This window comes from Paenibacillus sp. 01T47, assembly GCF_056398245.1.
On sequence record NZ_JBFTPA010000018.1, the window covers coordinates 1 to 115343 of the forward strand.

At 45.6% G+C, this 115343-nt stretch carries 107 protein-coding genes, 1 other RNA gene and 1 other annotated feature (1 of these 109 running past the window's edge); of the genes, 79 read left to right on the plus strand and 29 right to left on the minus strand.

The features are described from left to right. Positions 1–204 precede the first annotated feature (204 nt). Both AC1DOV_RS26630 and AC1DOV_RS26635 read right to left on the minus strand, forming a co-directional pair. A complete protein-coding gene (locus tag AC1DOV_RS26630) occupies positions 205–2238 on the minus strand; it encodes an LTA synthase family protein (RefSeq protein WP_477551454.1) in 2034 nt (677 codons plus the stop codon). 27 nt (positions 2239–2265) lie between these two features. Then, positions 2266–3408 (minus strand): THUMP domain-containing class I SAM-dependent RNA methyltransferase, encoded by a 1143-nt coding sequence (locus AC1DOV_RS26635; protein ID WP_076266796.1) that lies wholly within the window; start codon positions 3406–3408, stop codon positions 2266–2268. A gap of 142 nt (positions 3409–3550) precedes the next feature. On the opposite strand from AC1DOV_RS26635, the gene AC1DOV_RS26640 reads away from it, so the two are divergent. Next, entirely contained in the window at positions 3551–4183 is a 633-nt protein-coding gene (locus AC1DOV_RS26640) for an O-methyltransferase (protein WP_477551455.1), read from the plus strand. Positions 4184–5115: 932 nt separating this feature from the next. Here AC1DOV_RS26640 and AC1DOV_RS26645 read toward each other — a convergent pair. After that, on the minus strand, positions 5116–6339 hold the full coding sequence (locus AC1DOV_RS26645; protein WP_076266798.1) for an MFS transporter: 1224 nt from the start codon (positions 6337–6339) through the stop codon (positions 5116–5118). Positions 6340–6659: 320 nt separating this feature from the next. Here AC1DOV_RS26645 and AC1DOV_RS26650 point away from each other — a divergent pair, with 320 nt between their 5' ends. The 5 genes from AC1DOV_RS26650 (at position 6660) to AC1DOV_RS26670 (ending at position 11987) form a co-directional block, all read left to right on the plus strand. Then, positions 6660–8327 carry a GspE/PulE family protein gene (locus AC1DOV_RS26650; RefSeq protein WP_076266799.1) on the plus strand — a complete coding sequence of 556 codons (1668 nt, stop codon included), beginning with the start codon at positions 6660–6662 and terminating at the stop codon, positions 8325–8327. Between the two features lie 35 nt (positions 8328–8362). Continuing rightward, a complete protein-coding gene (locus tag AC1DOV_RS26655; protein ID WP_477551456.1) occupies positions 8363–9400 on the plus strand; it encodes a type IV pilus twitching motility protein PilT in 1038 nt (345 codons plus the stop codon). Between the two features lie 33 nt (positions 9401–9433). After that, positions 9434–10645, plus strand: a complete 1212-nt coding sequence (locus tag AC1DOV_RS26660; RefSeq protein WP_339203571.1) for a type II secretion system F family protein — start codon at positions 9434–9436, stop codon at positions 10643–10645. A 140-nt stretch (positions 10646–10785) separates the two neighbouring features. Beyond that, positions 10786–11142: a prepilin-type N-terminal cleavage/methylation domain-containing protein gene (locus tag AC1DOV_RS26665; protein WP_477551457.1), complete on the plus strand. Its 357-nt coding sequence runs from the start codon at positions 10786–10788 to the stop codon at positions 11140–11142. 71 nt (positions 11143–11213) lie between these two features. After that, positions 11214–11987, plus strand: a complete 774-nt coding sequence (locus AC1DOV_RS26670) for a prepilin peptidase (protein ID WP_477551458.1) — start codon at positions 11214–11216, stop codon at positions 11985–11987. Here the strand turns inward: AC1DOV_RS26670 and AC1DOV_RS26675 are convergent. Next, positions 11984–12490 (minus strand): hypothetical protein, encoded by a 507-nt coding sequence (locus AC1DOV_RS26675; protein ID WP_477551459.1) that lies wholly within the window; start codon positions 12488–12490, stop codon positions 11984–11986. The genes AC1DOV_RS26670 and AC1DOV_RS26675 overlap by 4 nt on opposite strands. A 20-nt stretch (positions 12491–12510) precedes the next feature. Then, on the minus strand, positions 12511–12966 hold the full coding sequence (locus tag AC1DOV_RS26680) for a type IV pilus modification PilV family protein (RefSeq protein ID WP_076266805.1): 456 nt from the start codon (positions 12964–12966) through the stop codon (positions 12511–12513). A 73-nt stretch (positions 12967–13039) separates the two neighbouring features. Between AC1DOV_RS26680 and AC1DOV_RS26685 the strand changes: the two genes are divergently transcribed. The 12 genes from AC1DOV_RS26685 (at position 13040) to AC1DOV_RS26740 (ending at position 24899) form a co-directional block, all read left to right on the plus strand. Next, positions 13040–15013 carry a hypothetical protein gene (locus AC1DOV_RS26685; protein WP_477551460.1) on the plus strand — a complete coding sequence of 658 codons (1974 nt, stop codon included), beginning with the start codon at positions 13040–13042 and terminating at the stop codon, positions 15011–15013. 33 nt (positions 15014–15046) lie between these two features. Further along, positions 15047–15556 (plus strand): type IV pilus biogenesis protein PilM, encoded by a 510-nt coding sequence (pilM, locus tag AC1DOV_RS26690; RefSeq protein ID WP_477551461.1) that lies wholly within the window; start codon positions 15047–15049, stop codon positions 15554–15556. Further along, the gene (gene pilM / locus AC1DOV_RS26695) at positions 15510–16091 is read left to right on the plus strand and encodes a type IV pilus biogenesis protein PilM (RefSeq protein ID WP_477551462.1); all 582 of its coding nucleotides are present in this window, start codon (positions 15510–15512) and stop codon (positions 16089–16091) included. Before pilM (AC1DOV_RS26690) ends, pilM (AC1DOV_RS26695) begins: the two co-directional genes overlap by 47 nt. Beyond that, positions 16088–16690 (plus strand): hypothetical protein, encoded by a 603-nt coding sequence (locus AC1DOV_RS26700; RefSeq protein ID WP_477551463.1) that lies wholly within the window; start codon positions 16088–16090, stop codon positions 16688–16690. Before pilM (AC1DOV_RS26695) ends, AC1DOV_RS26700 begins: the two co-directional genes overlap by 4 nt. Before the next feature lie 2 nt (positions 16691–16692). Next, on the plus strand, positions 16693–17382 hold the full coding sequence (locus tag AC1DOV_RS26705) for a hypothetical protein (RefSeq protein WP_477551464.1): 690 nt from the start codon (positions 16693–16695) through the stop codon (positions 17380–17382). Between the two features lie 211 nt (positions 17383–17593). Continuing rightward, positions 17594–18664 carry a uroporphyrinogen decarboxylase gene (gene hemE / locus AC1DOV_RS26710; protein ID WP_441881012.1) on the plus strand — a complete coding sequence of 357 codons (1071 nt, stop codon included), beginning with the start codon at positions 17594–17596 and terminating at the stop codon, positions 18662–18664. Continuing rightward, positions 18657–19610 carry a ferrochelatase gene (gene hemH, locus AC1DOV_RS26715; RefSeq protein WP_441881013.1) on the plus strand — a complete coding sequence of 318 codons (954 nt, stop codon included), beginning with the start codon at positions 18657–18659 and terminating at the stop codon, positions 19608–19610. Before hemE ends, hemH begins: the two co-directional genes overlap by 8 nt. 5 nt (positions 19611–19615) lie before the next feature. Continuing rightward, entirely contained in the window at positions 19616–21082 is a 1467-nt protein-coding gene (hemG, locus tag AC1DOV_RS26720; RefSeq protein ID WP_441881014.1) for a protoporphyrinogen oxidase, read from the plus strand. Between the two features lie 100 nt (positions 21083–21182). Continuing rightward, a complete protein-coding gene (locus AC1DOV_RS26725) occupies positions 21183–22475 on the plus strand; it encodes a CapA family protein (RefSeq protein ID WP_477512218.1) in 1293 nt (430 codons plus the stop codon). A gap of 24 nt (positions 22476–22499) precedes the next feature. Continuing rightward, positions 22500–23261, plus strand: a complete 762-nt coding sequence (locus tag AC1DOV_RS26730) for a glycerophosphodiester phosphodiesterase (protein ID WP_441881016.1) — start codon at positions 22500–22502, stop codon at positions 23259–23261. Between the two features lie 79 nt (positions 23262–23340). Continuing rightward, the gene (locus AC1DOV_RS26735) at positions 23341–24201 is read left to right on the plus strand and encodes a DUF92 domain-containing protein (protein ID WP_477512219.1); all 861 of its coding nucleotides are present in this window, start codon (positions 23341–23343) and stop codon (positions 24199–24201) included. Between the two features lie 203 nt (positions 24202–24404). After that, positions 24405–24899, plus strand: coding sequence for a DinB family protein (locus AC1DOV_RS26740; RefSeq protein WP_441881018.1), 495 nt, complete (start codon positions 24405–24407; stop codon positions 24897–24899). 74 nt (positions 24900–24973) lie between these two features. On the opposite strand, the gene AC1DOV_RS26745 is transcribed toward AC1DOV_RS26740, so the two are convergent. After that, positions 24974–25702 (minus strand): SDR family oxidoreductase, encoded by a 729-nt coding sequence (locus tag AC1DOV_RS26745; RefSeq protein WP_441881019.1) that lies wholly within the window; start codon positions 25700–25702, stop codon positions 24974–24976. A gap of 188 nt (positions 25703–25890) precedes the next feature. Here AC1DOV_RS26745 and AC1DOV_RS26750 point away from each other — a divergent pair, with 188 nt between their 5' ends. Continuing rightward, complete coding sequence (locus AC1DOV_RS26750) at positions 25891–26238, plus strand: winged helix-turn-helix transcriptional regulator (RefSeq protein ID WP_430058049.1); 348 nt, start codon at positions 25891–25893, stop codon at positions 26236–26238. Between the two features lie 73 nt (positions 26239–26311). Here the strand turns inward: AC1DOV_RS26750 and pepF are convergent, their stop codons facing one another. The 3 genes from pepF to AC1DOV_RS26765 form a co-directional block, all read right to left on the minus strand. Beyond that, on the minus strand, positions 26312–28102 hold the full coding sequence (gene pepF, locus AC1DOV_RS26755; protein WP_076267058.1) for an oligoendopeptidase F: 1791 nt from the start codon (positions 28100–28102) through the stop codon (positions 26312–26314). Between the two features lie 194 nt (positions 28103–28296). Then, the gene (locus AC1DOV_RS26760; RefSeq protein WP_076266818.1) at positions 28297–28479 is read right to left on the minus strand and encodes a hypothetical protein; all 183 of its coding nucleotides are present in this window, start codon (positions 28477–28479) and stop codon (positions 28297–28299) included. Between the two features lie 132 nt (positions 28480–28611). Beyond that, positions 28612–28845 (minus strand): hypothetical protein, encoded by a 234-nt coding sequence (locus tag AC1DOV_RS26765; protein ID WP_076266819.1) that lies wholly within the window; start codon positions 28843–28845, stop codon positions 28612–28614. 146 nt (positions 28846–28991) lie between these two features. On the opposite strand from AC1DOV_RS26765, the gene AC1DOV_RS26770 reads away from it, so the two are divergent. The 3 genes from AC1DOV_RS26770 (at position 28992) to AC1DOV_RS26780 (ending at position 30988) form a co-directional block, all read left to right on the plus strand. Next, the gene (locus AC1DOV_RS26770) at positions 28992–29693 is read left to right on the plus strand and encodes a class I SAM-dependent methyltransferase (RefSeq protein WP_477551465.1); all 702 of its coding nucleotides are present in this window, start codon (positions 28992–28994) and stop codon (positions 29691–29693) included. Between the two features lie 83 nt (positions 29694–29776). Beyond that, positions 29777–29974 carry a cold shock domain-containing protein gene (locus AC1DOV_RS26775; RefSeq protein WP_054024152.1) on the plus strand — a complete coding sequence of 66 codons (198 nt, stop codon included), beginning with the start codon at positions 29777–29779 and terminating at the stop codon, positions 29972–29974. Positions 29975–30268: 294 nt separating this feature from the next. Continuing rightward, a complete protein-coding gene (locus AC1DOV_RS26780; RefSeq protein ID WP_441881021.1) occupies positions 30269–30988 on the plus strand; it encodes a YebC/PmpR family DNA-binding transcriptional regulator in 720 nt (239 codons plus the stop codon). 133 nt (positions 30989–31121) lie between these two features. Here AC1DOV_RS26780 and AC1DOV_RS26785 read toward each other — a convergent pair whose 3' ends face one another. Then, positions 31122–32309, minus strand: coding sequence for an MFS transporter (locus AC1DOV_RS26785; RefSeq protein WP_083681702.1), 1188 nt, complete (start codon positions 32307–32309; stop codon positions 31122–31124). Between the two features lie 134 nt (positions 32310–32443). Here AC1DOV_RS26785 and AC1DOV_RS26790 point away from each other — a divergent pair, with 134 nt between their 5' ends. The 3 genes from AC1DOV_RS26790 to pfkA are packed head-to-tail and all read left to right on the plus strand — an operon-like array spanning position 32444 to position 34865. Then, on the plus strand, positions 32444–32761 hold the full coding sequence (locus tag AC1DOV_RS26790) for a hypothetical protein (protein ID WP_076266822.1): 318 nt from the start codon (positions 32444–32446) through the stop codon (positions 32759–32761). Between the two features lie 23 nt (positions 32762–32784). After that, a complete protein-coding gene (locus AC1DOV_RS26795) occupies positions 32785–33867 on the plus strand; it encodes a tetraprenyl-beta-curcumene synthase family protein (RefSeq protein WP_441881022.1) in 1083 nt (360 codons plus the stop codon). 29 nt (positions 33868–33896) lie between these two features. After that, a complete protein-coding gene (gene pfkA / locus AC1DOV_RS26800) occupies positions 33897–34865 on the plus strand; it encodes a 6-phosphofructokinase (protein WP_076266824.1) in 969 nt (322 codons plus the stop codon). Between the two features lie 74 nt (positions 34866–34939). Here pfkA and AC1DOV_RS26805 read toward each other — a convergent pair whose 3' ends face one another. The 3 genes from AC1DOV_RS26805 to AC1DOV_RS26815 all read right to left on the minus strand — a co-directional run bounded on the left by AC1DOV_RS26805 (position 34940) and on the right by AC1DOV_RS26815 (position 37497). Beyond that, positions 34940–36136, minus strand: coding sequence for a putative glycoside hydrolase (locus AC1DOV_RS26805; protein WP_441881023.1), 1197 nt, complete (start codon positions 36134–36136; stop codon positions 34940–34942). Between the two features lie 227 nt (positions 36137–36363). Then, a complete protein-coding gene (locus tag AC1DOV_RS26810) occupies positions 36364–36552 on the minus strand; it encodes a hypothetical protein (protein ID WP_076267060.1) in 189 nt (62 codons plus the stop codon). Positions 36553–36696: 144 nt separating this feature from the next. Next, complete coding sequence (locus AC1DOV_RS26815) at positions 36697–37497, minus strand: YitT family protein (RefSeq protein ID WP_339209686.1); 801 nt, start codon at positions 37495–37497, stop codon at positions 36697–36699. A gap of 194 nt (positions 37498–37691) precedes the next feature. Here AC1DOV_RS26815 and cshA point away from each other — a divergent pair, with 194 nt between their 5' ends. From cshA to AC1DOV_RS26835, 4 genes are all read left to right on the plus strand, one after another. Beyond that, positions 37692–39317, plus strand: coding sequence for a degradosome RNA helicase CshA (cshA, locus tag AC1DOV_RS26820; protein WP_477551466.1), 1626 nt, complete (start codon positions 37692–37694; stop codon positions 39315–39317). 181 nt (positions 39318–39498) lie between these two features. After that, positions 39499–40275, plus strand: coding sequence for a YesL family protein (locus tag AC1DOV_RS26825; RefSeq protein WP_076266827.1), 777 nt, complete (start codon positions 39499–39501; stop codon positions 40273–40275). Between the two features lie 48 nt (positions 40276–40323). Further along, positions 40324–40506: non-coding RNA, 6S RNA (gene ssrS, locus AC1DOV_RS26830), on the plus strand. Positions 40507–40619: 113 nt separating this feature from the next. Beyond that, positions 40620–41009, plus strand: a complete 390-nt coding sequence (locus AC1DOV_RS26835) for a DUF1499 domain-containing protein (protein WP_083681704.1) — start codon at positions 40620–40622, stop codon at positions 41007–41009. Between the two features lie 77 nt (positions 41010–41086). On the opposite strand, the gene tpx is transcribed toward AC1DOV_RS26835, so the two are convergent. Then, positions 41087–41605, minus strand: coding sequence for a thiol peroxidase (gene tpx, locus AC1DOV_RS26840; protein ID WP_076266829.1), 519 nt, complete (start codon positions 41603–41605; stop codon positions 41087–41089). A 102-nt stretch (positions 41606–41707) separates the two neighbouring features. Here tpx and AC1DOV_RS26845 point away from each other — a divergent pair, with 102 nt between their 5' ends. Both AC1DOV_RS26845 and gltC read left to right on the plus strand, forming a co-directional pair. Next, on the plus strand, positions 41708–42355 hold the full coding sequence (locus AC1DOV_RS26845) for a rhomboid family intramembrane serine protease (RefSeq protein ID WP_477512223.1): 648 nt from the start codon (positions 41708–41710) through the stop codon (positions 42353–42355). A gap of 34 nt (positions 42356–42389) precedes the next feature. Further along, a complete protein-coding gene (gltC, locus tag AC1DOV_RS26850; RefSeq protein WP_076266831.1) occupies positions 42390–43286 on the plus strand; it encodes a glutamate biosynthesis transcriptional regulator GltC in 897 nt (298 codons plus the stop codon). A 94-nt stretch (positions 43287–43380) separates the two neighbouring features. On the opposite strand, the gene AC1DOV_RS26855 is transcribed toward gltC, so the two are convergent. Further along, a complete protein-coding gene (locus AC1DOV_RS26855) occupies positions 43381–44061 on the minus strand; it encodes a zinc metallopeptidase (RefSeq protein ID WP_076266832.1) in 681 nt (226 codons plus the stop codon). A 35-nt stretch (positions 44062–44096) separates the two neighbouring features. Then, a complete protein-coding gene (locus tag AC1DOV_RS26860; protein WP_372238962.1) occupies positions 44097–44522 on the minus strand; it encodes a MerR family transcriptional regulator in 426 nt (141 codons plus the stop codon). Between the two features lie 607 nt (positions 44523–45129). On the opposite strand from AC1DOV_RS26860, the gene AC1DOV_RS26865 reads away from it, so the two are divergent. From AC1DOV_RS26865 to AC1DOV_RS26875, 3 genes are read left to right on the plus strand one after another with little or no spacing between them, the layout of a single operon-like run. Further along, a complete protein-coding gene (locus AC1DOV_RS26865; protein WP_477551467.1) occupies positions 45130–46494 on the plus strand; it encodes an ammonium transporter in 1365 nt (454 codons plus the stop codon). A 42-nt stretch (positions 46495–46536) separates the two neighbouring features. Then, on the plus strand, positions 46537–47604 hold the full coding sequence (locus tag AC1DOV_RS26870) for a DUF294 nucleotidyltransferase-like domain-containing protein (protein WP_477551468.1): 1068 nt from the start codon (positions 46537–46539) through the stop codon (positions 47602–47604). A gap of 12 nt (positions 47605–47616) precedes the next feature. Beyond that, a complete protein-coding gene (locus AC1DOV_RS26875) occupies positions 47617–48351 on the plus strand; it encodes a 3'-5' exonuclease (protein ID WP_076266836.1) in 735 nt (244 codons plus the stop codon). Here the strand turns inward: AC1DOV_RS26875 and AC1DOV_RS26880 are convergent. Next, a complete protein-coding gene (locus tag AC1DOV_RS26880) occupies positions 48337–48792 on the minus strand; it encodes a M67 family metallopeptidase (protein WP_477551469.1) in 456 nt (151 codons plus the stop codon). The two genes, AC1DOV_RS26875 and AC1DOV_RS26880, sit on opposite strands and share 15 nt — an antisense overlap. Before the next feature lie 255 nt (positions 48793–49047). Here AC1DOV_RS26880 and AC1DOV_RS26885 point away from each other — a divergent pair, with 255 nt between their 5' ends. Then, the gene (locus AC1DOV_RS26885; RefSeq protein WP_477551470.1) at positions 49048–49587 is read left to right on the plus strand and encodes a TlpA family protein disulfide reductase; all 540 of its coding nucleotides are present in this window, start codon (positions 49048–49050) and stop codon (positions 49585–49587) included. Between the two features lie 64 nt (positions 49588–49651). On the opposite strand, the gene cimA is transcribed toward AC1DOV_RS26885, so the two are convergent. After that, positions 49652–51268: a citramalate synthase gene (gene cimA / locus AC1DOV_RS26890; RefSeq protein ID WP_477551471.1), complete on the minus strand. Its 1617-nt coding sequence runs from the start codon at positions 51266–51268 to the stop codon at positions 49652–49654. A gap of 202 nt (positions 51269–51470) precedes the next feature. Here cimA and AC1DOV_RS26895 point away from each other — a divergent pair, with 202 nt between their 5' ends. From AC1DOV_RS26895 to AC1DOV_RS26905, 3 genes are all read left to right on the plus strand, one after another. Further along, a complete protein-coding gene (locus tag AC1DOV_RS26895) occupies positions 51471–52757 on the plus strand; it encodes a DNA polymerase IV (RefSeq protein ID WP_339203523.1) in 1287 nt (428 codons plus the stop codon). Between the two features lie 56 nt (positions 52758–52813). Then, a complete protein-coding gene (locus AC1DOV_RS26900; protein WP_053376893.1) occupies positions 52814–53050 on the plus strand; it encodes a ferredoxin in 237 nt (78 codons plus the stop codon). 159 nt (positions 53051–53209) lie between these two features. Then, positions 53210–54604, plus strand: coding sequence for a L,D-transpeptidase (locus tag AC1DOV_RS26905; RefSeq protein WP_477551472.1), 1395 nt, complete (start codon positions 53210–53212; stop codon positions 54602–54604). A 5-nt stretch (positions 54605–54609) separates the two neighbouring features. On the opposite strand, the gene AC1DOV_RS26910 is transcribed toward AC1DOV_RS26905, so the two are convergent. Then, on the minus strand, positions 54610–54750 hold the full coding sequence (locus tag AC1DOV_RS26910; protein ID WP_179089760.1) for a hypothetical protein: 141 nt from the start codon (positions 54748–54750) through the stop codon (positions 54610–54612). Between the two features lie 174 nt (positions 54751–54924). Between AC1DOV_RS26910 and AC1DOV_RS26915 the strand changes: the two genes are divergently transcribed. The 3 genes from AC1DOV_RS26915 (at position 54925) to AC1DOV_RS26925 (ending at position 60691) form a co-directional block, all read left to right on the plus strand. Next, positions 54925–56022 (plus strand): quinone-dependent dihydroorotate dehydrogenase, encoded by a 1098-nt coding sequence (locus AC1DOV_RS26915; protein WP_477551473.1) that lies wholly within the window; start codon positions 54925–54927, stop codon positions 56020–56022. Positions 56023–56039: 17 nt separating this feature from the next. Beyond that, complete coding sequence (yjbM, locus tag AC1DOV_RS26920) at positions 56040–56843, plus strand: GTP diphosphokinase (protein WP_076266843.1); 804 nt, start codon at positions 56040–56042, stop codon at positions 56841–56843. A gap of 281 nt (positions 56844–57124) precedes the next feature. Next, positions 57125–60691, plus strand: coding sequence for a LamG-like jellyroll fold domain-containing protein (locus AC1DOV_RS26925; protein WP_477551474.1), 3567 nt, complete (start codon positions 57125–57127; stop codon positions 60689–60691). A 121-nt stretch (positions 60692–60812) separates the two neighbouring features. Here AC1DOV_RS26925 and AC1DOV_RS26930 read toward each other — a convergent pair whose 3' ends face one another. The 5 genes from AC1DOV_RS26930 to AC1DOV_RS26950 form a co-directional block, all read right to left on the minus strand. Continuing rightward, positions 60813–61349 carry a PCYCGC motif-containing (lipo)protein gene (locus AC1DOV_RS26930; RefSeq protein WP_339203518.1) on the minus strand — a complete coding sequence of 179 codons (537 nt, stop codon included), beginning with the start codon at positions 61347–61349 and terminating at the stop codon, positions 60813–60815. Beyond that, positions 61346–61861, minus strand: a complete 516-nt coding sequence (locus AC1DOV_RS26935; protein ID WP_076266845.1) for a thioredoxin family protein — start codon at positions 61859–61861, stop codon at positions 61346–61348. The genes AC1DOV_RS26930 and AC1DOV_RS26935 overlap by 4 nt, the downstream gene beginning before the upstream one ends. Positions 61862–62036: 175 nt before the next feature. After that, the gene (locus tag AC1DOV_RS26940) at positions 62037–62987 is read right to left on the minus strand and encodes a DUF4179 domain-containing protein (protein ID WP_477551475.1); all 951 of its coding nucleotides are present in this window, start codon (positions 62985–62987) and stop codon (positions 62037–62039) included. Beyond that, the gene (locus AC1DOV_RS26945) at positions 62980–63567 is read right to left on the minus strand and encodes a sigma-70 family RNA polymerase sigma factor (protein WP_441881038.1); all 588 of its coding nucleotides are present in this window, start codon (positions 63565–63567) and stop codon (positions 62980–62982) included. Before AC1DOV_RS26945 ends, AC1DOV_RS26940 begins: the two co-directional genes overlap by 8 nt. After that, entirely contained in the window at positions 63491–64225 is a 735-nt protein-coding gene (locus AC1DOV_RS26950) for a Gmad2 immunoglobulin-like domain-containing protein (protein ID WP_477511345.1), read from the minus strand. The genes AC1DOV_RS26945 and AC1DOV_RS26950 overlap by 77 nt, the downstream gene beginning before the upstream one ends. 308 nt (positions 64226–64533) lie before the next feature. Here AC1DOV_RS26950 and AC1DOV_RS26955 point away from each other — a divergent pair, with 308 nt between their 5' ends. The 3 genes from AC1DOV_RS26955 to AC1DOV_RS26965 all read left to right on the plus strand — a co-directional run bounded on the left by AC1DOV_RS26955 (position 64534) and on the right by AC1DOV_RS26965 (position 67814). After that, entirely contained in the window at positions 64534–66189 is a 1656-nt protein-coding gene (locus tag AC1DOV_RS26955) for an RsmB/NOP family class I SAM-dependent RNA methyltransferase (RefSeq protein WP_477511346.1), read from the plus strand. Between the two features lies 1 nt (position 66190). Further along, positions 66191–66943 (plus strand): 16S rRNA pseudouridine(516) synthase, encoded by a 753-nt coding sequence (locus tag AC1DOV_RS26960; RefSeq protein WP_477551476.1) that lies wholly within the window; start codon positions 66191–66193, stop codon positions 66941–66943. Between the two features lie 73 nt (positions 66944–67016). Next, positions 67017–67814, plus strand: a complete 798-nt coding sequence (locus AC1DOV_RS26965) for a Cof-type HAD-IIB family hydrolase (protein ID WP_477551477.1) — start codon at positions 67017–67019, stop codon at positions 67812–67814. Positions 67815–68269: 455 nt separating this feature from the next. On the opposite strand, the gene AC1DOV_RS26970 is transcribed toward AC1DOV_RS26965, so the two are convergent. Continuing rightward, positions 68270–70102 carry a DEAD/DEAH box helicase gene (locus AC1DOV_RS26970; RefSeq protein ID WP_477511349.1) on the minus strand — a complete coding sequence of 611 codons (1833 nt, stop codon included), beginning with the start codon at positions 70100–70102 and terminating at the stop codon, positions 68270–68272. A 127-nt stretch (positions 70103–70229) separates the two neighbouring features. Here AC1DOV_RS26970 and AC1DOV_RS26975 point away from each other — a divergent pair, with 127 nt between their 5' ends. From AC1DOV_RS26975 to leuS, 5 genes are all read left to right on the plus strand, one after another. Then, positions 70230–70424: a YwbE family protein gene (locus AC1DOV_RS26975; protein ID WP_076266853.1), complete on the plus strand. Its 195-nt coding sequence runs from the start codon at positions 70230–70232 to the stop codon at positions 70422–70424. A gap of 53 nt (positions 70425–70477) precedes the next feature. Beyond that, positions 70478–70780, plus strand: coding sequence for a hypothetical protein (locus AC1DOV_RS26980; protein WP_441881045.1), 303 nt, complete (start codon positions 70478–70480; stop codon positions 70778–70780). Positions 70781–70923: 143 nt separating this feature from the next. Then, positions 70924–72117, plus strand: a complete 1194-nt coding sequence (locus AC1DOV_RS26985) for a GNAT family N-acetyltransferase (protein ID WP_477551478.1) — start codon at positions 70924–70926, stop codon at positions 72115–72117. Positions 72118–72284: 167 nt separating this feature from the next. After that, the gene (locus AC1DOV_RS26990) at positions 72285–73475 is read left to right on the plus strand and encodes a CynX/NimT family MFS transporter (RefSeq protein ID WP_477511387.1); all 1191 of its coding nucleotides are present in this window, start codon (positions 72285–72287) and stop codon (positions 73473–73475) included. A 100-nt stretch (positions 73476–73575) separates the two neighbouring features. Then, positions 73576–73829: a binding site (T-box leader), on the plus strand. Between the two features lie 82 nt (positions 73830–73911). Continuing rightward, positions 73912–76350: a leucine--tRNA ligase gene (gene leuS / locus AC1DOV_RS26995; protein ID WP_430058016.1), complete on the plus strand. Its 2439-nt coding sequence runs from the start codon at positions 73912–73914 to the stop codon at positions 76348–76350. Positions 76351–76390: 40 nt separating this feature from the next. Here the strand turns inward: leuS and comER are convergent, their stop codons facing one another. After that, positions 76391–77230 carry a late competence protein ComER gene (gene comER / locus AC1DOV_RS27000; RefSeq protein ID WP_477551479.1) on the minus strand — a complete coding sequence of 280 codons (840 nt, stop codon included), beginning with the start codon at positions 77228–77230 and terminating at the stop codon, positions 76391–76393. A gap of 193 nt (positions 77231–77423) precedes the next feature. Between comER and AC1DOV_RS27005 the strand changes: the two genes are divergently transcribed. The 7 genes from AC1DOV_RS27005 to holA all read left to right on the plus strand — a co-directional run bounded on the left by AC1DOV_RS27005 (position 77424) and on the right by holA (position 85897). Further along, positions 77424–77984 (plus strand): ComEA family DNA-binding protein, encoded by a 561-nt coding sequence (locus AC1DOV_RS27005; RefSeq protein ID WP_477551480.1) that lies wholly within the window; start codon positions 77424–77426, stop codon positions 77982–77984. An 80-nt stretch (positions 77985–78064) separates the two neighbouring features. Beyond that, on the plus strand, positions 78065–79357 hold the full coding sequence (locus AC1DOV_RS27010; RefSeq protein ID WP_076266859.1) for a homocysteine synthase: 1293 nt from the start codon (positions 78065–78067) through the stop codon (positions 79355–79357). A gap of 141 nt (positions 79358–79498) precedes the next feature. Beyond that, a complete protein-coding gene (locus AC1DOV_RS27015) occupies positions 79499–80029 on the plus strand; it encodes a deoxycytidylate deaminase (RefSeq protein ID WP_477551481.1) in 531 nt (176 codons plus the stop codon). A gap of 109 nt (positions 80030–80138) precedes the next feature. After that, entirely contained in the window at positions 80139–82724 is a 2586-nt protein-coding gene (locus tag AC1DOV_RS27020) for a DNA internalization-related competence protein ComEC/Rec2 (protein ID WP_477551482.1), read from the plus strand. Positions 82725–83104: 380 nt separating this feature from the next. Further along, positions 83105–83653, plus strand: coding sequence for an RNA polymerase sigma factor (locus AC1DOV_RS27025; protein ID WP_053376850.1), 549 nt, complete (start codon positions 83105–83107; stop codon positions 83651–83653). A 14-nt stretch (positions 83654–83667) separates the two neighbouring features. Then, entirely contained in the window at positions 83668–84615 is a 948-nt protein-coding gene (locus AC1DOV_RS27030) for an anti-sigma factor family protein (RefSeq protein ID WP_477551500.1), read from the plus strand. Positions 84616–84862: 247 nt separating this feature from the next. Further along, positions 84863–85897: a DNA polymerase III subunit delta gene (gene holA / locus AC1DOV_RS27035; protein ID WP_477551483.1), complete on the plus strand. Its 1035-nt coding sequence runs from the start codon at positions 84863–84865 to the stop codon at positions 85895–85897. A gap of 161 nt (positions 85898–86058) precedes the next feature. On the opposite strand, the gene rpsT is transcribed toward holA, so the two are convergent. After that, a complete protein-coding gene (gene rpsT / locus AC1DOV_RS27040) occupies positions 86059–86331 on the minus strand; it encodes a 30S ribosomal protein S20 (RefSeq protein WP_053376847.1) in 273 nt (90 codons plus the stop codon). 217 nt (positions 86332–86548) lie between these two features. Between rpsT and gpr the strand changes: the two genes are divergently transcribed. The 13 genes from gpr to AC1DOV_RS27105 all read left to right on the plus strand — a co-directional run bounded on the left by gpr (position 86549) and on the right by AC1DOV_RS27105 (position 99248). Beyond that, complete coding sequence (gpr, locus tag AC1DOV_RS27045) at positions 86549–87556, plus strand: GPR endopeptidase (protein WP_477551484.1); 1008 nt, start codon at positions 86549–86551, stop codon at positions 87554–87556. 204 nt (positions 87557–87760) lie between these two features. Further along, complete coding sequence (gene spoIIP, locus AC1DOV_RS27050; RefSeq protein ID WP_441881051.1) at positions 87761–89014, plus strand: stage II sporulation protein P; 1254 nt, start codon at positions 87761–87763, stop codon at positions 89012–89014. A gap of 17 nt (positions 89015–89031) precedes the next feature. Continuing rightward, positions 89032–89469 carry a hypothetical protein gene (locus tag AC1DOV_RS27055; RefSeq protein ID WP_339203482.1) on the plus strand — a complete coding sequence of 146 codons (438 nt, stop codon included), beginning with the start codon at positions 89032–89034 and terminating at the stop codon, positions 89467–89469. Between the two features lie 80 nt (positions 89470–89549). Then, positions 89550–91367, plus strand: coding sequence for a translation elongation factor 4 (gene lepA, locus AC1DOV_RS27060; RefSeq protein ID WP_441881053.1), 1818 nt, complete (start codon positions 89550–89552; stop codon positions 91365–91367). Positions 91368–91512: 145 nt separating this feature from the next. Beyond that, positions 91513–92682: a radical SAM family heme chaperone HemW gene (gene hemW, locus AC1DOV_RS27065; RefSeq protein ID WP_430058006.1), complete on the plus strand. Its 1170-nt coding sequence runs from the start codon at positions 91513–91515 to the stop codon at positions 92680–92682. An 83-nt stretch (positions 92683–92765) separates the two neighbouring features. Next, positions 92766–93236: an N-acetyltransferase gene (locus tag AC1DOV_RS27070; RefSeq protein WP_076266869.1), complete on the plus strand. Its 471-nt coding sequence runs from the start codon at positions 92766–92768 to the stop codon at positions 93234–93236. A gap of 198 nt (positions 93237–93434) precedes the next feature. Next, positions 93435–93710, plus strand: coding sequence for a hypothetical protein (locus AC1DOV_RS27075; protein ID WP_076266870.1), 276 nt, complete (start codon positions 93435–93437; stop codon positions 93708–93710). A 261-nt stretch (positions 93711–93971) separates the two neighbouring features. Then, positions 93972–94997 (plus strand): heat-inducible transcriptional repressor HrcA, encoded by a 1026-nt coding sequence (hrcA, locus tag AC1DOV_RS27080; protein WP_076266871.1) that lies wholly within the window; start codon positions 93972–93974, stop codon positions 94995–94997. 52 nt (positions 94998–95049) lie between these two features. Beyond that, positions 95050–95610: a nucleotide exchange factor GrpE gene (gene grpE, locus AC1DOV_RS27085; RefSeq protein WP_477511355.1), complete on the plus strand. Its 561-nt coding sequence runs from the start codon at positions 95050–95052 to the stop codon at positions 95608–95610. A gap of 83 nt (positions 95611–95693) precedes the next feature. Next, on the plus strand, positions 95694–97526 hold the full coding sequence (gene dnaK / locus AC1DOV_RS27090) for a molecular chaperone DnaK (protein ID WP_477551485.1): 1833 nt from the start codon (positions 95694–95696) through the stop codon (positions 97524–97526). Positions 97527–97625: 99 nt separating this feature from the next. Further along, on the plus strand, positions 97626–98756 hold the full coding sequence (gene dnaJ, locus AC1DOV_RS27095; RefSeq protein WP_076266874.1) for a molecular chaperone DnaJ: 1131 nt from the start codon (positions 97626–97628) through the stop codon (positions 98754–98756). 118 nt (positions 98757–98874) lie between these two features. Then, a complete protein-coding gene (locus AC1DOV_RS27100) occupies positions 98875–99042 on the plus strand; it encodes a YfhD family protein (protein WP_441881057.1) in 168 nt (55 codons plus the stop codon). After that, the gene (locus AC1DOV_RS27105; RefSeq protein WP_339203471.1) at positions 99042–99248 is read left to right on the plus strand and encodes a hypothetical protein; all 207 of its coding nucleotides are present in this window, start codon (positions 99042–99044) and stop codon (positions 99246–99248) included. Before AC1DOV_RS27100 ends, AC1DOV_RS27105 begins: the two co-directional genes overlap by 1 nt. 139 nt (positions 99249–99387) lie before the next feature. Here the strand turns inward: AC1DOV_RS27105 and AC1DOV_RS27110 are convergent, their stop codons facing one another. Beyond that, complete coding sequence (locus AC1DOV_RS27110) at positions 99388–99669, minus strand: TetR/AcrR family transcriptional regulator (protein ID WP_477551486.1); 282 nt, start codon at positions 99667–99669, stop codon at positions 99388–99390. A gap of 230 nt (positions 99670–99899) precedes the next feature. Here AC1DOV_RS27110 and prmA point away from each other — a divergent pair, with 230 nt between their 5' ends. The 5 genes from prmA (at position 99900) to AC1DOV_RS27135 (ending at position 104404) form a co-directional block, all read left to right on the plus strand. Continuing rightward, positions 99900–100898 carry a 50S ribosomal protein L11 methyltransferase gene (prmA, locus tag AC1DOV_RS27115; RefSeq protein WP_477511357.1) on the plus strand — a complete coding sequence of 333 codons (999 nt, stop codon included), beginning with the start codon at positions 99900–99902 and terminating at the stop codon, positions 100896–100898. Continuing rightward, positions 100898–101572 carry a site-2 protease family protein gene (locus AC1DOV_RS27120; RefSeq protein ID WP_076266879.1) on the plus strand — a complete coding sequence of 225 codons (675 nt, stop codon included), beginning with the start codon at positions 100898–100900 and terminating at the stop codon, positions 101570–101572. The genes prmA and AC1DOV_RS27120 overlap by 1 nt, the downstream gene beginning before the upstream one ends. 111 nt (positions 101573–101683) lie before the next feature. Further along, complete coding sequence (locus AC1DOV_RS27125; RefSeq protein ID WP_477551487.1) at positions 101684–102460, plus strand: RsmE family RNA methyltransferase; 777 nt, start codon at positions 101684–101686, stop codon at positions 102458–102460. A gap of 5 nt (positions 102461–102465) precedes the next feature. Then, positions 102466–103857, plus strand: a complete 1392-nt coding sequence (gene mtaB, locus AC1DOV_RS27130) for a tRNA (N(6)-L-threonylcarbamoyladenosine(37)-C(2))-methylthiotransferase MtaB (protein WP_477551488.1) — start codon at positions 102466–102468, stop codon at positions 103855–103857. Between the two features lie 115 nt (positions 103858–103972). Next, complete coding sequence (locus AC1DOV_RS27135; RefSeq protein WP_076266880.1) at positions 103973–104404, plus strand: NUDIX hydrolase; 432 nt, start codon at positions 103973–103975, stop codon at positions 104402–104404. A gap of 2 nt (positions 104405–104406) precedes the next feature. On the opposite strand, the gene AC1DOV_RS27140 is transcribed toward AC1DOV_RS27135, so the two are convergent. Then, positions 104407–105381, minus strand: a complete 975-nt coding sequence (locus tag AC1DOV_RS27140) for a Na/Pi cotransporter family protein (RefSeq protein WP_339203459.1) — start codon at positions 105379–105381, stop codon at positions 104407–104409. 107 nt (positions 105382–105488) lie between these two features. Between AC1DOV_RS27140 and AC1DOV_RS27145 the strand changes: the two genes are divergently transcribed. From AC1DOV_RS27145 to AC1DOV_RS27165, 5 genes are all read left to right on the plus strand, one after another. After that, a complete protein-coding gene (locus tag AC1DOV_RS27145) occupies positions 105489–106898 on the plus strand; it encodes a class I SAM-dependent rRNA methyltransferase (protein ID WP_477551489.1) in 1410 nt (469 codons plus the stop codon). 32 nt (positions 106899–106930) lie between these two features. Next, complete coding sequence (gene addB, locus AC1DOV_RS27150; protein WP_477551490.1) at positions 106931–110446, plus strand: helicase-exonuclease AddAB subunit AddB; 3516 nt, start codon at positions 106931–106933, stop codon at positions 110444–110446. Positions 110447–110449: 3 nt separating this feature from the next. Continuing rightward, positions 110450–114304, plus strand: a complete 3855-nt coding sequence (gene addA / locus AC1DOV_RS27155; RefSeq protein ID WP_477551491.1) for a helicase-exonuclease AddAB subunit AddA — start codon at positions 110450–110452, stop codon at positions 114302–114304. Between the two features lie 15 nt (positions 114305–114319). Beyond that, entirely contained in the window at positions 114320–114934 is a 615-nt protein-coding gene (locus tag AC1DOV_RS27160; protein ID WP_477511363.1) for a hypothetical protein, read from the plus strand. A gap of 127 nt (positions 114935–115061) precedes the next feature. Then, positions 115062–115343, plus strand: the 5' portion of a protein-coding gene (locus tag AC1DOV_RS27165; protein ID WP_477511364.1) for a histidine triad nucleotide-binding protein. The gene runs 66 nt beyond the window's last position; 282 of the gene's 348 nt are visible here — the first part of the coding sequence; the start codon lies at positions 115062–115064; its stop codon lies beyond the right edge, outside the window.

The following is a 115343-nucleotide window of genomic DNA, read 5'->3' on the forward strand; positions in this document are numbered from 1 at the left end:
TCAACATGTAAGCGGATTGCCTCCACTTTCGTTGTATCTTCATAATGCTTAAACTTTTGCCCTTTAACCGCCACAAAAATACACCCCCTAGAATTTCATCGGAATAACCTAGGGGTTTTTCCAATGTCTATTCTAAGGGGTGCACTTCATGTCGATTTGAAGGTTCTTTTGTTTTGCTTTTTCATAGCTTACTAAGCTGCAACGTTAACGACCAGCTGTCTCAAGCCCATTGCTGCTGCGAGCTTCTGTAGCGGTTTGCTCCTTGAAGTCAGCGATGAGATTGTTCATGACGATTTGATCCGACATGTTCAGCTCGGTGCGCGAGTCTTCAAAGGCACTTATGCAGCCGCTGACTGGTATGGATGCATTGTCTTGGATGTTCCAGCATGCTCCGTTCTCAGCGATGCCATCCGCTGAAGGCATAAAGTAGAGGGTACCATCAGTGAAGGCACCGTTTCTTTGCACGACCTTCTTGCCAAGAAGAGGATTCTCTATAAGCAGAGGCATGCCAATTAAATATTGATCAGCCGTCGAGATGCCGAGCAGATGCATAATCGTAGGCGATACATCAAGCTGACCACCTACATTCGTATACGTTCCTGCGTGCTCGTTCTTAGGCAAATGTATGAGCAGAGGTACCTGTTTCACAATCATTTGACGCTCTAAATCATTCAGCGGTTTGCCAAGGAAAGACTCAAACAACGACCAGTCATTAATTGAGTTGTCGTGATCCCCGTACATGACGAGAATCGTATGATCCCAAAGCCCTTCTGCTTTCATTCGATCAACCAGCTCACCGAGCGCGGCGTCTACATAATGAATGGACTGCAAATAATCCCCCATTAACGTACCATCCAGCTCGCCAAGGTTAAGCTTTTGCTCCTCTTCCGGCATCGTGAACGGATAATGGCTGGAGAGTGTGATCAGAAAGGAGTAAAAGGGCTGTTTCTGATCGGCAATGACGTCAAAGGATTGTCGGAAGAAAGACTTGTCACCGAGAGCCCAGCCGATTTTTTCATCTAGTTGAAAATGCTTTAAGCTGTAAAACTGATCATATTGCATGTTTTTGTACATCGTATTTCGGTTCCAAAAACCACCCTCATAAGAGTGGAAGACGGATGTCCCATAATCGTTTGCTTTCAAGGTGCTGGACATGCAATCGAATTCGTTTGGTGCATATTGGATGAAAACCGAGCCGTTCGTGACGGGCTGCATGGAGCAGTTTGCCATGAAATCGGCATCCGAGGTTCTGCCTTGAGCGGTTTGTTGATAAAATTGACTGAAATAAGCGCTCTGCTCGATTAAATCGTTTAAATTCGGGGTAATTTCTTGACCGCCGATTGATTTATTAACCATGAAGTTTTGGAAAGCTTCGAGCTGAAGCATAATGACATTGCTGTTTTTATATGCGCCAAATAAAGCATCCTGCTCGAGTATTTTCCGCTGGTCGGCGCGTTCTTGAATCCAGTTTTTTGCACCTGAATACTGCTCAGCGGTAACCGTCTCCGCATCCAGCCAGTGTTGTTTGACATAACGATACACATCATAGCCATGAAAACCAAGCGCACCCGTCATGTTGTAGATGGACAGATTCCACCAATTGCCGACCAAAATACCTTGTCCCCACGTACGCTTCGCTTCATTTACGTTTGTGAAAACAAGCGATGTTCCGATGCCAAAAATCACAGCGCTTAGAACGATGCGGACGATAGCCTTTTGCATGCCAGCAGGCTTGCGACGATACTCATTCGCTTGACGAAGATCGCTCCGCCCTCGCCATAATGCGTAAATCGCAAAGGGAATGATAACAATCCAATCTAGGAACAAAATAAAATCCGTCATTCGGAGAAGTGTGCCGATACTCTCGCCTAGGGAGTCCACTTGACTGAACTGAAGCAATACGGGAACGGAGATCAGATCTTGAAAGTAGCGATAATAAATAATATCGGCATACAAAACAAAGGATGCGATCAGGTTCAACACGATAAGTGCAACGATCCGTCCGCGTGCAGGCAGCCATATAGTCCAGAAGCTGAACAATAAAATGGCTCCGAGCTCGATAAGGGCATCTTTATCGGTCATTTTCATTTTTGGTACGTCAAGAATGGCATTGAATAGATAAACCTTAGCCATCATCACAGCCACAAATAAAAGCAAGTCTACAGCCTTCAGCCGCTCGAGCCCTATCAAAATCTTGCTCATCAAGCGGCGTAAAGCCGAGTGGTTATTATATAACATCTATAAAATATCCTTCCTCTTTCGTTACTATCGATTTCCGCGAGGGGGAAGCGGTCCAAAAAATTGCAAGTAATTACACTCGATACGCCCATTAAACAGCTTCCGCTTCTTATCCGCAGGACGTCCGAAATAGTGCTCGATTGTCGTTGATGGGCTAATCGAGAAATACGACCAAGTTGGGTAATGGAGCGCAGTCAATCCGAACTGACGCAGCGCAGCCTCTGCTTGTACATCATCGCCGAGACGTTCGCCGTATGGCGGGTTCGTAATAATAACGCCGTAATCGCCTTCAAGCTTCACTTTGGCAACGGGTTGTACAGTAAGCTTGATTTCTTTGCCGAAACCCGCTTTCTTAATAGCAGCTTCTGCGATTTCAATCGCTCCTGGATCAATATCAGAACCTGCAATTTGAAGTGGAACATCATCTTTTACCAAATCAAATGCCTCATCGCGCGCTTCATCCCACAGCTCATTCGGAATAAGCGGCCAGCCTTCGCTGTTAAAGCTTCTGCGAAGGCCAGGTGCGATGTTCCAGCCAATCATTGCTGCTTCAATCAATATCGTACCGGAACCGCAAAATGGGTCGTAAAGCGGCCGATCAGGACGCCAGCGGCTAAGCTGAACGAGAGCAGCGGCAAGCGTTTCCCTAATTGGAGCTTCGGTAGCTACTTTCCGGTATCCACGTTTATGCAAGCCATCACCTGTAGTGTCCAGCGTCAGCATGGCACGGTCATTCATAAGCGTAACTTCTATTACATAACGTCCGCCGTTTTCGGGAAACCATTCGGTACCATAACGTGCAGACATTTTATCAACGACCGCTTTTTTTACGATACTTTGGCAGGCGGGTACGCTTGTCAGCTGAGATTTTTGCGAGCGGCCATTTACAGGGAATTCACCGTCGTTCGGAATCCATGTCGGCCAATCAAGCGCTTTGGTGCCCTCAAACAATTCATCGAAGGTGGTAGCAGGGAATTCTCCCATTTTGATTAGAATTCTGCCTGCTGTGCGCAGCCAAAGATTGGTGCGGCAAATATCGATAGGACCGCCTGTGAAATTAACGCGTCCGTTCTCTACCTGAAGATCGGTATAACCTAGATCCTTCAATTCACGTGCAACAACCGCTTCAAGCCCCATTGGCGCAGTTGCGATCAATTGTAACTTTTCCATTTTACACTCTCTTTTCATTAATTCTTGGTGACCTTAGCTTCATATCTAAAGCATAAGCTTGTAACCCCGTGAACAAAAACATACAATCAAGTATAGGACAAACTAGCTTGTTTTTACAAATTGTAAAATTGGAGAGAGTAGAATGACGTTGCAAAATGAACAATATGTGGATTCGCTTTATGTGGCAGATGCTGATCTTGAGCGTACAAAAGCAGGTATAGCGGCTAATGGAATGCCGGATATATCAGTTGCTGATGGGTATGGCAGGCTGTTAACGATGCTTGTATCGCTGTCGAAAGCACAAAATATTATTGAAATTGGAGCACTAGGCGGCTATAGTGGCATTTGCTTGGCACGGGGCCTGCAAGAGGGCGGTAAATTAGTATCGCTTGAGCTGCTGCAAAACTATGCTGATCTAGCCAAGCTGCATATGGAAGCAGCTGGACTCGGAGATAAGGTAGAGTATATGGTTGGTGATGCGAAGCAAAGCCTTGCGGAGCTGAAGTCTGCTGGCAGGAAGTTTGATTTCTTTTTTATCGATGCAGATAAAGAAGGATATCCCATCTATCTGGACTACGCGATTGCACTCGCTAATCCGGGAGCGATTATTGTAGGCGATAATATTTTACTGCGCGGAAGAACGATCGATCCAGCCAAGGAAGGTCCAGCGGTTCGTGCCGTGCGCTCTTTTAATGAGATCATCGCAACAGACGATCGTTTGCAGAGCACGATATTACCGGGCTACGATGGATTAGCGATAGCGATAGTGAAGTAATAGAGCAAGCCCCGACCCCCTTCGGTATAATGCTGGAGGGGATCAGGGCTTTTTTTTGATAGTTGGTGGGAGTTAGGTTTGTTGGAAATACTCGAAGTAGGTTTTAAGAGCATATGTGTGCTTATGGGGTAGGAGTAACGTTGATTTGTGAGCTGTAAGAACCTATGTGTTCTTACAGCTTTTATTTGGTGTGTTGGGAGTGCTCGGAGTAGGCTTTAAGCACACATGTGTGCTTATGGGGTAGGAGTAACGTTGATTTGTGAGCTGTAAGAACCTATGTGTTCTTACAGCATCTATCTGGCGTGTTGGGAGTGCCCAGAGATGGCTTTAAGCGCAAATATGTGCTTATCGGGTGAAAGTAGCGACGATTTGTCAGTTGTAAGAACCTATGTGTTCTTACAGCTTCTATCTGGCGTGTTGGAAATGCTCGAAGTAGGTTTTAAGAGCATATGTGTGCTTATGGGGTAGGAGTAACGTTGATTTGTGAGCTGTAAGAATCTATGAGTTCTTACAGCTTCTATCTGGCATGTTGGGAGTGCTCGAAGTAGGCTGTAAGCGCATATGTGTGCTTATCGGGTAAAAGCAGCGTCAATTTGTGAGCTGTAAGAACCTATGTGTTCTTACAGCTTCTATTTGGCGTGTTGGGAGTGCTCGGAGTAGGTTTTAAGCGCATATGTGTGCTTATGGGGTAAGAGTAACGTTGATTTTTGAGTTGTAAGAACCTATGTGTTCTTACAGTTTCTATCTGGCGTGTTGGGAGTAATCTTTAAGCGCATATGTGTGCTCATACGTAGATGTCGCATGTGTCGTATCGTTTGAACTCATTAAGAACCTATGTGCATGTACAACGAGGGTACAACATTAATCTAAAAAAGGGTCATGAAGGAATTCGCATTCTCCTTCATGACCCTTTGCTGTCTCCATGTAATCGATCAGCCGTCCTTGACCGGCTCTTTTGGCTGTGGCCGCTTGCGAAGCAGCGACTGCCACACCCATCCAGCGTTAATCATGAGCATGACCGCAGATAAAAGAAATAAACCTTTAATGCCGATCCAACCGGAGAGGGCACCACCCGTGATCGGGCCAATCATGTTGCCTAGACTCATTGTGCTGGTGTTGAAGCTGTAGGAACGGCTCTCCATGCCGTCAGGTGTGTATTTTCGAATAAGGGAGTTTACGGCTGGGATAAGCCCCCCGAGAAAGATGCCAAGAAAAAAGCGGGCAATGAGCAATTGCCATACTGTGCCTGCCATCGCTTGTGGAATAAAGGCGAGCGACGAACCAACAAGCGCTACGCCAAGTACACGCTCTGCGCCGATTCGGTCACTAAGCTTACCAAGCAGCGGCGAGGACACGAGATTGGAGAGTCCGGTGACTGATCCGACGAAACCTGCCAAGAAAGCAAGGTTGGCCGTTGTCCCGTGAAGCTCCTGAACATAAAGCGGAATAAGCGTCATTGGGCTCATCATAGCGAATTGAATGAGAAAAGTGACGGCAAATAACGCAGTAAGCTGAGGAATGCCGCTTAATTTCCGAAAACCTTCGATGACGGAGGCTTGCACGCGAGCAGCTGCTTTCATGCGGTCAAACGGTTCTTTTACAACAAATAGAGCAAGCAGCGAGGCTGCGAACAGCAAAGCTCCTGTCAGGTAGAAGATCGGCCTAAAGCCAATAGAATCCGCGAGCAAGCCGCCAATAAATGGGCCAAGTATCGTTCCGGCAATGCCTCCTGATTGAATCGTTCCCATCGCGAAGCCCATCTTGTTTTTTGGCGTTGTTGCTGAAATTAATGCGATAGATGCAGGGTTGAAGCCGGATATTGTCCCATTCACCATTCGAAGCAGCAGCAAGTGCCATGGAGTTGTGGCAAACCCCATCAATACCATAACGATGGACATACCGAAACCAGAGCGGAGCAGCATCATTTTGCGACCGTACCTGTCAGCCATCTTTCCCCATATAGGTTGAAAAATAAATGACGTCACAAAGTTGCCCGCAAAAATAAGCCCAGCCCACACGCCGATCTCATGCTTATCGGTTAAACCTAAATCAAATTGCAAATAGAGGGACAGGAACGGAATGATCATCGTCATCCCAGCCATAACGAGAAACTGTCCGAACCACAACACGATCAGATTTTTTTTCCATTGTTCCATAAGAAAATTATAACATATGTGATCGATTCTAAAAAATTGCTTCTAATAAAATGATTAAAATCTACGAGTTTAAAATATTGATTAAATAATTTTTCTTCTTATTAAACGTTTATATTTATAATGGGATTATTTTCATAGGTCATAAGACCCTATTAAAATAGTTGTCCGCTTTATTAGGCTGAAATACTTATAGATTAGAGGAAAATATAGTTCTAAAGTCATTGACAGACATGCTAGAACTTGATTTAATTAAATCAAGTTCCAAATTGTGAGAATATTTTTAGTATATCTACAAATTTATCGATAGATGGTGATGAGTTATGTCAGGTTTTCGTAAGCGAATAGGAGATTTGCTAGTCGAGTCTGGCGTAATTAGCGAAGAACAGCTGCAGCAGGCATTAATTCAGCAACGGGAATTAAAGACTAGGCTTGGCGACGTATTGATTTCAAAGGGTTACATAACACAACAGCAGTTTATTGAAGCGTTGGAATTTCAGCTAGGCATACCGCATGTACAAATCTATCGCCAGAAGATAGATCCTAAGATTATACAACTTATTTCTCAGAAGCTGGCCGACCAGCATTGTGTCATGCCGCTTCGCATGGAAAGCAATAAGCTGATTCTAGCAATGGCTGATCCGCTAGATTACTTCGCAATTGATGAAATACGTATTGCTACGGGGCTTCGAATTGAGCCAGTAATCGCTTCTAAAGATGAGCTTGTACGTGCCATTAACCGTTATTATGGGCTGCAAGATACAATCGAGCAGATCAGTCAAAATTTGCAGCTAAAAGATATAGACGAAGATCACGCGATTTCGGATGAGGATTCTCCTGTCGTGAAAACCGTCAACCAAGTTATTGTACAAGCTGTGCAATTGGGTGCAAGTGATATTCATCTTGATCCGCAGGACGGAAGCTTCCGCATACGTTATCGTGTGGATGGTGTGATGAGAACGGAGCGAACGCTCCCGCCTAATATGCATGGCATTATTGTAGCCCGAATTAAGATTATGGCTAATTTGAACGTTGCTGAGCGACGTCTTCCGCAAGATGGACGAGTGGAGCTCGATATTGATTTTCGAAAGGTTGATGTCCGGGTTTCGACTTTGCCGACGATTCATGGTGAGAAGGTTGTTATTCGAGTATTAGATCTTGGAAATTCATTGGCGGATATTTCAAAACTAGCGTTATCCGAGCGTAATGAACAGGTCTTTCGCAAAAGCATTGAAATGGCTTATGGGGTAGTACTTATAACAGGTCCGACAGGAAGCGGTAAGTCTACAACACTATATTCAGCGCTTGCCCATTTAAACAAAGAAGACGTGAACATCATTACAGTAGAGGACCCGGTAGAATATCAGCTTGAAGGTGTAAATCAGGTTCAGGTTAATTCTACTAGTGGTTTGACATTCGCGAGAGGATTACGGGCTATTTTGCGGCAGGACCCGAACATCGTAATGCTAGGAGAAATTCGTGACACAGAGACAGCAGAAATTTCAGTACGTGCCGCAATGACTGGACATCTGGTTCTGAGTACATTACATACGAATAACGCAGTGAATTCAATTACAAGATTAATAGATATGGGAGTAGAGCCCTTTCTTATTTCGTCTTCTGTCAATTGTATCGTGGCACAGCGGCTTGTTAGACGAATTTGTAAGCATTGCAAGCAGAGATACACGCCGATTGATAAGGAATTAGAACTTATAACAAGCTATGGCATTCGAACGGATCACCTATACAAAGGTGCGGGCTGCGGAGAATGCGGTCGCACCGGCTATAAAGGCAGATTAGCCATTCATGAAGTGTTGCTTGTAGATAATGAACTTCGCTCCTTCATTATTTCTAAGCGATCTGACAATGAGTATTATGAACATGCACTCAAGCAAGGAATGATCCCAATCATGGTGGATGGATTAAGTAAAGCAGCAGAAGGGCTTACAACGGTTACTGAGGTTTTTCGTGTGTTAGGACTTGGAGAATAAAGGCTAGTTAGTTATTGCCAGGAGGGGGGCTGTACATGCAGGCAGAGGAAATGCTTCGCTTAGCTCATTCCAAACAAGCATCTGATATTCACATCACAGTTAATTCTCCCATCATATTCCGAATTCACGGAGAATTAATACCCATAAATGATGAGTTACTAAAGCCGATTGATACGCTCGAGCTCGCTAAGCAATTCATGAATGAAGAACAGTATACTGCGCTTCAACAAAACGGTGACGTTGACTTTTCTTACGGAGTAGCAGGACTCGCCAGATTTAGAATAAACGCGTATAAGCAACGAGGCAGCGTTGGACTTGCTATTCGAATAGTTCCCAGCCGAATTCCTACTATGGAGGAGCTGCGGCTGCCTCGGATGGCGTCTGAATTTGCGAAGAAACCACAAGGTTTACTTCTAGTAACTGGGCCTACGGGAAGCGGGAAGTCTACCACGTTAGCATCCATCATCGACCATCTAAACCGAACGGAAAATGCTCATATTATAACACTTGAGGACCCTATAGAGTTTATATATGATCATAAGAAATCGATGGTCAATCAGCGTGAGGTTGGTCTGGATACGCCGTCCTTCTCTGATGGTCTGCGGGCGGCACTTAGACAGGATCCAGATATTGTACTCGTAGGTGAGATGCGAGATTTAGAAACAATAAGTACAGCAATTAGTGCAGCAGAAACCGGTCATCTCGTATTTGGCACTTTACATACTGCGGACGCACCGCAAACGATAGATCGTATTATTGATGTTTTCCCACCTGCGATGCAGGCGCAAATTCGAATTCAGCTTGCAGCCGTTTTACTAGGCGTCATCTCACAACGTCTATTGCCTAAGTCCGAAGGACATGGAAGAACAGCTGCCTTTGAAGTGCTTGTCAATACGCCCGCTGTTTCAAATCTAATACGATCTGAGAAGATTTATCAAATACGTTCTGTTATGCAGACTGGCAAGGCGCTAGGTATGCAGACAATGGAGTATGCGCTGCGGGAACTCGTGCAGCAGGGGCAGGTTAAAATAGAAGCAGCACGTGAAGCGCTATTCGGATTCGGTGAGTTATAAGTTTAATATTCGAGTTTCATTGGAGTGGGTAAAATGCCGAAATATCGGTACAAAGCGATTACTTCCAGTGGCAAGAAGTCAATTGGAATTCTTGAAGCGAATACGATGCAACGTGCACGCGAGGCTCTGAACGAGAAGGGCTTGTGGGTCACGGATATATTAGATACGAATGAAACGACGCTATACAAGGATATATCGTTTGGCGGGCCGCGAGTCAAGATGGATCAGTTTACTGTCTTTTGCAGGCAGTTGGCGACTTTGTATCAAGCTGGTATTAGTTTAGTAGAGGCTGTTCAAATTTTGAGTGAACAGACAGATAGCAAAACCTTATCCAAACTTCTCGCAGCCATTGCTGAAGAAATGAGAGGCGGCAAACAGTTCTCTGAATCAGTGTCCGCATACCCTACCGTCTTCTCGCCTATATTTGTCAGCATGGTTCAGGCAGGTGAAGTGGCCGGAAATCTGGATACGATGTTGCATCGGTTAGCTGTTTTCTTCGAAAAAGAGCGCAACACAAGAGAAAAGGTAAAGTCAGCAATGGTCTATCCGACGGTGATGCTCGTAATGATGGTTCTCGTCGTTATTTTCATGATGCTTTTTGTTATTCCTCAGTATGTGACAAGCTTTGCGGGAATGGGAATCGAGCTGCCATTGCCAACGCGCATCGTTATGTCAGTTAGTGAATTTATGCAAAACTTCTGGTATATCGTAATTGCTGCAATGTTTGTGCCTAGCTTATTATGGAAATTTATTAGACGCACAGCTTCCGGCAGACAAAAGTTGGACTTCATGCTTCTCAAAATACCGGTATTCGGCACATTATGGCATAAGCAAGCAATTGCCCGTTTCTCAAGAACGTTTAGTTCGCTTATAGCTGCTGCTATTCCGCTTATGCAAGGCTTGTCTATCGTCTCAAACGTTGTAGGAAATGAGGCAATGGGGAAGGTGATTTCGGATACTCGGGAAAAGGTTCTAAGTGGGGAAACGATGTCAGACACACTTAAACAATCCAATCTTTTTCCCCCTATGGTTGTTCAAATGATGGCTATCGGCGAGCGTTCAGGTTCAACTGAGGGCATGCTGGATAAGGTTGCTGATTTCTATGAGTCAGACGTCGATCAGATGGCGGATCGTCTCAAGGCGCTTCTAGAGCCGCTTATGATTGTTTTGCTAACGGGGGTAGTAGGTGTCATTGTTATGGCGGTCATGATGCCTACCTTTAAGATGATGCAGAGCTATTTATAGATTGATGGTACTAAATTAGGGAGAATGCGGTATTCATTCTGAGCATAGATGTACCCCTTGCTCAGAGCTGCTATATGTAGTATTGGTATCTTGGTTTTAATTGTTTTAAATATGCTTTATAAATTGAGAGGAGAATGTTTATGTTGATGGCATTGAAACGGAATCAAAAGGGTCTTACACTTATCGAGTTGCTTGCGGTGCTAGTGATTGTTGGGATTATTGCTGCAATTGCTATCCCAGCTATTAGCGGGACAATTGAAAAATCGAAGACGAAAGCAGATACTGCCAGTCAGCTTATGATACAAGAGGCGGCATTACGTTATGTCATTGAACTTGATACCGAGCCAGCAGATGGTACTACTTATACTCAGGAAACTCTTGTGACTGCAGGATACCTTAATAAAATAATAATTTTTAATGACAAAAAAGAGAGAACTATAACGGCTAAAAAAGGTACAAGTGGATGGACAATTGAAGTCGTTAAAGTTACAACTTAAATCCATATTCATTAGAAAGGCAACCTCCAAGGTTGTCTTTCTATAAATTTTTCAAGCAAAGAAGGGTCAAAATGACTACACCAGCTATAATCGCATTCGCGTTTTTGGGGCTGCTTCTTAGCGGTGTGCTTAACGCTGTTGCTATCCGATGGGATGAACGGCTTCTTTCTGTTTATCCACCTACATACGAAATAAATAATCAAGTAAATCCGAAATGGTACGCTACAGTGCCATTGCTATCAGTAATAATCTCGACGTTCAAGACCGCTACAAGTAACAATCATATTGTGTGGCGATACCCAGTAGGCGATCTCATAACGACCGTTCTGTTTGCTCATGCAGCCTTTTACATAGGCTGGAAGCTCGAACTGTTCGCTGTTCTATTTTTCATCAGTATTTTAGTTATCATCGTACAAACAGATTTAACCGATATGATTATTCCAAATAAAGTGGTAGCTGTTGGTGTAATCGGCGCGGTATGCATTCGACTATTCGTTCATCCGCTTTCGATATTGAATTATGGCATCGCAGCTTTTGTTGGCAGCGGGGCGTTGTTAATCATAGGCATCATTGGAAATAAGGTGTTGAAGAAAGAAACGATGGGTGGCGGAGATATCAAGCTTTATGTGTTCATAGGCTTGATCTTAGGCGTGAAGCTTACCTTGCTCAGTTTGTTTCTCGCCAGTTTATTTGGATTAATCGGAGGGCTTGCTTTAATTGCAACAGGGGCACAATCCAGAGGCAAAACGATACCGTTCGGACCCTATATCGCTGTTGGTGCGTTAGCAGGGTATTATTGGGGGAACGGCTTGATAGGATGGTATTTATCTTTGCTAGAGTTTTAGCTGGTTCGCTGAGTAGTATAAACAACGGTCGATGTTTTTTTTATCGAATGATTTGGCAGCTTCATCTCAAGGGTAATCTCTATTCTGCCGTCGTTGGCATCAAATAGAATATTTTCTACATGATCAGAGAATGTGAAGCTTGAGGTTGGAGTTGCGGCTACAACGTTCTCAACAATCGGTTTATAAGAGACTGTAAGTGATTTCGAAGAGCTATTGTAAGTGTAATCAACCACCTCATCGTTCTCAGAACTAACAAGGCGCAAATTACTAGATTTACTCACTAATGGAGCTGGTGAGTAGCCTTTACGGACTGTTTTCACAACTTGGCTCATGATATCCCTTTGCTGTTGAAGTGTTTTCTCTCTTGCTGAAACCTGATTTAGACTCATATTTGAATAATTTAGCAAGTAGATTAAGAAGCCTAATATAATGACCGAAAGAACAAGAACGGCAGTAACTTCAACAAGTGTCAATCCTTTTTCATTTTTTAAAAATTGTCTCATTCCGTTCACCTCAATCGATATTATTTGTATTCAACATACGCTTCTAATTCGAATTTTTTAGAAGAAGAGACCTCGATACAATTGACGGTAACTCGGCGGAATATGGAGTCTAAGTCGGATACTGCTGTATCTGTAAGAGCTACTGTTCCTAATGAAGCTGTATGAGATTGAATGTCCAGTTCATACCGCCGATCAATGGCATCCGGATAATAAATGGTGGTTGAGGCAAGATTCCGCAGATTCTCTAGTGAGATGGCTTGTCCATATACAGTAGTTTGTGCACTGTTCGTTTTTAGTTTGTTTTTGATTTCTTCCATCACATTTCTAGCCACTACAACTGCTTCATCTGATTTTTCATTTGATTTGGTATCTAATGCGGTTTGCTGCAAAATGAATGTGATACCTAGAACTGCGATGCCTAATAAGACGATGGAGCCCAAAACTTCTATCAATGTTAATCCTTTTTGATTGCGCATCGGGCAGCTCCTTTAAAGTTAAGTAGTCGGATCGATTTACTCATAGAATAATATGTTTAAGGGGGAAAAGGCAATGATTAAATCTTTTCAGTCCGAAAAAGGCGGAACGTTAATGCTTGTTTTTGGATTTATCGTAATGATTTCCATTGTAATAGCTCCGCTTGCTATGAGTACGAGTGTTGGATTGTTGCAAGCCAAAACAAACGCAAATTCAGAGAAGTCTTTCACAGATGCTCATTCAGGTATGACCGTGTTCGCTAGAATGTATGAGGATATGAAACAGATTGATGAAACGAACAATACATTGCCAAACATCGAACGGTTGGTTCAGATTGTCAATGGAATGCACCAATTAAACGTCCAAGCGGATATTGTGAATGACAGCGATAATAAGCCGATTGCTGTAGTCTTTAAAGCAGGTTACGGAAACGGGAATCAGGTTCGTGCAAGCGAGCTAAGGTATAATTTAGTTCCGCTTCATGAACCTACTTCTCCTCCAATCATCGTTGTTCCAACGCCAACACCAACGCCAACGCCAACTCCAGGCTCTACACCATCACCAACCCCGCCGGTCCCTTCAACTGGCAATAAGGTCATTATGAAAAATAGTAACAACACAACAGATAATAAGGATAACAAAAACAATAAAGTGTTTGCAGCATGCTACATATTGCCTGCAACGGGACAAGCGCTGCCGACGTCGCATATTTTAAATGACTATACAGATGCTCAGTTTAAAGAATGGTTTGCTCCGACAGCAGATTATTATATCAATCATTCCTCAAACGTAATCTCAAACGCATTCCAGAATGTGTTCTCGGATAAACGGTTTAGTGAGGTTGCTGCACTGGTAAGTAAAGTCACATCAATTGAATTGTCTAAAAGTGAGTCAGGATCTGCAATTATTAATGCCGAAAATGTCAATATAGGAGGTACGTCAAGCACTATTATCACAAAGGATATAGTTATTGATTCCGATAGTAACGGGAATTCTGTTGTGGCAAATGGAGATTTGTATTTCAAGGATATCATCAAAGCAGAGATCCTATTTAAAGGCGACGTACGTGTCGGAGGGAATTTGAGATTTAGAGAACTCGCTGCTGACAAATCGATTACTTTTAAACAAGATGTTCTTGTAAAAGGAAATGTCGTCATTGGTGATACGGGAACGAATGGCACAATCGTTATTGATGGTGATCTAATTGTGAATGGTAATTTAGTGGTAAATAATACACTGACAAACTTTTTTGTCAAAGGCGATATTATAGTGAATGGTGACATTGAGTATAAGAGTACCGTTCTAAGATGGCATGTCGACGGCGGTATGGTTGTGAAAGGAAGTATAAATGCAACGAACGGTATTACTAGCTTTGATGTGAAAAAGGATATTGTTGTTCAAGGCGGGATGCTCTTCACCAATCCTGTTGCAGAGTCAAGAGATGGTGTAACAGGATTATTCTCCATTGGGGGGGCCTTGAAGGTGAAAGGAATCCTTCAAATTAAAAATACAATTTATAGCTTTGTCGTCGCAGGAGATGTCATTGCTAATCATAATTTAATCATTAATGATGTCATTAAGAAAAACTTCCAAGTGGGCGGCTCTATATATATAAAAGGGAATATGCTACTAGCAAATACAGTTTTTGATTTTAATGTTCTTGGCAATGTAATTGTGGAAGGAGATTTTACAGTTAATAGTACTATCGAGAAAGCATTCAATATTAAAGGCTCATTAGTGTCAAAAGGAAATATTGTTTTTAATAATACTATACAAACGGATGCGTTTATAAAGATTGGTGGAAATCTAATTTCTAAAGCAGATTTAAACTTTGGTGAATGGCGACTAAATGGGAGCCTAGATGTTGGTGGTATGCTTTTAGTATTTAAAGACGCTACCTTTGGTGACTTAAAGAAGGACTGGAATAGTAATCAAACCAAAGGTTTTTACGTAGGTGGTACAACGAAGTTTAATTCGGAGTATGCAACCTCTACATATCTAGATGGTCTTGTTAAAGGACACATACAAGAACGTATCTGCATTAAGTAACTACATTATGCACTGCCGGAAGGGGGATGAGAAATGAATCAGTCCATACTTAGAAAACTAACTAATGGTCATCAAACCCTTGGTATTGAAATCACAGACAGCTATGTTAAGGTTTGTGAGATTCAACAAAAGGGCAAGAAGGCTGTTCAATTAATGAACTATTCCTCAAGAGAGCTGCCAGTGGGTGTTGTTGACGATGGAAAGGTCATGGATAAGGAAAAGCTGCAAGCTGTATTGAAAATAGTGTTGGACTCCAGGCGCTTTGGAAGTCGATACGTTCATTTCGCCATTCCTAGTCAAAGAGTGATGGTAAGAAGTCTCAAGCTGCCGGATATCGTAAATGTTGAGCTTAAGAAGCTTGTACAGTTCGAAGTGAAAAATAACTTGAGTATGGCATTTGACGATCCTTATTACGATTTCATTAAGCTGCCGAAGGCTGTTAACGCTCAGGCAGTGCTACCATCGGAAGAAGCGAATTTATGCGAGGTGTTGGGTGGTGGCTGCATCAACGAGCATATTGCAGGATTATGTAGATATTTTTGAACAACTGAAATTAATTCCTTGCAGCATTGAGATCAAGTCATTCTCCCTACTGCGGTTAGTAGAATGGGGGCATATCGATGTTGAAGGAATTAATATTATCGTTAATGTAAATGAACTAAACAGTGAGATAACTATTATAGAAGATGGACATTTCAAAATTACCCGTAATGTTGAGGTATCCTTCAAATCCTTAGTCACAGAACACGACATTGAGCAAAATCTTTGGCTAGATAACTACTCAAACCCTGAGCAATTTTTCATGAATGCTGCACAGGATTTAATAGCAGAGCTAGAGCGGTTAATGAATTTTTACTACTACAATATCAATAAGAGTGAACGTACATTCAGCCGAGTAATAGTCTCAGGTGATATTTTACAACTAGATAAGCTTGTTTCTTTAATGGAGGATAGTCTAACCCCGCCTGTAACGCTGCTGAATTTGGATCTAATATCTGAAGCAGGAAAAGACAGTAGCTTCAGTATTCCAATGTATGCCGTGCCGCTTGGTTTAGCTTTGAGGGGGAAGGAAACATGAAATCAATAAATTTACTGCCTATGAAGCAAAAATCAAACTCCAAAAATCCAAAGCTGCTGCCGCTGATGTTGTTATTAATGTTTATTTTGTTAAGCGCGCAGCTGTACTATACGAAGACTTGGCAAGCGGAAGCTAGCAGATTTCAACAGGAGAGCTTACGATCGGAGCAGGAAGCCGACAAAATCCGTAATAACGGCGATTTGAAGGTTAAGGTGGACGCATATAAACAAGCTGAGCAAATGATTGCCCAATTAGAGCTTAATCGAACGGAATGGAAGTCGTATTTGGCGGCCATTATTGGAAATCTGCCTTTGACAACAAAAATAGTGACGATATCCGCTAGTGATGATCTGAAAATTAGTATGGAGCTCGATTTTGTAAATGCATCTGAGGTGATTCAATATATGAAGGTCTTGGAGGATAATGATAAGCTTCAAGGTGTTGTATTATCTTCTTTCTATAAGAAAGCGGACGAGCAAACGTCTGCGGAAGCTGTTACTTCAGGTACAAATGGCGAAACCGTCATAGAAAAGAAAAGAAAAGAAGTTTATAAGCTAACCTTAGTCATTGAGCTTAATAAGGAAAAAGGAGCTCAATAAATATGGAGATCAAATTGAAAGTTGCCAAGCCGTCGCTTACTAAATTTCAGATTTATTTTATCATTGGGATTGCTATATTGGTATTGGTGAACGCAGTATCTTTGTATGTTTACCTATTACCTGAGCTAGAGAACTTGAAGCAAGTTAAACAAGTGTTAGTACAAAAAAAACTGACGCTGCAAAGTGTGAGAAACGAATATTCCGATGAGAAAATATCAGAGAAAGAGATAGAACAATTAACGAACCGTGTGCCTGTAAGAAGAACTGACTCAGATAACCTCATTTTTTTTCAAGATTTAGCGTTGCTCTCTATGGCACCGCTAGCTTATGTAAAGCAATCGAATGAGGATGAAAATATTCCACAAACCTCTGAGACTGCGGTGCCAAATTTAAATACCATTACTAATAACCTCGAAGTGGTTGTCGTTGGTCATCTTCCTAGTCTATTGCTCTATATCGACAATATGCAGAAGCATGAACGGTTGTTCACATTACAAAAATGGAACTTGACGGAATTAACTAAAGAAATCGTTAGTAATGATTATCCAGATTTATATTCGCATCCTTTCATTAAGAAAGATAAACCGATTCTTTCCTTGCGAATGAACATTCAAACGTACATATTTCCTCAATATGCAGACGTTTTCCGTAAAGTCAGTGATACGGAGAAAACTCAGGAGCAATCAGCCTAATTCAAGGGTATGTCATAAGTACAAGATGGCTTATTAGTTAGAGTGCTACAGCTCTTATTAATGAAGCCATCTTTTTTTCATACATCCTTCATGCAACCTGCTGCTGATTGTCATACTATTGTCATAGGAAGTGGAGTGTCGGCGGTTGTTAGGTTTGCGGAAAAAGGGCATAATGGAAGCATAGGAAAATACATAGAAATGGGGAACGGGAATGTCTTATAACGACCGTTTCATACGGGCTTGCCGGAAGGAACAAGTAGATCAATTACCTGTATGGTACATGCGACAAGCGGGACGATATGATCCTGAGTATCGCAAAATAAAAGAGAAGTATTCTTTGCTTGAAATATGCAAACAGCCGGAGCTTGCGGCTGAAGTAACGATGATGCCGGTTCGTAAGCTGGGCGTCGATGCAGCTATTTTGTATTCTGATATTATGAATCCAGTAGCATCTATCGGAATTGATTTTGATATCGTAGCTAATATTGGGCCCGTAATTGCGAACCCGATTCGTTCGGCTGCTGATGTTGAGCGCTTGAAGCCGATTGATGTGGAAGGCGATCTAGGCCATGTCATCGAGACGATTCGGATACTAGACCGTGAGCTGGAAGTGCCGTTAATTACGTTCGCTGGTGCGCCATTCACCATTGCCAGCTATTTAATTGAAGGAAGACCATCCAAAAACTATTTGCGTACGAAAGAAATGATGTACAGCGAGCCGGAGCTATGGCATGAATTGATGCGTAAGCTTGGCGACATGGTCATCACTTATTTGCGCGCGCATATCGCGGCAGGCGGTAAAGCCTTTCAATTGTTCGACAGCTGGGTAGGCGCTTTGACGCCAGCGGATTTCCGGAAATTCGTCTTGCCGACGATTGAACGTATTTTTGCAGAATTGTCAGACTTGCCGCAGCCGAAAATTTACTTCCCAGGCGTAAGCTCAGGAGAGCTGCTTCCGGAACTATTAAATGTCAAAACAGATGTCATCGGTCTCGACTGGCGGGTTTCGATTGCAGAAGGCCGTCGGAGACTGGATCATGGCTTTGCCGTGCAAGGCAATCTAGATCCTACAATTCTGACTGCGCCAATTAGCGTGATTGAGTCGTATGCGAAAGAGATCATTGATAGCGGAATAGAGGAGCCAGGATTTATTTTCAACCTTGGTCATGGTTTGTTCCCTGAAGCATCACTTGAGAAGCTGGCTCAGTTAACTGCATTCGTACAATCGTATTCTAAAAAGGCAATCGCTGCACGCAGCCATAAGGAGACTAGTCATGTCTGAGCATAAAGCGAAACAAATAGGCGTACTTGTAATGTCCTACGGAACGCCGGAATCGATGGATGATGTTGAAACGTATTACACGCATATTCGCCGCGGCAATGCACCAACGCCTGAGCTGCTTGCTGAGCTTAAGGGTCGTTATGAAGCGATTGTTGGCGGGGTTTTCCCACTGCGTGAAAATACGAACGGTCAGGTTGCCGGCTTGCAGGACAAACTAGAGCAGCTGGCTCCTAACAAATTCACATGCTACCAGGGCTTGAAGCACGCAAAACCGTATATTGAAGACGGTGTTGAGCAAATGGCGAAGGACGGCATCACACAAGCGGTAGGAATCGTACTTGCGCCACATTTTTCAACGATGAGTGTGGGCAGTTATATTAAGCGTGCGGAAGAAAAGGCGAAAGAGCTAGGTATCGCGATGACTTTCGTAAAGCAATACCATATGCATCCAAAATTGCTTGAGGCGCTTACGGATCGCGTTGTAGCTGGATTAGAACGCTTGGATGCTGCTACAGATGGTGAAGAGCGTGTGAAGGTGCTTTTTAGCGCGCATAGCTTGCCTGAAAAAATTCGTGAGCTTGGTGATCCTTATGAGCAGCAGCTGCTTGAAACTTCTGCAGCGGTTGCGAAGGCAGCTAATGTGAAGGATTGGCAGTTTACTTGGCAAAGCGCAGGACGGACAAGAGATCCTTGGCTAGGCCCTGATATTTTGGAAACATTGCCAGTGCTCGCAGAAGAGGGCGTAAAAGTGGTACTTGTTGCACCCGTTGGTTTCGTATCAGATCATTTGGAAGTGCTGTACGATCTTGATATTGAAGCCCAAGCTGCTGCGAAAGAGCTGAATATGACTTTGGATAGAATTGCGATGCTGAATCGTGATCCTTTATATATGGAAACATTGGCAGAATCGGTCATCGAGGCTTTGGACAGCCAAGGGAAGGAATGAATGAGATGCGGAGAATCGGAAAACCTGATCGAATTGTCATTATTGGCGGAGGGATCAGCGGACTGAGCTCCGCTTTTTATTTGCAGCGGGAAGCGGAGCGGCAAGGCAGGGAGCTGGAGATAACCATCGTAGATGGGGCTCCTGCCTTAGGCGGAAAAATTAATACGCTGCAGCGTGACGGGTTCGTCATTGAGAAAGGGCCGGATTCTTTTTTGGCGCGCAAGCTTGCCATCATTGATTTGGCGGAGGAGCTTGGCATAGCGGACGAGCTTACGACAACGAATCCAGGAGCGAAAAAAACATATATTTTGCATCAAAGAAAGCTGTTTCCGATGCCAGCGGGACTCGTGCTTGGGGTTCCGACTGAAATTGGGCCGTTCGTGAAAACAGGCTTATTGTCATGGGGCGGCAAGCTGCGGGCGCTGATGGATTTGGTGCTGCCTGTTCGCAAGGAGCAAAGCGATGAGTCGCTTGGCGGTTTTTTGGAACGGCGAGTGGGCAATCAAGTGATGCGGCGCATCGCGGAGCCGCTGCTTGCAGGTATTTATGCAGGTGATTTGAAAAAGCTAAGTCTGCAAGCTACGTTTCCGCAGTTTGCCGCGTCAGAGCGCAAGCATGGCAGCCTGATTCGCGGCATGCAGCATAACCGTAAAGTGAGTGCTGCTGCAGGAGCGCTTCCAGCCGTCGCAAAGGGTGGAACTTTTTTGACGTTCAAGGGTGGTTTGTCTTCGCTAGTTAACGCACTAGATAAAGCTTTGAGCAAAGTGCAGCGACGACTCAGTACAAAGGTTGTGGAAATTAAACGATGTGCGGATCTAGCATTAAGCAGCGATCAAGCTGTTTCGAATGCGTCAGAGGGAGCTCGTTATGAGGTTGTCCTTGATAGCGGCGAGACGCTGTGGGCGGATCAAATCGTGATGACGGCACCTGCATATAACGCGGCAGAGCTGCTTGCGCCTTTGACAGAAGTTAATGAGCTGCGCGCTATTAATTATGTATCGGTAGCGAACGTCGTACTGGCATTTGATAAAGCGACGTTTGGGCTCGATTTTGACGGATCGGGATTTGTAGTGCCTCGCTCAGAAGGATTGCAAATTACTGCTTGCACATGGACATCAAATAAATGGCTGCATTCGAGTCCGAATGACAAGGTGCTGCTACGCTGCTATGTCGGACGGTCGGGTGATGAAGAAAGCGTTAGGCTTCCGGATGCTGAGCTTATTAAGGCTGTGCGGCGAGATATTGAAGAAACAATGGGCATAAAAGCAGAGCCTTTGTTTGTTGAAATTACGAGGTTGCCGCGCTCCATGCCGCAATATCCGGTGGGTCATGTTGAGAATATGAAACAGCTGCGAGAACGCTTCGAAAAGGAGCTGCCAGGAGTTTGGATTACAGGTGCAGCGTTCGATGGAGTAGGTCTTCCGGACTGCATAAGACAGGGCAAGGAAGCTGCTCAAGAACTATTAAAGTAAGCTCGTAATAATAGTTCTCCCCGCGAAGGTGGATCATTGCTATAATGGAAGAGTCTAGCTATTCATAGACTTTGATTCTATTAAAGAGGAGCCATCTTCCATGCACATATCACGTTCTGAAACGCATCAGCAGGATAGGTCTAAACGTAAAAAGAGGCTTCGAAGACTCATTTTCGTTAATTTGTCGCTGCTAGGCATCATTATAATCGTATTAGGTGCCTGGCTTGCGGCTGAAAATTCAGATAAGCTAAAAGGTTTGTTAAGCTTCGCAGGTGATTGGAATAAAGGACAAAATCAAACGGTTAACACAGGTGATAAAGGGTCAGAAAACGAGCCGGATTTAACAGAAGACGTCGATTTGTCTGGAAATGACACAGAATCCAATCTACCGAATGAAGAGGAAGATACTTCTGCTATAACGGATCCTAACGGAGCCGGCAGCGAGGAAGAGAGAGTCAGCCTTTCCTTTGTAGGGGATTTACTCGTTGCTGATTATGTGAGCGCCATCACTGCCCGTGAAGGCTATGAGTATCTCTATCAACCTGCCATGCTTTACTTAAGCGAACCGGATCTGACGGCTGGCAATTTGGAATTTCCAGTAACGAAGCGTGGTACTCCGGTAACCGGAACGCCATATGTGTTTAAAGGTTCGCCTGATGTTCTTCCATCGATACGTAATGCAGGCTTTGATGTTTTGAGCTTAGCCAACAACCATGCGCTTGACCAAGGCGTTGAAGGTATGCTCGACACGATGAAATATTTGGATGAAGCAGGCCTATCGCATATGGGGGCGGGCAATAATGATACCGAGGCGTTCACTCCGGTGATCAAAGAGGTTCGGGGCATTAAGGTAGCTTACATCGGACTGAGCAAAGTGGTTCCGTTTTCTTCATGGAAAGCGGATAAAAATACAGCAGGATTAGCTGAAACCTATGATACTCGGCGTGCGACGGAAGCGATTGCGAAAGCAAAGAAAGAAGCAGATATCGTTGTCGTGATGGTGCACTGGGGCAAGGAACGAGTGGATCAGCCCGAGCCGTATCAAAAGGATTTTGGCAAACAATATATCGATGCGGGAGCAGATCTGGTGATCGGAAGCCACCCGCATGTGCTGCAAGGCTTCGAAATGTATAAAGGAAAATGGATTGCATACAGTTTAGGAAACTTTATTTTTAGCTCATATCCCAAGGAGACAGCGGGCGAGACCGGTGTTCTTGACGCTTTATGCACTAAAAACGGGGATTGTGAGATGACGTTTCATCCGATGTTTACAGTTAATGCGCAGCCTACTCCATTAGAGGGAGAAAAAGCAAAAGCGTTACTCGATCGGCTAACATCGGTCTCCTTTGGCGTAAAGCTGAATGAGGATGGACGCATTGCACCTGAACAATGAGCCGAGTGAGAGGATGATCGTTTAATGAAAAATCCGTGCGTAGCGCACCGAGGCTGGTCTAGCCGCGCGCCGGAAAATACGATGGCAGCTATACGGTTGGCGCTCGCTGATCCACTAATTGAATGGATTGAAATTGATGTTCATCTTTCAAAGGATCATGTACCGATGGTTATTCATGATTACACGCTGCGCAGAACGACAGATGGAAAAGGCGATGTGAAAAAAAAGACGGCTGACGAGCTTGCAGCACTGGATGCGGGCAATTGGTTTTCACAAAAGTATCAAGGCGAGCATATTCCGACCCTTGCTCAGGTGCTTAAAGAATCAGTCGGACACTGCAAGCTTAACATCGAGCTGAAGACGGACGGCATCCGTTATCCGTTGATCGAGCAGAAGGTGCTTGAATGTATACAGGCATATCAAGCGGAAAGTGAAGTAGTCATCACGTCCTTTCATGAAGGTACATTATACCGAATGAAGCGCCTATGCAGCCAAATTCGTACCGGTATTATTATTGACGGCTGGCGGAATTCGCTGCCTAAAGAGCTAAAAGAGCTTGGAGCAGATTTTTTGTCGATCAGCTATTCCAAGCTAAACAAGGAACGAGTCGAACTATTGAAAAATGCAGGCATTCAAATTATGGCCTGGACGATCAATGAGAAACGTGCGATCCGTAAAATTGCTGCACTTGATCCGGAATTATTAATATGTACAAATTACCCGGAACGCTGGCATGAGCTGCGGGCTGAAAGCATGGAATTAGAAGTAGTAAATAGAAAAAAATGATTAAAAATAATAAATAGAGTGCAAGGGATAAGATAGCAAGCATGTATGGGTTGTGTATAAGCAGGAGGTTGCTCGCTAGATGGTAGGATGGATAGATGAATGGTGGTTGCGTCTGATTATCGGCTTAGTGGGCAGTTGCTTTATTGCAGCAGCAGCCTATCATGTGAAATCATTGTCCGCTTCAGGCGCGTGCTCGGCGATCATAATGGGAACCGGCTTCGTAACACTAGGTGAACCGGTCTGGTTTGGGTTATTGATCGGTTTTTTTGTTTCATCAAGTGTATGGTCGAAGTGGAAGAGAAAACATAGAGCGAAGGAAGCTGCCGAAGCCAAATATGCGAAGACTGGCCGCCGTGATGCAGGGCAAGTATGGGCAAATGGCGGCGTAGGACTCCTATTATGCGCCGCTCATGCAATCTGGCCTGATGAGGGGTGGCTGTTCGCTTACATAGGCGTGATGGCTGCTGTAAACGCGGATACATGGGCCACGGAGATCGGGGCCTTAAGTAAGACGGCGCCGCGATCGGTGACGAGCGGCAAGCCGGTCACGCCTGGAACGAGCGGCGGTGTCACGCCGCTCGGCAGCGCAGCAGCGCTCGCAGGCGCCGTGTTCATCGGCGCCGTTGCCGCGCTGCTGCTTGCGGCCCCGCAGCCAGCAGAGGCTGCTGCGGGTACGCTTGGCGGCTCGGCGGCGGTATATATCGCCGCCGCAGCCGCCGCTGGCCTGGCCGGGGCGTTCGCCGACTCTTTGCTCGGCGCAACCGGCCAGGCCATGTATCGCTGCCGGGTATGCGGCAGCGAGATCGAGCGCGCCGCGCATTGCGGCAGTGCGGCGGAGCAAGTGCGCGGATTCGCCTGGCTGAACAACGACAGAGTGAACCTTATGTCGTCGTTATTCGCAGGCGTGCTAGCATGGGGGATCGGTCAAGTTTTTCTGTGACCGATGCGAGTAGTTATTGTGAAAAGACTGATCAGGATGAAGAAATTCTCCTGATCAGTCTTTTTTTCAATCTACACGATGATCAACCCTATCAATAACCACAAAAAAAGGTAATCTATGTTATTGTTATCCTATATCTATCTCGTTAAAATTTACATAAATATGTAAATGAAAAGACTTCCAATACACAAGGAGGGACTCTTATGAACGATAGTTTTAATCGAGAGTGGTTAACCAATAAATTTGAAGAAATCAGAAAAAGAATGCTGAAGGCGATCGAACAGCTTGATGATGACCAGTTGAATTGGCAGCCTGATCCATCAAGTCACAGCATATCGATGTTGATCAATCACATAGATGGCAATATTGAAGAGAGAATCGTAAAAGGTATTTTACGTGTAGATATTAAGAGAAGCCGTGACGATGAGTTCAAAGCTGAATATGTAAAGAAGGCAGCCTTGCAAACGATCATTCAGGATAGGCTGCAGCTGGTCATCGATACGATTCAGACGATTTCGGATGAAGCGTTGGGACAAACCCAAACAGTGAGGAACCGGGAAAGAACGAACTTGGATATGCTGCATCAATGTGCTGCCCATTATTCTGAACATATGGGACAACTATTCTATATTGCAAAACTATGTTTGAAAGAGGAATACACATCCACATCAGTGGTTCGCCCAAAGTCATACGAATAGATTTCAGAACCAAAAGATTCCTTGCCATTGCTAAGGAATCTTTTGGTGTTATCCGAGCTCTACAAAATACCTGCTTAACGCAAAATATATCCGCCATCAGGGAAAAGGGTGCTTCCAGTTGTATACGCATTAGTCATTAAATAAATCGTAGTATGGGCTGCATCGTCTGCTTGACCGATTTTGCCTAACAGATTGATTTTTGCATAGGCATCATAAGACTGGTCTCTGACTTCCTGTTCTGCACCTTCCCAGTTGAAATTCGTATGGATGGTGCCGGGAGATATAACGTTGACACGTATGGGAGCAAGTTCAACCGCCAGCGCTTTGCCAAGACTTTCGATAGCCCCGTTGCAGGCAGCATAGGAAGCGCCGCCCTCAAGCGGCCGTTGGCCAAAAGCACCGGACATGAGCACGATTGAGCCATTCGAGTTAATAAATGGAGCAGCGTATTTCACCGCATTGTACTGCGGCCAAAATTTTGAATTAAAGCAGCTGTGTGCAACCTCAGCACTTGATGTAATTGGACCTCGAACGTAGGAGGCACCCGGTGTAAATAAATGGTCGAAATGACCGATCTGCTCGAAAAAAGACTGAAGCGCCAGTTCATTCTTGTTATCTAATGCATAGGCTTCAACATGCTCATGACCTAAGTACTGCCGTGCAGCATCCAACCTTTCTTTGGACCGGCCGGCAATGACAACTTGAGCCCCTTGCTCTATTGCTTGTTTTGCAGTCGCTAAGCCAATTCCTGAGCTTCCTCCGATAATGACGATCCGTTTATTTTTTAATGAAAAATTAGACATGATCATATTCTCCTTTTGCAGTCAAATCACTTCTAATGTTTATTATTCATGACAAAAACAAGACTGCCAAGTACGCACTTTGTTCGTACTTAGTACGAAAAATCGTACTAATCATAAAAAAATATAATGACTGGAACAAACGTGCACATGCAAATAACATGCGATATGATGATAGTGGAGGTGATACGATGATTACGGATTTGAAGGAACCGAGGCTAAAAGGTGTACTTACCACCCTTCATATGATTGGCGGGAAATGGAAGCCGCTTATATTGTTTATTTTATTAATTGACGGGACCAAACGATTTGGTGAACTAAGACGGCTTATTCCTGAAGTCTCGCAAGGCACGCTGGCGAAGCAGCTTCGAGAGCTCGAAGAGGATGAGCTCATTACCCGTGTTATCTATCAAGAAGTGCCTCCGAAGGTGGAGTACAGCATTTCTGAACACGGGAGAACACTGACCTCGGTGCTGGACAGCATGTGCGGCTGGGGTAGGGAACATTTGGCTTATGTTAATACGAAGGAAATGAAATAATCAATCCAGCTCCTCAAAAATAAACAGCAAAAAGACCGTCAAGCAGGCTTGACGGTCTCTTTGCGTATTTCGGTTATTTCGTCAATTGCTCCATTTGACCAATAAGCTCTTCAAAGACGCTCATTGCTTGCTCAATTGGCTCAGGTGAAGACATATCCACGCCGGCTTTTTTCAAGATATTAATCGAGAAGTCTTTGCCGCCGCTTTTGAGGAAGCCAAGATAACGCTCAACCGCAGGCTCGCCTTCCTCCAAAATTTGCTTGGAGAAGCTGGTTGCAGCTGAGAAGCCCGTTGCGTATTTGTACACATAGAAGCTGTTATAGAAATGGGGGATACGAGCCCATTCCATTTCAATGTCTTTATCTACGACCATGCCTGAGCCGTAGTACTGAACGTTAAGATCATAATAGATTTTGCTAAGGTCTTGCGGCGTTAACGAATCGCCTTGCTCCGTGCGCTCATGGATGATTTTCTCGAACTCTGCAAACATCGTTTGACGGAATACGGTTGTGCGGAACTGATCCGCATAATAAGTGAGCAAATACATTTTTTCTTTTGGATCAGTTGATTTGTTAAGGAGATAATCCATCAACAAAGCTTCGTTTAATGTTGAAGCAACCTCAGCAAGGAAAATCGTATATTGTGCGTCGCGGTAGTTCTGATTTGTATCCGAATAATGGGAATGCAGAGCATGACCCATTTCGTGCGTCAATGTGAACATGCTGTTCAAGTTGTCATTATGATTGAGCAATACATACGGATGCGTGCCGAAAGCGCCCCAGCTATAAGCACCGCTGCGTTTGCCTTCATTCTCGTACACATCAATCCAGCCATTGTCGAAGCCCTCTTGCAGCACCTTCAAATAATCTTCGCCCAGTGGCTTCAAGCTTTCTTTTACTGTTTTTTTGGCTTCCTCATACGTAATGTCCATTTTGAATTCGTCAACGAGCGGTGCGAACAAGTCGTACATATGCAGCTCATCCAAACCGAGCAGCTTTTTGCGAAGCTCCATATAACGATGCATCAACGGCAGGTGCTTATGAATGGTGTTGATGAGGTTTGTATATACTTCCTGCGGAATGTTGTCACCATAAAGGGACATATCCAGCACGGAGTCATATTTGCGAGCTTTTGCATAAAAGCTGTTTTTTGTAACGTTAGCCGTCAATGTTGTAGCAAGTGTATTTTTTAACTTGCCGTATGTTTCGTACACTGCTTTAAATGCCTCGCGGCGTACGTCTTGGTTTTTGCTCTCAAGGAACTGTATGTAACTGCCGTGTGTCAGCTCAACCAATTCGCCTTTTTCGTTTTTCACTTTTGGGAATTTGAGGTCTGCATTGTTCAGCATGCTGAAGATTGTGCCGGGAGCGGAGCTCATATTGCCTACTTGTGCAAGCAGCGCTTCCTCGTCTTTGGATAAAATATGAGCTTTCTGGCGACGCATTTCTTCGAGCGTATGGCGGAATTTGGCAACGGATTCGTTCGTTATCAATTGCTCCAGCTGCTCATCGGATAGACTGAGAACTTCAGGTGTGATGAATGATAATGCTTCGCCGGATTCCACACTTAGTTTTTTGGATTTCTCGGATAGAGCCTGATAAGTAGGTTCAGCCGTATCCTCATGATGCTTCATATTTGCATATACATAAAGCCGTTCAACATGCAGTGACAATTCGTCTTCAAGCTCGAAGCAAGCTTTAAGCTGCGCGACGTCGGCTAATTTGCCTTGGTATTCGGATATTTTTTTGATTAATCCTTTTGCTTCTGCATATTCCTTGTCCCATGCCGCTTGGCTTGCAAAAATATCCTCTAGCTTCCAGCGGGTCTCAGGTGCCGATTCTGAACGTTTAGGTACGTGATTCATCGAATTCCTCCTTGGTATGGATAAGGTTGGTAAAGCATGCTCTGCATGTGCCGCGGTCTCATTTGTAGCGGTAGCACCTGGCACGAGGCTTAAAACAAGCAGCAGGGGAAGCCATTTCATCCAGTTATCACCTCAGGACACAGTTTGTTTCTACTATGTCCGTACGGGATAACGAATATTCAGCTGCCTGCCGGCTAAGCTGTACCCATTGTGAAAAAAGCATATACGATCAGAAAAAACGCAAATGCAATAAATCCAATGGATACAAGTGCAAGACCTCTGCGTATGCCAGGAGGCAAGGTATCTCGTTTCATGATAACGATGGCTCCTAGCGCGAAGGCTGCAATAATGAAAATAACTGAAGCGGTAGCATCCATTTGAAGGTAAGTCCTCCTGATTGTAAGCTGGCCTCAAAAGGCAGCATTCTAATTTTACCTATGCACAAATGCGTAACGATATGTTCGCCGCGCTGTGTGAAATATCCTGCTGATTGGTTAGAAATAGACTGCTTATACTTCCTTTAGCGCACTCATAATGGATGCTAGTTCATCTTCGCGTCCAACAAAGTCGGCTGCGCGAAACCGATTCTGTGCCCAGTGAAGCATCTCAGGGCGGCTAATAAAAGTATGTGTGTCCTCGCCCCATTGATCAGAAATTTCCCGAACAATAAGTGTTTTGCCTTGAACTTCAACCGTCAACATATTGTATTTGTCGGTCTTGTAAATTTCGTGTTTCTTAAACATGCGTAAATTCCACCCTTATAGTAGTTAATTATGGTATTCTTATCATCATAGCCATTATGGCGGCGGTAATCAATACGACGCTGCAAGAAGAAGCTATAGCTGTAACGAGAAAAGTTGAGATGAGACGAGCAGAGGAGAGTGCAAGAATGAGTAAACAGGGCTATGAGCAAATGGGAGTCGCTATGACTTGCAGAAGCTACGAAGAGTATTTAAGGATGTTTGATTTACAGCAGGAGGATCTTGCTAAAGGGGAAATTCTTGATGTTGCAGCCGGGGGTTCGTCATTTACTGCAGAAGTAAATGAGAGAGGTTTTTCAGCAACTGCTGTTGATCCGCGCTACGGGGCAGGAATTGAGCAATGGATCTCTGAGGCAGCTGAGGAAATCGAAACATCAACGGCGAAGATTGCAAAAATTCAAGTGCATTTTGACTGGAGCTATTACGGGTCGGTTGAGAATCATCGAGCTGGACGCGAAGCATCCATTGAACGATTTAAAGCCGATGTATTAAGAAACGAGAATAAACAAATCTATATAGATGGCAAGCTTCCAGAGCTGCCCTTCAAGGAGAATCGCTTTTCACTCATTTTGTGCAGCCATTTTATGTTTTTGTATGCGAATCAATTTGGTCATGAATTTCATTCGCAGGCTGTTCTGGAACTGATGCGTATTTGTAAGCCAGGCGGTCAAATTCGAATTTATCCGCTTATATCGCTTAACTGGGAACCTTATTCGGAACTAGATAACCTGATTGCGATGATAGCTGCTAACGGAGGGCGCACAGAGCTTGGAGAATCCAACCTTCCGTTTATCCCTGGATCTAGTCAATATTTGAAAATTTTACTTTAATTGCTTTTTTGAAATGGGATAGCTATAATAATTTTACTCGCACGTTCAAATAAAACGGCGGTCATATTTAGGAGGTTGTTCACTTGAAAGGAACAGTTAAATGGTTTAATGCAGAGAAAGGCTACGGCTTTATCCAAACAGAGGGCGGAGAAGACGTATTCGTGCATTTCTCAGCGATTCAAAGCGATGGCTTCAAATCTTTAGATGAAGGGCAAGCGGTTGAATTCGACATTACTGAAGGTAACCGCGGTGCTCAAGCGGCCAACGTCATTAAACTATAGGAAAATGTGCGAATGGAGAGGGCTCCCTGGAAGCGGGGAGCCCTTTTTTAATATGAACATATTACCATTATTAGTATTTTTAAATTTTATTGTCAGCCTTTTATAAATAATCAAAGCATTTTTTATATATTTTGAAGCTGGGCTATTAAACCATCATTAGGATACGAATTTCTAAGCCATAATCAGATCAATAGATAACGTGAAATAACCGCCGTTTGCGCTTGCTTTCATTGACCAAGACCTATTTGCAATGATAAACTGTTGCTTGGAAACTTTGTCAGGGGAGCGAGCATAATGAAATTTAAATTGTTCAAAGACCGTAAAGGAAAGGCCGATCAGGCTAAAAATAACAAGTTCGTCAAGCTTGGACGTGAAATTTATGTACAAGCCCGCAGAGGCGGACCAAACCCAGATTCGAACTTTGGTTTGAAAACAGCGATTGCCAACGCAAGAGCGGAGCAAATGCCAAACGATAATATCGAGCGTGCGATCAAGAAAGCAGCTGGTGCAGGCGATGGCGTCGAGTACGATGATATTATGTATGAGGGTTATGGCCCAGGCGGCGTAGCTATTATGGTTAAATGCTTGACGGATAATCGGAATCGTACGGCAGCTGACGTTCGTTCTGCGTTTAATAAACGTGGCGGCAATATGGGTGAGAGCGGCTGTGTAGGTTATATGTTCGACCATAAAGGATTGCTTGTTGTCGATCGTGAAGCCCATGAGACAGATGAGGATACGATGATGATGGTTTCGCTTGAAGCCGGAGCTGAGGACGTTATTGTCAATGACGACAGCTTTGAGATTTTGACACATCCGCATGAGTTCGAGCAGGTGAAAAATGCGCTTGAGAAGGAAGGCTACTCCTTCGTAAATGCTGGCGTGCGCTGGCTTCCGCAAACGATTGTTAAAGTCGATGGCGAAAATGCGGAGAAGCTGCTTAAGATGATGGATGCTTTTGAAGATAACGACGATGTGCAGGATGTATACTCCAATTTTGAAATTGTAGAATAGTATCTGCTTAAGCAATAAAAAAGGGCTGCTCCAAGCGTAGGTGATACGCCTTCTGGAGCAGCCTTTGTTTAACTATAAGAAATGATTTCATTTGTGACGCGGAAGTCATATTGCTTGGTAGAAATAGAGATCGTTATCGGTTCGTACGACTGAAAAAATATCTTGTTAGGAAGGCAGCCGCTGCAACCAGTGCTAAGGCAGCTCCCATACGGAAGAAGGTCTCGCGTCCGAAATGCTCATAAATATAACCGCCAAACATACCGCTGATCACACCGGCAAGTCCAGTCCAGACAACGGCATAAACGGCTTGGCCGGATGCGCGGAACTCGTCGGGAATCAGGTGGGACAAATAACGCAGCGCAGTTGAAAAATAAATGCCGAACGAAACGCTGTGCATGGCTTGGGTAGCAATTACCCAGCGTGGATCTTGAATATCGCTAAGCAGCCATAGTCTGACAGCATACATGATGGATGCGATCATAAGCAGCGGCAGCTCCTTAAATTTATGGCCGTATTTGCCGAGTAGAAACAAGATCGGAATCTCGCTCATCGCGGACACGAGCCATGCAAGTCCAACCAAAGAATCGCTTGCTCCCATTTGGCGCATGGTGACGGCAAGAAATCCTTCGTACATACGGTGCGGGATCGAAATGGTCAAAATAATTAAAAAGAACAATAGGACATCGCGCTGGCGAATAAGCTTAAAGAATCCAGAAAAATCGATTTTCCGAGCGCTTCCTTGATAGTCTCTAATTCTCGTCGTTAAGGCGAGGGTGATGGCTATGGTACAAAGTGCTAGCGGAAGCGTCCACTGTGAGCCAATTTCTTTTAGAATAAGTCCGAACGTATAAGCCGTTACTGCAAAGCCAAGCGAGCCGAATATGCGTATTAAAGCGTATGGCGTTCCGGTGTATTGACTTGATAATAAAAGCAGACTGTCACTTAATGGATTAATAGGTGTCTGAAAAAAATAAAAGCCCATCATAACTAGGCAAACAAGAGCAAAGTTTTCAATAGGGAAAAGCAATGAAATCATGACAAGCTGTCCAAATAACAGAATCATAAGCAGTTTTTTTATCGTTCTGAATTTGTCGCTGGCTATCCCAAGAAGGATATTCGCAAAGATTGATATGAACGGTCCTGTTGAGTAAATAATTCCAATTTGCTGCTCAGAGAAACCTCTATCCAAAAAGTATAACGGGATAAAGGAAACAACCATCGCAGCGGTAGAATAAGAAGAGAAGCTGTAAATTCGTAGTGAAAGTGTTTCCTTGCGTGCAGTCGAAGAGCGCTCTGCTGGCGCAATCTCAGATGTGTCCATCTTTTAAAGCTCACTCCATCTCTTTACAAAAACAATATGGTTCTCAGTATAACATGGATTAGTTATCGAACCAATGAGATTTGAAGCTGGATTATTATGAGCTGAGATGATACATTTAGAGGCGGAGGTTTACAATGGGTGCTTATCGTTTTGACTGGAATGAACGGCTTCGGATCCGTATTCCCGTGCTGGAAATGGAATGGGAGCAGTATGCAGCAGCTGTGCAGCTTGCGATCGTAGAGCAGTGGGAACTCATTCGTGGGACGATCCCCGATCGCGTGAAAGAGTTTGAAGCGTTCATCAATGAAAAGCAGGCAAAGCTGTTTGAAGAAGATAGCTTTGAGCAATCCTGTATACTAAACTATGAAATTGCCGATTATGCAAGTAGGATAAACGACCTTCATATTTGGTATCGCCTAGAGCAGCAATTAGAGCCGCGCTGGCATTCATGAACGATTTTGAGGAGAGGTGCATCATGAGATTGACGACTTTGACAGGCCATCGAGTGCCCCAGAGCCCACTAAAGCTCATGCATCGCGTATATAAATATGTACTTCCCGAAGTGGCGCGAGAGCTCAAGCAACATCGCGTATTTGCACTGCGAATACCAGATGCTGAGCTGCGAACACAAGCTCTTAGCAGTATGGATAGCAAGAAGTTTCATTGCCAAGGCGGCGGAGTATATGCAGCGGCGAACTTAGAGCACAGACATGTGCTCATACCGTTAATTGTTGCGCTGCAGACCATTAGCGACTATTTGGATAATCTATGTGATCGCAGCACTTCTCTTGATCCGAATGATTTTCGATTATTGCATCAATCGATGCTCGATGCCGTCAATCCCGAAGCTCAGCTTCAGGATTATTATGCATTTCGCGATGAAAAAGATGATGGGGGTTATTTGCATCACCTGGTACGAACTTGTCAGATCCATGTCGCGCAATTGCCTTCCTATGGAAGTGTTCAGCAGCATGTGATCGAGCTAGTCACTTTATATGGCGATTTGCAGGTGTACAAGCATATACGCAAGGAATTGCGTGAGGAGCATTTGTTTGCATGGTGGGAGCAGCATCGAGGGAACTATCCAAACCTGAAATGGAATGAATTTGCTGCGGCATCAGGTTCGACGCTGGGCATGTTTATGTTGTTTCTAGCCGCAAGCGAGCCATGCTTATCCACGCAGGACGCTGCAGCGATCAAAAATATTTATTTTCCGCATGTTTGCGGACTTCATATCCTGCTCGATTATTTAATCGATCAAGAAGAGGATCAAGTAGGCGGAGACCTTAATTTTTGCAATTATTATGATAATGACAGTCTGCTTGTTGAGCGTCTCGGTACGATTGTGAACCGAGCGCGTGAGGATGTGAAGCAGCTTCCTGCTTCTCGTTTTCATCGTTTGATTATTGAAGGGCTCTTAGCCTTATATTTGTCAGACCCGAAGGTTCGCCACCAGGCGGATGTCAGAAATGTTTCTAGGAGGCTAATGAAGAACAGCCCGCTTACGCGTCTGTTTTTCCTTATTAACAGCATCTGGATTCGGAAACAACAGGCTTAACTATAAATAAAAAATGTGGAGGAATGACCATGTCTGCAGTCAAATCAATCGCAGTATTGACAAGCGGAGGAGATTCGCAAGGAATGAACGCAGCCGTTCGTGCTGTTGTAAGGAGTGCACTATATCACGGTTTAGATGTATATGGTGTTCAAAGGGGTTACCAAGGGCTTATCAATGACGACCTTAGACAAATGGATTTGAGAAGCGTTGGCGATATTATTCAACGCGGCGGTACAATTTTGCAAACAGCTAGATGCAAGGAGTTTATGACACCTGAAGGCCAACAGCGCGGTGCCGAAGTGCTTCGTGCTAGAGGTATCGACGGTTTGGTCGTTATTGGCGGCGACGGCTCGTATCATGGCGCTAATAAGCTAAGCAAGCTGGGCATTAAAACGATGGGACTTCCAGGAACGATTGATAACGATATTCCGTTTACGGATATTACAATCGGCTTTGATACCGCGGTTAGCATCGTAGTAGATGCGATTAACAAAATTCGCGACACGATGTCATCGCATGAGCGTTCATCCGTCGTTGAAGTTATGGGACGTCATTGCGGCGATATCGCTTTGCATGCTGGTCTAGCAAGCGGTGCGGAGACGATTCTTGTACCAGAGGTTCCTTTTGAACTGACTGAGGTTGCAGAGCGTATGAAGACGAATTTTGCCAAAGGCAAGCGTCATTCAATTATTGTTGTAGCAGAAGGTGCGGGCAAAGGTGAAGAGGTAGCAAGACAGATTACAGCTAATAGCGGAATTGAGCCGCGTGTAACTGTACTTGGACATATTCAACGCGGCGGTACGCCGACGGCAATCGATCGTATTCTAGCAAGCCGTCTTGGTGACTTTGCCGTTAGACAGCTAATGGCTGGCGATTCAGGCAAAGGCTGCGGCGTTGTTAAAGGCGAGCTCGTAACGACTGATATTGATCTTGTTGTCAATACGAAGAAACCATTTGACACTGATATGTACGAGCTGGCACTTCGTTTATCCCAATAAAAATAAATATAAAAAAAGTCCACCGCCGCTTTGTTAGCGAAGGTGGACTTTTTTGTGTCTAAATAGGATTTAAGCTAATCATATTCCACGTTAGGAGTGTATTTATTTCCGGCATTCCATAGGAGAAACTCCTTGATTCCTGTTTCTTTCAAAGCTCTAATCTGAGCTTCGACTTCCGTTTTGCCATATTTCACAAAATGACCAGCGCCTAACCAGCTTGCAGTGAAATCTTGAATCCACGGCCGAATAATCGGTTTAACCTCCGTACCCGGATCAAGCTTCTTATGCGTATCAAGCATGGCGCCTTTTATAGTCTCATATGGGCTTTTGTCAGGATCCTTTTGTTTAAACCATCCCGTACTATAGTGACTAGGATAAACCATAGGCGAAATGACATGCACATCATTTGAAATTTTCACAAAATCTTGGCCAATGCCTTCGGCTGTCGGTACGGATGCCGCATAACCAAATATATCTACCGAAACCCTAACACCGAGCGGCTGAAGCTGTTCTCTAGCATATTTGACAAATCCAGCGACTGTGTCCACGCGGCTCTGATCAGCCTTGCTGAAGGTCAGTGTATCTGATTTGTTATCAAAGCCCTCTGGGAACCGAACATAGTCGAATTGGATTTCCTTAAAGCCAAGCTTTGCTGCTTCCTTGGCGACAGCAATATTATAATCCCATACTTCTTTGCGATAAGGATTTACGAAGCTCTCACCGCGATTATTTTTCCATATCGTTCCGTCTTGCTGGAGGAAAGACAGCTCAGGCTGCTTTCGGGCAAGTACCGTATCCTTAAAAACTACAATTCTGGCTATCGGATAAATATTATGTTTTTTTAAAGTAAGCATAAGTTCATTAATATCTCGGATATATTTCTTCGAAGCGCCAACCTCTAGCAGTTCGGGTGTTGTAGTAGGATATGTAATGTAGCCGTTGTCATCTTTAATGTCGATCACCATACTATTGAGGTCCGTGTCGTCAAGCAGCTTTAAAAGCGATTCCATGCGCGCACCGCCTGCGCTGTGAGCAGTTACATAGATTCCTTTGATCGGCGGTGTTTCAGGCTGCGGGTCTTTTATGATGAGTCCAGCGTGATTTTTTCCTGAGATTTCGCCTCCATTTGCAGCTGCATCCGGATCAATGATGGTTTGGCCAGCTGCGGAATTTAAGTATGCAATTGCTAGCTGCTTCACTGCGGTGTTATGCTCTCCGCTTCCAGTGAGCAAGCTGTACAGCAGCAGCAATGTTGAAATGATGTTGTCCATTTTGCTCTCTCCCCGTTAGCTATTCTGTTCAAATTATAAAGCAGATGGCATGTCTGGGTCATTAACTTTTTTACAATTGTCATAAAACTCATATTGAAAATTTGCTAAAAAGCTGAAATAAAGACTTACGAATAGGGGATTATCGCCGCGTTTTCCTGCAAAACAAACAAAAGCCAGCCGAGTGTGACTCGACTGGCGCATAAATAATCCGTGTGTGTCCCGCATTGTCATTGTAACAAAGCTTCTCTCTGCTGATTGCAAATACTGTGCTGCACAATTTCCATTGCGTCAGCAGGCTCTAATACTGCAAGACCGTCACGCAGCACAATGCTGATGTCCAATTCGCGTTTCGTAAGAAAAGGACTGAGCTCTGGGGCTAGCTTCTCTACAATTTGAGACAATTTGACCGTTTCCATATCCACCTGAGCCTCACCCTTTCATATCTAATGTTTAGGGGAAATCATATGGCAAGAAACCAAACTACGGGATACAAACATTATATCAGGATCATTTTCAAAAACATAGGGATACGGTGTAAAATCCATACCTGCGTATATGATTTAGTCTTTTGGCTTGTAAAAATCGCCGATGACACCAACCGTTTCTACGATGTTAATGAATGCACGCGGGTCGATGGTGGTAATCGTTTTGCAAAGCTCTGCTATTTCATATTTCGTTCTTACAGTCATCAGCATATCGCGATCACCCGAAGAATATGCACCGCGTGTTTTTATTATTGTAATTCCGCGCGGGTGCAAGAGCAGCTTTGCGAGCAGCTCTTCGGTTTTGGTCGTGATGATGAAGGCCGTAAGTTTAATATGCCTCACGTGGATGAGATCTACTACTTTTCCAGCGGAAAAAATAGCGACGAGCGAGTATAAGGCTAAATTCCAGTCCTTCGTAAACAAAATCAACACCGCAATGACTACGCCATTCAATAAAAAAATAATCATGCCTATTGGCCAATCGTGTTTTCGCGTTGCAATCGAGGCGATAATATCGAAACCGCCTGATGAGCCGCCGTACCGAAGGGTTAAACCACTGCCAAACCCGACTATAATCCCGCCGAATACAGCGCCAAGCATAAGGTCATCCGCAATTTTCATGACGGGTATGATCTGTAAGAACACCGTAGAGGCGACAACGGTGTAGACGCTCCATATAATAAAGCGATGACCTACGATAAACCATCCCCATAATAGCACCGGCACATTGAGGATAAAATAAAGCAAGGCGATGTTTCCGCCCGTAATATAGCCGACCATCATGGAAATACCAGATATTCCACCGCTAAGCAGCTGGTGCGGAATTAGAAAAAAATTGAAGCCCAGTGCGATAAGGAAGGCGCCTATTGTCATCATAGGGATTGTAAAAAGGTAACGCAGGGAATGCGGATTCAATAAAATCGCTCCAATGCAACCGACTTGTTTAATTCCTTTATTTTGGCATGCTTAGTATGTCTTAAATTGGTTTGCTGGTATTCACGATTGATTGTGTGCTATAATGATTTGGATATTCTTAAGTAGGCTGCAGATAAAAGGAGTTTGAGAAAAGTTTGAAAACATTTGCTGAATTTGGCTTGGAACCAAAAGTGTTACAAGCAATTACCGAACTTGGATTCGAGGAATCTACCCCGATTCAAGACAAAGCTATCCCTATTGCTATGGCGGGACAAGATTTAATTGGCCAAGCACAAACGGGTACAGGAAAGACAGCGGCATTCGGAATTCCGCTCATTAACAAAATTCCGACAAGCGAGGAACGCATTGTCGCATTAATAATGACGCCAACCCGTGAACTCGCTATTCAAGTGGCTGACGAGATCGGGAAGCTAACAAGGTACAAAGGTCTTCGCTCGTTGCCGATTTATGGCGGACAGGAAATTGGTCGTCAAATCCGTGCATTGAAGAAGAAGCCTCAAATTATTATTGGTACACCAGGACGTTTGCTTGATCACATCAACCGCAAAACAATCCGTCTTGAAGATGTACAAACCGTTATTTTGGATGAAGCAGATGAAATGCTTGATATGGGCTTCATGGAGGATATTCAATCTATCCTTAAGCAAGTGCCAGACGAGCGTCACACCATGCTGTTCTCTGCAACAATGCCAGCAAACATTCAGAAGCTTGCACAGCAATTTCTGAAAAACCCTGAGCATGTTTCAGTTATTCCAAAACAAATCACAGCTCCACTTATTGAGCAATCTTATATTGAAGTGCATGAGCGCCAGAAGTTCGAAGCGCTTAGCCGCTTGCTTGATATGGAATCCCCTGAGCTAGCTATCATTTTCGGTCGTACAAAACGTCGGGTTGATGAGCTTAGCGAAGCGCTTCAAAAACGTGGATATACTGCAGACGGTTTGCACGGCGACTTGTCGCAGAACCAACGCGACAGCGTAATGCGTAAATTCCGTGATGGCAGCATCGATGTATTGGTAGCGACTGACGTTGCTGCTCGTGGCCTTGATGTATCCGGCGTAACGCATGTTATCAACTTTGACCTTCCGCAAGATCCTGAGAGCTATGTTCACCGTATCGGTCGTACAGGCCGCGCAGGTAAAGAAGGTACAGCTTGGTCATTCGTTACACCTCGTGAAACGGACCACTTGCATTTCATCGAGAAAGTAACGCGTCAGAAGATGAACCGCAAGCCGCTTCCAAGCATCGCAGAAGCGATTGAAGGCAAACAACGCGTAACAGCTGAACGTCTTCTAGAAGTCGTTCAAAACGAAGAGTTCTCTGAGTACAAAGCGATTTCGATTCAATTGCTTGAGCAATATGATTCCGTTCACTTGCTCTCAGCAGCAATTAAATTGCTGACTGGCGAGAAGAAAAACGTAGAAATCGAATTGACACCGGAAGATCCGCTTCGCGCGAAAAAACGCAAGCCGGACATTCGTTCAAACGGTCGTCCATTCAACCGCAGCGGTTCGTCCTCTTCATACGGCGGCAATCGCAGCAGCAGCACTGGCGGCAGCGGTGGCGGCGGTGGCGGCGGATATCGCGGTCGCGATGACAGACGCAGCAGCGGCAGCAGTACTGGCGGCAGCTCACGCGGTGGCTATGAGTCCCGTGGCGGCAGCAGCAGTGGCGGCGGCTACGCTGGTAAAAGAAGCAGCGAAGGACGTCCAGAAAACCGTCGTCCAAAAAGCTCTTCCGACGGTTATGTAAATAACTAATAATCGTTTCCCTTGTGTAACCAAAAAAATCGAGGAAGTCCGTGATCCCTAACGGGCATCTGGACGACCTCGATTTTTTTATTATTATTCTATTGGTTGTCTTATTACAAAACAGATATACGAATTCCGCTATACTTTGTAGTCTAGTGGGAGTAATCTTACTTTTCTGGAGGCAGATCCGATGGAACCAAAGGGGCTAATGGGTGGGTTTTACCGAATTTCGGAATGGATCATGAGATTGGCAGTTATTAATGTTTTGTGGTTGATCTGTTCGATTCCATTCGCTTTTTTTGCATGGGGATTGGTTTTGTCACAGGATGTCAATCAAATCTATTCCGCTCTTATTGCGATGGCAGTCGTCGCGCCGTTCTCCTTATTTCCAGCAACAGCAGCTATGTTTGCGGTTGCGCGCAAATGGGTAATGGGAGAGAGTGACGTTGCGCTGTTCAAAACGTTCTTCCGCGGCTACAAGGAAAATTATAAGCAAAGTATGCTAGGCGGTATTATTTATACGATACTGCTTGCGATTATGGTTGTTGACTTTATCGTATATCGTGAACAATTGAATTTGCTTTCATACATTTTCATTGCATTTTTGCTGCTGTTAATCGTATCACTATTTAATTTTTTCTCTATGCTTGTCCACTATCATATGAAAACGTTTCAATTACTGAAAAACGCTGTTCTTATTACGATCGGCAAACCTTTCCGTTCGCTTTCTACAGCGATTATGAGCGGTGCGGTTATGTATTTCAGTACTAGATTCACTTTTCTTATTCCTTTCTTTATGGGCAGCATCATCGCTTACCTGGCGTTCTGGAACTTCAACTTGATTTACCAGAAGCTGCAGGACCAAGCGGAGAAAGCGCGTTTGGCAGAGGAAGAAGAAGCAGAGAAGGCAGCTGAGCTAGACCGTATCGATTTGGTTAAGGAAGATTCGAGCGGCTCCAGTAAATAACAGCCCATCAAAGTTTACTTTTTCTTTTGTTCAGTCTATAATAAGCAATACCTCCTGCGATGCTCGTTACGGCTTTACGCTGTTTTGAACCAATGGCTGTTTCACGGGAGACCAACATCGAGACGCAGCTGACATGCCCCCGAAAGGGGATCTCAAAAGCGGTTCTGCGGTCACCCACCTGCGTAAGCGGGTTCAGAAACATGTGAGTCGGACGGCATAGGCGGGTTCTCATTTTCAAATAAAGAGCATTCGCTGGTTAAATCCGGTGATAGCTCTTTTTTCATGGGACAAATCATGGTATCATATAGAGTAATGTACATAGATGCTGGAGGGGGAGATCGTTGTTGTTGAAGCGGACCTTGATCGGGCTGCTGCGCAGTCATGAACAGACGGGCGACAGGGCTAAGGATCCAATGCTCAAATCTCATTTCTACAAGCTGTCGAAAGATAAGGCTTGGGAAGAAGTGATATCGACTCTTAAGAAAATGCAAGGATATAAGGTGCTTCATGAGGTGCAATCCGTAGGGGAGATTGTGCTGGAGAAGCGCACAGCATTTGGAAGAACGATGGACATTACCGTTTCCGTTATTAGCGTAAATCCGCTCCAATCAGCTGTCGATATTTATTCAGCATCCCGAGGCTCATTAGGGGATCTTGGTTCTAATTACAGAGTCATTATGGATTTATATCGTACACTTGATAAGAAGCTAGCTGCATTTAAAGTAAATAATTAATTCATAAACAAAGCGAGGAAGGGAAGCCTTCACTCGCTTTGTTTGCAATAGTGCAGAAAAACTTCTTTGTTTTGAATTTACACGAGTGCTTTTACAGCGTTGATTGCTTGCTCGTAATTCGGGTGCTCTGTCATTTCAGGCAAATATTCAACATATTGGATCGTATCATTAGCATCGATAACGAAGATCGAACGTTGATCCAAACCAAGTTCTTTAATATATACGCCATATGATTCACCAAAGCTATGCGCTTTGTAGTCAGACAGCAGCACAACTTTGTCGATACCTGCAGCACCGCACCAGCGTGCTTGTGCGAACGGTAGATCAACACTGACAGTTAGGACAACAACATTGTCGCCTAGTTCACCAGCAGCTTCGTTAAAGCGACGAGTTTGTGCATCGCAAACGCCAGTGTCGATTGAAGGCACAACGCTGATTAGTTTAATTTTACCGGAGTAGTCCTTGAGGGAAACATTTTCAACAAGTGATTTGTTAAGATTGAAATCTGGGGCTTTGTCCCCTGCTTTAAGTTCTGGTCCTACTAATGTGATCGGGTTGCCTTTGAATGTGGCAGCTCCATTACGTTCTTGTGTCATTTGTAAATTTCCTCCTCTAAAAGATATGGTCAATACCAGATTTATTATAATCGTTATGAAACAACCTTGTCCAATTGTTGGATTGAGAAAGGGGATGTTCTTGTGATCTTCTTGCGATATGAGAGCTTTCGCTCTTACTTAAAGATGTATCCCGTAACATCAATATTAATTTTATTGAATATTATTTATTTTATTGTCGTATTATGGAATGGCGATCCTAATGATCAATTGCATGCATACAATTATGGTGCGTTTTATACTGACCCTGTGAATGATCCATTTGGATTAGAACAGCCATGGCGTTATATAACAAGCATGTTCATGCATGCGGGATTTGAGCATTTGCTCTACAATATGTTTGCTTTGCTCGTGTTTGCACCGCCGCTAGAGTATCTGCTTAAACAAACGAGATATATTATATTTTATTTGCTTTGTGGGATTGCGGGAAATGCGATGAGCGCTTTCGTAAATGTGCTGCAAGACGATCTTTATGGTCATGTGGGTGTAGGAGCCTCTGGGGCTATTTACGGCGTGTATGGCGCCTTTCTGTTCATATCGTTGTTCCGCAAGGCTCAGCTTGATGAGAGCTCTCGTAAAACGGTGTACACGATATTAATATTTGGGGTTATTTATTCGATTGTAGTTGCCAAAGTGGATTTATGGGCACATGTTGGCGGCGCTCTTGCAGGCTTCTTGCTCTACCATTTCTTTGACCGAATAAAGACTCAAAAGAAACAGCGATACTCATAAAAACTATGTAAGTACGGGAGAGAATTGAACCGGTATGGAACTTCGTCAGCTTCATTATTTTGTAAAAGTAGCGAAAAAAGAGCATGTAACGCAAGCGGCGGAAGAGCTGCATGTGGCGCAATCTGCAGTAAGCCGGCAGATTCATCAGCTTGAAGAAGAGCTTGGCGTAAAACTGTTCGTTCAAAAAGGTAGAAATTTGCAGCTCACACCAGTCGGTCAGCTTTTTCTAAAGCGGGCTGAAGTGATATTGGCTGATCTGGAACGTGCTGTCATTGAAATACATGAATTTCTTGACCCCGAGAAGGGTGAAATTAGACTGGGCTTCCCGCATAGCCTTGGGATCTCATTAATTCCACAGGTTGTGGCAGCTTTCCGCAAGCTCCATCCGAATGTGAAATTTAAATTTAAGCAGGGGATGTATCCATCGCTTATTCGTGACATGGTGAAAGGCGAGATTGACTTGGCGTTTATATCTCCTTTCCCTGATGAACATGAATTCGTTTGCGGCGAAGTATTGCTGACAGAGGAGCTATATGCGATATTGCCGCCGGGGCATCGTTTATCAGACAAAGCATCGATTGAACTGAAAGAGCTGGAGCATGAGACGTTCGTATTGTTCAGCGAAGGGTATTCGCTTAGGCCGATCGTTTGGGGAGCTTGCCAAGAGGCAGGTTTTACGCCGAAAATCGGTTTTGAAGGGGAAGAGACGGATACGATTCGTGGTTTGGTAGCCGCTGGGATGGGCGTAAGCCTTCTTCCAGAGATGGCGCTTCACTATACAGGGCCATTGCAGCCGACTAAAGTAAGGGTGATCGAACCTCAGGTGACTCGTACTATCGGACTTATTCAGCGTTCAAATGAGAAATTGCCTTTAGTTGCGAAAGTGTTTCACGGTTTTCTGCTTCGTTATTTCCAGAACACGATAAAATAGATAAAAGAACAAACAAAAGAGGAGCAGTTCCTGTCGGTCGATGAAGACCGAAGGGGAACTGCTCCTCTTTTGTTTAGCTATAAGGCACGGAAGCTTATTCCTGACGGCTGCCGCCTACGAAGATTAAGATATATCTGACAAGCTCCAGCAAGGACAAGAGAGCCGCTGCTACATACGTTAAAGCCGCTGCGTTAAGCACCTTTGCGACCCCGCGTTCCTCATCATTCGTTATGAACCCTTCAGCAACCATAATGTCTCTTGCTCGGTTGCTCGCATTAAATTCAACCGGAAGTGTAATGACCTGAAAGGCAACTGCTACTGAGAAAAATATGATGCCAAGCCCAATTAGGTTAAGTGCTGAGAATAGAATACCGGCAATAAATAAAAATGGTGCTACGCCGGATGCAAAATTCACGACTGGGAATATACGATGTCTGAGCACGAGCATTGGGTAATGCTCCGCATGCTGTATGGCATGGCCGACTTCGTGACAAGCGACTGAAATCGCTGAAATTGAATTTTCATAATACACAGGCTCCGACAAACGTACAACTCGGTGAATCGGATCGTAATGATCGGTCAGTGTACCGCGTACTGGTTCGATCGGTACATCATGAAGTCCGTTAGAGTCAAGCATTCTTCGTGCTGCCTGGTAACCGGTCAAACCACTGTTCGCTTGAACTTGCGTCCATTTTTTAAACGTTCCTTTGACTCGGAATTGAGCCCAAATTGTTAGTATAAATGCAAGTACGATTAAAACATAGATAAACGCCATTGAGTCATTCCTCCAATTTTTGATGAAATGTATAGCTACATGAGGGAGCTTTTGTTAATGAGAAGCATGAGTGCCTCTATGCAAGCTGCGGTTTGCGGCATAAGACGCGTGTAGAGGTGATTGGCTTGACGAGGCTTGAGCTTCTTAATAACAGGCTCTAACTCCTTCACTTCACGCTCGAGCTGGCTTAGATGGTACTGCAAGTCCGTAAGCTTACGTGAGACCTGCTCCTCAGGTGTAATCTTGCTCCAGCTTTCAATTGTGGCCTTAATCTCATCTAATGTATATTTATCTTTTTTCATCTGTTCAATACGTTCCAGACGCTGCAAAGTTTCATCAGAATAGAGGCGATAGTTTTTGGCGGAACGCTCTGCAGGCTCTATTAGACCGATTGAAGTGTAATAATCAATGGTTCGTGCACTGATTTGCGCAAGCTTGGATAGTTCTCCGATACGATACATTTTCAAATCCTCCATTCGTTCAAAATATAAGTAAACTAGATCCCGCTTGCGTACTAAGCTTATGTTTCATCTCATTCTGAGATGATGTGTCGACAAAGAACAGGTTTGTTGTTTTAGCTCGTCATGTCTAAAAGAACATCATTACCTATTGAGGTGAATTTCACAATCACCATCTTATGGGAAAACGTATAACTATTGTTCCTCTAATGATAATAGGAAAGTAACCATACAGTCAAACGTGTTACATGACTATACAATTTTAGTGTCAATTTTCAATTTCGACAGGGCGTTTTCATGTGTTTCTTCTATATAACGTAATTTAGGTGACATGAAACGGGTGTGAGTCATAGTGATTTGCGTTTTTAACTAGAAAAAGTAGGAACCAATACCTATATAGAGTGAAAATGCGAAGAATAAGGAGTTTCAGCTGACTATTTTGGCGTTGATTTGCCTCATTTCTTAACGTTCGTGTTAGATTGTATGCCGAACGTTTGATTTTTTTTATAAAAATAGTTAAAACGTATTGTCAAATTGAGCACTACTGACTATAATGACATTAAGTCTTTCTTAGCGTGTAAGGAAATATAACATTTAGGGAGTGGTCGTAATGATTAAGAAAACGATGTTAGCTTTAGGAATCTTCACCTTATTGTTCCCGGTAATGGCGTTTGCAGAGGATCCTTCCGCAGCAACGTTGAACATGGGTCTCAACTCTCTATGGGTTATGCTCTCATTCATTCTTGTTCTTCTCATGCAAGGCGGTTTTATTCTTCTTGAAACAGGCTCAACACGGATGAAAAATGCTGGTCACGTTGCTGGCAAAACGATTTTCACAACGGGTTTGGCAGCACTTATTTATTGGGCTTTCGGCTACGGCATCGCATTTGGCGGGGATAGCGGAATTAACGCATTGATCGGCTGGGGCAATTTCTTCTTCGATCCATCCCTAGCAGCTGGTGAAGGCGAGAACTATCCAAGTACTGTATTCTTCTTGTTCCAATTAGCATTTGCAGCGGTTTCGCTTTCCATAGCATGGGGCGGTTTTGCAGAAAGAGCTAAACTTTCAGCTTATATCGTATTTACTGTATTCTTCATTGCGATAATCTATCCTGTAGTAGCTCACTGGATCTGGGGCGGCGGTTGGCTCGCTGAAGATGGAGCGCAAGATTTTGCAGGCTCCACAGTTGTTCACTTAACGGGTGCGCTTGCAGCATTTGCAGCGACCGTATTACTTAAACCTCGTATTGGTAAATTTAACAAAGACGGCTCTGCGAATGAGATTTTGGGACATAACCAAGTATTCACAGCACTTTCTGTATTGCTTCTATGGGTGGGCTGGTTTGGGTTCAACGCAGGCAGCACGGTAGCGATTGGCGATGGATTTTTTGGATATGTAGCATTCAACACGATGCTTGGAGCAGGCGCAGGCGGCGTGGCAGCACTTCTTATCTCTTGGGCAGTAACAGGCAAAGCTGACATTACAGCTATGCTGAATGGTACGCTAGCAGGTCTAGTTGCAATTACAGCTTCTTGTGCTTACGTCGCTCCTTGGGCGGCAGTCGTAATCGGTTTAGTAGCTGGCGTGCTCGTGTTCTACAGTGTGAAATTTTTCGAGAAAGTTAAAGTTGATGATCCTATCTATGCTCTATCTGTACACGGCGCGGCTGGTGTGTGGGGTACGCTTGCCAACGGTATCTTTGCAACACAAGAACTTGCTGATAAAGTAGGCGTAGGTACAGGCGGATTGATCGATACAGGCAGCTGGAAGCAACTTTGGGTTCAATTCGAATCGGTAGTAGTCGTTGGCGCATTCGTACTCGCTGCATCATTCCTTATTCTAGGTATTATGAAGCTTGTGATGGGCTTCCGAGTAACAGAAGAGCAAGAAATTATCGGTCTTGACCTGAGTGAGCATGGAGCTTATGGTTATCCTGAGCAAATGAAAAAAGCTGGTCAAAACATTCAAGGCTAATAGAAGGAACGCGATGGACTGACCGAAAGGAGAGAGCGTCGCATGAGTGATCCGGTGCGATTGCAGCTGCTTAAGCAGATTGGTTCAGCTGATCATGTGGATAGGCTGCGAAACTTGCGGGATCAGGTTCACGAGCATATGGAGGCTCTTCTCCCAACGCGTCCAGTCGAACAATTTAATGAACAATTAAATGAGGTGCACGATGCGGTGATTCAGCGCTCGATTATCCTCGCAGAAGCGGAAATGGCACGGAGGGGGAATGGTTCTCCCCCCGTGCCTTACGCATATGTATTGTTCGGCAGCGGCGGTCGGCAAGAGCAAACTTTGTCAAGCGATCAAGACAGCGGAGTTGTCTATCAGGATCCAGTGGCTGATTCAACAGAAGTTAAGAACTATTTTTTGAATTTAAGTGCGCTCATTGTAAACAATCTCCAAAATGTAGGTTACCCGCCTTGTGAGGGCAATGTGCTAAGCAGCAACTCCGACTGGTGTTTGTCCATTTCGGAGTGGGGCGTTAAACTGGGTGCTTGGTTTGAAGAGCCTGCTTGGGAGGCAGTGCGCTATTTGCTTATTATTGCTGATGGTCGCTGTATTTACGGTGATTATAAGCTCGTTGAACAGCTTAAAGAATTGTTTTTTATTGATATGCTTAACCACCAGATCATCCTGCAGCGGATGCTGGATAATACGCTTCGGCATAAGGTGCTGTTAGGCTTTTTTGGCCAATTGCTAAAGGAGCAGTATGGCGAGGAAGCGGGCAGCTTGGATATTAAATATGGCGCCTATATTCCTATGGTTAATTCGATTCGGCTATTATCCATACAAGAAGGCATCCGTGAAACCTCTACGCTTGAAAGAATTAGAATGCTTGTAAAGGCAGGGAAGATGTCATCAGCTGACGGGGCTATTTATGATCAAGCTTTTCGGATTTTTCTCCGGCTCCGTCTAATGACGACTGAGAAAAACGCAGATGGCTTATATGCCAACAATGGAAAGCTGTCGAGCCATAAGCTTACGAAGGAAATGACGGATGAGCTTAAGAGCGGACTGCGTCTTGGCAAGAGGCTGCAACGAACGGTTTTTAAGCAAACAATGGGCAGGTTTACGTAAGGCGGTGGAGAAATGAAGGAACAAAAAGGCGTCGGTCGCATGTGGAACCTATACAAAATGGGAGGATTTACGCCTGCCATCGCTTCTATGCTAGGCTCGCAAAATGCGCAGCAAATGGCGTTTATTCGGAATGTCAACAAAGAGCAGCGCAAGCAGTCAATGTTCGATATGCCTCTTCGAGAGCTGGAGGTCATTGTTTTTGATCTAGAGACAACGGGCTTTTATCCGAATAACGGAGATGAAATTATTTCATTTGGCGCTGTATTGTTTCGAGATGGCGAACTTGTTGAAAGTGAAACCTTCTATAGTCTCGTGAATCCTAAACGAAGAATTCCGAAAGCGATAGTCGAACTAACCGGCATTACGAATGAAATGGTACAGGATGCTCCTGATTTGATGCAGGTGCTTCATGATTTTATGGAGTTTGTCGGCAGAAGGCTGCTTATCGCTCATGCTTCCGGCCACGATAAGCAATTTCTGAACGCGGCATTGTGGAGGACGTCAAAGATTAATTTGAACCACAGAGTGCTGGACATGATGATGGTGGCCAAATGGCTCGAGCCCAATCTGGAAGGATACAGTCTCGATGATTTGCTTGAGAGCTGCTGTATTCCAATTACAGAGCGGCATCATGCTTTGCAGGATTCAATCATGACAGCAAAGCTGTGGCGGAACTATTTGACGCGTATTTTGGAACGAAATATTACGACACTCGGCGATCTGTATGCCTACTTAAGCAAGCACTAGCTGCAGTGGAATAAATGAACCTTCCGAGCGGCGATAGGGCTTAACGTCAGGCGATTTCGTGTTTTCCAGTGAAACAATCCAATAGGAAAGCTCCGAAGCGGGCAGGAAACCGTCAGTGTCGCTAGAAGACGGAATAGCCTTTGTACGCGGATGCGAATGAAATAAGCCGACAAGCGTTTGTCGGTTTTTTTGCATGTCATAATAAGCAGCGGTCCACTCGGTCGGGTCAAACGAGAACGAATGCATGGGATCGTTATGATTATTAGTTATGGGGATAACGATATCTATTATGGCTTCATTTTGATCAGCGGCAATGGAATGTAAGGATTGGCTGCTTGCCATAATGCCGCATGCCTCTAAAGGTTGAGCATCCGCACATATTCGAATAAGCCGCTCGAATGCCGATTTGGTTATGCAGCCTCGCGTTTGGTTTGTTTCCAACACAATGCCTCCTTTTTTATAATGCGAATGAATTAAGTATAACGAAATAGGCTTAAGCCCGCTAACTTCAATAAGGCTGGGTATGAATAATACTTAACTTACCCATAATAGTCGTCAGAGAATATAGATAAGAACCATTTCTTTAAAAATGACGTTTTGATGGCTAATTTGTCCTGTGTATTGAGCTTCTATACGGTGCATGATACCATGAAGCGATATAGGCATTTGAAAATGTGAAAAAAAGGATGGAACCTCATGAAGCGTGTCGCAGCACTATTTACGATTGCGTTGCTGTTTGCAGGATTAGCTGTATTTCAATATAAAAATGATGACTCGGATTCAGCAGCGCTAGCAGCCACTTCAGTCGATTTTAAGCCGAAAGCAGGATTTCAAGCGACAACCTTTAAACTCCCTGATCTTGATGAGAAGTCCTATGAAATAGGGGGCAAACAGGATAAACTGACCTTCGTTAATTTCTGGGCATCTTGGTGTGGCCCTTGTGAGCTGGAAGCGCCGGATCTGCAGCGGCTGCATGAGCAATACGGGGAAAAAATTTCATTCGTTGGCGTTAATGCTACGAAATTTGATAAAGAACGGGCAGCTAGAGACTTTGTCAAAGAATACGAGTTCACGTTTCCAATCTTAATGGATCGGGTGGGCGATGTGACGAAGCAGTATAAGGTAGATACGTTTCCAACAACGTTCCTTATTGACAGTGAGGGTGTCATTAGAGAGCGGATCAATGGCGTCATTCCTTATGCGGAGTGGGAACGCATGATTGAGAAATGGATGTAGTCGGCAGCAACAACAAAAAAGAGTCGAGCAGGCGTGAACAGCCTGTTCGACTCTTTTTGTTGTTTTAATGATTGACGAGGCCCATGCGATCGTGAGGATCAACGAGCGTGCTGTCAACCTTTACCATGTTAAGCAGGGCATAACGAATGCTGTCTACGAGAGCTTCCCAGCTTGCTTCGATGACGTTGTTTGATACGCCAACTGTGCTCCACGTATTGTTTAGTCCTGTCGACTCGATAAGAACACGCACCTTAGCTGCTGTAGCGTCCTTCTCGTCGATTACACGGACTTTATAATCGGATAGATGGATATCAACGATTTCCGGATAAAACTGCACCAGCGCCTTGCGCAGGGCGTTATCGAGGGCGTTGACAGGTCCGTTGCCTTCAGCAGCCATATAAACTTGTTGGCCGCCAACGTTGATTTTTACAATCGCTTCTGAAATCATTTGGCCGTTTGTTTTTTCTACGAGCATTTTGAAGGATTCAACCTTGAACAATTCTTTTACTTCGCTGCCGAATGCTTCACGAAGCAGCAGCTCCATAGAAGCGTCGGCGCCTTCAAATTGATAGCCTTGATGCTCGAGCTCTTTAATTTGATCCATAATGAGCTTTGTTTTCTCATTATTTGCGTTGACATCAAGTCCAAGCTCTTTCGCCTTGGATATGATATTGCTTTGTCCTGCGAGCTCAGAGACTAGAATACGCTGCTTGTTGCCAACAAGCTCTGGTTGAATATGCTCATAGGTTTTGGAATCCTTCATAATGGCGGAGACATGAATGCCGCCTTTGTGAGCAAATGAGGCATTGCCGACATAAGCTTGACCAACAGGCATGTGGACATTCGCAATTTCACTGATATATCGAGCAGTACTCGTCAATGTGCGAAGCTTATCCTCTGGCAAAACGTCATAATTCATTTTGATTTGTAAGTTAGGGATGATGGAGCATAGGTTCGCGTTCCCGCAGCGCTCGCCGTAGCCGTTAATCGTGCCTTGTACTTGACGTGCTCCGGCTTCGATTGCTGCTAAAGAGTTTGCGACAGCCAGCTCACAGTCATTATGTGTATGAATGCCGATAGGAGCCGTTAGCTCCTGCTTCACGCGTGAAACGATTTCATGGATTTCACTAGGCAATGTGCCGCCGTTCGTATCGCATAGGACGAGCCAGTTGGCGCCAGCCTCCTGTGCTTTCTTCAAAACAGCAATGGCATACTCCGGATTGTTCTTGTAGCCATCGAAAAAATGCTCGGCATCGAACAAGGCTTCCATTTGATTCTGCTTTAGAAAAGCAATGGAATCAAAAATCATCGACATGTTTTCTTCTAAAGTCGTTTGCAGGGCGGTATGTACATGGAAATCCCATGACTTGCCTACAAGCGTAGCGGCCGGAACACCGGACTCCACGATGCGAACAAGGCTGGCATCCTGCTCTGCCAAACTGTTTTTGCGACGAGTGCTGCCGAAGGCAGTAATTTTGGCGCTTAAATTGAAAGCTTTGATCCGCTGAAAAAACTCAATATCCTTACTGTTGCTTCCAGGATTTCCGCCTTCAATATAATGAACGCCCAACGTGTCGAGCTTCTGGGCAATTTTTAATTTGTCATCTGCCGACAGGCTGATCCCTTCACCTTGAGTACCGTCACGCAGCGTCGTATCGAATATAGATATGTTTTTTGTCATTAACGGGACGCCTCCTTCACTGAATGCCTTTTCAAATCATAATTTAGTATTATAACACTTGTCGCCTTGAAAGTAGAGGGGGCAAAAGGAATTTTTGTCAGCTCACGCGTGCTTCGTTGACTTGACCCTATTGGAATTGTATGCTTGGGTGGATAAGCTTATGTAGGCTTATGGCTTAGGTTAGGCGGTGTGTTGCGCGATTATGACGAATACGAATGAGTTCTATCCGGCTAAGGGCCGAGTTATCATTCATTTAGATATGAATGCTTTTTATTGTTCCGTACATGAGGCTGAAGAGCCGGAGAAATATAAGGACAAACCAACTGCAGTGTCCGGCAGCGTTGAGCAGCGAAAGGGTATCCTCGTCACTTGTTCTTATGCAGCACGGAGCAGAGGGATAAAGACGGGAATGACAGTCAGACAGGCACTAACACTTTGTCCTGAGCTTATATTAATCAAACCGGACTTTTCATTATACCGCAAATATTCACATGGCTTTATGGCAATCGCTAGACAATATACGCCGCTCGTTGAGTCTGTATCGATTGACGAATGTTATATGGACATTACCGGTTCGAAAATGTTCGGCTCGCCGCTTGATATTGCGGCCTCGCTGCAGCAGCGGATCAAGTCTGAGTGGTCTCTTCCTTGTTCAATTGGTTTAGCTCCAAATAAGCTGCTTGCAAAGATGGCATCCGACATGAAAAAACCAAACGGGCTGACTGTGCTGCGGATTCGTGATGTGCAAAAGGTGCTTTGGGATAAGCCGTGCGATCATTTGTTTGGCATCGGCAAAAAAACGGCTGATAAGCTAAGCAAGCTGAATATTCGGACGATTGGCCAGTTGGCGGCATCGGATGAAACGATGCTGAATAAGCATTTTGGCGTAGTTGGCTCTTGGATGAAATCAGCTGCCCATGGACTTGATTATTCTGAAGTTAACCCAAATCGGGAACGGAACAAATCGATCGGTCATACGACCACTCTTCCGAACGATATTACTTCGCGGGACGACGTTTTCCGGGTGCTGCTTAATTTGGCGGATCAGACAGGTCGCAGGCTGCGAAGGCAGAAGATGGTCGCAACCACGGTTCAAATCACAATTCGCAAGCCGGATATGACGACGATTGCTCGCTCCCACACCCTTGCAGCACCTACGGAATCGAGTGAAGATTTCTATAGGGAGGCTTGCAAGCTATATGACCGGCATTGGAAGGAAGGCGAACCGATTCGGCTGCTTGGCATAACGCTCCAGAACCTCACTTTGCTTGCCGAAACTGCCTTGCAGCTTGATTTGTTCAGCTACGAGAAACAGCCGAGAAAAGAAGCGTTGACTAAAGCGATGGATCAGCTCCGCGACAAGTATGGAGAAGATGCTGTTTTAACGGCAGGAATGCTTGGTGATGATCCTTCAACCTTAATTAGGAATAAACGAATTCGCGGTACATCCTTGCAAAAGGACGATAGTTTGTTATATATTGATGAATGAAGCTTGACTGTACAGAGACGAGATTATTCCGTTTATTTATTTGGGAGGGGATTTCCATGGGTAAGTTTACTTGGGTTGAAAAAGATACGTGCATCGCTTGTGGAGCTTGCGGAGCGACTGCTCCTGACATTTATGATTATGATGACGAAGGTCTTGCAGAAGTTATTTATAAAGCTGACGGTAATACAGGCAACACTGAAATTCCTGAAGATTTGTTCGATGATTTGCAGGATGCAGCTGACGGCTGTCCGACAGATTCAATCAAAATTGCAGACGTTCCTTTTAATTACTAATTTTTGAGTGATGATAAAAAAGTTCCTCCTCGCTTGCCTATGCAGCGGTGAGGAGCTTTTTTTGTATATGCAGCAATAACAGAAATGAACTCGGGATTACAATCAAACTCCCTGCCTGCCGATATAGAGGATATATACCACATGTCGGGAGGATGGGGGATGGACTCTCCGGAAGATATTTTTTATTTGAAGCAATTTGTAAAGCAGCACCCTGATAACCAAATGGGTTGGTATTTGTTAGGCAAGCAATACAAGCTCGCTGGCAAGGAGGGCAAAGCGAATTATTGCTTCCTGCAAGCTGGTGAAGTATACGATGCCTTCGAGCATGAAAGTCATCCGTTATCGGAAAATCAATTGCAGCTGCTTAAAGATTGGGATTTGCAGCAAAAGAAAAAAAGACGAGCTCGCAAATTAGGAGCATTAGCTCTATTGTTCCTGCTCGTTGCAGTGTTTGCTCCAGCTAGCACTTCCGTATTCAAGGAAAGGCCAGAGCAGCCCGAGCCTATAGCCTTAGTTGAAGTGAACCCAATTGGCGTTGTGTTTATACCTCGTAAAGAACGAAATCCAGTCGGCAGCGCATGGAACAGCCTCATTGCAGCCGGCAAGCAAGCACCTCTTCATACCATTGCAGCTCGCCTTGAGGAAGATGAGGGCTGGCGGAAATGGACAGGGAACACTAGACTGCTCATGTCTATAGAAAAGGAAAACGGAAGCAGTAAGCTGGATGTAACGATGTATGACCGCCTTACCTGCGAGTGTGAGCCTTCTGAGGCGAGCTCGGCAGCAGCACAATATAAGGAATGGAGCGTGCAGCAAGAGACGCACTGGACGCTTGCAAGCGGCATCTATCAATATGAGAAAAAATATAAAAAGTGGCCGGAGCAGTTGGATGACCTTATTCAACCTTATCCGAACAATGTTCTTTCCGGGGAACGCAGCGGTATGCGCTCTATGTTTCCAGCTGTATTGCGAAAGCTGAAAGCCGCGCAAGTACAAAAAAACCGTTCAATCCAAGAGCAAGAACAAGCAGCAGGAAATCAGCAGCAAGAGGAAAGCGAAAAAAGAACGAGTCCGAACGTAGGCACAAATGGAATTTTGGATAAACAGTGGAGCCAGCCGCTAGAGATCGTGGTAGATAAAGCGAGTTATCGACTTGCTGTTATTCAAGGGGATATCATTGTGCGCAGCTATAAGGTGGGCCTCGGAGGCGATGCAACACCTGAGGGAAGCTTCTACATAAGTGAAAAGGTTAGAAATCCGAATGGGCGTGACGATGGAAACTTCGGAAGCCGAGGAATGACATTATCGAATACGCTGTACGCGATTCATGGAACGGATGAACCCGGCAGTATTGGCAAGGACGAATCACTTGGCTGTATCCGGATGGGCAAAGCTGATGTGGAGGAGTTGTTTGATATGGTGCCGCTAGGAACGGTTGTCAAAATAAAAAATGGGACGCTTCCGTCTAAGGTGCAGCAGCCAGCAGAACGTTTTCAGCTGGAGCCGCTCCAAAACGAAACCAATCCCTTGAAAATCTATAAATGGTTGACGTAGACCGCTTACGAAGTAAAAATAAGAAGCAGCGCGACAGCTACAACAACTACGCCGACGATTGAACCAATCCATACAAGCGCTTTTTTGTTTACTTCATCCTTTGGTTTCGCTTTTATTGTAGCCGGTCTTCTTTTTGGTGAACTCATCGTCAATCAACCTCTCTATTTCATAGTAATAAATAATATGATCTCATTGTAATCGTTTTCTAGACAAGCCGCAATACAATGGAAGCTTGCACCTTGCGTGCAGGCTCTTTTCTTTTTGCTGCAAAAAAGATAAACTGTCAGATAGAGCATACATCTAAGATCGGAGTGAGTAAGTTGATTTATTCTTCAATTTTAAAACCTATTTTTTTTCGAATGGATCCTGAGAGGGCCCATCATCTTGTGATTGACGGCTTAGCTGCCGGCGGTGTAGTTCCAGGGCTGAATGGTCTGATGAATGCGATGTATGGCGTAGCAAAGTCGCCTGAGCTTGCTACAGAACTATTCGGATTACAATTCCCGCACCCTGTCGGACTTGCTGCTGGACTTGATAAGAACGGCAAAGCCGCGGACGGTTTCTCAAGCATAGGTTTTGGTTTTGCTGAGGTAGGAACGGTAACGCCAAAAGGACAAGCAGGCAATGAGCAGCCGCGATTGTTCCGCCTCCCATCAGACAAAGCGCTTATTAATCGGATGGGCTTTAACAATGATGGCACAGCGGCAATGGCAGAGAAGCTGTCACGCCGCAAAATAAATAGAATCCCGATAGCGGTTAACATTGGCAAAAACAAGATAACGCCAAATGAACTTGCCCATGAGGACTATCAGACCTGCATACGCGAATTGTATACATACGGCGACTTTTTTGTCGTCAATATCAGCTCTCCGAACACCCCGGATTTGCGTGATTTGCAGCATGGTGAAGAACTGAGAAATTTACTTGCCGCTGTAAAAAAGGAAATAAACACGCAAGCGGCGAAAACAGGAGCAAAAGCAAAACCTGTTCTCGTCAAAATTGCGCCTGACATGACAGATGAACAGCTGGAGCTTACCGTTGCGACTATTATGGAAAGCGGAGTCTCAGGTATAATTGCAACAAACACAACATTATCGCGCCAAGGCCTTCAGCATTCGAATGCTGGCGAAGCGGGCGGGCTCAGCGGCAAGCCGCTGCGAGATCGTTCAACGGAGGTCATTCGGGCGGTATATCGCCAAACCGGGGGCAAGCTGCCCATTATTGGCTCGGGCGGCATTTTTACAGCACAAGACGCATACGATAAAATCCGCGCGGGAGCTTCACTTGTAGAAATCTACACGGCGCTTATTTACAAAGGGCCTGGAGTGCTGCGAGAGCTAACGAGTGGATTGAAGGAATGTTTACGCAAAGATGGCTACCGCAATATTGCCGAAGCAGTTGGTGCAGATCACGTTTAAGAACAGGAGGCGGCCGGATGGACGGTAGAGACTGGAATCTTTTTTTACAGCCTTATGAACAAGCGGTTGAAGAACTTAAAGTGAAATTTAAAACGATGCGGGTCGAACTGAAGATACGAGAAGCTTACGCGCCGATAGAATTCGTCACCGGCCGGGTTAAGCGGATTTCTAGTATTCTGGAAAAGGCCAAGCGTCTCAAAGTCCCCTCGGATCAATTGGATACGGGTATAGAGGACATTGCAGGTATTCGCATTATGTGCCAGTTTGTGGATGATATTCACCGCGTAGCTGGCTTGATTCGCACGCGTAAAGATCTTTCCCTTGTATATGAGAAGGATTATATTACGAATTTCAAAGACAGCGGCTACCGAAGCTACCATATGATTGTTGAATATCCGGTTCAAACAGCACTAGGATACAAAATCGTGTTGGCTGAAATTCAAATACGGACGTTAGCGATGAATTTTTGGGCGACAATCGAGCATTCATTAAACTACAAGTTTAAAGAAAGCTTGCCTGAGGATGTGCGTGAGCGGTTGAAGAAAGCGGCTGAAGCCGCATCACAGCTGGATACAGAAATGACCAGCATACGCAAAGAGATTTTGGATGCGCAGACCGAGTTCGAGGAGCAGTCCAATGTGGTCTCGAAGGTGCTTAAAGGCATTCAAGATTTGTATTTTTATAATCGGGTTCGTGAAGCTGCTCAATTTCAAATGAAATTTAACGAGAAATTTGAAAAAGAGGACTATCATGAGCTTAATCAGCTTTCGCTTGATATTCAAACAGCCATTGGGAAAGCTAAGAAAGCAAACCAAAGCTAGCATAAAAGCAGGCGTAAAACCAATGTGAATTGGATTTAGGATAGTTAGGCAAAATGAACATTGAAGACGACTTTCACTCCATTATAGAGTGAGAAGTCGTCTTTTTTTGTTGTCCAAGGGAGGTGGTGCCATTCCATCATTTACAATAAACAAACGTTAAAATGACTTCTGTTTAACAATACAACCAATCAAAACATATATAATGCACATGAAACAAGAAATTTAAAGGAGTGATTGATTTGTTTTTTAAGTGGAGGAGAAGTTTAGCGGTTTTCATAGTTATGGCTGTTTTATGTTCCAATGCACAAGGGTTCATTCGATCAGCAAGCGCTGCTGATGGTGCGGTACTAGCACCTGAAGCATCTGTCGCTGGAGGACGTTACGAGGCTGCGATAGCGGTTGTATTAAGCTCTAAAACAAGTGATGCTAGCATTTACTACACACTTGACGGAACGCTGCCTAACGAGAAAAGCAAAAAAGCTGACAATAATCCAATCACGATTGCCAAAACCACAAACCTTAGCGCGATTGCGATAAAGGATGGCGTGGCGAGCAATGCGGTAACGTTTGGTTACATGATTAAAACAAGTGAAAAGCCGCTGCTGCAGTTTGTAGCGATGTCAGACGTTCATGTAGGCTCGCGCACGACAGGCGATCCAAGATATGAAAGCTATTTCGATACTATCGCATCGATCTTCCCAAATCCTGATGCCATCCTAGTTGTGGGTGATATGATCAACGATAACGGGGGAGACAAACCGAACGATCATCAAATGGTAAGGGAAATTTTCCAAGCGAATCTAGCTAGAAAAAATATGACCAATACAAAGATGCATGTTGCAATGGGAAATCATGACGCGACAGTTGCAAAAGTGAATGAGCATTATCCAGCGGATTGGTTCACATCACAGGCCAACGGCTATTATGAAACTCAAATCGGCGGCTATTATTTTTTCTTCTTGAACGGAAACAACTACAACTCGGATACAGGCCAGCGCAATTGGCTTAAGGGCAGATTGGCAGAAATTACGGCTGATCCATTAAACAAAAATAAACCGATCTTTGTAGGCATTCATCAGCCGATCACAGGAACGGTAATGGATGGACAGCAGGCGTCCAATCCGAACCTAAACAGTGATCTGGCGGGTTACCCGCAGGTTATTACGTTGTCGGGGCACTCCCATCTGACCAACAGCGATGAACGCTCTATTTTCCAGAAGGATTATACGGCTCTGAATCTTGGCTCGATGTCGTACATTGAAGCAGAGCATGGCTACTCTGCTGTAACGAATGCAGGGCTTGTCAGCCGCTTTGAATTTCCGGTATCTCAGGCTGATTTTATTGAAGTGTATGCGGATCGGATTGAAGTGGATAGAATTGCTTTTAATGCAGATCCAGCAGATATTATGGATGATTGGACACCGGTTCCCCCATTCAACAGCGTCGGTACAATTGCTGGCGAGAAATGGGTTATTGAACTGAAAGGCAACACGATTCAAGAGATCAAAAGCAATTTCAAGTATACGAGTGCAAATCGCAATAAAATAGCACCAAAATTTCCTGCTGAGACGGATCTGAAAGTGACGGATCTGGATGGCACGCCTAAGCTGAGCTTCAATCAAGCGAAGGATGACCAAAACATGCATCATTACGAGCTGACGCTAACGAACAAAAGGACGGGTACGACCGCAAAATCGGTTAATGTGTTCTCCGACTATTTCTTTACGCCGATCCCGAATGCGATGACGATTCCCCTGGACGGACTTGATCCACAAACGACCTATACTGCGGTCATTTATGCCGTTGACAGCTACGGGAACAAGTCTAGCGCGATCCAGCATACATTCCGTACGGGAGGCACGCTGCCTGAGCTTACGCCGATTGATCCTGAAACAATATGGAAGGACCTAGTCGTTGATATGAAGTTTGACGACAACTTAAACGATGATGCGAGCGGCGTGACGGGTTCGGCTGTATCACGCGGAAGCGTTGCGTACGTGCAGGGCAAATCAAATAAAGCAGCGTACATTCCGGCAGGCAATGCGAATTATATCGATCTTGGCAGCCGCAGCGATCTGAAGTTTGGCAGTGGCAGCTTTACAGTATCGTTCTGGCATACAGGCAATTTATCTGGTGATCAGACGGTCATTTCGAATAAAAACTGGAACAGCGGCAAAAACGTCGGTTGGTATATCGGACCTGCTGTAGCCAATGCAATGACGTTAAACATTGCAGACGGCACGAACCGAATGGATACTTCGGCGGGTAGTGTAGGAAGTGAATGGCATTTGCTCACGGTCACCGTCGACCGAGCAAACCAAGTTGGCAAAGTGTATGTCGATGGGGTGGAGAAGGCCTCTAAAGAAATGACTGCACTTGGCACGAGCAGTGTAGACACAGCATTTAATACGATTATTGGCGCGGATGGCAACAAAGGGAACGGCGGTGCCAATGTTACGATGGACGATTTGAAAATTTGGAAACGGACGCTCACTGCAACGGAGATCAAGGCTTTATCCGATTCCTACAAAATCATTCCTGCTTATACGTATGAGCAGCTTAACAAGTTGAAGGTTGATGCTTCGGCCTTTGATGCTGCAAGTGAGAGTGTAGTAGGCGTCACCTATTCCGCTGCCAAGATGATGGAGCTTCGGTCTGCTTTAAGCAGTGCATCGGCGCTTACTCCTGAAAGCCCAGTTAACGAAATCGATGAAGCTTATGTGAATCTTATGCTCGCTTTGGAAGCGGCAAAGGAATCTGTGACTTATCAGTTCCTATCGAAATCGGCATTTGCAATCGAATCATTCAGCTCTTATGCGGATAATGAAGATGCATTTGCATCAAATATTCTCGATGGTGATTCGGCGACTATTTGGCACTCCAAATGGGAGGCTCCCGCGGCAGATTTCCCTCACTGGGTTATTATTGATTCAAAGAATAGCCACAGCTTGAGCGGCATTCAAAGAACAAGCAGAATGAATCAAACTGCGCTGGAATTTCCGAAAGACTTTGAGGTATACGCTTCTGATCGCTTGTCAGATCTAAGTGACGCGGCGTTCCTTGCGAATGAAAATAATAAAGCGACTGGCACCTTCGGCAAATCGTGGACAGGCAGTACGTATAAAGACTTTACACCGCTTAACAAAACGATTTCCGGCAGATATATCAAATTTGTTGTAAAGAGCACTTATAATGCAGCAGGCACCTTTACGAGCATGAGCGAAATTGATTTTACAGGTACAGTGAAGGACAAGCAGACGGAAAAAGCCAGCTTAAAAGGTGAAACGAAAGTAACAGTGGGTAGTTCCATTGCGCTTACTTACGGTCTAGAAAACGTAGTGGGTTCCGTTATGGCAGAGGACATTACGATTGATTACGATCCTTCCAAGTTGACTTTTGTTTCGGCAGTATCCATGGATGAAACTAAATTTTTGATCCCAGAAACGAAGGATAAGGATGGACAAGTAAGATTGATCGCAGTCCATTTGAATGAGGCACAGACGAATGCGAATGGGGATTGGATGAAGCTCACATTCCAAGCTAAGGCAGGAGCTTTGGCTGGACCAACTCAAATTACAGTGAAAAAAGCAGTATTATCCGACAGTGTGGAAGAAGTAACGATAGCCGGCGATTCGCATGCACTTGAGGTTATTAATATCCCTGGCGATTATAACAATGATGAGAAGGTAAGCATCGTTGACTTAGCAATCCTCGTAAAATCATATGGTGCGAAGGAAGGCGACAGCAACTGGAATGCAGTTAAATCTGGGGATTTGAACAACGACAAGGTCATTGATATTCTCGATCTCGTATTAATGGCCAAATTAATCGTTGATTGGAGCAAATAAGAAAGAATAAGTAAATAAAACCTTAGTTGCATTACATGTTTGAAAAAAAGAAGCTGTCCAGCAAGGTCGGAGTAGACCTAGTTGGACAGCTTCTTCAACTTATACAGCAGATGAGCGTTAACTAATCTGTTGATTTTTTTGGTTTGTACAGTTTATCGATGGCTGCACGTATTTCTTCCTTGGTCTTGCCTTGCTTGCTTAAGGCGATTACTTCTTCCATCTCTTTCTTACAAATGCCGCAGCTGGTACTGTGATTGGTCCATGTGACAGCGCCCTCGTCCGCAGGATGTTCGGCAACGTAGCAGCGCAAAAGCGAGTCATGCGGGGTTTCAACTGCTAACCCATCTGAGCAACCGCAATAACAAGTGATCCCGCTCATAATGTCGGCGTGAGCATGGACTCCTTTATATAGCTCACTCGTATGCGGCGTATAGTCCGCTAAAAAACCAGGCAGCTCATCATAGGATGCTGTTGTTTGCCATGTTTCTGAACCGTGTTGATGCTCAGCGCCTGCCTTGTCGTCGTTCGCTAAGCCGCATGCGGTGAGCAAAGTAATAAAAGCGAATGCGAGCAGCAAAGCATACATGATGCTGCGAATGCGTGAATTTTTTTGCTCCTCCGTAATCTGCTCAGCCGTTTGGCGCTGACGCTTCATCATTTGGTTTCAGCCCCCGAATATTTATTGAAAAACGCTCTAAAATCATCTAGTTTGTAGCCGGTAGTTCCTTCTTCAGCAAGTCCGCCCTCTAGCTTGTCAATTTGAACGCCATCTTTGAAATAAGCAAGTGTAGGCGTAAACTCGACATTATATTTGTTGAAATAGCTAGGGAATTCTCTTAAGTTGAATTGCGGAAGGTCAATTCCAAGCTCATCAACAAGCGGCATAAGCTGTGGCGTCGTTCTTTGGCAATGAGGACAATCAGAAGCGAATAGGTAAACGAAGAAATCTTCCTTATCGGCCACTTTCTTGTCTAATTCAGCAGGCAAAATGATATTCTGATAGTTAGGATCATTAAGCAGCTTGCGTGTTTCTGGGTTCAGCTCGGAGAGGGGCTTGTCGTATACGGCGTTTACCTTGCCACTGTTGTTTAAAACGGTAATAAGACCGAATAAAATAACAACGATACCGATATAGACGTAAATCATTTTCAATTTCTTTTTCTTCTTCATGTAAGCAACTACCTCCGAAACAGGTTTAAGTGGACAAGCTATGAAAGAACAGCATGTCCTTACTTAAATATATTATATAACAAATCCGTATTGGTATGTAAGAGCTTGAACATCAATGTCATACAACATTCGGATTTAGAGAATCAAAGGAAATATACGGATAAAATGTTGGATATTACTGGTTGTCTGATCTGGCGTTAATTGCTTGGGGATATTGCATGCCTTCTCGTTGTTCAATGTATAACGAATGATCAGAGATGCCATAGGTTTTAACTATTTCCTGCATTTTTCCCATAGCTGCTTCTTCACTGCTATAATATCCAGCTTCGACGAAGTAGCCCCCTTGTTGATCTTTGAGCGTTCGTACTCCTTCAAGGCCTGCTAACATTTCTTCGTAGATGCCTTGCGTTTCTCCGAATGCGGAAGAAGCGGTACGAAGCGAATAAACGGTGGGAGGATTGGTTTTTGCAGAGTCCCGCTTTATCGTAAGAACAACTTGTGCCGGTTCTTTATATTCCTTGACCTCGTAACTTACATTGCTCTTAAATGTTATGTTAAAGCGAACCAGCGAGTCGTCGAGCGAAATTAATGGATAAGCGTCCGCGATTAAACTGCTTTTCTTTAGCTCCGCTAAGTCCTTCTCGGCTGAGAATCGTCTAACGCCGCCAATTGAAAAAGTCATCGTATTAGGATACTCGCTATAGTTTACGCTAAACGAATTCGTCATTTGCTGATCTTTATTGTTTTGCTGAAAATGAATGACAATATGCTCAAGATCGCCTTTTTTCTCGAGTGAAATGACATTAATAGCAGTAGAGTCCGTAATTGTACCGCCACCTGCGCTTCCTTTGTTAAACTGCAAAGTACGCACGAGTTGGCCAAGTCCAGGTATTTTTTCTAAGCTGCTAGCGAAAGCGGGCATCGTATTAATGCTGATTGTAAAAATAATAAAGAGTGCTGCTGCACCAGCAACTACACGTTTCGCCCAGCGGATTGAGTTTGCTTGTTTCGTGCGCTTGCGCTCGATTTTGCCTCTTTGAATAGCTGCATCGGCAACGGCAGCAAGCTGATCGGGAATATCGATTTCATTATATGTTTTTTTAAATAAATCCATTCGGTTACTCATCGTCTTCCCCCTCGTTTAGATGAATATTCAGCTTTGCTAAAGCCCGGTAGACGCTCGATTTCACCGAGCTTAACGGCATATCGACAATTTCAGCAACATCTTTTAAGGGCAAATCTTCAAAATACCTAAGGATGATCACCGTTTTGGACTTCTCGTCAAGACTGTTGAGTGCCTGATGCAGATCGATTTGTTCTTCGGTTCGTTCAGGAGCGTAACCAGCCTCATAATCACTGTCGATATAGACTGTTTTTTTCGCTTTTCGAATATATTCAAGCGCATAATTGACGGCGATCTTTGTTAGCCACGTATGAAAGTATTGCGGCTCACGCACTTTTTTGACAGAAATAAAGGCGCGATATATGGTTTCTTGTACAATTTCGAGAGCATCGTCCTTGTTGCGAACATAAGTATAGGCGATTCGGTAGAGCCGATCCTGCCGACTCGCGATCAATTTGGAGAAGCTTTCGTCATCGCCGGCTATCGCTTTTTTTACAAGTTCAATTTCATTTGAAATGGCGGTCGGCCTCCTTATGAGTAATAGTCGTGCTCTGGTTATGCTCTCCCACACGGTTCCAATCATACTGAACCTTGCCCCAGTCAGGTGCGCCGATAGAGGCTGTTCCAAAACCTGAGGCAAGCACTTTTTCGCCATGTTTTAGGGTATAATTATAGGTGCCCTCTGAAAGCCTCGCCTCGCCCTTTAAGGAATAATCGACGGATACAGGAGTGATCATCAGGTTGCGAAATGATTCGTTATCGACTTTTTTGCTGCAAGCGTACATCGTTAGCGGCATGTTGATTTTGCGAACTTGTTCGCCGCTCTCTTGATCAATTTCATATAGCTCGATATGGAGCGGGATGTCGAGTGACAACTTATTTACCGGAACGATAATGGTCTGATTCACTTTGCCCCATTCCGGTCCGCCTACAGAAGCAGTTCCAAAATCAGTCATGATGATTTTATCGCCTTGCTTGATTGTGAAATGGTAGGTGCCTTCGAATAAGCTTGCTTCGCCATTAATTTCAAATACTAAACTTTGCTTCGCTGCTTCAATGTTGCGGAACGAGTCGTTGCTAATGCTTGCATTGGGCTGTTTCACATGCTGCTGCGTTATTTGGTTTACGTTTTCCTTGGCTTGAACAATGCTGCGGTCGCTGACCGAATTCGTCAGCAACCCGATAAGGGTTACACCGGCAATGACTGAAGTTACGACTGTACCTATTACTATTTTTTTCATATGAATAATCTCCTTATGGCTTTTTCGCCGTGTATTATTGTTAAACGATAGTTGCTGTTTGCTTCATGAAGGCTACATAGGTTAGATGGGCGAGATGGTCATAAAGACGCAAGGAAGTATATTCCATTAATCGGCTATGGAATGCGACCAACTTTTGTATAACGAATAGCGTTTCGGAGCTTGTCTACCTTTTCAACAATTTTAATGGCACTTCATTATTCCGTGCGTTGTATAATGAATTCTTAAGCTTTGTGTACGAATGCCTCGGCGAATGCTGAGAGGCTATTTATTTGGCAGGAGGAAATAGCATGAACGGCAATTTGCCGCGTAATTTCACAGAAAAAATGGAAAAGCTGCTTGGTGATGAGTTTGATAGCTTTATGTCTTCGTATGATGCACCGAGAGTATACGGTCTTCGAATCAATCGATTAAAGCTAGGTGTCGAGCAATGGAAAAAGCTATCTGACATGGGCGAGGAGGTGCGTGAAATACCTTGGGCACCGGATGGTTTGTATTACAAAGAGGGTGAACGGCCAGGCAAACATCCGCACTATCATGCGGGGCTTTATTATATTCAAGAACCGAGTGCGATGGCTCCGGTAGAACTGCTGGACGTTCAGCCTGGTCAACGCGTACTTGATCTATGCGCGGCCCCAGGAGGTAAATCGACGCAAATTGCAGGGAAGCTGCAAGGAAGCGGAGTGCTCGTCACGAATGATAACGCCAGAGAAAGAACAAAGGCTTTGGCCAAAAATATAGAGCTTGCCGGCGTACGCAATGCTGTCGTGCTTAACGATGAGCCCGCAGCAATTGCCGCTGTTTTTCCACAATGGTTCGATCGTATTCTCATTGATGCACCATGCTCCGGCGAGGGCATGTTTCGCAAGGATGATTCGATGATCGCAGAATGGGAGAAGCACTCGATTGAAAAATGCTCCTTAATGCAGCGCGATATTATGCAGCATGCCGCAGCGATGCTGGCACCTGGGGGGAGAATGGTCTATTCGACATGCACGTTCTCGCCGGAGGAGAACGAGCAGCAAATGGCTCAGTTTTTAGCCGAGCATGAAGATTTTTTTGTTGAAGCTATTTCTCCTCAGCATGGCTGGAGGGCAGGCAGAGCGGATTTAGCAGAAGGCATGGCGCAGCTTGATGAAGAGCGTCTGCAATCCATTCAAGGAACGGTAAGGCTATGGCCGCATTTAATTGAGGGAGAAGGCCATTATGCGGCTGTCCTTAGACGCAGCGGGGAGCGGACAAGCATCATGGAAGAAGAGCCGGCGGTTGCTGCTTCTGTAAAGCGCCAGAGCGTCCAGTCTGCTGGCGGAAGCTTAAAACGCGAAGTCGTGCCAAGCAGCGGGAAAAGACAAGAAAAGAAACAAGATCATAGGGATGAGCGCCGCGCAGCTAAACGGCAAACGAGAAATGATTGGGCCAACGCTGGATTGGAGCGCCCTGCAAACAAGAAAGGGGCAGGGAGTGGTCGTGATGGAGCCGCGATGAACCTCACTGAAGAAGCAAGTCCAATTGAGCTGTGGCACCAGTATGCAGAACAATTTGCGATAAATGCACGAAGCTGGCCAGGGCGTGTTGTAGCCTTTGGTTCTCGCGTATATATTCAGCCTGCCGAACTGCCATCGCTCGATGGCTTGCGCGTGGTTAGAGCCGGCTGGTATGTAGGTGAAGCTATTCGAGGTCGATTTGAACCGTCACACCCGCTAGCCATGGGGTTAAAGAATGATGAAGCTGTGCGCTCTGTTAATTGGAGCTCGTCTGATGAGCAGACGATTCGATATCTCAAAGGGGAAACCTTGTTTGTTGATGAATCGGAATTAACGGTGCATGCTGGCGCCGCCTCAAAAGGATATATATTAGTTTGCACAGACGGTTTCCCGATAGGTTGGGGGAAATATGCCGCTGGAATGATCAAAAATGAACTGCCTGCAGGATGGAGATGGATGTAGAATGAGTAAACGTATTCGAATTGACAAGCTGATCGCCCATATGGGACTGGGTACGCGCAGCGAAATTAAACGAGCTGTGAAGCTCGGCATGGTTGTTGTCGATGATAAAGTAGTGAAAGACAGCGGACTAATCGTTGACCCTGATACAGCAAAGGTTTATTTTGACGGCGCACCTGTCGTGTATCGTGATGTCGTTTATTTCATGTTGAATAAGCCGCAGGGCGTTATTTCTGCAACCGAAGATAGTCGAGAACGCACAGTAATCGATTTACTTGAGCTCAGCGATCGACAGCGAGATCCATTTCCAGTCGGACGACTGGATAAAGACACGGTTGGCTTGCTGCTGCTGACTAACGATGGGCAGCTTGCTCATGAGCTGTTGTCTCCGCGCAAGCATGTTGCGAAGACCTATGAAGCATTGGTTCTAGGCGATGTTGGCGAAGAAGACAAGCAGCTTTTTTTGGCTGGCGTTGCATTAGACGACGGGTATGTTACGATGCCGGCTGAGCTACACATCAAGAGTCATGAACAAAGGGATGATGAAATATTTTCGAGTATCTCCCTTACCATTATGGAAGGTAAGTTTCACCAAGTGAAAAGAATGTTTGAAGCTGTCGGCAAAAAGGTCGTATACTTGAAAAGAGTATCGATGGGCCCGCTTAAGCTTGATGAAACCCTTGAAGAGGGCTCCTATCGGGAGCTGACGGAAGAAGAACTAGAGCTTCTGCGCTCGCATAAACGGAAGACGGATTAGACATTGTATCTAGTGTTTGCTGTAATTAAGAGATAGAGAGAGCACTTACAGAGTTTGGAATAGGAGTGGAGACATGAGCCTTAATTATGACTTAATTGCTTTAGATGTGGATGGGACGCTGCTTACAGATGATCATGTGCTGACGAAAGCTATTCGTGAGTCGGTACATGAGGCTGCCAATCGCGGAGCTCAAATCGTATTATGTACTGGGAGAGGACCATCAGGCGCACTTCCTGTGCTGAAAGAGCTTGGACTTAGCGGGACGGTGATTACTCATAACGGAGCAGCTACGATTAATGCGGATAACCATTCCGTTGTTCACCAATTCGATATGGTACCTGAGCATTTATTGCGTTTTATTCAATATTGCCGCGAGAATGGCATTCATTTTGATTTGAATACTGCTTTTGAAATGATGGTCGAGAGCATGACGCCGGAAGTGGAAGCGATGTATGGTCATTTTCAAGCTAAACCATCGATTCATGATTTCCGCCTGGGCTTGCCTAGCGGCCTTGTGAAATTTACAGTTTTCGGAACGAAGGATCAGATGGATGTCGTACAAACGGAATGGTCGGGATGGCCTAAGCAGCTTCATTCGATTCGGAGCGGCGACTTTTTTATCGATGTGCATCATAGTGAAGCCAATAAAGGAAAAGCGTTGCAGCAGCTTGCAGCAATTAAAGGCATTGATCGCAGCCGAATTCTAGCAATCGGCAATTATCATAATGATATAACGATGCTTCAATTTGCGGGCATGGGCATAGCAATGGGCAATTCTCCTGAGGAAGTGAAGCTGGCAGCTAATGCAGTTGCACTTTCGAATAGCGAGGATGGCGTGGCTAGAGCGCTTTATGAGCACGCGTGGAGCTAATTAAACAGCTCTTTTTCTTTCGGATATTCGTAAAGTATTTAGGAAATGTTTTTGGACAGATGAATTTTCCTGGTACGAACGGTAAGGTGAAATATGTATGGCTGGATAATGCACCTGGAAAATTCAGCTTTGCAAGCATAAGCCTTCTTAAAAATTTGGACCCTAGCTATTATTATATTATTGATTGCCTGATTGCCATTGGCCACTGAAGGTGAGCGGAATTACAGTAGATCCTACACATTTTTACGTTTGCGGATGCAGCGGCGCGTATAAATGCCAATGCAATTCTGCTAGCTGCGGCAGAGGATATTATGAGGCGGCATTGACTATCAATAATAATCAATATGATCTATCGGTTAACGAAGTAAGATCCTGATGGAATGATATAGAAAAAGAAAGAGCGGTCAGCACTAGGAATTAGTTCCTGTGTTGACCGCTCTTTCTTTTAATGTTGTTTACCGATTGCGTCCGCCGCCGCCGCGCGGTTTGCTCGAAGAGCTTCCGCCACCACGCGGGCTGTTGCCGCGACCGCCGGCAGGTGAGCCGCTGCGTCCGCCTGACGATGATTTGCCGCGCTTGCCTGTTCCACGGCCGTTTTCGTGCTCGTTTAGTGTTTTCGCTTTGAAATCACTGCGCGCTGCTTCCCAAGGGCTATCCACCTTGGACGAGGCACGGCCAGCTACATGCTCTGCGCCGCGAGGACTGCCGAAGCCGCCGGTGCGACTTGCACCACCGCGAGCTGAGCCGCCACGACTCTCGGAGCGTTCGCCACCGCGAGCTGAACTTCCGCGACTTTCGGAACGATCACCGCCGCGAGTTGAACTGCTGCGGCTTTGGGAACGGTCATTACCGCGAGCAGGGCTTGCGGATTCGAATCGGTCCCCACGGTTGGCTGACCAGCCTGTGCTCTCGCCAGCTGTTTCGGAAGCTTGACCGCGAATCTCAGCTGTTCTGCCTGTACGTTTGCCAGCATTAGGACGAACGGTCTCGCGTTGGCCTCTGCGTCCGCCTGGCTTCGCATTGCGATCACCTTGAGCAGAACGGTCACGACCGCCGCGGCGTCCACCCTCGGTTGGCTTGCTGCTTCCGCCGCGTGTACTGCTTTTGCCAGCTGCACTGCGTGTTCTCTCTGGACGATCGCCGGTTTGTGCGCGTACAGATGTTTCGTTGCCTTCGCTGTCAATCGCACGGCGTGCAAGCTTAGCATTTATGCTTTGTTCAATAAGAATCAAATGGTTTTTGTCATAAGGAGTTGCGAGTGTGATGGCTGCGCCATCTTGCCCAGCGCGACCTGTTCTGCCAATACGGTGAATATACAGCTCGCCGTCTTGTGGAACGTCGTAGTTGTAAACATGGGTAACCCCTTCAACATCGAGTCCGCGAGCAGCAACGTCAGTCGCTACGAGCACTTGCAGTCTTGCATCTCTGAAGCGCTTCATTACTTGCTCACGCTTCGCTTGCGTAAGATCGCCGTGCAGCTCATCCGATTCGATGCCGATCTCTTGGAGTTCCTTGTTTAATTTTTTCGCGCGAACTTTAGTCCGGCAAAAAATAACGGCCAAATAGGGCTGATGACGCTCTAGCAAATGCACGAGAGTTTGCTGTTTGCTTCTATCCGTTGTTTCATAGACGATTTGTGTAATGCTGTCGAGTGTGACGTTAGTACTGCGTACCCGAATATCGACAGGCGTCTTCATATAATCAGCAGCCAGCTTGCGAATAGCATCAGGCATTGTAGCTGAGAACAACATCGTTTGACGAGCTTTCGGCGTTTGTGAAATAATGCTTTCTACATCTGGCAGGAAGCCCATGTGAAGCATTTGATCCGCTTCATCGAGAACAAGCATTTGCAGCTTGCCTAGGCTGACGGTTTCACGTTTCATATGATCGATTAGACGACCAGGTGTTGCAACCACGATATGGGGCGAGCGCTGCAGTTTGCGAATCTGAGCATCAACGTCTTGGCCGCCATAGGCAGCAAGCACGCTTACGCCAACAGCGGGAACAAGTTTTTTGAGCTCGCTCGTAATTTGAATCGCAAGTTCCCTCGTTGGAGTTAATATGAGAGCTTGGACTTGTTCTTTCTCTATATTAATACGTTGCAAAATAGGCAAAGCAAACGCAATCGTTTTGCCTGTGCCCGTCTGAGCTTGTGCAATAACATCCTGCCCGTTGAGCAGAAGTGGAATCGCTTGCTTTTGAACCGGAGTCGGCTCGATAATTCCATCATGGTGAAGCAATTCGCTTAGCTTGGGAATTATACCCAAAGCGTTAAATGCGTTAGACATTAATACATTTCCTCATTTCGTTTACATCTTTTGATGTTAAGTATAACAGCTGTCCTTATAATGTGCATCTTTACTTTGCTTATGCTATGCTAAAAGCCGACATTAGAGCAGCAGAGGAATGGTAAATATGAATGGAACAGAGCGTTCCGCGATCAAAGCGGGCCTTTCGGTAGACATTGTTTTGAAGCAGGATCAACGGACTGGCAAGCTGACACGAGGTGTCGTGAAAGATATTTTGACGAATTCGCCTAAGCACCCTCATGGCATTAAAGTGAGACTGGCTGATGGGCAAGTAGGGAGAGTCAAGAACATCCTGACTTAAAGAGTCCATATCTAGTCAGGAAGGAATGTTCAACGTTAAAGGAGCGATGTGCTGTGGCCTTTGGCATAAAAAGAAAAGAGTTGCAGCGATGGAAGGAAGCCGTTGCCCGCGGAGAAATTGCATTTCTGACGCACTACTGGCTGGATTCGAGGTTTCCAGACATGAAAACAGTAACGAAGGTAGGCTGCTCCGATATGGAGAAGCTCTCGCGCTGGTGCCTCGATAACGGACTTAATCCTCGCTATATTCATGCGCGGTCAGAGTATCCGCATTTTGATTTGCTTGGACCGATGCAGCGTGAAATATTGAAGCGAGAAAATCAGCTGGAACAGCTTGAACGATTTGATATGTTATGAGGATCAGAATCGCAATTAGCTGCTCATGAGGCGGCTTTTTTTATTTCAAAAATGGAAAAAAATCTTTCTCCTTAATGAATCATCCTTTATGATAAATGGAAGCTTGGATGATTATGCCAGTTTAAGGGGAGTGGAATTTGCATATGGTTACCGAGAAATTGCAGCTGCTGGACACCTTCAAAGAATGGATAACGTTTGTAACCGATTTGGCGCGTTACGACGAACGTATTTGGAATCAGAGCATTGCCGCAGGAAAGTGGTCGGTTCGAGACGTCACAGCCCATATTTTACGTTGGGATATTTATTTTTATGAAGAAGCAATCTTAAAGATGCGAGCTGGCCTGCCGCTTACGGTTAAACATTTGGATTATAATGAGTTTAACGAACAAGCTAAAATATACAGCAAGTCAACTTCGATCGCTGAGCTCGTTCATGAAGCTGCAAGCATACGTGAGCGGATTATTGACACGATAGCACAGTTAGCAGATGAGCAGTACAAAGCTGACTATGTAGATGCGGACGGTCATGCCTTTGAAGTAAGTCAGTATATAAAAGATTTTATATGGCATGATCAGCATCATATGGAGCAGATTAAGAGACTGTTGCATTTTCGCATAGAGGAAATGAGCTTGAATGGCTGGCCAGCTTTGCAAACGGTTGTCTACGACGGCTGGCTGCTTCGTTTTGCAGAAGGTTATACGAAACGTTCCAATTCGATTAATCCTGTGTACGGCAGCACGCTTCAGCTTGATGCAAAAATCAGCTCCTGCGAGGAACTGTATGAACACAAGGGCATTCGCTCTGTTTTTAAAATAACACCCTTCGTCCAGCCAACCTCGCTTGATGAGGAACTGGCGACTCGCGGTTATGAGCTTATCGACCGGACGATTGTAAAGACGATACATCTTTCTGACGCTCTATCCCCGAAGGCTGCTGAAATTTGGCTCGAACAGGAAGTTTCGGAGAACTGGCTGGATGCGGTTGCGGTTTTTAGTCGTTTAACGGATGAACAGCGGTCAACTACACGTAAAATGTTAGAACAGTCACCGCTGGATAAATGCTGCGCAATCTTGCACGATAATGGAATACCGGTAGCATGCGGCTATGGGGTGATTGAGGATGGTTGGATTGGTATTTATGATATTGTGACCGATGCTAACTATCGAAATAAAGGTTTTGGCGAGCAGCTAGTGCTGCATCTTCTACAATGGGGCAAGGGATATGGAGCGACTGAAGGTTATCTGCTCGTCGTAAAAGATAACGCAGCAGGTAATCGGCTGTACGATAAAATCGGGTATGTCCCGCAATACGAATATTGGTATCGAGTAAAAAAATAAAAGCTGCTATTTGTTATTTGTAATAATCGTATAAGGCGCCTTGTTGAATGTTTAAGGCGCTTATATGGGAAACTAAACAACTTAGATTGATCAGCATGAGAAAGAAGGATTATTTCGTGAAAATCAGCCATTCAAATTTATCATCAGCATCTACATCTTCTGCGCCAATTGCAATAACAAGCTCATGGCTGCTGCTGCTTGGCATTTTGCTAATAGCCGCTAATTTGCGAGCGCCACTAACAGCGGTTGGACCAATCGTATCTGAAATTCAGCGTTCGTTCGGCATTTCCAGTGCGCTCACTGGGCTGCTGACGACCTTGCCGCTGCTAGCATTTGCACTTATTTCTCCGCTTGCGCCACGAATGGCTCAGCGCATAAGTATGGAAAACACATTATTTATTGCAATGGTCGTGCTGACTGGCGCGATTGTAATTCGATCCCTTCCGGCGATAGCCGCTTTATTTGTTGGAACGATCTTGCTGGGCATGGCGATTGCAGTTGCAAACGTACTGCTTCCGAGCATGATAAAAAGAGATTTTCCGGCCACCGTCGGTTTAATGACTGGTTTATATTCGGTCGTGATGAATTTAGGCGCTGCTTTAGCTTCAGGTTTCAGCATTCCCATTACAGAGAAGATATCCTTGGGCTGGCAAGGTATGCTGGCCTGCTGGGCACTGCTCGCTCTAATTGCTACGATTGCATGGGTACCGCAGCTTCGTTCGTTTGCGAAGAAGGACAACAACAAAGCAGCGACGAATGGCGAGAAGAACGGAGGTCTGCTGCGCTCTGGCTTAGCTTGGAAAGTCGCATTATTTATGGGGCTTCAATCATTTTGTTTCTATGTCAACATATCATGGCTGCCTGAAATTTTGTCTGACCGCGGCATGAGTCACGTTGATGCGGGATGGATGCTGTCACTGCTGCAATTTGTCAGCTTGCCCGCGACTTTTATTATCCCTGTCATTGCGGGAAAGCAGGCAAGCCAAAGGCTGCTTGTTATTCTTACAACGATCTTGCTGCTCCTAGGATACTTAGGGCTCCTTAGCGGGAATGTGGATCTTATTCCGATTTGTATGATCTTACTCGGAATAGCCGGCGGTTCCGGCTTTAGTCTCGCAGTTATGTTTTTTGTATTGCGGACAAGCAGCACAAGGCAGTCGGCTCAGTTGTCGGGGATGGCACAGTCACTTGGTTATCTGCTTGCCGCTGCCGGACCGCTGTTGTTTGGACTCATTCATGATTTGACGAATAATTGGACTGTCTCATTAGTGATGCTAGTAGCCGTTGCCGTTATTTTTGGATATATAGGCTTCGGAGCTGGAGCGAATAAAACCATATCAGGAGCACAAGAAAAATAAATGTGTTGTGCAAATTGATTAGTGTACGCTTGAAGTTCAAGTTCGTTCTCTTGACACCGAACCGTGTGATCTTTATAATCGAAACTAACGATTTTATGCATATGGAGCGTTGAAGAGGAACAGTAATTTCGTTTGTCAGGCCTAGAGAGCCGGTGATTTATGGTGGAAGCCGGACCTGCAGCGAAATGAAGCTCGCCTTGGAGCTGTGCGATTAACGAAAGCGATGTTTACGAAACATCGTTTACGCGAAAATCACCGTTTGGCCCGCGATAAGGGCGACAAGTGAGCGATCGGCAAAGCATGTCTTTCGCTAACTAGGGTGGTACCACGGGAGAACAACCTCTCGTCCCTAGCGATAATTCGCTAGGGGCGAGAGGTTTTATGTTTTTTTGTACAATTATGCATTCAGCATTTATTTGAGAGAGGATATGAGCACATGAGTCAAGAACAGCAATTTCACGGCTATAACCCGCTTGTTGTGGAGCCGAAATGGCAGCAATTTTGGGATAAAAACAAAACGTTTCAAACGACAGAGGATGCTGAAAAACCAAAATTTTACGCATTAGATATGTTTCCATATCCATCTGGAGCTGGCTTGCATGTAGGACATCCCGAAGGTTATACAGCGACGGATATCGTGTCTCGCTACAAAAGAATGAAAGGTTATAATGTCCTTCATCCGATGGGCTGGGACGCGTTCGGATTGCCTGCTGAGCAGCATGCGCTTGATACAGGAAAGCATCCGCGCGATATTACGTTTGTAAACATCGATAATTTCCGCAGACAAATAAAATCACTTGGCTTCTCATACGATTGGGATCGCGAGATTAGTACAACCGATCCTGAATATTATAAATGGACGCAATGGATTTTTATCCAATTGTACAACAGAGGACTCGCTTATGTTGCTGAAGTATCAGTTAACTGGTGTGAAGCTCTTGGAACGGTGCTTGCAAATGAAGAGGTTATTAACGGCCTAAGCGAGCGGGGCAATCATCCCGTTGTTCGCAAGCCTATGCGTCAGTGGATTTTGAAAATTACAGAATACGCAGATCGTTTGTTGGATGATTTGGAAGAACTGGACTGGACAGAAAGCATTAAGGATATGCAGCGCAACTGGATTGGAAAATCCAAAGGAGCTGAGGTTACCTTTGAGATTGACGGTCATGATTCCGCATTGGTCGTATTTACGACTCGTCCAGATACATTGTTTGGCGCGACTTATTGCGTACTCGCTCCTGAGCATGAGCTTGTTGCAAAAATCGTAACGGCAGAGCAAAAAGAAGCAGTTGAAGCTTATCAACTGGCAGCATCGCGCAAGAGTGATTTGGAGCGTACTGATTTGGCGAAAGACAAGTCAGGCGTGTTCACAGGAGCTTATGCCATTAATCCCGTTAATGGCGTGAAAACACAAATCTGGATCGCAGATTATGTTCTTGCTGGTTATGGAACGGGTGCTATTATGGCTGTTCCAGGTCATGACGCTCGCGACTGGGAATTTGCTAAGCAATTTGATTTGCCAATCGTTGAGGTTGTGCAAGGCGGAGATGTTACGAAAGAAGCTTATGCAGGCGACGGCATTCATGTCAATTCCGATTTCTTGAACGGTTTGACGAATGAAGAAGCGATTGCGAAAATGATAGAGCATCTGGATGCGTCGGGCAAAGGAAAAGGGAAAATCACTTACCGCCTGCGCGATTGGTTGTTTAGCCGCCAGCGCTACTGGGGTGAGCCGATTCCGATCCTTCACTTGGAGGATGGTACGATGAAGACTGTTCCTGAGGATCAGCTTCCGCTTCTGCTGCCTGATGTTGATGCTATCACTCCTTCAGGAACTGGGGAATCACCGCTTGCCAGCGTTACGGAATGGGTGAACACGATCGATCCTGAAACGGGCATGAAGGCTCGCCGTGAAACGAACACGATGCCGCAATGGGCTGGCAGCTGCTGGTACTACCTGCGCTTCATCGATCCTAAAAACGACAAACAGCTTTGTTCGCCAGAGAAGCAAAAGCAATGGCTGCCGGTTGACCTTTACATCGGTGGCGCTGAGCATGCTGTACTGCATCTGCTTTACGCTCGTTTCTGGCACAAGGTGCTTTATGATATCGGCGTTGTAGATACAAAGGAGCCGTTCCATAAGCTTGTCAACCAAGGCATGATCCTTGGAAACAACAACGAAAAAATGTCCAAATCGCGTGGAAATGTTATCAATCCAGATGATATCGTAAACGAGTTTGGCGCAGATACGCTACGTATGTACGAAATGTTTATGGGTCCGCTTGAAGCAACGAAACCTTGGAATACCAATGGTGTGGAAGGAACATATCGTTTCCTTAACCGTGTATGGCGTTTGTTCGTGAACGAGGATGGCAGCTTGAATGCCAAAATCGGCAATGGCGAAACAAGTGATGCATTCAAGCGCACATGGCATCGTTCAATCAAAAAAATTACGGATGATTATGAGGGACTTCGCTTCAACACCGTAATCAGCCAGCTCATGATTTTTGTAAACGAAGCCTACAAAACAGATGTGCTTCCGCAAGCAGCAATGGAGCAATTCGTTCAATTGATTTCTCCAATTGCGCCGCATATCGCGGAAGAGCTATGGGAGAAGCTGGGACGCACGGATTCGCTTACGTATGCAGCGTTCCCGACGTTCGAAGAAGCTTGGACGGTCGATCAAGAGGTTGAGATCGTCGTACAAGTAAATGGTAAAATCGCAGATCGCATCTCCATTGCAGCTGATATGGACGTTGCTGAGATGGAAAGCATAGCGAAAGAACTTGAGAAAGTACAAGAGCTGATTGCTGGCAAAACAATCCGTAAAGTCATTGCGGTAAAAGGCAAGCTAGTCAATATCGTTGCCAATTAAGACAAACAGAAGAGGTGAGCGGGCATTAGCTGAAGAACAGCTATTGACCGTTCACCTCTTCGCCTATAAAGGCGGTCGAAACCTTGACCACATCTTCATCGAACTTTGCATGTGTCGTACGGATGAGTTGATTGAATACTCCTTCTGTCTCGCGGCGCAGCAAGTTTAGCGCTTTGGCTGTAATGCCGCCAGGGACGGCAACTCTCTCTTGCACCTCTGCTGGTGTAAGGCCGCCTTCGGTCAGCAGCAAGCCGGTTCCGAGCAGCATGGCGCTTGCTACACGCAGCGCTTCATCACGGCTTATACCCGTTTCTGCAACCGCAGCATCCACAAATTGCTCAAGCAGGAAAGACATAAAAGCTGGTCCGCAGCTTGAAATGTCGGATACGATGCGTGTGTAATTCTCATCTATTCGCAGCGGCTGACTAATATGGGATAATAAGTCCTCCAGTAGAGCCATATCATTCTCATCAATCGTTTCCCCATAAATGCAAAGCGATGCTCCGCTCCATACATAATTTGTAATGCTCGGAATAACCTTAGCTACCTTGCAATCGAGTTCCCCTTCTAGATGAGAGATAAGCACGGGGCTCGTTATAGAGACGACAATCTGATTTGGTCGAATAGTTGCCTTCAAATCGTCGACCACTTTTTTGAACTCCAAAGGCTTTACGCACAAAAAAACAATATCGCAGCCGCAGGCAGCCGCAGCATTCGTATATTCGGCTCTCATGCCGGAATAACGGTTGGCCAAGGCTTGCGCTTTTGCAAAGGTGCGGTTGCTGATGGCAATTTGTTTTGGTGATAATGCACCAGATGCGATCAAAGCTTCAATGAGCAGGCTTCCCATTGTGCCCGTCCCGATAAATCCGACATTCATGCTGAACCCTCCTATAGGTTTGGCGCACATAACCTGCTTTAATTTATAGAGAAAGGTTATATGCGAACAAATCCCGAGTGAAAATTTCAATAGCCGTACTCATTTCGTGTGCTCTCTTACCTTATTCCGCAGGACTTGTTTCATATGTCACTAATTACCAAATAATTCGTCGCTTTCAAAGGAGAGTGAAGAAGTGAAGCCTTTAACTGGAACGATTTCTAGCAAAGCCATTTTATTTGCTTCTATTTTAATACTTGCTGCAGCTATATTGCTGGCAGCTGCTTTTATGGAACCTAAGCAGCCGGAAACAGGTGATTGGGTACCTTTAAACGATGCTGTGAAATCTGCAGTCGCTGCAATTGATGCAGCAGATACGGGTGAAGTAGACGTAAAGAACAAGAAGGATACTGAGATGATCCCGGAAAAGGAGCAAGAAGCATCGGCTGCGGGTGTTGATCATCGGAATGAGCCGGATGGGAAAGCTGATTTAAAGGATGATACGATTGTATCCACTGCGCCAGTAGTGCCGATTGCTGATGCGGACATGGATGATGCAGCAAAGCTTGATATAAACCGCGCAACGGAGGCAGAACTTGATGATTTGAAAGGAATCGGACCGTCCAAAGCAAAAGCAATTATTGAAGATAGAGAAAGAAACGGCAAATTTGCAACCGTTAATGATTTACTCCGTGTCAAGGGAATTGGAGAAAAACTATTAAAAGGATTGGAAGACAGCATTGTAGCTCGTCCATAATTGTGAGAGAATGGAAAGAAGCGGACATTTACAACTTCCGTTTGCCATTATCTATTAACTCATTTGAAGGAGTCGAGAAAATGTCAGAACAACGCAAGCTTTCCCTTGATACACTATCCGTCCACGGAGGTCAGCAAATCGATCCGACTACGTTGTCGCGCGCGGTACCTATCTACCAGACGACATCTTACGGATTCAAAGATACAGATCATGCAGCGAATCTATTTGCATTGCAGGAATTTGGAAATATTTACTCCCGAATTATGAACCCGACATCGGATGTTTTTGAGAAACGTGTAGCTGAATTAGAGGGTGCTCCGGCAGCATTGGCAGTTGCTTCTGGTCAATCGGCTATTACATACGCGATTCTAAATATTGCAGGAGCTGGCGATGAGATCGTTTCCGCTACAAGCCTGTACGGAGGCACTTACAACTTATTCTCAATGACGCTTGCAAAGCTTGGCATCACTGTAAGATTTGTTGATCCGTCGAATCCGGAAAACTTCCGCGGAGCAATCAACGAGCGTACGAAAGCAGTATATGCTGAAACGATCGGAAATCCGAAGGGCGATGTGATCGATCTTGAAGCGGTTGCTGCAATTGCACATGAGAATGGCATTCCATTTATCGTGGACAATACATTCCCGAGCCCTTACTTGTGCAGACCAATTGAACATGGAGCAGACATTGTGGTGCATTCCGCGACCAAGTTTATCGGCGGACATGGAACATCAATCGGCGGTATCATTGTAGACGGCGGCAAGTTTGACTGGAAAGCCAGCGGCAAATTCCCTGGTCTTACTGAGCCGGATCCAAGCTACAATGGCGTTGTTTATACCGATGCAGTTGGCCCTGTCGCTTATATCATTAAAGCACGCGTCCAATTGCTAAGAGATATGGGTGCTGCCATTTCACCTTTCAACTCCTTCCTATTGCTTCAAGGACTTGAGACGCTGCATCTTCGGATGGAACGCCATAGCTCAAACGCGCAAAAGGTAGCTGAATATTTGGAAGGCCATGAAGCGGTTGAGTGGGTTAGCTATCCAGGACTTCCAAGCCACCCATCCTATGACCTTGCACAAAAATATTTGCCGAAGGGCAAAGGCGCTATTATGACATTCGGCATTAAAGGCGGAGTCGAAGCGGGCAAAAAAGTAATCAACTCCGTTCAGTTGTTCTCGCATTTGGCGAATGTTGGCGATTCCAAGTCGCTAATTATTCATCCGGCAAGCACAACACATCTGCAATTGTCAGAGGAACAGCAAGCTAATGCAGGCGTTTCTCCAGGCATGATTCGTCTATCGATCGGTACAGAAGGCATTGATGATATTTTGGCGGATATTGAGCAAGCCATTGCTGCCAGCCAAGCCTAAACTTTTTTAGTAAGAAGTTTTAACGAAGAAATATACGATAAACAGGAGCAATTGTTATGTTTCTTATATTTCAACGAATTTAAACGACAAATAAATGCAACCAGAGATCATCAGATGCAGCATGAGAGAGGAAGTTGAGTTATGAGCACCCAAACGAAGGATGCCGACCGCAAGGACTGGGACACCTACTTCATGGATATTGCCTATATGGTTTCGACGCGCTCGCGTTGTCCGCGCAGACATGTTGGAGCTGTTCTTGTACAAGGAAAAAAACTGCTTGGCACAGCGTATAACGGTGCTCCGATGGGCGTGCAGGATTGTCTCGAGGCAGGCTGCATGATTTCGGAGGAAGTTGAGATGAAGCTGGTCGACGGCAAGGAGCAGCTATTCAAGAAACAACGCTGTATTCGAACGATACATGCGGAGCAAAACTTGCTGCTGTTCACCGATCGTACCGATCGCGAAGGATCAACCGTTTATGTAACCGACCAGCCTTGCTGGACATGCGCTAACATGCTTGCAAACAGCGGTGTTATCGAAATCGTCTATCATCGCAGTTATCCGAAAGACAGTGAAAAGGTGAGCAATATGATGGCCCAGAAAGGTATTGTTTTCCGTTGTTTGGATCATTACGAGCCACCTGCTCAGGCGCATATGGATGTAACATCATAGCGTTGATCATTAAATAGTAGAAACGAGGAGGAACCTCTGATTGCATCTTTTGATGCGACAGAGGTTCTTTTTTTTGTTATGAGGCTTTGCGAATTGGAGGGAGCTAGAGGTGAATCGACGTCCTTTAATTTGGTTTGCGATTTGTTGGGTATTTGGGGGCGCGGCTGCTGCTGGTTTGAACAGCAGCGGCGTTTGGCTTGCGGCGGGAGCGGGAATATTGCTCGCAACCGCCGCAGTGCTTGGCAAGCAAGCGACGTGGCAGCTCGCGGCAGCTTGTTCTTTGGCAGTGTGCCTTGCCGCAGGAGAGCGGTTATGGGCGGATGCCCGCAACGTGACTGCGCTGCCAGCGCTGCTTGCCACCGCTGAGGCGGATGGACCGCGAGCTGCGTATGCGGCGGAAGCGGAGGGCGTTATTGTATCGGCGGTGGAGGTCGACGGCGACCGCGCGATGTTTCGCGTGGAGGCGCACAGCATCCACGTTCAAGGTGAAGCCGTTGCGCAGCCGTTGCGCGAGCGGTTGATCGTGCATGTCCGGCTGATGGAACAGCCGGAGCAGGCCATCGCCGCGGCTTGGCAGCGCGGCGCCAAAGTACGCCTTGCCGGCGAGCTTACGCGGCCGGCTGGCGCATCCAATAGCGGCGGATTTGATTACCGCCGCTACCTCAGCAGCCAGAGAATCCACTGGCTGCTCAAAGTGAAGGGCACCGCCGCCGTAAAGCCGGCGCCGGGCCCCAAGTGGACCGCGGCCGCGCTGCTTGGCCGCGTCGACAGTGCGCGCGCATGGCTTGGCGCGCGGATGGAACAGCTGTATCCGTCCTCGCAGTCCGGATACATGAAGGGGCTGGTCCTCGGCATTCGCGAGGACCTCGATCCAGAGCAGTTCCAGCAATTTTCAAGGCTTGGTTTAACGCATATTTTAGCGATTTCGGGCCTCCATGTTGCTGTATTCCTTTATGCGCTTAGCGGTCTGCTGCGCCTCGCACGTATAAGCCGCGAACGAATGCTGCTCATCCTCATGTTGTCCGTTCCCTTGTATGTACTGCTTGCCGGCGCGTCCCCTTCGGTTGTCCGCGCAGGTCTAATGTCCGTTCTTGGGCTATTGGCAGCCCGGATGGGCAAGCTGAAGGATGGGCTGCATCTTTTAGCTGCTGCTGCGGTGCTCATGCTTATTTATGATCCCTATTTTATCGAGGATGTCAGCTTTCAGCTGTCGTTCATTGTAACAATCGGTCTAATTGTCGGAGTCCAGCCTGTACGGCAAGCGATGCCGAGGTGGCGCAGAGGAAAATCGCTGCTTGATCTGGCAGCGGTTACGCTCGTAGCACAGATTGTATCTTTTCCACTGACGATTTATTATTTTAATCAGTTTCATGTGTTGTCTATGCTCGCGAATTTTGTGCTCGTTCCGTTCATCAGCTTTGTCGTTATGCCGCTAGGCGCAGTATCGCTCCTGCTTGCAATACCTTGGGAGGGCGGCGGCAAGCTGCTGGCCTATTTCTCGCATTTCGCGAATGAATGGACGTTTGCTTTCGTCGAGCAGCTGTCCGAAGTGGATTCACTAAGGACGATTTGGGCAACTCCGCCTCTTTGGTGGGTGGCAGCTTGGCTGGTTATATTTGGTGTTATATTTCGAATTTTGCGCAGTTGGACGATGCAAATCGCTGCGAAACATGAGGAAGAAGCAGCGACCATAGAGGAGACAGCGCCAATTGGAGCGGTTCATCCTTACATAGTGGTTAAAGAAAACAGTAAAAAGCTAAGGATCAGCCTATATCTGCTGTTAGCTTTAGTTTTGATTATGATTTTTTATGCCTTTAAACCTGATTTATTTAACCGTCAGGCAGAGGTTAGTTTTATAGATGTTGGTCAAGGTGATGCTGTACATATCCGAACACCCGGCGGCAAGCATATTTTAATCGATGGCGGAGGTACGATGAGCTTCCGCAAGCCGGGAGAAGAGTGGAAGGAGCGGAGCGACCCTTTTGAAATTGGGAAAAAGGTGCTTGTGCCTTTACTTATGAAAAGAGGCGTGCGCGAGATTGACATCCTCGTCATTTCACATTTGGATAGCGATCATATCCGTGGTTTAAAAGCGGTTTTGGAGACGATTCCAATACGCAGCATTTGGTGGAATGGAACGGTGAAGGAAGCAGATGATGCTCAGCAGCTTATTAAGCAGGCAATTGCGCTGGGAATTCCAATGTACAGCGCGTCTGCGGGCATGAAGCAGCAGGTAGATGCAAATACCAAGATAAGCGTTCTGTGGCCATTGGCGCAAAAAGAGGAAGCGGTGGCTCACCTTGAGGAGCAGAATGAAGCCAGTGTTGTGCTTAGTGTTCAGCTGTTTCAGTCGGTCTTCTTGTTTACCGGTGATATTAATGCAGCCACGGAACGCGCCATTATACGAAATGAGCGGCAGCAAAATATAATGGATTCAAATGAAAAGACTGTCTCAGTTATGAAGGTTGCACATCATGGCAGTCGTTTTTCAACAAGCACAGAGTGGCTCGATTATTGGCGTACGCTTGGAGCAGTAGCTTCTGTTGGAGCGACAAATACCTACGGCCATCCTAGTCCAGATGTGATTTCTCGATTAAATCAAGCGGGAACCGCTTTGTGGCGAACAGATCGTGATGGCGAGGTACGTTTTATTGTAACCAGCCAAGATTTATTTACGTATACAAAAATTAAGTAAGGCGGACATCGAAAAAATGCGAATAAAAAGCTTGCTTTCATCTTTCCGTACCTAAATTCGCATATCATATGAAAATCATTCATACTTAGGAATAAAGAAGTCGAGCCGTTTTCAGAGGTATTCGACTTCTTTCTATATACGAGTTAGTTGAAATTTGGTATCCTTTAATGTGGAGTTTATTTCGATTCTTTCACAGCATAGCGAGTATCTGTAAATTTTTTATAGTTTTTTCCTGCTTCGTGCATTCAAGACGGTCCGCTTGGGGACAATCGCTTTGCTTGTTAAAACTTACTAAAAAAAATAAAGTAATAATTCTAATTTATCTGCAACTTTTACCGCAACCAGTTCGTCAGAATGGTTGCAAGAGAGGGGGATCCTTCGTGGTGGAGCCGGAGCTTATAAGAGCCGCTCAGTCGGGAGATCGCGACGCTTTAATTACTCTATTGCGAGAGATTGAAACGCATGTTTATCGGACAGCCTATTATATATTAAACAATGAACAGGATGCCCTTGATGCAGCGCAAGAAGCGCTAATTCGCATCTATACAAAAATAGGCTCGTACGAAGAAAAAGCGCAGTTCAAAACATGGATTCAACGTATTGTAACCAACATTTGCATTGACAAGTTTCGGAGAAATAAACCGACCGTCTCAATAGATGAGCACGACATGGTATTCCACGAAAAACAAAACGTGGAGGACGAGGTAATGTCTGCTTACGCTGTTAAAGACATTCAAGCCGCTATCGACAAGCTTCCTGAGCATCATCGTGCGGTCGTCGTCCTTCGGTATTTACAGGATTTCTCTTACAATGAAATTGCAGATTCGCTCGATTTGCCGCTCAATACAGTGAAATCCTATTTATTCAGAGCTAGGCAACAGCTGCAGACTTTACTCCATGATTATCAGAAAGGTGGTGTCCGGGGATGAATTGTCAAGAGGTGATGGAATTAATGCAAAGACAGCTAGACAACGATCTCGATGAAAGCGAAATCGAAGTCTTGATGAATCATACTAGACAGTGTCCGGACTGTGCAGCCATGTTCGAGCGGTTACAGCTATTGTCCGCCGAGCTTACCAGTTTGCCAAAAGTTATGCCGAGCTATAGCTTAGTCGATGCGATTATGCCTCAATTAGAGCGGATGGAACTGTTTGGTCAGGCTGAAGCGGAACCGCCATCCATGGTTAGCAGAACGGAAGCAACAAAACGTCTTTCGAAGCGTCAACGCCGCTGGCCATCCATGCGCATTATGAGTGGTGTGATCGCAGCCGGAATCGTTGCAGGGCTGTTTCTCGTAACGTATAATTCAGGCTCGATTGGCGATATGAATGCATCACAATCTTCAGCCAAGCGATCGAATAACGTCGCGGCTGATATGATGAACGATACGCCAGTGGAAATGTCTTATAAAGCGAGCGCTAACGGTGCTGAAGACCCGGAAGTGAAGACAGAAACGGCAAAAAAAAGTGATGAAGCCGATTCATCGCCATCGTCCAAGAGTACCGCAATAAATCCTTTAACCAATGAAGACAAAGCGCCTGATGGTGGGTCATTTGAGGATGGCTCAATCAAGGGCTTAACTTCGAATCCTTCTGAAGGATTGGTTGAAAACGAAGGCGAGAATGGTTTGGGTGCGAATGCGAACAGCACAGCAACGGTTTCACCCGATGGCCTTTATAGCGGCAAGGCTGACAATTTTAAAATTAAAGTAGTTGCTGCTGCCGATCAATCTGTCGTCTTCACATCACCGCGCAAAAACGGTGAGCTGCTCAATCTGGCCTGGTCTGAGGACAGCAAAAAGCTGACCTACGAGGTTCATGTTGAACAAGGAGCAATTGAGAAGTATGTGATCGATTTATCTACGCTGACGGAGCAGAAGGCAGGGCATTAACTTGGAGACTGCTCGCTTCGGTCTGCAAAAATTAAGGGTTATTACGCACATTTACATCGATTTATGCGTATAATGTTAGCAGCGATAGTGTCTGCGACGAATCCTTAACGTCGTATGACCATCCGCAGGGCGGTACCATGGACCTGCCTGCGAATGTTTATATAGATGTTCGGCAAAGGGATGAGGCTTTATATGGCTCATCCCTTTGTTGCCGTCTAATTGTACTTACTCGTGACGAGGTGAAGGTATGGATGCAAAGGAAGCATTAAAAGAAATAAAGGGCGGACGCTTCCGTCCCATTTATGTGCTGTATGGCAAGGATCGTTATCGGATGCAGCAATTTATTAACGTATTGACCGAGGCGATGTTTACAGCTGAGGAGCGAGAGCTTGGCATTGTTAAATTTGATACAGCGGAAACCTCGATTGAAGAAGCGGTTCTTGAAGCGGAAACCTCGCCTTTTTTTGTGCAGCGGAAGCTGATTTTGATACGAGATGCGACTGTGCTGTGTGCTGGAGGCAAGGAAGGCGGAAAGCTTGAGCATCGTCCTGAGAAGCTGATTCAGTATATGGAGTATCCTTCAGAGACATCCATTATCGTTATTTCTGTCCAATCAGAGAAGCTGGATGAACGTCGAAAGCTTGTAAAAACGTTAAAGGATCGTCATTCCTTAGTTCCGTTCCCTGAACTCGACGCGGCTCAGCTTAAGCAATGGATGATTAAGCGGGCAACAGATCAGCAAAGAACCTTGTCTTCAGATGCGGCTGAGCTGCTCCTATCACGTGCTGGAGCGAATATGCAGCAATTGTCGCAGGAAGTGGACAAGCTGTGCTTGCACGCGGGAACAGGCGGTGTCATTGATGTAGAGACGGCATCTATGCTAACTGCAGCAACAGTTGAGGAGGACGTATTTGCGCTTGTGGATGCGATCGCTGAGCTTCGCATTGACAAGGCAATTCGTCTGTACAGAGAACTGCTGGTTCGTCGTGAAGAACCGATTAAGATCGCCGCTCTTATCGCTAGGCAATTAAGAATCATGCTGCAAATCAAAGAGCTGGAGCAGCATCACTATTCCCCTCAGCAAATGGCTGGCCAGTTAGGCTTGCATCCATACGCAGTCAAGCTTGCCGCGGAGAAAAGCCGGAAATTTCAAGTGGCTAGACTTGGCAGGCTGCTGGCTTCACTTGCAGATCTCGATTATAAAATGAAAACCGGAGCAATTGATAAAACGCTCGGTTTAGAGCTGTATTTGCTTTCACTTGGCATGGAGAAGGGCGCATAGCGTTCTTTCCATTGCCTTTTTTTATGTGAAAAGCTGATAAGCAGCATGGAACAACAAAAAAGCTTCACCGCTCGATAAGAGCAGTGAAGCTTTTTTTGTTGTGCTAAACGAATTTCAGTTGACCAGATGGACAACGTCATTCGTATGAGCGGTTATCTTGCTTAGGCTTGAGCCGAAAGGGCATTCAGACGTTTAGCAAGACGAGATTTTTTGCGGGAAGCCGCATTTTTATGAATCAGGCCTTTAGTTGCTGCTTTGTCCAACTTTTTCGTTGCAGCGATAAGAGCTGCTTTAGCAGCATCTACATCAGTGCCAGCGATAGCTTGGTCAGCAGATTTAACGGCCGAACGAAGTGCGGATTTTTGGGATGCATTCAAAGCACGACGCTTTTCACTTGTTTTAACGCGTTTAATCGCGGATTTAATATTTGGCATGGAATTCACCTCCTAAACTGTTTACAACGGTTTATCTACATCATAAACCTAGACAACACAACTTAAAGTATATTATCATGCCACTCCTCAAAAAGCAATAGCAGGAAGCTCCTTATAAAAACTGTATTCCGTAAGGATGAAGGCTCATCTACGAGTATGAAAATAATCCATCTGCAAACAATAACATCAGAACTGGTGTTTGAAGGGAGAATGAGCAATGGAGAACGAACTTGATTTGCAAAAATATAATGTTAGAACAGACTTGGCGCTTGAAGCGAAGGAGATGGCAGAGGCGCCAAGCGGCGGGCCTATACCAGGCATACAATCCGAAACTTCGGAAGATGAAGGAATAACGATTACGCAGTTGCATGTTCAAAACGAACAAGGCGCTCAGGCCATTGGCAAAATGCAAGGGCATTATGTGACGATTGAGGTTCCGGAGCTGCGAAAAGGGGATACGGGACTGCAGGATAGGGTGGCGACACAGTTTGCCAAACATTTTGAAGCTTTCCTTGAACGGTTGTCCATAAGTAAAACAGCGCGAGTTCTAATTGTAGGTTTAGGCAATTGGAATGTTACGCCTGATGCGCTTGGTCCAATTGTTGTTGAGAATGTAATGGTCACTCGCCATTTTTTCGAACTAATGCCTGATCAAGTGGCGCCTGGTTATCGCGCGGTAAGTGCGGTAGCGCCTGGAGTGCTTGGCATAACGGGTATAGAATCCAGTGAAATCGTTCAAGGTATCGTTGAGAAGACGAGTCCGGAACTCGTCATTGCGATTGATGCATTGGCATCTAAAGCATTAGAGAGAGTGAATACAACGATCCAAATTGCAGATACAGGAATTCATCCAGGCTCTGGCATCGGGAATAAACGAAAAGGGCTTACAAAAGAAATTTTAGGTGTCCCGGTCATTGCGATCGGAGTGCCTACCGTTGTTTATGCTTCGACCATCGTCAACAACACACTTGAGATGATGAGCAGTCATTTTAAGAAACAAAACGCAAACTCGGATCAAATTTTAGGTTTGGTAAATCAGATGGAAGAAAACGAGAGGTTGCAGCTTGTCAGGGAAGTGCTCAGTCCGCTTGGCTATGATCTTCTGGTTACGCCAAAGGAAATTGATGAATTTATAGAGGATATCGCCAACATTATAGCAAGCGGGCTAAATGCATCGCTGCACGAAGCGGTTGATTCAAGCAATGTTGCGGCGTATACGCATTAAATACCTATGATAATTAAGAAGGAAGCTTTCTAAAGGCATAACCTTTGGACAGCTTCTTTTTTTTGCGCGATTCGCTATTTTGTATCCCTATAACTCTATCAACGCTAATTATTCCACATAGATTTGGTTCTATGAACTCTATCACTCTCATAGTTTAGTAGTGACTAATGCGGCTAGCACTATGAAGCGGGAGGTAATAAACCAATGAAAAGAAAAATTATGCTGCTTGATATAGGGAAGGAAAGTAGACGAGTGAGACAATTGCTAGTAACGGGACGTACATTCGCGTTGCTCTCATTTTGCTCAATGGTATTTTTTATTTTGTTAGGAGCAGCGGGTATGGCGCATCAGCAAACGACAGCTTCGCCTGTAAATTCAATGAAAGGTTTTGCTGCTGCTGTATCGAGCGGTTTTTTTGGGGATATGCTAGAGATGGAGATGCCTGCATTTCAAAGCAGTCGAGAGACAGATACGTTTACATCAAAGCAAATTAGCGCGTTTCTTATGAGAGCTTTAACAGATATTAATCCTAACGATCCCAAAAGCCTGCTTGCAGGCGAGCTGCCTGGCATGGGGGTTAATGATGCTTACTTAATACGCAAAGGCATCGGTACGGATACAGCGGTGGGGCCGGAAGATAATGCACCGATTACATATGATCCGCTTGGCGAATTGCATGAGGATACAGGAACAGATGTATCGAATAATGGGACGACAGAAGGAAATGAGGAGGAGCCGCTGCCGGTACAGACAGACAAGCCATCTTCAGGAACTGGCGAAGGTGATAACGGGGAGCCGGCGAAACCTACGACTGGCGGAAAAAAAGTGGCTTTTATCTATCACTCGCATAATCGCGAATCCTGGTACCCTGAGCTGACAGACAAGAAGAAAGATCCGAATTCTAGTACAAAAAATATTACGCTGGTTGGCAAACGACTTGCCCAGAAGCTGGAGGAGAAGGGTGTAGGCGCACAGCACTCGAACACCGATTATCCAACGGCGATTAAAGGTTATGATTGGAACTATTCCTATAAATATTCGATGAAGACGGTGAAAGAAGCCATTGCCAGCAGCAAGGATTTGAAGTTTTTCTTCGATCTTCACCGGGACTCGCAGAGGCGGAAAGAAACGACCATCGATATTGATGGCAAAAGCTATGCGCAGGTTTATTTCATTATCGGCCATAAAAATCCCAATTGGGAAAAAAACGAAGCCTTTGCGACTAAAATTCACGAAGCGCTCGAAAAAAAATATCCAGGCATCTCTCGCGGTATTTGGGGCAAAACAGCCTCATCAGGCAATGCCGAATACAATCAATCGCTAGCTGAGGATAATGTGCTTATAGAAGTAGGGGGCGTAGACAACACCCTCGAAGAGTCCTATCGAACAGCGGATGCGCTGGCAGCAGTTATTTCCGAAATTTACTGGGCAGACGAGAAGGCATCAACAAAAAAGTAGGAGGGGGCGAAGAATAAGTGAAACGAAATGCGCTAAAATGGACGGTGCTGGGCGGTGCTTTGGCGATAATCATCATGTATGGCATTGATATGTCCTCTTCGGGCATCGAGCGTATATATGGACCTATAGAAGGCTCAAGCGGGTACACAGAGATTCCGCAGACAGAGCAGAATGTGCAGCCAGTTAATGATTTTCAGAAGGAACAGCAGCAAAAGATTGCCCAGCTTGAGCAGGAGCTTAAAGAACTAAAGCGACTTGCTGCATATGATGACGAAACTATAGGAGAAACTGCCGAAACCTTTCCTGCCGAAAATGAAAGGATGCCTGGTCTTCCCCTTAAGAGTGACCAGCCAGCAGTAAATAAGATCGCAGATTCAACCTCTGGTTTGCTGCAAAATATGTCAAGTGAAGGCATTCGAATGGTCGTATCTATATTCGATGGGCTGACGAAGTGATAATGAACATTGCTGGTCTTCCCCTTAACTGATATAATAGGAGGAATGATTAGCATTATTGGAAATTGTGGGGGTTAGGCATGACTGACGTACGTGACCGACAAAAGAGAATTAGGAATTTTTCCATTATCGCGCATATAGACCACGGAAAGTCTACGCTTGCTGACCGGATCTTAGAATTTACCGGCGCTTTGACATCTCGAGAGATGCAAGAGCAGGTTCTTGACAAAATGGATTTGGAGCGGGAACGCGGAATTACCATCAAGCTGCAAGCGGTACGCTTGGCATATAAGGCAGATGACGGGATCGAGTATATACTCAATCTGATTGACACGCCTGGACACGTCGACTTTACATACGAGGTTTCACGCAGTCTCGCTGCTTGTGAAGGCGCTTTGCTCGTTGTTGATGCTGCGCAAGGCATTGAAGCGCAAACGCTGGCTAACGTATACTTGGCGTTAGACAACAATTTGGAGATCGTACCTGTTATTAACAAGATCGATTTGCCAAGTGCGGAGCCTGAACGGGTAAAACAGGAAATCGAAGATGTCATTGGATTAGACGCCAGCGACGCGGTACTTGCTTCCGCAAAAGCGGGAATCGGCATTAAGGAAATACTGGAGCAGGTTGTTACGAAGATGCCTTCACCAGAAGGAGATCCAGATCAGCCGCTTAAAGCGCTTATTTTTGACTCCCATTATGATCCCTACAAAGGCGTTATCGTTTATGTACGGGTTATGGATGGAAGCATCAAAGCAGGCAATAAAATTAAGTTTATGGCAACAGGAGCAGAATTCGAGGTCATCGAGGTTGGAGCATTCATGCCGAACATGGCGATCGTGAAGGAGCTTGCGGTTGGTGATGTTGGTTTTGTCGTTGCGGGCATCAAGAACGTGAAGGACACGCGTGTCGGTGATACAATTACGGATGCGAAAAAACCTGCACCTGAACGTCTTCCAGGCTATCGTCAGATTAACCCGATGGTATTCTGCGGACTCTATCCAATCGAGACACAGGACTATAATGACTTGCGTGATGCGCTTGAGAAGCTGGAGCTTAACGATGCATCACTCAAATATGAGCCGGAATCATCAACTGCTTTGGGCTTTGGTTACCGCTGTGGATTTCTTGGCTTGCTTCATATGGAAATTATTCAAGAACGGATTGAACGGGAATTCAACATCCCGCTTATTACGACAGCACCAAGCGTAGTTTACAAAATTACACTGACAAATGGCGAAACGATGGAGATTGATAATCCATCGAACTATCCTGAAGCAGGCAAGCTTGACTTCGTAGAAGAGCCTTTCGTTAAGGCTGCTATCATTGTCCCAAATGACTATGTGGGCGCAATTATGGAGCTTTGCCAGAACAAGCGTGGCGAATTCGTGAATATGGAATATTTGGATTTAAATCGTGTAACGCTTACGTATCAATTACCTTTGTCAGAAATTGTGTATGATTTCTTCGATCAGTTGAAATCAAGCACAAAGGGTTATGCATCGTTCGATTACGAGATATCGGGCTACCGCAGATCCAATCTGGTCAAAATGGACATCATGCTTAACAATGAACAGGTTGATGCTTTGTCTGTCATTGTCCACCGCGATCGTGCTTATCAACGCGGCAAGGTTATTTGTGAAAAGCTGAAGGAACTTATTCCGCGTCAAATGTTCGAGGTGCCGATTCAAGCATCTATCGGCAACAAAATCATATCGCGAGAGACAGTAAAAGCAATGCGTAAAAACGTTCTTGCCAAATGCTACGGCGGTGACATTAGCCGGAAGCGGAAGCTGCTTGAGAAGCAGAAGGAAGGCAAGAAGCGGATGAAGCAAGTAGGTAGTGTAGAGGTGCCGCAGGAAGCGTTCATGGCGGTACTCAAAATCGGCGAGGATTAAAACGTACGAGGATGAGGGAGGGCGCAGCTCTCCCTCTTTTCTATTTTAAGTGAACTGTATTTACCGACTTATATTTCAACGCGGGACGTGAGCCTGCCGCTTTAATGCAGTGCCAGCCGTTTACGCTTGAAGGAGAATGTTAACGATGAACATTACGCAATCACCACGCGCTTTATATATACACATCCCTTTTTGCACGAATAAATGTCATTATTGCGATTTCACTTCCTATGTACTAAAGGGACAGCCTGTTGATCAGTATCTCGATGCGCTTGAGCAAGAAATGCAGCGTACAGTTGCTGAATGGCCGCCAGTAGAAATTGATACTGTTTTTGTTGGTGGAGGTACGCCTACCGTACTGACTCCTCCGCAAATGGAAAGATTTCTAAAAGCAGTACGCACTTATTTCCCGCTTGCTCCAGATGTGGAGTTTACGATGGAAGCGAATCCTGGCACAACGGACATAGACAAGCTGACAGCTATGAAGGAAGGCGGCGTGAACCGGATCAGCTTCGGAGTTCAATCCTTTGATAATGGATTGCTGGAGCGTATTGGCCGCATTCATAGCGTAGATGATGTATATCGCAGTATCGAGAATGCACGCAAAGTTGGATTTACTAACTTATCAATCGATTTGATGTTTGGCCTGCCAGGTCAAACGGTTGAGCTGTTAAGAGACAGTGTGAACAAAGCGATGGAGCTGGGATTGCCCCATTACTCCATCTACAGTCTAAAAGTAGAAGAAAATACGTTGTTCCATAAGCTCTATGAGCGCAATGAGCTGCCTTTGCCTCCAGAGGAAGAAGAGTTTAATATGTTTATTTTGCTAATGGACATGTTGAAAAAAAATGGATACGGCCACTATGAGATTAGCAATTTCGCCGAACCAGGTTATGAGAGTCGCCATAATTCCACCTATTGGCGCAATGAGCCGTATTACGGCCTCGGAGCGGGCGCACATGGCTATGTCAATCGCATGCGTCATGTCAATTTAAAAGGGATTACACCGTATATCGATGCGGCATCAAGCAAGCTTCCACGCCTTGAAACGTTTGAAGTTACTGAAGCTGAAGCGATGGAGGATTTAATGATGGTTGGGCTCAGGCTGCTAAGCGGAGTTCCGGCATCACGCTTCTCGAACCAATTTGAAGGCCAGAAGCTGGAGGACAAGTTCGGTGATGTTATTCATAAATTAATGAAGGATGGCCTGCTGGAAGCTGAGCAAACAGAAGACGATATCATTTATCGGTTGACTGACAAAGGTGTGCTTCTCGGGAACGAAGTTTTTGGTGCTTTTATCGGATATAACGGCTAAAATACTCTTGAGAAAAAATTCGTTGTGGTGTATATTTATTCATATTGATTTTGATCTTGCACCGGGTGGAGGCGAATGCACAAATGCAGGCAGTACAGGTCGTATGTCGAAAAGCAACGTCTAATGATATCGAGACATTGTTTGAATTAATTAAAGGTTATGCAGAGCAAGGCATTATGCTGCCTCGCACTCGGGAAGCGCTCGAATATATGATAGATACATTCGTCGTCGCGGAAATTGGGGAAGAAGTTGTCGGCTGCGGTTCACTGCTGCGGCTAGGGAAAGAATTGGTTGAGATTCGCTCGCTTGGCATGTCGGATGGCTACAAGGGCGTAGGGATCGGCAGCAAGCTGGTAGAAGCGTTGATCGAGCAGGCTAGAGAGCAGCAAATTCCGAAGGTGATGGCTTTAACTTATGCCGTGTCCTTTTTTGAGAAAAATGGCTTCAAGGTCGTTGATAAGGAAATTTTCCCGGAAAAGGTTTGGAAAGATTGCATCAACTGTCCAAAGCAGCTTGCTTGCGATGAAATAGCTGTACTGAGAATGCTGAATTAAAGCACATTTTCCGAACGCATCTTCTTTATTGAAAATAAACCACTCTCCTTTAGCGCTTGCATTAGGACTATTGGGAAAGTGGTTTTTTTGTTTCATTCAACTAATATGTTAGTTTGTCCGAACTCGTTGATAGTAATGCTGCGCGTTTTGGTATATAGTCAAGGTAGATGTTTATTGTCATATAGAGGAGAAATAAAAATGAGCCAAAAAAAAGATCAAATCGTAGCAGTAGAGGATAAGCTAAAGCATGTAACGACAGTGCTTTTGAAGAAATGGGCAGGATTTAGCGGGTTTTATGGTTTTAAAGCAATGGGTTACGATGAACTGTTCGCTTTGCTAAATACAAATGGCTGGAAAGTTATTATAGATGACTCCGTTTCACCTTATCGTATTGTAGAGCTATACCAAGGTGAAAATCGCGTGAGAAGAGAAAAGTTTGCAACAGATGAAGCAGGAAGAGTTCATAAAGTGTAATTGTTTGTAGAATAAGCCGCTGCGCCAACATATATTGCTGGCACAGCGGCTTTTCTTTAAGCCACTGCGGAGTTTCCTTGGGTGATTAAATCGTTTATTAGATGTTTAAATTGAATTAGGCGCATGAAAAATGCCGAACTGACTTGACAATCGACAAGCTGGTTTGGTATTTTTGTAGTAATGATTAGCACTCGATCGGATTGAGTGCTAACGAAGGTACATCGAAATAACGGATTTGACATTTACGTAGGGGGAATTCGAATGCTGACGGAGAGACAACGGATGATTTTACATGCAATTGTGGATGATTATATTCGCTCGGCTGAACCAGTAGGCTCACGCAGTATTTCGAAGCGCGGCGACGTTGGCTTTAGTCCGGCAACCATTCGCAATGAAATGGCGGATTTGGAGGAGCTAGGCTTCTTAGAGCAGCCGCACACGTCAGCAGGGCGTGTTCCATCAACGAAAGGTTACCGTTATTATGTCGACCATTTAATAAAGCTTAGCGAAGTAGATGAGAAAGACATTGGTGTGGTTCGCTCGTTCGTAACGGACAAAATGAATCAAATGGAGCAGGTTATTCAACAAACGGCGATGATTCTCTCCAATTTAACCAATTACACATCTATTTTGCTTGGACCTGAAATGTTCAGCACATCGCTTAAGCATTTTGGCCTTGTGCCGCTTGATCAAACATCAGCCGTTGCTATTATTGTGACGAACACTGGACATGTTGAAAATCGGACGATTTCAATTCCTGACGGCCTGAAAATGGACGATATGGAAAAGGTCGTTAACATTTTAAACACAAGATTGGTTGGCGTTCCGCTGATTCGTCTAAGGTCGAAGCTTTACACTGAAGTTGGGCAAGAGCTTGAAAGGCATGTTGATCATTATGAACAGCTGCTGCAGGTACTGGATCATGCATTGCAGAATGAGGATGAGCACCGAATCTTCTTAGGTGGAACAACCAATATGCTGACACAGCCTGAATTCAAGGATGTAGACAAAGTAAAAACGATTTTGGATTTGCTTGATGAGACACCAGCCATAATGAAAATGTTTTCCGGCCTTCCGTCAGGTATACAAGTACGTATCGGGACAGAAAATGACCATAAGGCAATTAGCGATTGCAGTCTTATCACAGCAACCTATGCCATTGATGGCCAATCGCTGGGAACGATCGGCATTCTAGGACCAACGCGAATGGAATACGGCAAAGTCATTAGCTTATTGGATATTATATCCAAGGATATGGCGGTTCTTCTTGGCCGCTGGTACAAGTAATTAATGATATTTTGCCAAGTTTACTTCGTAAACTTTTTTAGGAGGTGATTGCATGAGTACGAAAGAACAACATAATGAGGCAGCCGAGGCTGTAGAAGAAGTGGTATCTGCTGAGCAATCAGATCAAGCAAGCGAGGATACTGTAAACGAGGTTGTGGAAGAAGATTCGCGTTATGCGGAGCTTGTGAAGCTGGCTGAGGAGAAAGAGCAGCGCTTCTTGCGCGCACAAGCGGATTTCGATAACTTCCGCCGTCGTACAATGAAAGAAAAAGAAGAACTCGGACAGTACGCATCGATGAAGCTGATCGGTCAACTGCTTCCGGTTGTAGATAATTTTGAGCGCGCTGTAGCAGCCGCATCCGTTAACGGTGATTTTGAATCACTTGCGAAGGGTGTAGACATGATTTTCCGTCAGCTCGAGTCAACACTTGAGCAGGAAGGCCTTAAAGCTATGAACGTAGTTGGCGAGCCTTTTAACCCTGAATTCCATCAAGCGATTATGACAGTAGATTCCGATGAGTATGAAGAGGGTATCATTGTTGAGGAAGTTCAGAAGGGCTATATCTTGAAAGACAAGGTATTGCGTCCAGCGATGGTTAAAGTAAGCAGTTAAACGGTAAAACTTTTTCTCGATAAATGAGACAAAGCAAGCTGTTATTAGGATAAAATATAAAAATTGTAGGAGGAACTATAGCTATGAGTAAAGTAATTGGTATTGACCTTGGTACAACAAACTCTTGCGTAGCAGTAATGGAGGGCGGAGAAGCAGTTGTTATTCCTAACCCGGAAGGCAACCGCACAACTCCTTCCGTAGTAGGTTTCAAGAAAGATGGCGAGCGTGTTGTTGGTGAAACAGCAAAACGTCAAGCGATCACAAACCCTGATCGTACAATCAGCTCTATTAAACGCCACATTGGTACGAACCACAAAGAAAAAATTGACGATAAAGATTACACACCACAAGAGATTTCTGCAATCATTTTGCAAAAATTGAAAGCTGATGCTGAAGCTTACTTGGGTCAAACGGTAACGCAAGCCGTTATTACGGTTCCTGCTTATTTCAATGACAGCCAACGTCAAGCGACTAAAGATGCTGGTAAAATTGCTGGTCTTGAAGTTCTTCGTATTGTCAACGAGCCAACAGCTGCAGCACTGGCATACGGCCTTGAGAAAACAGAAGATCAAACGATTCTTGTTTATGACCTTGGCGGCGGTACATTTGACGTTTCCATTCTTGAGCTTGGCGATGGCTTCTTCGAAGTTAAAGCGACAAGCGGCGACAACAAACTAGGCGGAGATGACTTTGACCAAGTTGTCATCGATCACCTTGTTGCTGAATTCAAGAAAGAGCAAGGCATTGATCTTTCCAAAGATAAATCAGCTGTTCAACGTTTGAAAGATGCTGCTGAGAAAGCGAAAAAAGAACTTTCCGGCGTATTGACTTCAGCTATCTCTCTTCCGTTCATTACAATGGTTGACGGCGTTCCTCAGCATTTGGAGCTTAGCCTTACTCGCGCGAAATTTGAAGAGCTTGCAGCTTCCCTTGTAGAGCGTACGCTTGGACCTACTCGTCAAGCGCTTAGCGATGCAGGAATGTCCCCAAGCGATATCGATAAAGTTGTACTCGTGGGCGGATCGACTCGTATTCCAGCGGTACAAGAAGCAGTTAAAAAATTGATTGGCAAAGAACCGCATAAAGGTGTTAACCCGGATGAGGTTGTAGCTCTTGGCGCAGCTGTACAAGCGGGCGTATTGACTGGCGATGTGAAAGACGTTGTATTGCTTGACGTTACTCCATTGTCGCTTGGTATTGAAACAGCTGGCGGCGTGTTCACTAAGATGATCGATCGCAACACTACGATTCCTACAAGCAAATCGCAAGTGTACTCCACATATGCAGACAATCAACCAGGCGTAGAAATTCACGTCTTGCAAGGTGAGCGCTCGATGGCGGCAGGCAACAAAACGCTTGGTCGTTTCACATTGAACGATATTCCTCTTGCACCACGCGGCGTTCCGCAAATCGAAGTTACTTTCGACATCGATGCGAACGGTATCGTAAACGTTTCTGCTCTTGACAAAGGAACAGGCAAGAGCCAAAAAATTACGATTACATCTTCAAGCGGCCTAAGCGATGATGAAATCAACCAAATGATGAAAGACGCTGAGCTTAACGCTGAAGAAGATCGCAAACGTCGCGACCTTGTTGAAGCGAAAAACAGCGCTGACCAATTGGTTTACTCCGTTGACAAAACAATTAAAGATCTTGGCGATAAAGTTGATGCTGCTGAAATCGAAAAAGCTAACGCTGCAAAAGAGAAAGTAGTTGCAGCACTTGCAACAGACGATCTTGAGCAAATCAATGCAGCAGCTGAAGAGCTGACTGAAATCGTTCAACAGCTTTCAGTTAAGCTTTATGAGCAAGCTTCACAAGCAGCTGAAGGTATAGGCCCAGAAGCTGGCGGCGCTGCAAAAGGCAAAGACAATGTAGTAGACGCTGACTATGAAGTGGTTGACGATAATAAATAAAGTGTAGCGAGCGAGAGGTCAAAGACAGGCGCTACCTGGCTTTGACCTCCTTTCGTGCTTATAGAGGAATTATAGGATTTATAGCGGAGGTGAGAACAGGTGGCAAGCAAACGTGATTATTATGAGGTTCTTGGTGTTGGCAAGGATGCTTCAGCAGACGATATTAAAAAATCATACCGTCAGCTAGCACGTCAATATCATCCCGATGTAAATAAGGCTGCAGATGCAGAGACGAAGTTCAAGGAAGTTAAAGAAGCGTACGATGTACTAAGTGACGATGGAAAACGTTCAACGTATGACCGGTTCGGCCATGTTGATCCAAACCAAGGTATGGGCGGCGGAGGCGGCGCTGATTTCGGCGGAGGCTTCGGCGATATTTTCGACATGTTTTTTGGCGGCGGAGGCGGCCGTCGTGATCCGAATGCACCGCAGCGCGGAAACGACCTGCAATATACAATGACAGTTGAGTTTAAGGAAGCAGTATTCGGCAAAGAAACCGAGATTACGATTCCTAGAACAGAAACTTGCGATACCTGTCATGGCGATGGAGCTAAGCCGGGCACGAAGCCTGAGAGCTGTTCGGTTTGTAAAGGCAGCGGACAGCAGGAAGTTGTTCAAAATACGCCATTTGGCCGTATGGTCAACCGTCGTGCTTGTACGAATTGCAGCGGCACAGGCCGCGTAATCAAAGATAAATGTACAACTTGCCATGGCGCGGGTAAAGTGAAGCGTCAACGCAAAATCAACATCCGTATTCCAGCCGGCGTAGATGACGGAGCTCAAATCCGTATGTCTGGCGAGGGTGAGGGCGGTCTTCGCGGCGGTCCTGCGGGCGACTTGTATATTGTTATCCGTGTGAAGCCGCATGAGTTTTTCGAACGTGAAGGCGATGATATTTATTGCGAAGTTCCGCTTACATTCGTGCAAGCAGCACTTGGCGATGAAATTGAGATTCCTACGTTAACGGAGAAAGTGAAGCTCAAGGTGCCAGCTGGCACACAAACAGGCACTTACTTCAGACTCAAAGGCAAAGGTGTTCCTAAGCTTCGTGGATACGGTCAAGGCGATCAGCATGTGAAGGTTACTATCGTAACACCAACGAGCTTGACGGATGATCAGAAGGATCTGCTTCGTCAATTTGGCGGGCTAAGCGGTGATTCCGTATCGAATGATCAAGAACATCATGAATCTATATTCGAAAAAATGAAAAAGGCGTTCCGCGGTGAATAACCCGGCACGTCTTTTTTTTTTTTTTTTTTCCCGCGGCTGTATAGAAAACGGTGGATAAACATACTCTATTCGGGTAGGAAAACCATACATCAACACACAACCGGAGGGAACTAATACGATGACAGACAATAACAACAACAATAACAGCTTGGAGAAAACAAACTTTGGCAATCTGCCTGTAGGCGAAAACGAAGATGTGGAATTTTCTGAAGAGCTTGCAGACGAAGCGGATCGCAAAGCTGCTCAGCGTGCAGCTGCAGCCGATGAGCGCAACGAGCAGGCATAATGAGCCATATTGAAATCCAAGCGACCTTCGAGGGTGAGGGTGCTGCTCAGGAGACGATGCGGAAGCTTCAAGCGCTGCGTGCAATTGAAGTGAACGGGTTGATTGACAGCGGATTGCTGACGGCAACCGTAGATGATGAAGTCGCCGAACGCGCGCTTCATCTTATTAAACAAATGGGCGGCAACGCAAATACAATTATTACTTAAACATAAAAAGGGACTGCGGGCTAGTATAGCCTTCAGTCCCTTTCATTCGTTAGACCATTAAATATGAGCAGCTTCTAGAAGCTCCAACTGCGCAAGGCGCAGCGATTGGACGAGAATGTCACGCCATTCGCTGTACTTGCTATGCATTCGAACCGCAGTGAATAACCGGCATTTGCTGCGCCTGCTCAACGAACTCTCTGTATTCTTTTTGGCCGCTTTCTACCAGCGCTTGGAATATGTCCTCTTTTGAGCGAAAATATTTATAAACGTTGCCAACGCTAATGCCGGCCGTTGCAGCAATATCAGCTATCTTGGTTGCTGGCAATCCTCGCCGTGCTATCACATGCATAGCTGCTTCTAGTATTTGGCGCTGCCGCTCATCACGCAGCTTCTGATCTTTTTCAATATTTCTAGGTGACATAATTGCAGTAAACCTCCCGACGATAAAAAGCTTGCTGGATTTGTAATTATCCTCTTCCAGATTCCGTAACGATTGTAGCATAAATACAGCAGTCGGTCTCTTGTGTCATTTTTTTGTGCAAAGGCACTACTCTGGTGTACAATAGATGTTAGGTTTTTAAAGCGAAACGTTTGTCTAGTCGACCGCGGTCGGCGATAGCCGTTTACGATTGGCATTGGAGGATATTACATATGAAATGGTTTGAACTTACAATTTCAACAACTGAAGAGGCGCAAGAGATGATATCCAACTTTTTGCATGAGATGGGAGCAGGAGGCGTATCCATTGAAGAATCGGGTACACTCAGCAAACAGCGTGATACATCATTTGGACAATGGTACGAAACGCCGCTTAACGATATTCCAGAAGGCCAAGCGATCATCAAGGGCTATTTTGGAGAAGACACCGATACCGATGCGCTAGTTGCAGCGATTAGACCTCGTGTCGAAGAGCTTCGTGAATTTGATATTGATCCCGGAACTGTAGAATATATCGTTGCAACTGTAGATGATGAGGATTGGGCGACTGCATGGAAGCAATATTTCAAGCCGATTCGCATTTCAGATAAGTTAACGATTAAACCAACTTGGGAAGAGTATGAAGCAGGTCCGGATGAGCGCATAATCGAGCTGGATCCAGGAATGGCTTTTGGAACAGGGACACACCCTACCACCTCATTGTGTCTGCAAACGCTCGAGTCTGTCATTCGCGGCGGAGAAGAAGTCATTGATGTCGGCACAGGATCGGGAATACTCGCTATTGGAGCTTGTCTGCTAGGCGCGAAGAGCGTACTTGCGGTTGACCTTGATCCCGTTGCTGTTTCCAGTGCCAAAGAGAACGTGTCGCTAAACAATCTTTCGGAGAAAGTTGAAGTGCGGCTTAGCGATTTGCTTGGTGTAATTAAGGAAGAATCTGCTGGAGGAGAACAAGCAGCTGCGAATGGCGCTTTTAGAGTTACCGTGCCCGTAGATCTTGTTGTTGCTAATATTTTGGCAGAAATCATCCTGATGTTTGTGGACGATGTATTTGCGGCATTAAAACCAAACGGAATTTATATTGCTTCCGGCATTTACAAAAATAAAGAAACCGATGTAGAAGAAGGATTAATTCGTCATGGATTTGAAATTATTGAGAAGCGCCGCGATGAGGATTGGATCGCAATCGTAGCGAGAAAGCCACAGGTGATTTAATGGACTTGCAAAGCTTTTTGCGATTTCCGCTGGAGGATTTGCCATTTATCGTATTGGCTTTAATTATTGCATTTACCGTGCATGAGTTCGCTCATGCTTACAGCGCTTATAAATTTGGTGATGATACTGCTTATAATGCTGGACGTGTAACCCTAAACCCGCGTGTGCATCTGGATGTACTAGGGACGCTGTTGATTCTCATTGCCGGATTTGGATGGGCGAAGCCCGTACCGGTAAATCCAAGCAAATTCAAAAGTCCGAGAATGATGAGCATTGTAGTGACCGCAGTAGGACCGTTAAGCAATTTGCTCATGGGTACGATAAGCATTTTTATTTATGTTGCGATTTTGGCTTCAGATATTTTAAGCGGAGCATCTGTCGGTGTGGATGCAGCTGTACATCGATTTTTTGATTATTTTATTTGGTATAATTATTTGTTGTTTATTTTTAACCTTATTCCGCTTCCTCCGCTTGACGGCTACCGGATCATCGCAGATCTGTTGCCGCTAAAGCTTCGTTACAAAATGGATCAAAATGTGCAGTGGGGAATGTTTATCTTTTTATTAATCGTATTTATTCCGCCGCTTCGTAAAGTAACACTTGATCCTGTACTTGGGTTAGGCGCAGATTTAATGAACAATACGTTTGCGTGGGTTTACCAGATTTTCTTATAGAGGCTAGGCGGCCGTTCGCAGGCTGCTGGCAACGGTTTCTGATAGATTTAGTGAAGACAAACATGTTATTATGAAGGATGGAATTTGTTTAAGGGTGGTTGGAAAAAGATCATGCAACGATATTTCATAGCGGCGGAGCAATTTAGCGACTCTGAAATCCGCCTAATCGGCGACGATGCGCATCACGCCGCAAGGGTTATGCGCACGAAGCCAGGCAATAAGTTTATTGTCAGCGATGGGGAGTCGCGCACGGCGCTTGTCGCTGTGCTTGAAGCATCTGCAACACTCGTAACCGCAGAAATTGTTGAGATGCTAGGCAATGATAGTGAGCCGAAATGGGCAATAACGCTCGCTCAGAGCTTGCCTAAGGGCGACAAAATGGAGCTTGTGATACAGAAAGGAACAGAGATCGGTGCTTATGCATTTGTTCCCTTTCAGTCCGAGCGCATGGTCGTTCAATATGATGCAAAGAAGGAAGCAAAGCGCATAGAGCGATGGAGTAAAATTGCGAAGGAAGCGGCAGAGCAGGCACATCGCAACCGTGTTCCGGCGATTGAGCCGCTGCATAGCTGGCGTGAGCTCATAAAGTCTATGTCCAATTACGATTTGGTTTTATTTTGTTATGAGCGTGAAGGACATCTTGCCCATGGCAGAGGCGTTCGCACAGCGATTAATGAATGGACCGAACAAGCAGGCGAAGTGAGCTCGCCGAAAGTGCTGCTCATTATTGGTTCTGAGGGCGGCTTCACGGATCGTGAAGCGGACGAGGCAGAAGCAGCTGGTGCTGTGCTGGTTGGACTAGGCAGAAGAATATTACGAACGGAAACAGCGGGCATCGTAGGATTAACCTGCTTATTATATGAATCCGGAGAAATGGGAGGAGCGTAACAACTATGCCAACAGTCGCATTTTATACGCTGGGCTGCAAAGTAAACTTCTATGATACAGAAGCGATATGGCAGCTTTTTAAAAACGAAGGTTATGAACAGGTCGATTTCGAATCGACTGCTGATGTTTACTTAATTAATACATGTACGGTAACCAATACGGGAGACAAGAAGAGCCGTCAAATTATTAGACGGGCTGTTCGTCGCAATCCCGATGCTGTCATTGCGGTCACGGGCTGTTACGCTCAGACCTCTCCAGCAGAGATTATGGCTATTGAAGGCGTCGATCTAGTCATCGGGACACAGGACCGGGAGAAAATTATGACGTTCGTGAATCAAATTCACGATGATCGTCAGCCGGTTAACGCCGTCCGCAACATCATGAAGACTCGTGATTTCGAGGAACTGAATGTACCGGACTTCTCGGAGCGGACGCGTGCATTCTTGAAAATTCAAGAGGGCTGCAACAACTTCTGTACGTTTTGTATTATTCCATGGTCACGCGGTTTATCTCGCAGCCGTGCTTCAGAAAGCGTGCTAGAGCAAGCTAGACAGCTCGTTGCATCCGGCTACAAGGAAATTGTGCTGACGGGTATTCACACTGGCGGCTATGGCGATGATATGGAAAATTACAATCTAACAAGTCTGCTATGGGACTTGGACAAGGTAGAGGGACTAGAGCGCATTCGAATTAGTTCGATCGAAGCAAGTCAAATCGACGATGCGATGATTGATGTGTTGAACCGTTCAAGCAAAATGTGCCGGCATCTGCATATTCCACTCCAAGCAGGTGAAGACTCCGTATTAAAGCGGATGCGCCGTAAATATACGACTGCAGAATTCGCTGCAAAAATTAAAAGATTGCACGAGGCAATGCCTGGCGTTGCCATTACAACGGATGTTATTGTCGGTTTCCCTGGAGAAACGGAAGAAATGTTCGAAGAGGGCTTCCGCTTCATGGAAGATTTGAAATTTGCTGAAATGCATGTGTTCCCTTATTCGAAACGCACAGGTACGCCTGCTGCTCGAATGGACGAGCAAGTGGATGAAGAAGTGAAAAATGAGCGCGTGCATAAGCTAATTGATTTGTCTGAGAAAATGCAGCTTGCGTACGCAGAGCAGTATGTTGGCCATGTTCTCGATGTAATCCCAGAGCGCGATTACAAGGGTGCCCCGGGTATTGGACTTGTTATGGGTTATACGGATAACTATATCCAGGTCGTATTCGACGGCACAGAATCGCTGATCGGCAAGCTTTGCCGAGTGAAAATCACGGAAGCAGGCGTCAACGAATGCCGCGCCAAGCTTGTTCGTGTGATGGAAGATCATCCTGCCGCAGCGAGCAGCATGGAGCAGCACACCTTCGTGCTGGAGCGTCCGGAAGCGATAAGAGCCTAGCTATAGCTTGACAAAATGCGGGGATTCCTTTGCTTATCGATTCCTTATGTGGAAAAGATGGAGGAATCCTTTGCTGCATATACAATCTGTTTAATGCTGCAAGGGGGAAACGGACATGAAGGAAATTTCAGCAGGTGGTGTCGTTTATCGCCGCACCGAGGAAGGAAAGCTGCAAATCCAGCTCATTCAGGATCGTTACGGAAAAGTTTCGCTGCCAAAAGGAAAAATGGAGCCCGGCGAAACGATTGAACAAACCGCTTTGCGTGAAATCGTCGAAGAAACGGGTCTTGAAGGGGTGATCATCGCTCCGATTGATCAAATTAAATATAAATATGAGCATGAAGCCTTCGGGATGGTCGATAAAGAGGTTCATTATTATTTAGTTGAGGCAGTTGGAGGATCTCTGCATGCGCAAGTAGAAGAGATCCGCGGCGTCGATTGGTTTGAACCTGGAGAAGCGTGGAGACGTCAAAAGCAATCCGGATACGATAACAATCATCGGATCGTTGCAGGAGCATTCCAGCTGCTGGGTTTGCAAACGGATTAGTGTTAAGTTACGGGATCAAGGCGCCTAAATGTGGGCAGATAACAAAATGGCAGAGCGATCAATGAGCTTAGAATATTGAAAATTGTTTGCGTATGAGCGATTTGCCCTGCTGCAGACGAGGATATCCATTCCGATATCGTCGCAAGCTCGCCGATGAACGGCATAAACAGCAATGCGCCTCCAGCGTTTAAGATGACATGCGACCATGCCACATACTGCCCTGCCTTAGTCCCACCTATAGAGGCTAACAATGCTGTCGCACAAGTCCCGATGTTTGCGCCGAGAACGACGGCGATACCAAGTTCAATAGGCATCGCGCCTATAGATACGAAACCCATAATGATACCAATAACGGCTGCGCTGCTATGAACAGCAGCTGTAAGAAGCGCACCCGCTGCGAGCCCCCACCATAAGCTCTCATTTGCTTTTCCAAGAAACCAGCTGAACATGGGGCTGTCTTGGACGGCAGAGCCTACGCCTTGCATCATCGTCATCCCAGTAAGGAGCAGAGCGAAGCCGCACAGAACGACAGAGGTCGAACGAACTGCTGGAAGCCAGCGCGCGTTCCGAACAGCAGGAAACAGACGTAATTCTCCTAGTAAAGCCGTTGCCAGCCACATTCCGATGGAGAGGATGAGCAAGGGGACGGCAAGTTTATTTAAATTTAGACCAATTAGCTCTGTCGTTATGCAGGTGCCAATATTCGTACCGAGTATTATGCCTAGTGTACGCGGGAATGTAAGCAAGCCGGCATTGACCATTCCAATGGCAATAACCGTTACGGCTGTGCTGCTTTGAAGAAAAGCAGTTGTGACCGTTCCGATTGCTAGCCCGTGAATCGGGGTTGCGGTTGATCGTTTTAGGATTCCGGTCAAATACGGACCGGCTAATCGATGCAGCGCCAGCTCCATCAGCTTCATGCCGCACATGAAAACAGAAAACCCAAGCAGCATTGGAATGAGTATAGTCTGAACCATGGTTTGGACTCCTTATTATTTATTTCAAGTTTTGATTCGTAAATATACATATGCTGCAAGCAAGACAAGCATGACTAGCAAGTCCAATGAGGGGAAGCGAGATAAACGTGAGCAATCCAAAAATATTTCTTCTAAAAGCAAGGAAAAAGAGGCTGGAGCAAGGACATCCTTGGGTCTATGCGACAGAAATTGATCGTTTGGAAGGCGATGCAGAGCCGGGCGATTTGGTTGATGTTGTTAACCATCAAGGACGTTATTTAGCAACAGGCTATTGGAATCCAAAATCACAAATTACAGTAAGAATCGTTGCACATACGCCAATCGCTGCGATGGATGCAAGCTTTTTCCGTGATCGCCTTCGTCAGTGTCAAGAGCATCGCCGTCGCTTCGTTGCGGATGCCGATTGCCGCTTAGTTTACGGGGAAGCGGATTTTCTTCCTGGGCTTGTTGTTGACCGTTTCAACAATGTGCTGGTGCTTCAGCTTTTGACTCTTGGGATGGATGTAAGAAGAGAAGCGCTGATTGAGGCGTTGATTGACGTATTTCAGCCTGTCGGCATCTATGAGCGCAGTGATGTAGGTGTTCGAGTGCTTGAAGGATTGGAAGAGCGGACGGGCGTGCTTTACGGCGATTGCCCATCCATTATTGAAATTGAGGAAAATGGCTTGAAGCTTGAGGTTGATATTGTTGAAGGCCAGAAAACAGGCTATTTCTTCGATCAACGTGAAAACCGTGCTGCCATTGCTCCGCTTATGAAAGGCTGGGGAGGCCGGAGCGGTATTCATCTCGTAGAGCGTGAAGCACTGGAATCAGGCTCTATTCCAACCGAGGCAAGCGTTGTAAGTAAATCATCTGGTACATCCGATTTAGTGCCGGTGAACGCGAATGGCAAAGTGGTCACTTTTCCTTTCTGGGATGGCGCATCGGTGCTTGAATGTTTTGCCCATACAGGAAGCTTCACACTGCATGCTTGCAAATATGGCGCCAAGAAAGTAACATGCTTGGATGTTTCGGAGCACGCCATCGAAACCGCAAAGCGCAACGTTGAGCGCAACGGGTACTCCGATCGGGTCGAGTTTGTTGTCGCAGACGCTTTCGATTATTTGCGCGTTCAAGTGAAAGGGCTCGACGAGAGAAAACAGCGCGCTCTTGGCGGCGTAGATACGTCTAAGAAGATGGAAGGCGGAGCGGGGCGGACCTGGGATGTTGTTATTCTTGATCCGCCGGCATTTGCAAAAACGAAGAGCGCAGTAGCAGGCGCATGCCGCGGCTACAAAGATATCAATTTACAAGGCTTAAAGCTTGTGAATGAAGGCGGATATTTAGTTACGGCAAGCTGCTCGTATCATATGCGTCCTGAGCTGTTTCTGGAAACGATCCAAGAAGCGGCTGTAGATGCAGGCAAGCTTCTTCGTTTGGTTGAATGGCGCGCGGCAGGCAAGGATCATCCTCAGCTGCTCGGCGTGAATGAAGGACATTACTTGAAATTCGCAATATTTGAAGTACGAAGCAAATAATTGATTTAAACGAATAGACGGGAGAGTTGCACATGTCGCTTCGCTTTGTCATCGGGCGTTCGGGAGCCGGAAAAACATCCTATTGCTTGAATGAAATAAGAAAGCAGCTGCGCGATCAACCGGACGGACCGCCGCTCGTCATGCTCGTACCGGAACAGGCTACTTTTCAAACCGAATATGCGCTGCTGCAGAGCGGTGAATTAAACGGGACGATCAGGGCACAGGCGCTTAGCTTTCGGCGCCTTGCCTTTCGGGTCATGCAGGAGACGGGCGGAACGGCGCTCGTTCCGATTAACGATACGGGGAAACATATGCTTCTCTACAAGATCGTACATCGGCTAGGAAAGCAGCTTGAGCTGTTTCAAAACGGTGCGGAACAGCCTGGATTCATCGATAGGCTTGCAGAGCTTCTAACAGAGTGGAAAAGGTATGGAATAGATTCCGAGCTCTTACAGGACAAGCAGGACGCTTCTAAGGCAGAAGCAGGCCAATCAACATTGCTAAAGCGCAAGCTGCATGATTTGCAGCTCATTTATAGTCAGATGGAGCAGGAACTCGAGGGCATGTACATAGACGCCGAGGATTATTTGCGTTATTTGCAAAATGGTTTTGCTAATGCCTCTGCTATGAACGGCGCGCATATATGGGTGGATGGATTTTATGGATTTACGCCAACGGAATATGAAGCGCTAGGAACGTTGATCGGTTCATCCGCTCAGGTGACGGTCACACTTACACTAAATAGAACTTATGGAATAGGCGAGCTGCCGCATGAACTGGATCTGTTTCATCCAACAGCCGAAACCTACAATAAGCTGATGGAGCTGGCTGCTCAATATGAGGTTGAGGTCGATTCTCCCATATTACTAGATGAAATTCCTCCTGTTCGGTTTAAAAGCAGTCCAATGCTTGCTCATCTTGAGAAGCATTATAGCGAGAGAATACCGATGCTTATCGCTGACAAAACGATATTGGACGCAGAAGATGCACGCTGCGGCTTATCGCTGCATGCCGCTGCGAATCGACGTGCCGAGGTTGAGGCCGTTGCACGCGATATTGTTCGCAGAGCACGTAAAGAAGGGCTGCGCTGGCGGGATATTGCGGTTATGGTACGAAATGCGGAGGATTATACCGACTATATCGGACTAGTCTTTGCTGATTACGGCATTCCTTATTTTGTCGATCAGAAGGAGAAGGCCGTCCATCATCCATTGATTGAGTTTATTCGGTCTGCGCTTGAAACCGTCTTGTTTGGATGGCGATACGATGCGGTGTTCCGCTGCATTAAGACGGAGATGTTGTTCAAGGTTGACAGAAGTCTGCCTAGAGATTGGTTCGATATGCTGGAAAACTATGCGCTCGCTGCAGGCATTGATGGTTGGAAATGGCTTGACCATAAGCGGTGGCATCCGTTAGTTCCTGTTTCGCTTGATGATGACGAGGATATAGAGACCAAAATCAGCGAGAAGGCGCAGCGTGAATTCAATATCGTACTTGCTGCCAGAGAGGTTGTTGTTCCTCCTCTTCGCCGCTTCTCTGATGCACTGAACAAGGCCGAAAATGTTCAAGGGATGTGCGAGGCATTATATCGTTTGTTAGATGAATCCGAAGCAGCAGACAAGCTCGAGCGCTGGAGCATTCAAGATACTGGGGCCGGAAAAACACAAAGAGCAAGAAGCCATAAGCAGCTTTGGGACAGTGTCATGCAGCTTTTGGATCAATTAGTTGAACTGGCTGGAAAACAGACCGTAACACCAGAATTGTTCGCCGGCATGATTGAGGCGGGGCTTGACAGCTTGAAGCTTGCTGCGGTACCGCCAGCGCTGGATCAAGTATTGATCGGCAGCATGGATCGAACAAGGTCGGGGCATATACATGTATGTTATGTATTGGGCGCAAATGATGGCATCATGCCAATGCGTGTGAAAGAAGACGGCATTCTCACCGAATCGGAGCGGGAACGTTTGGCTGATGCTGGAATCGTAATGGCCCCAGGTGTGCGCAGGCGCCTGCTTGATGAGCGATTTATGATATATAACGCATTGACCACGCCAAGCAAGCATTTATGGCTTAGCTGGGCACAAGCCGACGAGGAAGGGAAAAGCTTGCTGCCTTCGGAGATTGTAAGGCATGTCCGTCAGTTGTTCCCGGGCATAGCCGTTCAAAGTATCGCGGCAGAGCCATCGCCAAGCTTGCCATTGTCCGAGCAAAGAAAGTTCGTATCGCAGCCGCAGCGTACGATGTCCTATTTGATCGGAGCTATTCGGAAATGGCAGCAGGGAGCAGATATTGCGCCTTTCTGGTGGGATCTATACAATTGGTACGCGGTTCGACCGGAGTGGCAGCAGAAGCTTCAGTTGCTGACAAGCTCCTTAACTTATGAGAACCAAGAGCAGTTCCTTTCTAAGGATACAGCGCGAGAGCTTTATGGAGCGAGGCTGCAAGTTAGCGTATCTCGCATGGAACGGTTCGTATCGTGTCCATTTCAGCATTTTGCCATACACGGCCTAAAGCTGAGGGAAAGAAAGCTTTACCGGCTGGATGCCCCTGATGTTGGTCAATTGTTTCACGCTGCTCTAAGTAAGGTGGCGACGAGCTTTGGAGGACGCTGGGGAAAAACATCGGAAGCGGAGCTTAAGGCGGTCGTCTCGCAAACGGTCGATGATTTGGTTCCTAAGCTGCAATCCCAAATCTTGTTAAGCAGCAGTCGTTTTCAATATATCGCTCGCAAGCTGAAGGAAATTGTTGGCCAAGCAGCGCTTATGCTGGGTGAACATGCGCGAAGGGCGCAATTCCATCCCGTAGGCACCGAGGTCGATTTTGGCCCTGATGGGAAGCTGCCGGCACTCCGCATTCCGCTTGAGGCTGGCGGTGAGATAGAGATTATCGGCAGGATCGACCGTGTTGATGCTGCAGAAACGGAGGAAGGTCTGCTGCTGCGCGTGCTTGATTACAAATCGAGTTCGACGCATCTTAGACTTGAAGAAGTTGCCCATGGGCTTTCCCTGCAGATGCTGACTTATTTGGATGTACTGGTTACACATGCATCGGCATGGCTTGGTCGACCTGCTTCTCCGGCCGGTGTACTTTATTTTCATGTGCATAATCCAATTCTGGCGCTGACCAACAGCATTAGCCCTGCTGAAGCAAACGGTCAGCTCTTAAAGCGATTCAAAATGCGTGGACTGGTTACGGCTGATTCGGAAACCGTTAGACTGATGGACGATGAGCTGGACACTGGCTATTCAGAGCTGCTGCCCGTTGCTTTGAAGCGGGATGGAAGCTTTTATAGCAGCTCTTCGGTCGTCTCGAATGAGCAATGGGATGTGCTTCGCCATTCTGTCAGAAATACAATCAGCCGAATTGGCAGCTCGATACAGTCGGGTGATGTTTCAATTGAGCCTTATCGTATCGGAACAAAAACACCTTGTCAGTATTGCGATTATAAAGCGGTTTGTCAGTTTGATGCTCAGTTCGACGGAAATGAGTATAGGAAGCTGAGCAAACCTTCTAAGGAACATATATGGCAGCAGCTAGAGGGGGAGTAATGGATGATGCATACTGCAAAGGATTCGCCCAAGCCGGAAAATAGTACATGGACCGATGATCAATGGGATGCAATCGTTACAAGCGGCTCGAACATCCTTGTAGCTGCTGCAGCGGGTTCTGGTAAAACAGCCGTTCTCGTTGAGCGAATCATCCGTAAAATATCAGCGAACGCCGATGTTGACCGTCTGCTCGTTGCAACCTTTACGAAGGCGGCTGCAGCGGAAATGAAGGATAGGATTCGAAACGCTTTAGAGCTTGAATTGGAAAAGCAACCCGATTCGGAGCATTTGCGAAGGCAACTGGCCCTAATGAATAGAGCGTCGATTACGACACTACACTCGTTTTGTATGGACGTCATTAGGCGTTACTATCCGTTAATCGGACTTGATCCTGGCTTTCGTATTGCAAACGAGACCGAAAGCGAGCTGATGCGCCTTGACGTTCTCGATCAGCTATTTGAGCAAAAATATGAAGGGGCTGGCGATAACGGCGCTTTTCTAAGGCTTGCCGATCGTTATGGCGGTGAGCGCGGCGATGAGCCTTTGTATCGGCTGGTTCAACAATTGTTCGACTTTGCGCAAAGCCATCCATGGCCTGAATATTGGCTTAGGCAAACAGCAGATGCCTTTAATATCGAGGATGTCGCAGCGCTGCAAAACAGTACGTGGGTTGTCAGTTTAATAGGCGACATTGAGATGGCTTTAGAAGGAGCGAGCTCGCTGCTGCATCAAGCCTTAGAGCTAACGCGACAACCTGCTGGCCCAGCACCTTATGCGGCTACCTTTGATGATGATTTGCAAATCATTAGCAGTCTCTCAGAGATGGTACATTCCATGCCCTGGGAAAGTTGGATAGCGCCTTTTCAGTCCATCGAATTCGGCAAGCTGAAGGCGATGCGCGGCGATGAATATGACAAGTCCCTTCAGGAGCAGGCGAAGGAGCTGCGCGATCAAGCAAAGAAGCTGATCACTTCACTTTCTGATGAGTTATTTGGCAGATCTGCGGAGCAGTTTTTGGAAGAGCTTCAGGAGCTTGCTCCACTGATGAAGGCGTTATCCGAGCTTGTTATCGAATTTGGTCAAGGCTATGAAGCGGCTAAACGCGCGAAAGGTATGCTCGATTTTGGCGATTTGGAGCACTATTGCTTACGAATTTTGCGTGATCCGTCTTCTACACCTGAACAAATGCTGCCTTCGATTGCAGCGATTGAATTCCAGCAGCAATTCGATGAAATATTGCTTGATGAATATCAAGATACGAATATGGTGCAGGAAGCAATTGTTTCGTTAATTGAACGGCCAGGTGCTGGCAATCGGTTTATGGTTGGCGATGTTAAGCAGAGCATTTACGGCTTCCGCCTTGCTGAGCCGAAGCTGTTTTTGCAAAAATATAAATCGTATCTGTCTCGTCATGAGATGAACAAGCGATCGGAAACAGAGGAATCTGACGCTCTGCGCATCGATTTGGCGCGCAACTTTCGCAGTCGATCGGAAGTTGTTGATGGCGTGAATGCGGTTTTCCGCGCCATCATGCGCGAGACTGTGGCCGAGATGGATTACGATGAGCGAGCAGAACTCGTGTGTGGCGCTACCTACCCAGATCCAGTGCCAGCCGATCGTTGTCAAGTTGAGTTTGCCGTATTGAATAAAGCGGATGCAGATGACGAAGAGACAGCTGATGCCGATAACTCAGAGTCATCAGAGGGACAGGGTGAGGGCGAGCAAGGAGAAAATGGAACGCTCCTCGAATCAGCTTCCGAGCTAAAGGCGGCGCAGTTGGAGGCGCGCTGGATCGCTCAGCAGCTGCAATCTCTTATCGACAGCGGATTCCAGGTTTATGATGGCAAACGGCGTGAGAATCGACCTATGCAATGGCGGGATGTTGTTATCTTGTTAAGGGCGACCCAGCAGTGGGCGCCAATTATCATTGAGGAGCTGCAAGGAAGCGGTATTCCTGCGTATGCGGAGCTGAGCAGCGGCTATTTTGAAGCGACGGAAGTCGAGACGATGCTTTCCTTGTTAAGAGTTATCGATAATCCGTATCAGGATATTCCGCTTGCGGCTGCATTGCGATCGCCATTATTTGCATTAAACGGTGAGGAACTTGCAAGAATACGCATCCAATCTGCGAAATCAACGTATTATGATGCGGTCCTTCAAGCAGCAGGCGATTTGTTTATGGATGAGGACACGCGCAGGAAGCTTTCGCTTTTCTTGGACAGCTTGGATCGCTGGCGTGAGGAAGCAAGGCAGGGCTCGCTTGCTAATTTGCTATGGGAAATCTACCGCGAGACCGGGTATTACGATTTTGTAGGCGGCTTGCCGGGAGGGACGCAGCGTCAAGCGAATTTGCGTGCGCTGCATGACCGGGCTCGGCAGTATGAAGCGACCTCGTTCCGCGGTTTGTTTCGATTTCTAAGATTTATCGAACGTATGCGCGATAGCGGCGGCGACTTGGGTACTGCAAGAGCGCTCGGCGAACAAGAGGATGTCGTTCGCATCATGTCCATTCATAAGAGCAAGGGGCTTGAATTTCCGGTTGTATTCGTAGCAGGTCTAGGCAAGCTGTTCAATCAGCAGGATGTGCGAAGTGCCTTCTTGAAACACAAAGAGCTCGGTTTCGGGCCTCGTTTTGTTGATCCTGCTCTTCGCATTAGTTATCCTACACTTCCTTATTTGGCTATTCGAAGAGCCATGCGTAAAGAAATGCTAGCAGAGGAAATGCGTATTTTGTATGTTGCGTTAACCCGGCCAAAGGAAAAAATGTTTCTCGTCGCGACTGTAGCGGATGCCGAAGCCAAGCTTAAGCGATGGCTTTCTTCCGTCGATGCTTCAGGTAAAATGTCTGATTTCCGGGTTGCTGCCGCTCGCTCATTTATCGATTGGCTGGGTCCGCTTGCGGCTAGGCAAATCAATGACAGTCAGCTGGCTGACTACAATGCTCCGAACTGGCATGCTGGTGTTGTTTCTGCTTCTATATTCGGCACTGAAGCCGCAGCAGCGTCAGAGACGGAGCTGCAGGACCAGGACAAGGAAGATCGGCTTCAAGCGGTTACTTCACTTTCGCTTCTTGAGCATGTAGAAGCAGATGATGAGCTGCGTGAGCGGTTGGAATGGCATTATCCGCATCAAGAAGCTGCGGCACTCGCTGCCAAAACATCGGTTACGGAAATGAAGAGGCTGTATTCGGAGGAGCAGGAGGATGCGGTTCCATTGGACGAGCTAAATCAGCATCAGGCGAATACACATCTTCAAGAAGCTGCAACTGCTCCAGAAGCATCGTATACGTTCCGACTGCGACGTCCAGCCTTTATGGAGGAAAAGTCGCTTACAGCAGCTGAGAAGGGCTCTGTTAATCATTTGCTTATGCAGCTTGTCTCCCTCACAGAGGAAATAGATGAACCGATGCTTAAACAAACGCTTGATCATATGATTGAACAGCGTTTATTAACAGTAAAGCAATCGGAGGCAATCGATTTGCCGAACGTCGCAGCTTTTTTCCAAAGCGAGCTGGGACAGCGGTTGTTAAACGCTGACTGGGTGCGAAGAGAGGTTCCGTTCAGCTGCATGTTCCCTGCTAAACGTGTTTATCCGAATTCAGATCTAGATGAGCCGATATTGATTCAAGGGGTAATAGACTGTTTGTTCGAGGATGCTGCTGGCGTCGTACTGCTCGATTATAAGACGGATCGAATTTATAAGGAGCAATGGGTAGAAGCAGCGGAGCGGCATCGTTTCCAGCTGGAGCTGTATGCCGAAGCAATCGAATCTGTTCTCGGGAGAAAAGTGGATGAGAGCCATGTCTTTTTCTTTGACGGGGGTCAATCCGTTCACCTTAAGAGAACAAACCAAATCTAAAAGGAGGCTGTGAAGTTGGAACCACAGCAAACGGGCAAACGCTCTATCGCGCTGCCGATAACTCTCGTTATTCTTGTATTCAGCTTAATCGGCAATGTTTTTTTGTACTCGCAATTTTTACAAAATAAACAAGAAAACAATTATGTAAAAGGCCAAAAAATATTTGAAGCAGCGATTGGTTCTAAAGATTATGTAGAAAAAATGCTTCCGCAGCTGGATGCTTTGCTTCAAAGTAAAACTTTAGACGAACGGTATGCCATTGCATTTCTTTCAGGTCAAGCAGCTGCGAGCGGCCATGCTTTGGTGGAATTTACTGCAGAAGCAGCAAGCGTGAATGCAGAGCCGGAAAAAATCAATAAAGAGCTTACCTCAGCCTATGTAACTGATGTCGTTAAAGGCTTGCAAACGATTGGTCACTATGATGGTGCTCTGAACGAAACCGATGCAGCGTACATTCAGGGATTAAAAAGTGCGTTTGAAACCATATCAGGTATTATGAGTGGTTTTAATGCAAATATCGGGGAGAGCCGCATTGCAATTATTCGATTGTCCAGCGGGCTTGAATGGGCTCAGCTTGTTGAACAGATGCAGGCTGTTATGAAGGAAAAATCAGCTGAGATTTCGAAGTAGCAGCATGGATTCTGTCGTTTTTTTGGAAGGGTGCCTTCGAAGTTTTTGCGGGTTATCTTTAATGATTGGACGAGCGGCTAAAATTTCGGTATGATATGGTAAGGAAAGCGAATAGGGGGTGAAACCTATGGACTGTATTTTCTGTAAATTAATCGAGGGTGCAATACCTTCGAAGAAGGTATTTGAGAATGACAGAATTCTCGCATTCCACGATATACAGCCAGCTGCTCCTGTACATATTCTTATCATTCCTAAGAAGCATATCGCAACGATGAATGATGTTACCGATGAAGATGACGAGGTCATAGCCGAGATGTTCGCGGTAGCTCGTCAAATCGCAAAGGAAGAAGGAATTGCGGAGTCAGGCTATCGACTGGTCAACAATGTTAATGCCGACGGAGGACAGCTT

What these genes read in the sequence shown, in the direction of transcription:
- AC1DOV_RS26630 (WP_477551454.1), bottom strand. Translation starts at nt 2,238, where the DNA reads ATGTTATATAATAACCACTCGGCTTTACGCCGCTTGATGAGCAAGATT.
- AC1DOV_RS26635 (WP_076266796.1), bottom strand. Translation starts at nt 3,408, where the DNA reads ATGGAAAAGTTACAATTGATCGCAACTGCGCCAATGGGGCTTGAAGCG.
- AC1DOV_RS26640 (WP_477551455.1), top strand. Translation starts at nt 3,551, where the DNA reads ATGACGTTGCAAAATGAACAATATGTGGATTCGCTTTATGTGGCAGAT.
- AC1DOV_RS26645 (WP_076266798.1), bottom strand. Translation starts at nt 6,339, where the DNA reads ATGGAACAATGGAAAAAAAATCTGATCGTGTTGTGGTTCGGACAGTTT.
- AC1DOV_RS26650 (WP_076266799.1), top strand. Translation starts at nt 6,660, where the DNA reads ATGTCAGGTTTTCGTAAGCGAATAGGAGATTTGCTAGTCGAGTCTGGC.
- AC1DOV_RS26655 (WP_477551456.1), top strand. Translation starts at nt 8,363, where the DNA reads ATGCAGGCAGAGGAAATGCTTCGCTTAGCTCATTCCAAACAAGCATCT.
- AC1DOV_RS26660 (WP_339203571.1), top strand. Translation starts at nt 9,434, where the DNA reads ATGCCGAAATATCGGTACAAAGCGATTACTTCCAGTGGCAAGAAGTCA.
- AC1DOV_RS26665 (WP_477551457.1), top strand. Translation starts at nt 10,786, where the DNA reads ATGTTGATGGCATTGAAACGGAATCAAAAGGGTCTTACACTTATCGAG.
- AC1DOV_RS26670 (WP_477551458.1), top strand. Translation starts at nt 11,214, where the DNA reads ATGACTACACCAGCTATAATCGCATTCGCGTTTTTGGGGCTGCTTCTT.
- AC1DOV_RS26675 (WP_477551459.1), bottom strand. Translation starts at nt 12,490, where the DNA reads ATGAGACAATTTTTAAAAAATGAAAAAGGATTGACACTTGTTGAAGTT.
- AC1DOV_RS26680 (WP_076266805.1), bottom strand. Translation starts at nt 12,966, where the DNA reads ATGCGCAATCAAAAAGGATTAACATTGATAGAAGTTTTGGGCTCCATC.
- AC1DOV_RS26685 (WP_477551460.1), top strand. Translation starts at nt 13,040, where the DNA reads ATGATTAAATCTTTTCAGTCCGAAAAAGGCGGAACGTTAATGCTTGTT.
- pilM (WP_477551461.1), top strand. Translation starts at nt 15,047, where the DNA reads ATGAATCAGTCCATACTTAGAAAACTAACTAATGGTCATCAAACCCTT.
- AC1DOV_RS26700 (WP_477551463.1), top strand. Translation starts at nt 16,088, where the DNA reads ATGAAATCAATAAATTTACTGCCTATGAAGCAAAAATCAAACTCCAAA.
- AC1DOV_RS26705 (WP_477551464.1), top strand. Translation starts at nt 16,693, where the DNA reads ATGGAGATCAAATTGAAAGTTGCCAAGCCGTCGCTTACTAAATTTCAG.
- hemE (WP_441881012.1), top strand. Translation starts at nt 17,594, where the DNA reads ATGTCTTATAACGACCGTTTCATACGGGCTTGCCGGAAGGAACAAGTA.
- hemH (WP_441881013.1), top strand. Translation starts at nt 18,657, where the DNA reads ATGTCTGAGCATAAAGCGAAACAAATAGGCGTACTTGTAATGTCCTAC.
- hemG (WP_441881014.1), top strand. Translation starts at nt 19,616, where the DNA reads ATGCGGAGAATCGGAAAACCTGATCGAATTGTCATTATTGGCGGAGGG.
- AC1DOV_RS26725 (WP_477512218.1), top strand. Translation starts at nt 21,183, where the DNA reads ATGCACATATCACGTTCTGAAACGCATCAGCAGGATAGGTCTAAACGT.
- AC1DOV_RS26730 (WP_441881016.1), top strand. Translation starts at nt 22,500, where the DNA reads ATGAAAAATCCGTGCGTAGCGCACCGAGGCTGGTCTAGCCGCGCGCCG.
- AC1DOV_RS26735 (WP_477512219.1), top strand. Translation starts at nt 23,341, where the DNA reads ATGGTAGGATGGATAGATGAATGGTGGTTGCGTCTGATTATCGGCTTA.
- AC1DOV_RS26740 (WP_441881018.1), top strand. Translation starts at nt 24,405, where the DNA reads ATGAACGATAGTTTTAATCGAGAGTGGTTAACCAATAAATTTGAAGAA.
- AC1DOV_RS26745 (WP_441881019.1), bottom strand. Translation starts at nt 25,702, where the DNA reads ATGTCTAATTTTTCATTAAAAAATAAACGGATCGTCATTATCGGAGGA.
- AC1DOV_RS26750 (WP_430058049.1), top strand. Translation starts at nt 25,891, where the DNA reads ATGATTACGGATTTGAAGGAACCGAGGCTAAAAGGTGTACTTACCACC.
- pepF (WP_076267058.1), bottom strand. Translation starts at nt 28,102, where the DNA reads ATGAATCACGTACCTAAACGTTCAGAATCGGCACCTGAGACCCGCTGG.
- AC1DOV_RS26760 (WP_076266818.1), bottom strand. Translation starts at nt 28,479, where the DNA reads ATGGATGCTACCGCTTCAGTTATTTTCATTATTGCAGCCTTCGCGCTA.
- AC1DOV_RS26765 (WP_076266819.1), bottom strand. Translation starts at nt 28,845, where the DNA reads ATGTTTAAGAAACACGAAATTTACAAGACCGACAAATACAATATGTTG.
- AC1DOV_RS26770 (WP_477551465.1), top strand. Translation starts at nt 28,992, where the DNA reads ATGAGTAAACAGGGCTATGAGCAAATGGGAGTCGCTATGACTTGCAGA.
- AC1DOV_RS26780 (WP_441881021.1), top strand. Translation starts at nt 30,269, where the DNA reads ATGAAATTTAAATTGTTCAAAGACCGTAAAGGAAAGGCCGATCAGGCT.
- AC1DOV_RS26785 (WP_083681702.1), bottom strand. Translation starts at nt 32,309, where the DNA reads ATGGACACATCTGAGATTGCGCCAGCAGAGCGCTCTTCGACTGCACGC.
- AC1DOV_RS26790 (WP_076266822.1), top strand. Translation starts at nt 32,444, where the DNA reads ATGGGTGCTTATCGTTTTGACTGGAATGAACGGCTTCGGATCCGTATT.
- AC1DOV_RS26795 (WP_441881022.1), top strand. Translation starts at nt 32,785, where the DNA reads ATGAGATTGACGACTTTGACAGGCCATCGAGTGCCCCAGAGCCCACTA.
- pfkA (WP_076266824.1), top strand. Translation starts at nt 33,897, where the DNA reads ATGTCTGCAGTCAAATCAATCGCAGTATTGACAAGCGGAGGAGATTCG.
- AC1DOV_RS26805 (WP_441881023.1), bottom strand. Translation starts at nt 36,136, where the DNA reads ATGGACAACATCATTTCAACATTGCTGCTGCTGTACAGCTTGCTCACT.
- AC1DOV_RS26810 (WP_076267060.1), bottom strand. Translation starts at nt 36,552, where the DNA reads ATGGAAACGGTCAAATTGTCTCAAATTGTAGAGAAGCTAGCCCCAGAG.
- AC1DOV_RS26815 (WP_339209686.1), bottom strand. Translation starts at nt 37,497, where the DNA reads ATGATGACAATAGGCGCCTTCCTTATCGCACTGGGCTTCAATTTTTTT.
- AC1DOV_RS26825 (WP_076266827.1), top strand. Translation starts at nt 39,499, where the DNA reads ATGGAACCAAAGGGGCTAATGGGTGGGTTTTACCGAATTTCGGAATGG.
- tpx (WP_076266829.1), bottom strand. Translation starts at nt 41,605, where the DNA reads ATGACACAAGAACGTAATGGAGCTGCCACATTCAAAGGCAACCCGATC.
- gltC (WP_076266831.1), top strand. Translation starts at nt 42,390, where the DNA reads ATGGAACTTCGTCAGCTTCATTATTTTGTAAAAGTAGCGAAAAAAGAG.
- AC1DOV_RS26855 (WP_076266832.1), bottom strand. Translation starts at nt 44,061, where the DNA reads ATGGCGTTTATCTATGTTTTAATCGTACTTGCATTTATACTAACAATT.
- AC1DOV_RS26860 (WP_372238962.1), bottom strand. Translation starts at nt 44,522, where the DNA reads ATGTATCGTATCGGAGAACTATCCAAGCTTGCGCAAATCAGTGCACGA.
- AC1DOV_RS26865 (WP_477551467.1), top strand. Translation starts at nt 45,130, where the DNA reads ATGATTAAGAAAACGATGTTAGCTTTAGGAATCTTCACCTTATTGTTC.
- AC1DOV_RS26870 (WP_477551468.1), top strand. Translation starts at nt 46,537, where the DNA reads ATGAGTGATCCGGTGCGATTGCAGCTGCTTAAGCAGATTGGTTCAGCT.
- AC1DOV_RS26875 (WP_076266836.1), top strand. Translation starts at nt 47,617, where the DNA reads ATGAAGGAACAAAAAGGCGTCGGTCGCATGTGGAACCTATACAAAATG.
- AC1DOV_RS26885 (WP_477551470.1), top strand. Translation starts at nt 49,048, where the DNA reads ATGAAGCGTGTCGCAGCACTATTTACGATTGCGTTGCTGTTTGCAGGA.
- cimA (WP_477551471.1), bottom strand. Translation starts at nt 51,268, where the DNA reads ATGACAAAAAACATATCTATATTCGATACGACGCTGCGTGACGGTACT.
- AC1DOV_RS26895 (WP_339203523.1), top strand. Translation starts at nt 51,471, where the DNA reads ATGACGAATACGAATGAGTTCTATCCGGCTAAGGGCCGAGTTATCATT.
- AC1DOV_RS26900 (WP_053376893.1), top strand. Translation starts at nt 52,814, where the DNA reads ATGGGTAAGTTTACTTGGGTTGAAAAAGATACGTGCATCGCTTGTGGA.
- AC1DOV_RS26905 (WP_477551472.1), top strand. Translation starts at nt 53,210, where the DNA reads ATGGACTCTCCGGAAGATATTTTTTATTTGAAGCAATTTGTAAAGCAG.
- AC1DOV_RS26910 (WP_179089760.1), bottom strand. Translation starts at nt 54,750, where the DNA reads ATGAGTTCACCAAAAAGAAGACCGGCTACAATAAAAGCGAAACCAAAG.
- yjbM (WP_076266843.1), top strand. Translation starts at nt 56,040, where the DNA reads ATGGACGGTAGAGACTGGAATCTTTTTTTACAGCCTTATGAACAAGCG.
- AC1DOV_RS26925 (WP_477551474.1), top strand. Translation starts at nt 57,125, where the DNA reads ATGGCTGTTTTATGTTCCAATGCACAAGGGTTCATTCGATCAGCAAGC.
- AC1DOV_RS26930 (WP_339203518.1), bottom strand. Translation starts at nt 61,349, where the DNA reads ATGATGAAGCGTCAGCGCCAAACGGCTGAGCAGATTACGGAGGAGCAA.
- AC1DOV_RS26935 (WP_076266845.1), bottom strand. Translation starts at nt 61,861, where the DNA reads ATGAAGAAGAAAAAGAAATTGAAAATGATTTACGTCTATATCGGTATC.
- AC1DOV_RS26940 (WP_477551475.1), bottom strand. Translation starts at nt 62,987, where the DNA reads ATGAGTAACCGAATGGATTTATTTAAAAAAACATATAATGAAATCGAT.
- AC1DOV_RS26945 (WP_441881038.1), bottom strand. Translation starts at nt 63,567, where the DNA reads ATGATTGGAACCGTGTGGGAGAGCATAACCAGAGCACGACTATTACTC.
- AC1DOV_RS26950 (WP_477511345.1), bottom strand. Translation starts at nt 64,225, where the DNA reads ATGAAAAAAATAGTAATAGGTACAGTCGTAACTTCAGTCATTGCCGGT.
- AC1DOV_RS26955 (WP_477511346.1), top strand. Translation starts at nt 64,534, where the DNA reads ATGAACGGCAATTTGCCGCGTAATTTCACAGAAAAAATGGAAAAGCTG.
- AC1DOV_RS26960 (WP_477551476.1), top strand. Translation starts at nt 66,191, where the DNA reads ATGAGTAAACGTATTCGAATTGACAAGCTGATCGCCCATATGGGACTG.
- AC1DOV_RS26965 (WP_477551477.1), top strand. Translation starts at nt 67,017, where the DNA reads ATGAGCCTTAATTATGACTTAATTGCTTTAGATGTGGATGGGACGCTG.
- AC1DOV_RS26970 (WP_477511349.1), bottom strand. Translation starts at nt 70,102, where the DNA reads ATGTCTAACGCATTTAACGCTTTGGGTATAATTCCCAAGCTAAGCGAA.
- AC1DOV_RS26975 (WP_076266853.1), top strand. Translation starts at nt 70,230, where the DNA reads ATGAATGGAACAGAGCGTTCCGCGATCAAAGCGGGCCTTTCGGTAGAC.
- AC1DOV_RS26985 (WP_477551478.1), top strand. Translation starts at nt 70,924, where the DNA reads ATGGTTACCGAGAAATTGCAGCTGCTGGACACCTTCAAAGAATGGATA.
- leuS (WP_430058016.1), top strand. Translation starts at nt 73,912, where the DNA reads ATGAGTCAAGAACAGCAATTTCACGGCTATAACCCGCTTGTTGTGGAG.
- comER (WP_477551479.1), bottom strand. Translation starts at nt 77,230, where the DNA reads ATGAATGTCGGATTTATCGGGACGGGCACAATGGGAAGCCTGCTCATT.
- AC1DOV_RS27010 (WP_076266859.1), top strand. Translation starts at nt 78,065, where the DNA reads ATGTCAGAACAACGCAAGCTTTCCCTTGATACACTATCCGTCCACGGA.
- AC1DOV_RS27015 (WP_477551481.1), top strand. Translation starts at nt 79,499, where the DNA reads ATGAGCACCCAAACGAAGGATGCCGACCGCAAGGACTGGGACACCTAC.
- AC1DOV_RS27030 (WP_477551500.1), top strand. Translation starts at nt 83,668, where the DNA reads ATGGAATTAATGCAAAGACAGCTAGACAACGATCTCGATGAAAGCGAA.
- holA (WP_477551483.1), top strand. Translation starts at nt 84,863, where the DNA reads ATGGATGCAAAGGAAGCATTAAAAGAAATAAAGGGCGGACGCTTCCGT.
- rpsT (WP_053376847.1), bottom strand. Translation starts at nt 86,331, where the DNA reads ATGCCAAATATTAAATCCGCGATTAAACGCGTTAAAACAAGTGAAAAG.
- gpr (WP_477551484.1), top strand. Translation starts at nt 86,549, where the DNA reads ATGGAGAACGAACTTGATTTGCAAAAATATAATGTTAGAACAGACTTG.
- spoIIP (WP_441881051.1), top strand. Translation starts at nt 87,761, where the DNA reads ATGAAAAGAAAAATTATGCTGCTTGATATAGGGAAGGAAAGTAGACGA.
- lepA (WP_441881053.1), top strand. Translation starts at nt 89,550, where the DNA reads ATGACTGACGTACGTGACCGACAAAAGAGAATTAGGAATTTTTCCATT.
- hemW (WP_430058006.1), top strand. Translation starts at nt 91,513, where the DNA reads ATGAACATTACGCAATCACCACGCGCTTTATATATACACATCCCTTTT.
- AC1DOV_RS27070 (WP_076266869.1), top strand. Translation starts at nt 92,766, where the DNA reads ATGCAGGCAGTACAGGTCGTATGTCGAAAAGCAACGTCTAATGATATC.
- AC1DOV_RS27075 (WP_076266870.1), top strand. Translation starts at nt 93,435, where the DNA reads ATGAGCCAAAAAAAAGATCAAATCGTAGCAGTAGAGGATAAGCTAAAG.
- hrcA (WP_076266871.1), top strand. Translation starts at nt 93,972, where the DNA reads ATGCTGACGGAGAGACAACGGATGATTTTACATGCAATTGTGGATGAT.
- grpE (WP_477511355.1), top strand. Translation starts at nt 95,050, where the DNA reads ATGAGTACGAAAGAACAACATAATGAGGCAGCCGAGGCTGTAGAAGAA.
- dnaK (WP_477551485.1), top strand. Translation starts at nt 95,694, where the DNA reads ATGAGTAAAGTAATTGGTATTGACCTTGGTACAACAAACTCTTGCGTA.
- AC1DOV_RS27100 (WP_441881057.1), top strand. Translation starts at nt 98,875, where the DNA reads ATGACAGACAATAACAACAACAATAACAGCTTGGAGAAAACAAACTTT.
- AC1DOV_RS27105 (WP_339203471.1), top strand. Translation starts at nt 99,042, where the DNA reads ATGAGCCATATTGAAATCCAAGCGACCTTCGAGGGTGAGGGTGCTGCT.
- AC1DOV_RS27110 (WP_477551486.1), bottom strand. Translation starts at nt 99,669, where the DNA reads ATGTCACCTAGAAATATTGAAAAAGATCAGAAGCTGCGTGATGAGCGG.
- prmA (WP_477511357.1), top strand. Translation starts at nt 99,900, where the DNA reads ATGAAATGGTTTGAACTTACAATTTCAACAACTGAAGAGGCGCAAGAG.
- AC1DOV_RS27120 (WP_076266879.1), top strand. Translation starts at nt 100,898, where the DNA reads ATGGACTTGCAAAGCTTTTTGCGATTTCCGCTGGAGGATTTGCCATTT.
- AC1DOV_RS27125 (WP_477551487.1), top strand. Translation starts at nt 101,684, where the DNA reads ATGCAACGATATTTCATAGCGGCGGAGCAATTTAGCGACTCTGAAATC.
- mtaB (WP_477551488.1), top strand. Translation starts at nt 102,466, where the DNA reads ATGCCAACAGTCGCATTTTATACGCTGGGCTGCAAAGTAAACTTCTAT.
- AC1DOV_RS27135 (WP_076266880.1), top strand. Translation starts at nt 103,973, where the DNA reads ATGAAGGAAATTTCAGCAGGTGGTGTCGTTTATCGCCGCACCGAGGAA.
- AC1DOV_RS27140 (WP_339203459.1), bottom strand. Translation starts at nt 105,381, where the DNA reads ATGGTTCAGACTATACTCATTCCAATGCTGCTTGGGTTTTCTGTTTTC.
- addB (WP_477551490.1), top strand. Translation starts at nt 106,931, where the DNA reads ATGTCGCTTCGCTTTGTCATCGGGCGTTCGGGAGCCGGAAAAACATCC.
- addA (WP_477551491.1), top strand. Translation starts at nt 110,450, where the DNA reads ATGATGCATACTGCAAAGGATTCGCCCAAGCCGGAAAATAGTACATGG.